This is a genomic window from Mycolicibacterium frederiksbergense, from assembly GCF_012223425.1.
In the GTDB taxonomy this organism is placed as follows: domain Bacteria; phylum Actinomycetota; class Actinomycetes; order Mycobacteriales; family Mycobacteriaceae; genus Mycobacterium; species Mycobacterium frederiksbergense.
Map to the genome: position 1 here is coordinate 1,318,041 of NZ_CP038799.1, position 114,851 is coordinate 1,432,891.

The 114,851-nt window shown below is 65.7% G+C and carries 110 protein-coding genes, 3 tRNA genes and 4 pseudogenes (2 of these 117 cut by a window edge); 40 read left to right on the plus strand and 77 right to left on the minus strand.

Annotation, left to right across the window (positions count from 1 at the left end; all coding sequences use genetic code 11):
- The 12 genes from EXE63_RS09330 to rpsJ all read right to left on the minus strand — a co-directional run.
- Positions 1-495, minus strand: the 5' portion of a protein-coding gene (locus tag EXE63_RS09330; RefSeq protein WP_168141713.1) for a hypothetical protein. It extends 1,014 nt beyond the left edge of the window; only the first 495 of its 1,509 coding nucleotides appear in the window; the start codon lies at positions 493-495; the stop codon falls past the left edge of the window.
- Between the two features lie 362 nt (positions 496-857).
- The gene (gene rpsQ, locus EXE63_RS09335) at positions 858-1,154 is read right to left on the minus strand and encodes a 30S ribosomal protein S17 (RefSeq protein WP_105364515.1); all 297 of its coding nucleotides are present in this window, start codon (positions 1,152-1,154) and stop codon (positions 858-860) included.
- Positions 1,154-1,387: a 50S ribosomal protein L29 gene (gene rpmC / locus EXE63_RS09340; protein WP_057167024.1), complete on the minus strand. Its 234-nt coding sequence runs from the start codon at positions 1,385-1,387 to the stop codon at positions 1,154-1,156. Before rpmC ends, rpsQ begins: the two co-directional genes overlap by 1 nt.
- Complete coding sequence (gene rplP, locus EXE63_RS09345; RefSeq protein ID WP_105364516.1) at positions 1,387-1,803, minus strand: 50S ribosomal protein L16; 417 nt, start codon at positions 1,801-1,803, stop codon at positions 1,387-1,389. Before rplP ends, rpmC begins: the two co-directional genes overlap by 1 nt.
- 1 nt (position 1,804) lies before the next feature.
- Positions 1,805-2,650, minus strand: coding sequence for a 30S ribosomal protein S3 (gene rpsC / locus EXE63_RS09350; RefSeq protein WP_168141714.1), 846 nt, complete (start codon positions 2,648-2,650; stop codon positions 1,805-1,807).
- Complete coding sequence (gene rplV / locus EXE63_RS09355) at positions 2,650-3,156, minus strand: 50S ribosomal protein L22 (RefSeq protein WP_168141715.1); 507 nt, start codon at positions 3,154-3,156, stop codon at positions 2,650-2,652. Before rplV ends, rpsC begins: the two co-directional genes overlap by 1 nt.
- Positions 3,156-3,437, minus strand: a complete 282-nt coding sequence (gene rpsS / locus EXE63_RS09360) for a 30S ribosomal protein S19 (RefSeq protein WP_105364519.1) — start codon at positions 3,435-3,437, stop codon at positions 3,156-3,158. Before rpsS ends, rplV begins: the two co-directional genes overlap by 1 nt.
- Before the next feature lie 11 nt (positions 3,438-3,448).
- Positions 3,449-4,288 (minus strand): 50S ribosomal protein L2, encoded by an 840-nt coding sequence (gene rplB / locus EXE63_RS09365; RefSeq protein ID WP_105364520.1) that lies wholly within the window; start codon positions 4,286-4,288, stop codon positions 3,449-3,451.
- 30 nt (positions 4,289-4,318) lie between these two features.
- Entirely contained in the window at positions 4,319-4,621 is a 303-nt protein-coding gene (rplW, locus tag EXE63_RS09370; protein WP_057167018.1) for a 50S ribosomal protein L23, read from the minus strand.
- Complete coding sequence (rplD, locus tag EXE63_RS09375; protein WP_105364521.1) at positions 4,621-5,268, minus strand: 50S ribosomal protein L4; 648 nt, start codon at positions 5,266-5,268, stop codon at positions 4,621-4,623. Before rplD ends, rplW begins: the two co-directional genes overlap by 1 nt.
- Positions 5,268-5,921, minus strand: a complete 654-nt coding sequence (rplC, locus tag EXE63_RS09380) for a 50S ribosomal protein L3 (protein WP_105364522.1) — start codon at positions 5,919-5,921, stop codon at positions 5,268-5,270. The genes rplD and rplC overlap by 1 nt, the downstream gene beginning before the upstream one ends.
- Positions 5,922-5,935: 14 nt before the next feature.
- Positions 5,936-6,241 carry a 30S ribosomal protein S10 gene (gene rpsJ, locus EXE63_RS09385; protein ID WP_003883485.1) on the minus strand — a complete coding sequence of 102 codons (306 nt, stop codon included), beginning with the start codon at positions 6,239-6,241 and terminating at the stop codon, positions 5,936-5,938.
- 558 nt (positions 6,242-6,799) lie between these two features.
- Here rpsJ and EXE63_RS09390 point away from each other — a divergent pair.
- Positions 6,800-7,276, plus strand: coding sequence for a hotdog fold domain-containing protein (locus tag EXE63_RS09390; RefSeq protein WP_168141716.1), 477 nt, complete (start codon positions 6,800-6,802; stop codon positions 7,274-7,276).
- Here EXE63_RS09390 and EXE63_RS09395 read toward each other — a convergent pair.
- Positions 7,266-8,861: a carboxylesterase/lipase family protein gene (locus EXE63_RS09395; RefSeq protein ID WP_168141717.1), complete on the minus strand. Its 1,596-nt coding sequence runs from the start codon at positions 8,859-8,861 to the stop codon at positions 7,266-7,268. The genes EXE63_RS09390 and EXE63_RS09395 overlap by 11 nt on opposite strands.
- Positions 8,862-8,966: 105 nt before the next feature.
- Between EXE63_RS09395 and EXE63_RS09400 the strand changes: the two genes are divergently transcribed.
- Positions 8,967-10,232 carry a cytochrome P450 gene (locus EXE63_RS09400; RefSeq protein ID WP_168141718.1) on the plus strand — a complete coding sequence of 422 codons (1,266 nt, stop codon included), beginning with the start codon at positions 8,967-8,969 and terminating at the stop codon, positions 10,230-10,232.
- Here the strand turns inward: EXE63_RS09400 and EXE63_RS09405 are convergent.
- On the minus strand, positions 10,213-10,854 hold the full coding sequence (locus tag EXE63_RS09405; protein ID WP_168141719.1) for a TetR/AcrR family transcriptional regulator: 642 nt from the start codon (positions 10,852-10,854) through the stop codon (positions 10,213-10,215). The genes EXE63_RS09400 and EXE63_RS09405 overlap by 20 nt on opposite strands.
- A gap of 94 nt (positions 10,855-10,948) precedes the next feature.
- On the opposite strand from EXE63_RS09405, the gene EXE63_RS09410 reads away from it, so the two are divergent.
- Complete coding sequence (locus tag EXE63_RS09410; RefSeq protein ID WP_168141720.1) at positions 10,949-12,541, plus strand: MFS transporter; 1,593 nt, start codon at positions 10,949-10,951, stop codon at positions 12,539-12,541.
- Here EXE63_RS09410 and mftG read toward each other — a convergent pair.
- From mftG to mftA, 7 genes are all read right to left on the minus strand, one after another.
- Positions 12,538-13,911: a mycofactocin dehydrogenase MftG gene (mftG, locus tag EXE63_RS09415; RefSeq protein WP_168141721.1), complete on the minus strand. Its 1,374-nt coding sequence runs from the start codon at positions 13,909-13,911 to the stop codon at positions 12,538-12,540. The genes EXE63_RS09410 and mftG overlap by 4 nt on opposite strands.
- 11 nt (positions 13,912-13,922) lie before the next feature.
- Positions 13,923-15,335, minus strand: coding sequence for a mycofactocin biosynthesis glycosyltransferase MftF (gene mftF, locus EXE63_RS09420; protein ID WP_168141722.1), 1,413 nt, complete (start codon positions 15,333-15,335; stop codon positions 13,923-13,925).
- Positions 15,332-16,087, minus strand: coding sequence for a mycofactocin biosynthesis peptidyl-dipeptidase MftE (mftE, locus tag EXE63_RS09425; RefSeq protein ID WP_168141723.1), 756 nt, complete (start codon positions 16,085-16,087; stop codon positions 15,332-15,334). Before mftE ends, mftF begins: the two co-directional genes overlap by 4 nt.
- 119 nt (positions 16,088-16,206) lie before the next feature.
- Positions 16,207-17,391: a pre-mycofactocin synthase MftD gene (gene mftD / locus EXE63_RS09430; RefSeq protein WP_168141724.1), complete on the minus strand. Its 1,185-nt coding sequence runs from the start codon at positions 17,389-17,391 to the stop codon at positions 16,207-16,209.
- Positions 17,392-17,396: 5 nt separating this feature from the next.
- Entirely contained in the window at positions 17,397-18,629 is a 1,233-nt protein-coding gene (gene mftC, locus EXE63_RS09435) for a mycofactocin radical SAM maturase (protein WP_168141725.1), read from the minus strand.
- Positions 18,626-18,943, minus strand: coding sequence for a mycofactocin biosynthesis chaperone MftB (gene mftB, locus EXE63_RS09440; RefSeq protein ID WP_210000404.1), 318 nt, complete (start codon positions 18,941-18,943; stop codon positions 18,626-18,628). Before mftB ends, mftC begins: the two co-directional genes overlap by 4 nt.
- On the minus strand, positions 18,928-19,023 hold the full coding sequence (mftA, locus tag EXE63_RS09445; protein ID WP_168141727.1) for a mycofactocin precursor MftA: 96 nt from the start codon (positions 19,021-19,023) through the stop codon (positions 18,928-18,930). Before mftA ends, mftB begins: the two co-directional genes overlap by 16 nt.
- A 104-nt stretch (positions 19,024-19,127) precedes the next feature.
- Here mftA and mftR point away from each other — a divergent pair, with 104 nt between their 5' ends.
- The 3 genes from mftR to EXE63_RS09460 all read left to right on the plus strand — a co-directional run bounded on the left by mftR (position 19,128) and on the right by EXE63_RS09460 (position 21,624).
- Positions 19,128-19,718 carry a mycofactocin system transcriptional regulator MftR gene (gene mftR / locus EXE63_RS09450; protein ID WP_168141728.1) on the plus strand — a complete coding sequence of 197 codons (591 nt, stop codon included), beginning with the start codon at positions 19,128-19,130 and terminating at the stop codon, positions 19,716-19,718.
- Between the two features lie 98 nt (positions 19,719-19,816).
- Entirely contained in the window at positions 19,817-20,341 is a 525-nt protein-coding gene (locus tag EXE63_RS09455; RefSeq protein ID WP_168141729.1) for an RNA polymerase sigma factor, read from the plus strand.
- On the plus strand, positions 20,338-21,624 hold the full coding sequence (locus EXE63_RS09460; RefSeq protein ID WP_168141730.1) for a VOC family protein: 1,287 nt from the start codon (positions 20,338-20,340) through the stop codon (positions 21,622-21,624). Before EXE63_RS09455 ends, EXE63_RS09460 begins: the two co-directional genes overlap by 4 nt.
- Here EXE63_RS09460 and EXE63_RS09465 read toward each other — a convergent pair.
- Together EXE63_RS09465 and EXE63_RS09470 are read right to left on the minus strand one after the other, a co-directional pair.
- The gene (locus EXE63_RS09465) at positions 21,621-22,802 is read right to left on the minus strand and encodes an NAD(P)/FAD-dependent oxidoreductase (RefSeq protein ID WP_168141731.1); all 1,182 of its coding nucleotides are present in this window, start codon (positions 22,800-22,802) and stop codon (positions 21,621-21,623) included. The genes EXE63_RS09460 and EXE63_RS09465 overlap by 4 nt on opposite strands.
- 56 nt (positions 22,803-22,858) lie before the next feature.
- Complete coding sequence (locus tag EXE63_RS09470; protein ID WP_105364537.1) at positions 22,859-23,296, minus strand: Rv2324 family transcriptional regulator; 438 nt, start codon at positions 23,294-23,296, stop codon at positions 22,859-22,861.
- A gap of 121 nt (positions 23,297-23,417) precedes the next feature.
- Here EXE63_RS09470 and ddaH point away from each other — a divergent pair, with 121 nt between their 5' ends.
- Both ddaH and rocD read left to right on the plus strand, forming a co-directional pair.
- A complete protein-coding gene (ddaH, locus tag EXE63_RS09475; protein WP_168141732.1) occupies positions 23,418-24,293 on the plus strand; it encodes a dimethylargininase in 876 nt (291 codons plus the stop codon).
- Positions 24,266-25,513 (plus strand): ornithine--oxo-acid transaminase, encoded by a 1,248-nt coding sequence (gene rocD / locus EXE63_RS09480; protein ID WP_168141733.1) that lies wholly within the window; start codon positions 24,266-24,268, stop codon positions 25,511-25,513. The genes ddaH and rocD overlap by 28 nt, the downstream gene beginning before the upstream one ends.
- A 10-nt stretch (positions 25,514-25,523) precedes the next feature.
- On the opposite strand, the gene EXE63_RS09485 is transcribed toward rocD, so the two are convergent.
- The 4 genes from EXE63_RS09485 to EXE63_RS09500 form a co-directional block, all read right to left on the minus strand.
- The gene (locus tag EXE63_RS09485; protein WP_168141734.1) at positions 25,524-26,378 is read right to left on the minus strand and encodes a mycofactocin-coupled SDR family oxidoreductase; all 855 of its coding nucleotides are present in this window, start codon (positions 26,376-26,378) and stop codon (positions 25,524-25,526) included.
- Between the two features lie 86 nt (positions 26,379-26,464).
- Complete coding sequence (gene arcA / locus EXE63_RS09490) at positions 26,465-27,715, minus strand: arginine deiminase (RefSeq protein ID WP_168141735.1); 1,251 nt, start codon at positions 27,713-27,715, stop codon at positions 26,465-26,467.
- 28 nt (positions 27,716-27,743) lie between these two features.
- A complete protein-coding gene (locus EXE63_RS09495) occupies positions 27,744-29,198 on the minus strand; it encodes a basic amino acid/polyamine antiporter (protein ID WP_168141736.1) in 1,455 nt (484 codons plus the stop codon).
- Positions 29,199-29,283: 85 nt separating this feature from the next.
- Entirely contained in the window at positions 29,284-30,129 is an 846-nt protein-coding gene (locus tag EXE63_RS09500; RefSeq protein WP_168141737.1) for an SHOCT domain-containing protein, read from the minus strand.
- A 172-nt stretch (positions 30,130-30,301) separates the two neighbouring features.
- Here EXE63_RS09500 and EXE63_RS09505 point away from each other — a divergent pair, with 172 nt between their 5' ends.
- Both EXE63_RS09505 and EXE63_RS09510 read left to right on the plus strand, forming a co-directional pair.
- Entirely contained in the window at positions 30,302-32,575 is a 2,274-nt protein-coding gene (locus tag EXE63_RS09505; protein WP_168141738.1) for a sensor histidine kinase, read from the plus strand.
- A gap of 134 nt (positions 32,576-32,709) precedes the next feature.
- Complete coding sequence (locus EXE63_RS09510; RefSeq protein ID WP_168141739.1) at positions 32,710-33,402, plus strand: response regulator transcription factor; 693 nt, start codon at positions 32,710-32,712, stop codon at positions 33,400-33,402.
- 171 nt (positions 33,403-33,573) lie between these two features.
- Here EXE63_RS09510 and tuf read toward each other — a convergent pair whose 3' ends face one another.
- The 7 genes from tuf to EXE63_RS09545 form a co-directional block, all read right to left on the minus strand.
- On the minus strand, positions 33,574-34,764 hold the full coding sequence (gene tuf / locus EXE63_RS09515) for an elongation factor Tu (RefSeq protein WP_168141740.1): 1,191 nt from the start codon (positions 34,762-34,764) through the stop codon (positions 33,574-33,576).
- Positions 34,765-34,859: 95 nt separating this feature from the next.
- On the minus strand, positions 34,860-36,911 hold the full coding sequence (gene fusA / locus EXE63_RS09520) for an elongation factor G (RefSeq protein WP_234904560.1): 2,052 nt from the start codon (positions 36,909-36,911) through the stop codon (positions 34,860-34,862).
- Positions 36,912-37,026: 115 nt separating this feature from the next.
- Entirely contained in the window at positions 37,027-37,497 is a 471-nt protein-coding gene (gene rpsG / locus EXE63_RS09525) for a 30S ribosomal protein S7 (protein ID WP_057166992.1), read from the minus strand.
- Positions 37,497-37,871, minus strand: a complete 375-nt coding sequence (gene rpsL / locus EXE63_RS09530; RefSeq protein WP_057166991.1) for a 30S ribosomal protein S12 — start codon at positions 37,869-37,871, stop codon at positions 37,497-37,499. Before rpsL ends, rpsG begins: the two co-directional genes overlap by 1 nt.
- A 353-nt stretch (positions 37,872-38,224) precedes the next feature.
- Entirely contained in the window at positions 38,225-38,791 is a 567-nt protein-coding gene (locus tag EXE63_RS09535) for a TetR/AcrR family transcriptional regulator (RefSeq protein ID WP_105363842.1), read from the minus strand.
- Between the two features lie 53 nt (positions 38,792-38,844).
- On the minus strand, positions 38,845-39,372 hold the full coding sequence (locus EXE63_RS09540) for a DUF3558 domain-containing protein (RefSeq protein WP_168141742.1): 528 nt from the start codon (positions 39,370-39,372) through the stop codon (positions 38,845-38,847).
- Position 39,373: 1 nt separating this feature from the next.
- Positions 39,374-39,916, minus strand: coding sequence for a DUF3558 domain-containing protein (locus EXE63_RS09545; protein WP_168141743.1), 543 nt, complete (start codon positions 39,914-39,916; stop codon positions 39,374-39,376).
- A gap of 100 nt (positions 39,917-40,016) precedes the next feature.
- Between EXE63_RS09545 and EXE63_RS09550 the strand changes: the two genes are divergently transcribed.
- The 3 genes from EXE63_RS09550 to EXE63_RS09560 are packed head-to-tail and all read left to right on the plus strand — an operon-like array spanning position 40,017 to position 41,512.
- Positions 40,017-40,406 carry a DUF3060 domain-containing protein gene (locus tag EXE63_RS09550; RefSeq protein ID WP_168141744.1) on the plus strand — a complete coding sequence of 130 codons (390 nt, stop codon included), beginning with the start codon at positions 40,017-40,019 and terminating at the stop codon, positions 40,404-40,406.
- A gap of 58 nt (positions 40,407-40,464) precedes the next feature.
- A complete protein-coding gene (locus tag EXE63_RS09555; RefSeq protein WP_168145486.1) occupies positions 40,465-41,082 on the plus strand; it encodes a M15 family metallopeptidase in 618 nt (205 codons plus the stop codon).
- Positions 41,083-41,113: 31 nt separating this feature from the next.
- Positions 41,114-41,512, plus strand: a complete 399-nt coding sequence (locus tag EXE63_RS09560; RefSeq protein ID WP_168141745.1) for a DUF3060 domain-containing protein — start codon at positions 41,114-41,116, stop codon at positions 41,510-41,512.
- On the opposite strand, the gene EXE63_RS09565 is transcribed toward EXE63_RS09560, so the two are convergent.
- The 4 genes from EXE63_RS09565 to EXE63_RS09580 form a co-directional block, all read right to left on the minus strand.
- Positions 41,509-42,312: a crotonase/enoyl-CoA hydratase family protein gene (locus tag EXE63_RS09565; protein WP_168141746.1), complete on the minus strand. Its 804-nt coding sequence runs from the start codon at positions 42,310-42,312 to the stop codon at positions 41,509-41,511. The two genes, EXE63_RS09560 and EXE63_RS09565, sit on opposite strands and share 4 nt — an antisense overlap.
- A complete protein-coding gene (locus EXE63_RS09570) occupies positions 42,309-43,022 on the minus strand; it encodes a PaaX family transcriptional regulator C-terminal domain-containing protein (protein WP_168141747.1) in 714 nt (237 codons plus the stop codon). Before EXE63_RS09570 ends, EXE63_RS09565 begins: the two co-directional genes overlap by 4 nt.
- A gap of 3 nt (positions 43,023-43,025) precedes the next feature.
- Complete coding sequence (locus EXE63_RS09575; RefSeq protein ID WP_168141748.1) at positions 43,026-43,937, minus strand: crotonase/enoyl-CoA hydratase family protein; 912 nt, start codon at positions 43,935-43,937, stop codon at positions 43,026-43,028.
- Between the two features lie 79 nt (positions 43,938-44,016).
- Positions 44,017-45,636, minus strand: a complete 1,620-nt coding sequence (locus tag EXE63_RS09580; protein WP_168141749.1) for an acyl-CoA dehydrogenase family protein — start codon at positions 45,634-45,636, stop codon at positions 44,017-44,019.
- A gap of 62 nt (positions 45,637-45,698) precedes the next feature.
- Here EXE63_RS09580 and EXE63_RS09585 point away from each other — a divergent pair, with 62 nt between their 5' ends.
- The 3 genes from EXE63_RS09585 (at position 45,699) to EXE63_RS09595 (ending at position 48,010) form a co-directional block, all read left to right on the plus strand.
- Positions 45,699-46,034 carry a cupin domain-containing protein gene (locus EXE63_RS09585; protein WP_168141750.1) on the plus strand — a complete coding sequence of 112 codons (336 nt, stop codon included), beginning with the start codon at positions 45,699-45,701 and terminating at the stop codon, positions 46,032-46,034.
- A gap of 2 nt (positions 46,035-46,036) precedes the next feature.
- Entirely contained in the window at positions 46,037-46,633 is a 597-nt protein-coding gene (locus EXE63_RS09590) for a TetR/AcrR family transcriptional regulator (protein ID WP_168141751.1), read from the plus strand.
- Between the two features lie 75 nt (positions 46,634-46,708).
- The gene (locus tag EXE63_RS09595; protein WP_168141752.1) at positions 46,709-48,010 is read left to right on the plus strand and encodes a flavin monoamine oxidase family protein; all 1,302 of its coding nucleotides are present in this window, start codon (positions 46,709-46,711) and stop codon (positions 48,008-48,010) included.
- Here the strand turns inward: EXE63_RS09595 and EXE63_RS09600 are convergent.
- Positions 47,935-49,035, minus strand: coding sequence for a phosphatase PAP2 family protein (locus EXE63_RS09600; protein WP_168141753.1), 1,101 nt, complete (start codon positions 49,033-49,035; stop codon positions 47,935-47,937). The two genes, EXE63_RS09595 and EXE63_RS09600, sit on opposite strands and share 76 nt — an antisense overlap.
- 61 nt (positions 49,036-49,096) lie before the next feature.
- Positions 49,097-49,846, minus strand: a complete 750-nt coding sequence (locus EXE63_RS09605) for a deoxyribonuclease IV (RefSeq protein ID WP_168141754.1) — start codon at positions 49,844-49,846, stop codon at positions 49,097-49,099.
- Positions 49,847-49,924: 78 nt separating this feature from the next.
- On the opposite strand from EXE63_RS09605, the gene EXE63_RS09610 reads away from it, so the two are divergent.
- Complete coding sequence (locus EXE63_RS09610; RefSeq protein ID WP_168141755.1) at positions 49,925-50,071, plus strand: hypothetical protein; 147 nt, start codon at positions 49,925-49,927, stop codon at positions 50,069-50,071.
- 46 nt (positions 50,072-50,117) lie between these two features.
- Here EXE63_RS09610 and EXE63_RS09615 read toward each other — a convergent pair whose 3' ends face one another.
- From EXE63_RS09615 to rplJ, 7 genes are all read right to left on the minus strand, one after another.
- Positions 50,118-51,089 (minus strand): calcium/sodium antiporter, encoded by a 972-nt coding sequence (locus tag EXE63_RS09615; RefSeq protein ID WP_168141756.1) that lies wholly within the window; start codon positions 51,087-51,089, stop codon positions 50,118-50,120.
- A 67-nt stretch (positions 51,090-51,156) separates the two neighbouring features.
- Positions 51,157-55,110 (minus strand): DNA-directed RNA polymerase subunit beta', encoded by a 3,954-nt coding sequence (locus EXE63_RS09620; RefSeq protein WP_168141757.1) that lies wholly within the window; start codon positions 55,108-55,110, stop codon positions 51,157-51,159.
- A gap of 32 nt (positions 55,111-55,142) precedes the next feature.
- A complete protein-coding gene (rpoB, locus tag EXE63_RS09625; protein ID WP_210000648.1) occupies positions 55,143-58,637 on the minus strand; it encodes a DNA-directed RNA polymerase subunit beta in 3,495 nt (1,164 codons plus the stop codon).
- A 224-nt stretch (positions 58,638-58,861) separates the two neighbouring features.
- Positions 58,862-60,589: a hypothetical protein gene (locus tag EXE63_RS09630; RefSeq protein ID WP_168141759.1), complete on the minus strand. Its 1,728-nt coding sequence runs from the start codon at positions 60,587-60,589 to the stop codon at positions 58,862-58,864.
- Between the two features lie 265 nt (positions 60,590-60,854).
- Positions 60,855-61,925 (minus strand): ABC transporter ATP-binding protein, encoded by a 1,071-nt coding sequence (locus tag EXE63_RS09635; RefSeq protein ID WP_168141760.1) that lies wholly within the window; start codon positions 61,923-61,925, stop codon positions 60,855-60,857.
- A 167-nt stretch (positions 61,926-62,092) separates the two neighbouring features.
- Positions 62,093-62,482, minus strand: coding sequence for a 50S ribosomal protein L7/L12 (gene rplL, locus EXE63_RS09640; RefSeq protein WP_105364158.1), 390 nt, complete (start codon positions 62,480-62,482; stop codon positions 62,093-62,095).
- 34 nt (positions 62,483-62,516) lie between these two features.
- A complete protein-coding gene (gene rplJ / locus EXE63_RS09645) occupies positions 62,517-63,053 on the minus strand; it encodes a 50S ribosomal protein L10 (RefSeq protein ID WP_168141761.1) in 537 nt (178 codons plus the stop codon).
- 297 nt (positions 63,054-63,350) lie between these two features.
- On the opposite strand from rplJ, the gene EXE63_RS09650 reads away from it, so the two are divergent.
- Positions 63,351-64,697 carry an NAD-dependent succinate-semialdehyde dehydrogenase gene (locus EXE63_RS09650; protein ID WP_168141762.1) on the plus strand — a complete coding sequence of 449 codons (1,347 nt, stop codon included), beginning with the start codon at positions 63,351-63,353 and terminating at the stop codon, positions 64,695-64,697.
- A 1-nt stretch (position 64,698) separates the two neighbouring features.
- On the opposite strand, the gene EXE63_RS09655 is transcribed toward EXE63_RS09650, so the two are convergent.
- The 4 genes from EXE63_RS09655 to EXE63_RS09670 are packed head-to-tail and all read right to left on the minus strand — an operon-like array spanning position 64,699 to position 71,233.
- Entirely contained in the window at positions 64,699-65,583 is an 885-nt protein-coding gene (locus EXE63_RS09655) for an ROK family protein (RefSeq protein ID WP_168141763.1), read from the minus strand.
- Entirely contained in the window at positions 65,583-66,149 is a 567-nt protein-coding gene (locus tag EXE63_RS09660) for a DUF7158 domain-containing protein (protein WP_168141764.1), read from the minus strand. Before EXE63_RS09660 ends, EXE63_RS09655 begins: the two co-directional genes overlap by 1 nt.
- On the minus strand, positions 66,146-70,264 hold the full coding sequence (locus EXE63_RS09665) for a glycoside hydrolase family 38 N-terminal domain-containing protein (RefSeq protein WP_168141765.1): 4,119 nt from the start codon (positions 70,262-70,264) through the stop codon (positions 66,146-66,148). The genes EXE63_RS09660 and EXE63_RS09665 overlap by 4 nt, the downstream gene beginning before the upstream one ends.
- A gap of 9 nt (positions 70,265-70,273) precedes the next feature.
- On the minus strand, positions 70,274-71,233 hold the full coding sequence (locus tag EXE63_RS09670; RefSeq protein WP_168141766.1) for a helix-turn-helix transcriptional regulator: 960 nt from the start codon (positions 71,231-71,233) through the stop codon (positions 70,274-70,276).
- Positions 71,234-71,294: 61 nt separating this feature from the next.
- On the opposite strand from EXE63_RS09670, the gene EXE63_RS09675 reads away from it, so the two are divergent.
- The gene (locus EXE63_RS09675; RefSeq protein WP_168141767.1) at positions 71,295-71,810 is read left to right on the plus strand and encodes a DinB family protein; all 516 of its coding nucleotides are present in this window, start codon (positions 71,295-71,297) and stop codon (positions 71,808-71,810) included.
- 1 nt (position 71,811) lies between these two features.
- Positions 71,812-72,414, plus strand: a complete 603-nt coding sequence (locus tag EXE63_RS09680) for a DinB family protein (protein ID WP_168141768.1) — start codon at positions 71,812-71,814, stop codon at positions 72,412-72,414.
- 81 nt (positions 72,415-72,495) lie between these two features.
- On the opposite strand, the gene EXE63_RS09685 is transcribed toward EXE63_RS09680, so the two are convergent.
- Both EXE63_RS09685 and EXE63_RS09690 read right to left on the minus strand, forming a co-directional pair.
- The gene (locus EXE63_RS09685) at positions 72,496-73,344 is read right to left on the minus strand and encodes a type IV toxin-antitoxin system AbiEi family antitoxin (protein ID WP_168141769.1); all 849 of its coding nucleotides are present in this window, start codon (positions 73,342-73,344) and stop codon (positions 72,496-72,498) included.
- Positions 73,345-73,465: 121 nt separating this feature from the next.
- A complete protein-coding gene (locus EXE63_RS09690; protein ID WP_168141770.1) occupies positions 73,466-74,050 on the minus strand; it encodes a TetR/AcrR family transcriptional regulator in 585 nt (194 codons plus the stop codon).
- 91 nt (positions 74,051-74,141) lie between these two features.
- On the opposite strand from EXE63_RS09690, the gene EXE63_RS09695 reads away from it, so the two are divergent.
- From EXE63_RS09695 to EXE63_RS09705, 3 genes are read left to right on the plus strand one after another with little or no spacing between them, the layout of a single operon-like run.
- The gene (locus EXE63_RS09695) at positions 74,142-75,131 is read left to right on the plus strand and encodes an oxygenase MpaB family protein (RefSeq protein WP_168141771.1); all 990 of its coding nucleotides are present in this window, start codon (positions 74,142-74,144) and stop codon (positions 75,129-75,131) included.
- 55 nt (positions 75,132-75,186) lie between these two features.
- Positions 75,187-76,539, plus strand: a complete 1,353-nt coding sequence (locus tag EXE63_RS09700) for an ABC1 kinase family protein (RefSeq protein ID WP_168141772.1) — start codon at positions 75,187-75,189, stop codon at positions 76,537-76,539.
- On the plus strand, positions 76,536-77,432 hold the full coding sequence (locus EXE63_RS09705; RefSeq protein WP_168141773.1) for an alpha/beta fold hydrolase: 897 nt from the start codon (positions 76,536-76,538) through the stop codon (positions 77,430-77,432). Before EXE63_RS09700 ends, EXE63_RS09705 begins: the two co-directional genes overlap by 4 nt.
- Before the next feature lie 7 nt (positions 77,433-77,439).
- On the opposite strand, the gene EXE63_RS09710 is transcribed toward EXE63_RS09705, so the two are convergent.
- The 3 genes from EXE63_RS09710 to EXE63_RS09720 are packed head-to-tail and all read right to left on the minus strand — an operon-like array spanning position 77,440 to position 79,930.
- Entirely contained in the window at positions 77,440-77,904 is a 465-nt protein-coding gene (locus tag EXE63_RS09710; protein WP_168141774.1) for a MarR family winged helix-turn-helix transcriptional regulator, read from the minus strand.
- The gene (locus EXE63_RS09715; RefSeq protein ID WP_436277744.1) at positions 77,901-79,559 is read right to left on the minus strand and encodes a SulP family inorganic anion transporter; all 1,659 of its coding nucleotides are present in this window, start codon (positions 79,557-79,559) and stop codon (positions 77,901-77,903) included. Before EXE63_RS09715 ends, EXE63_RS09710 begins: the two co-directional genes overlap by 4 nt.
- A complete protein-coding gene (locus tag EXE63_RS09720; protein WP_168141775.1) occupies positions 79,556-79,930 on the minus strand; it encodes an ArsR/SmtB family transcription factor in 375 nt (124 codons plus the stop codon). The genes EXE63_RS09715 and EXE63_RS09720 overlap by 4 nt, the downstream gene beginning before the upstream one ends.
- Positions 79,931-80,006: 76 nt before the next feature.
- Here EXE63_RS09720 and EXE63_RS09725 point away from each other — a divergent pair, with 76 nt between their 5' ends.
- The 12 genes from EXE63_RS09725 (at position 80,007) to EXE63_RS33455 (ending at position 94,263) form a co-directional block, all read left to right on the plus strand.
- On the plus strand, positions 80,007-80,426 hold the full coding sequence (locus EXE63_RS09725) for a DUF5313 domain-containing protein (RefSeq protein ID WP_168141776.1): 420 nt from the start codon (positions 80,007-80,009) through the stop codon (positions 80,424-80,426).
- A gap of 374 nt (positions 80,427-80,800) precedes the next feature.
- The gene (locus EXE63_RS09730; protein ID WP_168141777.1) at positions 80,801-81,685 is read left to right on the plus strand and encodes a cyclopropane mycolic acid synthase family methyltransferase; all 885 of its coding nucleotides are present in this window, start codon (positions 80,801-80,803) and stop codon (positions 81,683-81,685) included.
- Between the two features lie 49 nt (positions 81,686-81,734).
- Positions 81,735-82,655: an endonuclease/exonuclease/phosphatase family protein gene (locus EXE63_RS09735; protein WP_168141778.1), complete on the plus strand. Its 921-nt coding sequence runs from the start codon at positions 81,735-81,737 to the stop codon at positions 82,653-82,655.
- 565 nt (positions 82,656-83,220) lie between these two features.
- Positions 83,221-83,607: a hypothetical protein gene (locus EXE63_RS09740; protein ID WP_168141779.1), complete on the plus strand. Its 387-nt coding sequence runs from the start codon at positions 83,221-83,223 to the stop codon at positions 83,605-83,607.
- A gap of 796 nt (positions 83,608-84,403) precedes the next feature.
- Positions 84,404-84,865: a hypothetical protein gene (locus EXE63_RS09745; protein ID WP_168141780.1), complete on the plus strand. Its 462-nt coding sequence runs from the start codon at positions 84,404-84,406 to the stop codon at positions 84,863-84,865.
- A 214-nt stretch (positions 84,866-85,079) separates the two neighbouring features.
- The gene (locus EXE63_RS09750) at positions 85,080-86,792 is read left to right on the plus strand and encodes a DUF4012 domain-containing protein (protein WP_168145488.1); all 1,713 of its coding nucleotides are present in this window, start codon (positions 85,080-85,082) and stop codon (positions 86,790-86,792) included.
- An 81-nt stretch (positions 86,793-86,873) separates the two neighbouring features.
- On the plus strand, positions 86,874-88,343 hold the full coding sequence (locus EXE63_RS09755; RefSeq protein WP_168141781.1) for a tyrosine-protein kinase domain-containing protein: 1,470 nt from the start codon (positions 86,874-86,876) through the stop codon (positions 88,341-88,343).
- Positions 88,344-88,401: 58 nt separating this feature from the next.
- Positions 88,402-89,661 carry a nucleotide sugar dehydrogenase gene (locus EXE63_RS09760; RefSeq protein ID WP_168141782.1) on the plus strand — a complete coding sequence of 420 codons (1,260 nt, stop codon included), beginning with the start codon at positions 88,402-88,404 and terminating at the stop codon, positions 89,659-89,661.
- Positions 89,662-89,689: 28 nt separating this feature from the next.
- Positions 89,690-91,015 (plus strand): glycosyltransferase, encoded by a 1,326-nt coding sequence (locus EXE63_RS09765; protein ID WP_168141783.1) that lies wholly within the window; start codon positions 89,690-89,692, stop codon positions 91,013-91,015.
- 19 nt (positions 91,016-91,034) lie between these two features.
- Positions 91,035-92,321 carry a lipopolysaccharide biosynthesis protein gene (locus EXE63_RS09770; RefSeq protein ID WP_168141784.1) on the plus strand — a complete coding sequence of 429 codons (1,287 nt, stop codon included), beginning with the start codon at positions 91,035-91,037 and terminating at the stop codon, positions 92,319-92,321.
- The gene (locus EXE63_RS09775; RefSeq protein WP_168141785.1) at positions 92,318-93,658 is read left to right on the plus strand and encodes an O-antigen ligase family protein; all 1,341 of its coding nucleotides are present in this window, start codon (positions 92,318-92,320) and stop codon (positions 93,656-93,658) included. Before EXE63_RS09770 ends, EXE63_RS09775 begins: the two co-directional genes overlap by 4 nt.
- Positions 93,655-94,263 carry an acyltransferase family protein gene (locus EXE63_RS33455; protein ID WP_168141786.1) on the plus strand — a complete coding sequence of 203 codons (609 nt, stop codon included), beginning with the start codon at positions 93,655-93,657 and terminating at the stop codon, positions 94,261-94,263. The genes EXE63_RS09775 and EXE63_RS33455 overlap by 4 nt, the downstream gene beginning before the upstream one ends.
- Here EXE63_RS33455 and EXE63_RS09785 read toward each other — a convergent pair.
- The 4 pseudogenes from EXE63_RS09785 to EXE63_RS09800 all read right to left on the minus strand — a co-directional run.
- A pseudogene (locus tag EXE63_RS09785) lies at positions 94,169-94,912 on the minus strand (ISL3 family transposase); the annotation flags it as partial. The gene EXE63_RS33455 and the pseudogene EXE63_RS09785 overlap by 95 nt on opposite strands.
- 3 nt (positions 94,913-94,915) lie before the next feature.
- Positions 94,916-96,302, minus strand: a pseudogene (locus tag EXE63_RS09790) (ISL3 family transposase).
- Positions 96,303-96,359: 57 nt separating this feature from the next.
- Positions 96,360-97,020: pseudogene (locus EXE63_RS09795) on the minus strand (helix-turn-helix domain-containing protein); the annotation flags it as partial.
- A 56-nt stretch (positions 97,021-97,076) separates the two neighbouring features.
- A pseudogene (locus EXE63_RS09800) lies at positions 97,077-97,737 on the minus strand (helix-turn-helix domain-containing protein); the annotation flags it as partial.
- A 385-nt stretch (positions 97,738-98,122) separates the two neighbouring features.
- On the opposite strand from EXE63_RS09800, the gene EXE63_RS09805 reads away from it, so the two are divergent.
- Positions 98,123-99,430 carry an IS256 family transposase gene (locus tag EXE63_RS09805; protein ID WP_168141789.1) on the plus strand — a complete coding sequence of 436 codons (1,308 nt, stop codon included), beginning with the start codon at positions 98,123-98,125 and terminating at the stop codon, positions 99,428-99,430.
- 82 nt (positions 99,431-99,512) lie between these two features.
- A complete protein-coding gene (locus EXE63_RS09810) occupies positions 99,513-99,866 on the plus strand; it encodes an acyltransferase family protein (RefSeq protein ID WP_234904429.1) in 354 nt (117 codons plus the stop codon).
- A gap of 97 nt (positions 99,867-99,963) precedes the next feature.
- Here the strand turns inward: EXE63_RS09810 and EXE63_RS09815 are convergent, their stop codons facing one another.
- From EXE63_RS09815 to EXE63_RS09825, 3 genes are all read right to left on the minus strand, one after another.
- Entirely contained in the window at positions 99,964-101,709 is a 1,746-nt protein-coding gene (locus tag EXE63_RS09815) for a heparinase II/III family protein (protein ID WP_168141791.1), read from the minus strand.
- 112 nt (positions 101,710-101,821) lie between these two features.
- Positions 101,822-102,427, minus strand: a complete 606-nt coding sequence (locus tag EXE63_RS09820) for an FkbM family methyltransferase (RefSeq protein WP_168141792.1) — start codon at positions 102,425-102,427, stop codon at positions 101,822-101,824.
- A gap of 402 nt (positions 102,428-102,829) precedes the next feature.
- Entirely contained in the window at positions 102,830-104,371 is a 1,542-nt protein-coding gene (locus tag EXE63_RS09825) for a sugar transferase (protein WP_234904430.1), read from the minus strand.
- A 959-nt stretch (positions 104,372-105,330) separates the two neighbouring features.
- Between EXE63_RS09825 and EXE63_RS33660 the strand changes: the two genes are divergently transcribed.
- Both EXE63_RS33660 and EXE63_RS09835 read left to right on the plus strand, forming a co-directional pair.
- Positions 105,331-105,786, plus strand: coding sequence for an arsenate reductase/protein-tyrosine-phosphatase family protein (locus tag EXE63_RS33660; protein ID WP_366515345.1), 456 nt, complete (start codon positions 105,331-105,333; stop codon positions 105,784-105,786).
- On the plus strand, positions 105,783-106,802 hold the full coding sequence (locus EXE63_RS09835; protein WP_234904431.1) for an endonuclease/exonuclease/phosphatase family protein: 1,020 nt from the start codon (positions 105,783-105,785) through the stop codon (positions 106,800-106,802). The genes EXE63_RS33660 and EXE63_RS09835 overlap by 4 nt, the downstream gene beginning before the upstream one ends.
- Positions 106,803-106,857: 55 nt before the next feature.
- Here the strand turns inward: EXE63_RS09835 and rplA are convergent, their stop codons facing one another.
- The 14 genes from rplA to EXE63_RS09905 form a co-directional block, all read right to left on the minus strand.
- A complete protein-coding gene (gene rplA / locus EXE63_RS09840) occupies positions 106,858-107,571 on the minus strand; it encodes a 50S ribosomal protein L1 (protein WP_168141793.1) in 714 nt (237 codons plus the stop codon).
- Positions 107,572-107,636: 65 nt separating this feature from the next.
- Positions 107,637-108,065: a 50S ribosomal protein L11 gene (gene rplK / locus EXE63_RS09845; protein ID WP_105365344.1), complete on the minus strand. Its 429-nt coding sequence runs from the start codon at positions 108,063-108,065 to the stop codon at positions 107,637-107,639.
- Between the two features lie 52 nt (positions 108,066-108,117).
- Positions 108,118-108,903, minus strand: a complete 786-nt coding sequence (gene nusG / locus EXE63_RS09850; protein ID WP_168141794.1) for a transcription termination/antitermination protein NusG — start codon at positions 108,901-108,903, stop codon at positions 108,118-108,120.
- 30 nt (positions 108,904-108,933) lie between these two features.
- Entirely contained in the window at positions 108,934-109,377 is a 444-nt protein-coding gene (gene secE, locus EXE63_RS09855; protein WP_168141795.1) for a preprotein translocase subunit SecE, read from the minus strand.
- Between the two features lie 68 nt (positions 109,378-109,445).
- Positions 109,446-109,518, minus strand: a tRNA-Trp gene (locus tag EXE63_RS09860).
- Between the two features lie 134 nt (positions 109,519-109,652).
- Entirely contained in the window at positions 109,653-110,162 is a 510-nt protein-coding gene (gene hadC, locus EXE63_RS09865; RefSeq protein WP_168141796.1) for a (3R)-hydroxyacyl-ACP dehydratase subunit HadC, read from the minus strand.
- Position 110,163: 1 nt separating this feature from the next.
- The gene (hadB, locus tag EXE63_RS09870; protein WP_168141797.1) at positions 110,164-110,592 is read right to left on the minus strand and encodes a (3R)-hydroxyacyl-ACP dehydratase subunit HadB; all 429 of its coding nucleotides are present in this window, start codon (positions 110,590-110,592) and stop codon (positions 110,164-110,166) included.
- A complete protein-coding gene (hadA, locus tag EXE63_RS09875) occupies positions 110,579-111,055 on the minus strand; it encodes a (3R)-hydroxyacyl-ACP dehydratase subunit HadA (RefSeq protein WP_168141798.1) in 477 nt (158 codons plus the stop codon). The genes hadB and hadA overlap by 14 nt, the downstream gene beginning before the upstream one ends.
- Before the next feature lie 9 nt (positions 111,056-111,064).
- Positions 111,065-111,232, minus strand: coding sequence for a 50S ribosomal protein L33 (gene rpmG / locus EXE63_RS09880; protein ID WP_023985310.1), 168 nt, complete (start codon positions 111,230-111,232; stop codon positions 111,065-111,067).
- Between the two features lie 27 nt (positions 111,233-111,259).
- Positions 111,260-111,333, minus strand: a tRNA-Met gene (locus EXE63_RS09885).
- Positions 111,334-111,370: 37 nt separating this feature from the next.
- A tRNA-Thr gene (locus EXE63_RS09890) sits at positions 111,371-111,443 on the minus strand.
- 122 nt (positions 111,444-111,565) lie between these two features.
- Entirely contained in the window at positions 111,566-112,435 is an 870-nt protein-coding gene (locus EXE63_RS09895; protein ID WP_168141799.1) for a type IV toxin-antitoxin system AbiEi family antitoxin, read from the minus strand.
- Positions 112,436-112,571: 136 nt separating this feature from the next.
- Entirely contained in the window at positions 112,572-113,708 is a 1,137-nt protein-coding gene (locus EXE63_RS09900; RefSeq protein ID WP_168141800.1) for a globin domain-containing protein, read from the minus strand.
- Positions 113,705-114,154 (minus strand): RrF2 family transcriptional regulator, encoded by a 450-nt coding sequence (locus tag EXE63_RS09905; protein WP_168141801.1) that lies wholly within the window; start codon positions 114,152-114,154, stop codon positions 113,705-113,707. Before EXE63_RS09905 ends, EXE63_RS09900 begins: the two co-directional genes overlap by 4 nt.
- A gap of 130 nt (positions 114,155-114,284) precedes the next feature.
- Here EXE63_RS09905 and EXE63_RS09910 point away from each other — a divergent pair, with 130 nt between their 5' ends.
- Positions 114,285-114,851: the 5' portion of an MBL fold metallo-hydrolase gene (locus EXE63_RS09910; RefSeq protein WP_168141802.1), read on the plus strand. It continues 153 nt past the right edge of the window; only the first 567 of its 720 coding nucleotides appear in the window; it begins with the start codon at positions 114,285-114,287; its stop codon lies off the right edge, out of view.

The following is a 114,851-nucleotide window of genomic DNA, read 5'->3' on the forward strand; positions in this document are numbered from 1 at the left end:
GTAGTAGGGCAAGGAGAAGGCCATCATCGCCATCGCCCACACCCAGGTGAAGCGGATCACCGGCCGAAGCCCGAAGAGCACGATGCAACAGCTCAAGACGAACAACCAGGCGGCGATCACGTCCAGTCGTAGCAGGTGGAAGTACAGCGTGTACCGCTCCAGCAACTCGACCTGGATCAGGACCGCCAGACCGAAACCCATACCACCGACGATGATGTCGGTCTGCCGGTCGTGGATCGGCAGTTCGGTCCGGTGGCGTCGCGCGACACCGATCGACACCAGGGTCGCCACCAGCGGAACCGTCCACACATAGCCGCCGATACCACCCTCGCGAGTGGTGTTCGCCAGACTGACAAAGGTGTCGCCGAAGGCGATTGCCGTCAGCGCGATGATCAGCAACCAGCGGATGCCCAGCCGGTAGAGCGGGTGGACGCCGTAGTACCGCTCAAGGATCGGCGTCCGCGCCGGCGGGTCTGCGGTTGTTGCGGTGGCCATCTGCGGGGTCACACAGACGGCGGCAGCGGCACGCGTGCCGACGGACGAGGACGGCGGCCGAATCGTGCACGAACCTGCCGGTCTCGCACCACAATTCCCCACTCCATCTGCGCGATGCTAGGTCACCCGAGGAGCAAGCACGTGCGTAATCCTTGAACTGGCAACGAATGGTCGATGTCGCCGGATTTCAGCAAATATCGCCACCGGCACCCCATGAGGGTCTTGGCCTGAGATGCGTGCCGCAGACCCAGCGCTGGCTAATCAAGGGAGCCGACACGCCCGAATCGGCCACCCAACGCACAGACCCCCGGCCCGCGCAAGCGGTACCGGGGGTCTTTCGAAGCTGTTCCCGAAGGAGTGCTCTACTTCGCCTTCTCGAGGATCTCGACCAGACGCCAGCGCTTGGTCGCCGAGGTCGGACGGGTCTCCATCAGCGAGACGCGGTCGCCGATACCGGCATCGCCGTTCTCGTCGTGCGCCTTGACCTTGGTGGTGGTCCGGATGATCTTGCCGTAGAGCGGGTGGCTCTTCCGGGATTCCAGCTCGACCACGATGGTCTTCTGCATCTTGTCGCTCACCACGTAGCCGATGGCCGTCTTGCGACGACCGCGCACCTTCTCAGTGGTCGGCGTGTGGTTGGGGCCTTTGGTTTCTGCCATTACGAATCCTCACCAACGGGTCCGGAGGCCAGACCCAGTTCACGTTCACGCAGCACGGTGTACACCCGTGCAATCTCGTGGCGCACCACACGGAGGCGCCGGTTGTTGGTCAGCTGACCGGTCGCCATCTGGAAGCGCAGGTTGAACAGCTCTTCCTTCGATTCGCGCAGGCGAGTGGTGAGCTCTTCTTCGGTGAGCTCACGCAGTTCGCCAGGCGTAACTCCCACTGCCATCAGAACTGCTCCTCTCGTGTCACGATGCGTGCCTTGATCGGCAACTTGTGGATTGCGCGGGTGAGAGCATCGCGGGCGATCTTCTCATCCGGGTAGCTGAGCTCGAACAGCACGCGGCCGGGCTTGACGTTGGCCACCCACCACTCGGGCGAACCCTTACCGGAACCCATGCGGGTCTCGGCGGGCTTCTTGGTCAGCGGGCGGTCCGGGAAGATGTTGATCCACACCTTGCCGCCACGCTTGATGTGCCGGTTGATGGCGATACGAGCGGACTCGATCTGCCGGTTGGTGATGTAGGCGTGCTCCAGTGCCTGGATGCCGTAATCGCCGAAGCTCACCGTGGTGCCACCACTGGCGGTACCACGCTGCCTCGGGTGGTGCTGCTTGCGGTGCTTGACCCTGCGGGGGATAAGCATTTCAGCTCCCTGAGTTTTCTGTAGTGCTCGCGGCGGGCGCGTCGACAGCCGCATCAGCGGTCGGTGCGGCCGACTCTTCTCCGGTGGCGGCACGGCCGGCCTCGGTGCTCGTCGCGGTGGTACCCGACGCGCCACTGCGGCGCGGACGGGTGGCACCGGACGGACGCTCACGACGCGGACGGTCGGCGGCCGGCGCGGCGGCGGTCAGCTCACGCTTGCCACCGACGATGTCGCCCTTGTAGATCCAGACCTTCACGCCGATCCGGCCGAAGGTGGTCTTGGCCTCGTAGAGGCCGTAGTCGATGTCGGCACGCAGCGTGTGCAGCGGGACTCGACCTTCGCGGTAGAACTCCGAGCGGCTCATCTCAGCACCGCCGAGGCGGCCCGAGCACTGCACCCGGATCCCCTTGACGTTGGGCTGGCGCATGGCCGACTGGATGGCCTTACGCATCGCGCGGCGGAACGCCACCCGGTTGGACAGCTGCTCGGCGACGCCCTGGGCCACCAACTGCGCAACAGACTCGGGGTTCTTGACCTCGAGGATGTTGAGCTGGACCTGCTTCTTGGTCAGCTTCTCCAGGTCGGTCCGGATGCGGTCGGCCTCGGTGCCGCGGCGACCGATGACGATGCCGGGACGCGCGGTGTGGATGTCCACGCGAACCCGGTCACGGGTCCGCTCGATCTCCACATCGGCGATACCGGCCCGCTCCAGGCCGGTGGCCAGCAGACGGCGGATCGCGACGTCTTCCTTCACGTAGTCCGCGTACTGCTTGTCGGCATACCACCGGGACTTCCAGTCGGTGGTGATACCGAGCCGGAAGCCGTGCGGATTGATCTTCTGGCCCACTACTCCGAGCCCTCCTTCGCTTCTGCGGAAGCCTTGGTCGATGACGCCGCCTTCGCGGCTCCGGTGGCCTTGCTCGAAGCAGCCTTGCTGCCCTGCGCACGACGTGCGCGTGCCGCACCCGCCGAGGCGCCCTGCTGTCCACTCTTCTTGGGCGGACGGCTCTCGACGATCACGGTGATGTGGCTGGTGCGCTTGCGGATACGGAACGCACGCCCCTGGGCGCGCGGCCGGATGCGCTTGGCGGTCGGGCCACCGTCGGCGTGGATGGTCGCGACCACGAGGGTCGACGGATCCAGTCCGTTGTTGTTCTGCGCGTTGGCGGCCGCACTGGCGATCACCTTGGCGACCGTGGTGCTGGCGTCCTGGGGTGCCCACCGCAGGATGTCGAGGGCCTCGGCCACCGACTTGCCGCGGACCAGGTCGATGACCCGGCGCGCCTTGGTCGGCGAGAACGGCACGAAGCGCGCAACCGCCGTCGCGGACGGATACTCAATTGCAGTAGTCATTACCGGCGCTTCGCTTTCCGGTCATCCTTGATGTGACCCTTGAACGTGCGGGTGGGGGCGAACTCGCCGAGCTTGTGCCCGACCATCGCCTCGGAGACGAACACCGGCACGTGCTTGCGACCGTCGTGGACGGCGAAGGTGTGACCGATGAAGTCAGGAATGATCGTCGAACGACGCGACCAGGTCTTGATGACCTGCTTGCTGTTCTTCTCGTTCTGGACGTCGACCTTCTTCAAGAGATGGTCGTCGACGAACGGGCCCTTCTTCAGGCTGCGTGGCATCGCTTTACTCCCTAGCGCTTATTCTTGCCGGTGCGCCGGCGACGGACGATGAGCTTGTCGCTCGCCTTGTTCGGCTTGCGGGTACGGCCCTCGGGCTTGCCCCACGGGCTCACCGGGTGGCGGCCACCTGAGGTCTTACCCTCACCACCGCCGTGCGGGTGGTCGACCGGGTTCATCACGACACCACGGACGGTGGGGCGCTTGCCCTTCCACCGCATGCGGCCGGCTTTACCCCAGTTGATGTTGGCCTGCTCGGCGTTACCGACCTCGCCGACGGTGGCGCGGCAGCGCACGTCGACGCGACGGATCTCACCGGAGGGCATACGCAGCGTGGCGTAGGCGCCTTCCTTACCGAGCAACTGGACGCTCACACCGGCCGAACGGGCCAGCTTCGCGCCGCCACCGGGACGCATCTCCACCGCGTGGATGACCGTGCCGGCCGGGATGTTGCGCAGCGGCAGGTTGTTACCCGGCTTGATGTCGGCGTTGGCGCCCGACTCCACGACGGTGCCCTGCTTCAGTCCCTGCGGCGCGATGATGTAGCGCTTCTCGCCGTCCAGGTAGTGCAGCAGCGCGATGTTCGCGGTGCGGTTGGGGTCGTACTCGATGTGAGCGACCTTGGCGTCGACGCCGTCCTTGTCGTGGCGACGGAAATCGATCACGCGGTAGGCACGCTTGTGGCCACCGCCCTTGTGCCGAGTGGTGATGCGGCCGTGTGCGTTACGTCCACCCTTGCCGTGCAGCGGACGAACCAGCGACTTCTCCGGATGGTCGCGAGTGATCTCGGCGAAATCGGAGACGCTGGCACCGCGACGACCCGGGGTCGTCGGCTTGTACTTGCGAATTGCCATTTCTTAGTTCCTGAGTCTCTCTGCCCGCCGCTAGGCCGGCGCTCCGAACAAGTCGATCGGCTTGCTGCCCGCGGCCAGGGTCACGATGGCGCGCTTGGTGCTCTTGCGCTGTCCGTAGCCACTGCGGGTCCGCTTGCGCTTGCCGTTGCGGTTCAACGTGTTCACCGAATCGACCTTGACGGAGAAGATCTTCTCGATCGCGATCTTGATCTGCGTCTTGTTCGAGTCCGGGTGCACGACGAACGTGTACACGTTGTCCTCGATCAGCGAGTACGACTTCTCCGAGATGACCGGGGCCAGGATGATGTCGCGGGGGTCAGTGATCGTTGCCATCAGACCGACGCCTCCTGCTTCGTGTTGGAGCTGATGTAGGCATCCAGCGCCTCGACGCTGAAGATCACGTCGTCGGCGTGCAGCACGTCGTACGCGTTGAGCTGGTCTGCCGAGATCACGTGGACGTTCGGCAGGTTGCGCACGCTCTTGGCGCCGACCTCGTCGCTGCGACCGATGACGATCAGAACCTTCTTGTTGGTGGTCAGGCTCTCCAGGAAAGCCTTGGCCGCCTTGGTCGACGGGGTCTGCCCGCTGATCAGTTCGGTGATCGCATGGATGCGCTCGTTGCGGGCCCGGTCCGAGAGCGCCCCGCGGGTGGCGGCGGCGATCATCTTCTTCGGGGTGCGCTGGCTGTAGTCACGCGGCTTCGGGCCGTGCACCACGCCACCACCGGTGAACTGCGGTGCGCGGGTCGAACCCTGGCGGGCGCGGCCGGTGCCCTTCTGGCGGTACGGCTTCTTGCCACCGCCGGACACCTCGGCACGAGTCTTCGCCGAGTGCGTGCCCTGACGCTTGGCGGCCAGCTGCGCGGTCACGACCTGGTGCAGCAGCGCGATGTTGGGCTCAACATCGAACAGTGCGGCAGGCAGCTCGACGGAGCCGTCCTTCTTGCCGTCCGGGGTGTGGACGTCAATTTTGAGACTCATTACTTCTCACCTCGTTTGATCGCGGTGCGGACCACGACGAGTCCACCGTTGCGCCCGGGGACGGCGCCCTTGATCAGCAGCACACCGTTCTCGGCATCGACCTTGTGCACCTTCAGGTTCTGGGTGGTGACGCGGTCACTGCCCATGCGGCCCGACATGCGGGTGCCCTTGAAGACGCGGCCCGGGGTGGCACAGCCACCGATCGAGCCGGGGCGGCGGTGCACGGCCTGGGCGCCGTGCGAGGCACCCTGGCCCGAGAAACCGTGGCGCTTCATGGTGCCGGCGAAGCCCTTGCCCTTGCTGGTGCCGGTCACGTCGACGTACGCGCCGTCGGCGAAGATCTCGGCGGTCAGCTCCTGGCCGACCTCGTAATCGGCGGCGGCGGCCTCGTTCTCGAGCCGCAGCTCGGCGAGGTGACGACGCGGGTTCACACCTGCGGCGGCGAACTGACCGGTGACCGGCTTGTTCACCTTGCGCGGGCTGATCTCGCCGTACGCCAACTGCACTGCGCTGTAGCCGTCGCGCTCCGGGGTGCGGATGCGCGTCACGACGTTCGGGCCGGCCTTGACGACCGTGACCGGGACGACCTTGTTGTTCTCGTCGAACACCTGCGTCATGCCCAGCTTGGTGCCCAAAATGCCTTTTCTAGCCATTTTTCTGGGTTCTCCTACTGGATGTTGACGTCGACACTGGCCGGCAGATCGATGCGCATCAAGGCGTCAACGGTCTTCGGCGTGGGGTCGAGGATGTCGATAAGGCGCTTGTGGGTCCGCATTTCGAAATGCTCCCGCGAGTCCTTGTACTTATGGGGGGACCGGATGACGCAGTACACGTTCTTCTCGGTCGGCAGCGGCACCGGGCCGACCACGCTTGCTCCCGTACGGGTGACCGTCTCGACGATCTTGCGCGCCGAGGCGTCAATCGCCTCGTGGTCGTAGGCCTTCAGCCTGATGCGGATCTTCTGTCCCGCCACGCTTTCCTACCTCACTATTAAGGGCTTTCGCGCTTCGGGCGCGAAAAACTCTGTCTTCGTGCGCTCTGCCGGTCGGGTGTCCCCGCACGACAGCGCGCTGGCTATGCCGCCGCTGTTTACCTGTCTCTGGTTCACCGACCCCCGCGCTCGGGTGTGTCGCCCTTACGCACACTCTTTCGCGTCGATAATCTGTCGCAATCGAGGTGGGGACCGGGTGCGTCCGTGTAGGACGCGGGTCGGATGCTCTCAGCCAGGCGAACCCGGCAGAAGGCAACCCGAACAGTATGCCTCAGATCCCGGCGTCCTCCAAATCCCCATTTGAGCAGCTTGGAGGCTCGTCGAGACACGGTCGAGGTGCACAAACCGCCCGACCGCCTACCTCACGTCAGCCGGCCGCACCTCGGCCTCATCTTCGCTGACACCAGGTAGGCAGAACGGCGCTATCTCCTACCTCGTGTCAGCCGGGGGCGGTCACCCTCGGTCCTCGCTGAAATCAGGTAGAGACCGCGGGCCGGCGCACGCCGCGTGCCAATCTTACTCGCGAGTAAGGTATGTCCGATGACCGAGAGTTCCACCTACCGCGCCTGGCAACAACTGTCGAACAAACCGCTGGGCAGCCGGCTGTTCTCGGCGGCCGCGATGGTCCGGGTGCCCTACTTCGCCAGCGTGCTCCCCCACGTGGTGCAGATGGAACCCGGTTGTGCCGAGGTGCTGATCCCGAAGTGGTTCTACGTCTACAACCATCTGCACACGGTGCACGCCATCGCCTCGTGCAATGCCGCCGAGGTCGCCATGGGTATGGCGATGGAGGCCACCGTGCCCGGCACGCACCGCTGGATCCCCAAGGCGATGACGGTGCAATACCTGGCCAAGGCCACCACCTCGCTGCGGGCGCGGGCAGAGTTCACCCCGCCCGATTTCGGCGCCATCACCGACGGAGTCGAGGTGGTGGTGCCGGTGCGCATCACCGACCGTGACGGCACCGAGGTCGTGCACGCCGACATCACCACCTGGGTGACACCGCTCAGCCGGTGAGGCCCGCCCAGAAGTCGCACTGGTGGATGTCGTCGAAGTCGGTGACCACCCGCGGACCATCGGGTTGCAGCGACATCCACGGCCCGTCCCCGGCGACCGCCGGCCAGTCCGGCGCGGCGTCGGCCGCAGGTACACCGGTCCTGATGAACTCGGCCCAGTAGTCGATCATCTGATTCGACAGCTCCTGTTGGGCCGGGTTCAGCGGCGGGGCGCCACCGACGTCGAACAGGTAACGCAGTTCCAGCGAGTGACTGGCGCCGACCGGAAACGGCAAGGTGCGCATGGGTTCCGGCGTCGGCGGGTTCGGATCGTTGAACTCGTACGCGAACAACTCGCCGTCGCCGGACAGTTCGTCGGCCATCCGCTCGGCGACGCACGCGAACACACCGTCGGTGACCGCCGCCGAGTACGCGCGGGCCGCGCTGCCGCCGTACCGGTCCAACGGGTACCGCGCACCGACCGCCGCCGCCTGCGACCCGAAGGTGTTGTCGAGTAGACCGGGATACTCGCCCGCCGCGTACTGCCTGCTCCCGCGCAGGTACTGCAGCGCGACGAAGAGGGTGAACTCGTCCCTGTTGCTGCCGATCAGCACGGGCACATCGGTCGCCCGGCCGTCGCGGAACGCGACCATCGGATCTTCGGGCAGCACGGTGGTCCCGTGCACCGGCCCACTGAGGGTGTCCTCGCCGATCCGGGCGAACCACACCGGCTTTCGCAGTGCGGATTCCGGCAGTGCGCGCAGGCAGGCGGCGACGGTCGCCGGATCACCGCAGCCCGCGTCCCGCGCGTAGTCCTCGCTGATGCGCGCGGCCGCCGGCAGCGCCAACTGGGCCTGACACGGTCCGCTCTGGATGATCGCGGCCCGGAACAGCCCCTTCGACTCGGGCGCGACCATGTGATCGCATACCGACATCCCGCCCGCCGATTCGCCGGCGATGGTCACCTTGTCCGGATCGCCTCCGAACGCCGAGATGTTGTCGTGCACCCAGCGCAGAGCCGCCTGCTGGTCCTGCAATCCGTAGTTACCGACGGCGCCCTTGGGGCCGAGCGCCGGGTGCGCCAGGAAGCCGAGCGCCCCGAGTCGGTAGTTCAGCGTGACGACGACGATGTCGCCCCGGTCGACCAGCCAGCGCGAGTCGTACATCCCGCCGTTTCCGTTGATGAACGCGCCGCCATGGATCCACACCATCACCGGCCGTGGATCGTCGGACGGCGGTGGCGTCCAGACGTTCAGCGTCAGGCAGTCCTCATCGGTCTGCCTGCCCATCTCCAGGTCGCTGCCCTCATCCTGCAGGCAGCGCGGGCCGACCTTGGTCGCATCGCGCACCCCGGCCCAGGGCGCCACCGGCTGCGGCGGCCGCCAGCGCAGGGGCCCGACCGGCGGCGCCGCATACGGAATCCCGGCAAAGTGTCGTTTGTCCAGGGTGGCGACGCCCTGCACCAGGCCCGCCGTCGTCTTCACCACGGACGGGTCGGGCGGCAGGGAGGCCGGGGCGTCCGCGTCATTGCCCGCGCAGCCGAGCGTGAGCGCCCCGACGGTCAGTAATGCCAACGCGCAGCGGACGAGTCGGGACGTGGAAGGCACCGCCCGAGCCTACTGACGACGATTCCCGCATTCCGGGCGTGCGAGCCGGGGCGCCCACCTAGACTGCAACTTGACACCCGTCAAGACAGTGTGAGGAGCCGATTGATGAGCACTCCGACCAAGCACGGCCGGGCCAGCCAGTACGCCAACGTGTTCGTCGAGCCGAAGGCCTACGCGGACGACGCGCGCCTGCACGAGGCGCTGGCCTACCTGCGCGCTCATGAACCGGTCGTGCGCGTCGAGTCCAAGCTGTACCGCCCGTTCTGGGCGATCACCAAACACGCAGACATCATGGCCATCGAGCGCGAGAACGACCTTTTCCTCAGCGAACCCCGCCCGCTGCTGGCCACCGCGGCTGCCGACGATCTGGCCAAGGAACAGCTGGCAGCGGGGATGGGCCTGCGCACGCTGATCCACATGGACGACCCGCACCATCGCAAGGTCCGCATCATCGGCGCCGACTGGTTCCGCCCCAAGGCGATGCGCGACCTGAAGGTCCGGGTTGACGAACTCGCCAAACGGTATGTCGACCGGATGCGCGATATCGGACCGAAATGCGATTTCGTCACCGAGATCGCGGTGCACTTCCCGCTCTACGTCATCATGTCGCTGCTCGGGCTGCCCGAGGACGACTACGAGCGCATGCACATGCTGACCCAGGAGATGTTCGGCGGTGACGATGACGAGTACAAGCGCGAGGGCGGGACGCTGGAGGATCAGCTCCAGGTGCTGCTCGACTTCTTCGCCTACTTCTCCCAACTCACCGCGTCCCGTCGGGAGAACCCGACCGACGATCTGGCCTCCGCGATCGCCAACGGGCGCATCGACGGTGAGCCGCTGAGCGATGTGGACACCGCGTCCTACTACGTGATCGTCGCCAGCGCCGGCCATGACACCACCAAGGACGCGATCTCCGGCGGGCTGCTGGCTCTCATCGAGAATCCCGATGAGCTGGCGCGGTTGCGCAAGGATCCGGCACTGATGGGCACCGCCGTCGAGGAGATGATCCGCTGGACGACACCGGTCAAGGAGTTCATGCGGACCGCCGCGTCCGACACCGAGGTGCGTGGTGTGCCGATCGCCGCGGGCGAATCGGTCTACCTGGCTTATGTTTCGGGCAATCGCGACGAGGAGGTCTTCGACGAGCCGTTCCGCTTCGATGTCAGCCGGGACCCCAACAAGCACGTCGCGTTCGGCTATGGCGTGCACTTCTGCCTCGGCGCCGCTCTGGCCCGGATGGAGATGAACAGCCTGTTCTCCGAACTGATTCCGCGCCTGGACTCGATCGAGCTCGCCGGTGAGCCCGAGCTGTCCGCGACCACCTTCGTCGGCGGCCTCAAGCACCTGCCGGTCAGGTACTCGCTGCGGTAGTTCCACCGGACGTCTGATGGGTGGCCAGGAAGCCGTCGACCGCCGCCCTGGCGGCGGCACGGTAGTCGAAGTCGGCGAACGTGCTCAACTTGCCGAGCACGATCGGACCGAGTAGCAGCGCCACCGCCTGCACCCGATCGACGCGAACCAGGCCCGCCACGGCGTCGGGACTGTCGAAAACAGCGTCGAACGGCGCCGCGTACTGATCGGCGACCCGCTCACGCAGGGTGCGCACCGCGTCGCTCTCGGCGTGCAGATCGGTCCTGCTCCACCCGGCCTGATTCAGCCCACCGCCCAGGGCCAACCAGGAGGTCGCGGCCAGGCTCACGGGAGTCTCGGCGATCAGATCGGCGAACCCGTCCAGCGCGGCGAGAAGCCGATCGCGCAGGGTGCCCTCCTCCGGCGGCAGCGGTGCGGGCGGGATCAGTGCGTGAAAGGCCGCCGCCAGCAGGTCATTCCCGCTCGGGAAGTGCCGGTACAGCGTCGCGCGCGCGACATTGGAGACGCGGATGACGGCGTCCACCGTCACCGCGCTCGGCCCGCCCGCGCGCAGCAGCGCCGTCGCGGCCTCCAATAACCGCGCCCGCGAACGCGCCGGCCGCGGGTCGGTGTGTGTCGTCATCGTCGCCGCTCCCTTCCCCATCGACGAACGAGACTGTTAGTCTCGAAACAAGACGGTCAGTATCAAAAATAACGTACGCGTCGAAAGAGGGGCAATGGTCGACACACTCGCCGGATCGAACCGGCCCACGGACCCGACCCTGGCCGGCCTGTCGACGAGGGCCCGCGTCTGGACGTTGCTCATCGCGTGTCTCGGTGTGCTGCTGGTGATCTCCTCGATGGTCGCGCTGAACACCGCGCTCCCCGATCTCGCCAAGGCCACCTCGGCCACCCAGACCGAACTCACCTGGATCGTCGACAGCTACACCCTGGTGCTGGCCTGCCTGTTGCTGCCCGCGGGTGCACTGGGCGACCGCTACGGCCGCCGCGGCGCCCTGCTGCTGGGCCTGGCGGTGTTCGCCGTGGCGTCGATCGCCCCGGTCATCTGGTCGGACCCGATGCACCTGATCATCGCACGCGGAGCGGCGGGCGCGGGCGCCGCCTTCGTCATGCCGGCGACGCTGTCGCTGTTGACCTCCGCATATCCGAAAGACCAGCGCAACAAGGCGGTTGGCATCTGGGCGGGCACCGCGGGCTGCGGCGCGGTGGCCGGCATGCTGGGCTCGGGTGGGCTGCTGCACTTCTTCGGATGGCAGGCGATCTTCTGGGGATTCGCGGGCGCCGGCGTGCTGCTGTTCCTGCTGACCTTCACCATCGCGACATCCAAGGAGTCGATCGCCAAGCCGCTGGACTGGCTCGGCGCCGTCGTCATCGGCGGCGGGCTGGCGGCGCTTGTGTTCGGCATCCTCGAGGCACCCGCCCGCGGCTGGTCCGATGCGCTGGTCATCGGGTGCATTGCCGTCGGCGCGCTGACGATGCTGGCGTTCGGCGTCATCGAACTTCGCCGGGAGCACCCCCTGCTCGACCTCCGCCTGTTCGCCAATCCCACCTTCGCGACGGGCGCCGCGGCCATCACCGTGTTCTTTCTCGCCATGTTCGGCTTCTTCTACGTGGTCATGCAGCACATGCAGCTCATCCTGGGCTACAGCCCCATCAAGACCGCGTTCGCGCTCACCCCGCTGATGGGTCCCGTCCTGCTGCTGTCCGCGACGTCGTTCTGGTACCTGCCGAGGGCCGGGCTTCGACTGGTGGTCTTCACCGGGCTGGCCTTGATTGCCGTGGGCTTTCTGCTGCTGAGCACCATCACCGTCGACGACGGCTATGCGGCCGTGGGCTGGCCGCTGCTGGTGATGAGTATCGGCATCGGATTACTCACCGCACCAACCACTTCCGCGATCATGAACACCGCTCCGGATGACAAACAGGGGGTGGCCTCGGCCGTCAACGACACCACCCGCGAGGTCGGCGCCGCCCTGGGTATCGCCCTGGCCGGGTCACTGCTGGCCGCGCAGTACACCGACCTGCTGGCACCCAGGCTCCCGGCCGACCTGCCACCCCCGGCCCGCGAGGCCGTACTGGGGTCGCTCGGTCAGGCCCTGGAGGTCTCGGCGACACTGGGACCGGCAGGTGCCCCCATCGCCGCGCTCGGCAGGGCGGCGTTCGTCGAGTCGATGAGTGCCTCGCTGCTGGGACTCGCGATCATCGTGGGCATCAGCGCCGTCGTCATCGGCCTGTGGGCCCCCGGCCGCGATGATCGGCAATTGCGGGTCGTGCGCCGCCTGCGCGGCGCCGGCAGGCACCGCGCCTAGTCTGCGATCAGCTCCGCGGCCCGGTGCCCGATCATCGCGATCGTGGCATGCGGCCCACGCGACGTGGCCGTCGGCATGATCGACCCGTCGGCCACCCAGAGCCCGTCGACACCGAGCACCCGGCACCGCTGATCGAGCACCGTGCCCAACGGGGCGGTACCGCACAGATGTTGTGTGGTGGACCAGTTCGCCTCGCGGTCCACGACTCCGGCGATCTCACGAGCCAGCTCGGCGCCGCGCCGCAGCGCCTCGACATCCTCGGCGACGGAGTCGTAGTGGTGCTCGATCACCGGCGCCACCGCGATATCCGGCGAGGAAACCGTCAGTCGGCCCCGAGCCGCGGGGCGCATGAGTGCCACCCCGATGTGCGGCGGATCCGACGGCGGCTCGCCGGTCATCTGCGCGAAACCCGATGTGTACAAACGGATCTCCAAACCACCGACCGACAGCGCCGCCTCGATCGGGGTGCGGCCGCCGGACGCGGGCCAGTCGACGGGCAGCACCCACTCCGGGTGATCATGGAACCGCGCTCCGACGGGCAGATTTGCCAGCACCGGGATCCCGGCGGCGCCAAGGACATCGGCGGGCCCACAACCGGACACCTGCAGCAGTTGTGCGGTGCCGATCGCCCCCGCGCAGAGCACGACCCGGTCCGCGGGGTAGTGCACCGGCCCGGATGGTCCGAGCGCATCGACCCCGACCGCCCGGGTTCCCGAGAACCGGATCCGCTGCGCCCTGGTCGCCGGGTGTACGACCAGGTTCGGCCGCCGGGCAACCGGTCCCAGGAAGGCCGCGCCCGGTCCGACCCTGGTGCCGTCGCGCACGTTGAGCGGCAGCGCACCCACCCCGTCCGCGGCTCCGTCACCGTTAAGGTCATCGATCCAGCGGAATCCCATTGCCAGCACCGACCGCACAAAAAGCTCGGTGCCCGAACTGAATTCGCGGGTCCTGCGCACCGGTATCGGCCCGGAGTCACCGTAGAGCGGGCCGGCGAAGTCCAGGTCTGTCTCGATCGCCCGGAAGTGTGGCAGCACGTCGTCCCAGGACCAGCCCGGCGTCTGCCAGCCCGCGAAGTCCGCGGGCACGCCCCGGCAGAAGTACCCGCCGTTGATCGCACCGGACCCGCCGACGACGGCGCCGCGCACCAGGTCGACCTCCCGGCGCGGGGTGTCGGTCAGCGTTGCCGGGTAGCGGCTGATCACCGGACTACCGGGCCCGATCGGCACCAGGTACGCGTCGCCGGCCCTCGGCGGGACGGCCGGCGGACCCGCCTCCAGGACCGCGACGCCACAACCGGGATCGGATGAAAGCCGTTCGGCAAGAATCGAACCGGCGCTGCCGGCACCGACGATCAGGACATCAGTCTGCAACGCGGCGCACTTCAGGTTCGGATCTGCGGCTTGAGTGCGCCGACGTGCCGTTCGCGGACCACGCCGGTCCACAGCCCGAGCCCGTAGGCGACATCATCGAGGCGCTTGAGCACCAAATAGCTCAGCAGGCCCACCCGATGGGTGTCCTCGGCGACGCTGTTGCGGCGGTCGGCCCAGTCGGCCAACCCATCGACGACGGCGGCGGCGAGCACGAGGTGCCGGCACCGCCGAAAGAACACCGCGGCCAGCAGTGCCACCGGCCAGTAGTGCCGGCAGATGGCCGATGCCACCTGCAGGCACGCGCCCCACATTCCACCGGCCGCGACCGCGGCCACGTCCTTGGGCCCGGTCTCGACCGCCTCCAGTGAGGCAGAGATACGCCTGCCGAAGAACGCCGCGACCACCGCGGCGACGAGATAGCCCGAGCAGGACCGGGTCGCCACCAGCAGCCAGAGCACCAGCATCCACCGCGACACCACCATCGGCGCCGTCTTACCCGGATGCCGGACCGCCAACGGCGCTGCGGACCGCCCGTAGAAAGCCTTGCGCTGGAACCATTCCCGCAGCTGGGTGCGGTGTTCGTGACCGACCAGAGCGATGGGTTCGTACCGCAACCGGGCACCGGCCTCGATGAACCTCCAGCAGAGGTCGACATCCTCGCCGGACTCCATGGTCTCGTCGAAGCCACCCACCTCGGTCAGCGCGCTGCGCCGGCAGATGATGGCGGCGCTGGGTACATAGGACACCGTGCCGTAGGGCACCACCGGCGCCTCCCGCATGCCCAGATCCAACGAAGAGCGCACGGCCTCGTAGCGGGCCACCGCATTGTCAGGCTCGTTCAGGCTGACGATCCGGGGGGCCACCAGAGCCACCGCCGGGTCGCAGAAATGACCGAGCAGCGCTTCCATCCAGCCGCGCCGCGGCACCACGTCGGAGTCCAGGAACGCCACGAAGTCGGTATTGCAGGCGCGCAGGCCGGTGTTGCGGGCCGCCGCCGGGCCGCGACTGCGGGCATGCCGCAACACCCGCACCTCACAGCGCGCGCCGTCGAAATCGGTGTCCTTCAGCGGTTCGGCGGATCCGTCGTCGACCACCACGACGTTCATCCCGCGCAGCGCCCGGACCAGCCTGCTGACCCCGAATATATTGTCACGCACCGGAATAACGACCGTCACATCGTGGTGCGACGGTCCACTGGGCGGACGCGGGTGTGCGACGGTGGCGTCGAGCAGAGTGCGAGCCAGCTGCGCGGACAGCGCGTCGTGGACCTCCAGGCGACCGTCGTCGATCATCGTCTGGGCCACTGGAGCCAGCCGCAGCAAACGCGTGGGCGAGCCGCCCAGCAACGCCGACCCCGCACCGAGCACCTTGACCCGGCGGTCCACCTGGACGGCGAACCCGTCGGGCAGGCGCGGGCCCGTCATGTCAGCATCCCGTGCCCGTTCGGTGTCCAGGCCAGGATTTTGCGGGCGCACCCGTCGACCATATCGGCAAAGTACCGCTCCCCCTCGACCGCGGTGGCGGTGGTCGGATCCCCGAGCACCCCGACCGCACTGACCGCGGCCACGCCACCGGCGCGCATGGCGGGCATCAACTCCGACAGCGGTGCGCTGTTCCCCGCCACCACGTTCTCGGTGTGTACCGCCTCGGGCGAAATATGTAGCAATACAGATGTTTCGGTGTGCCCCGCGTGCGCATCCGCACCGGGCACCATGCATGAGCTCCAGCTGACATCGCGCCCCTCGGCGCGCAGCAGGCCCACCGCCCCGGCCAGCGCCTCGACATTGCCACCGTGGCCGTTGACGAAGACCAACCGGGAGGCCCAGATGCAGGCAGACCGGCCGAACTCGACCAGCAACAGCCGTAGCGCCTCGGTGCCGATCGAGACGGTGCCGGCAAAACCCTCGTGCTCGCCGCTCGCGCCGTAGCTCAGTGCCGGCGCCAGCAGCCATCCGCCGCCGAGTCGGGCGGCCGCAGCGCGCGCGACGGCGGAGGCTATGCGGGTGTCGGTGTCCAGCGGCAGGTGCGGCCCGTGCTGTTCGGTGGAGCCGAGCGGCACGATGAGCGCCGGATACCCGTCGGATTGCTGATGACGCGAGGTGGAAAGCAGTCCGCTCGACGTCACACCGCCGAGCTCCCCGGGTACAGCCACCCGGTGATGGTAGGCCGAATTCACCTGGTATGCACCGATTGTTGGCGCATGCGCTGCAATTGATTTCCGCGGCTGTCGGCCACTCGGCGGACATCCGGTCACGTCAGTCACGTCAGTCACGCCCGTATCAGGCTACCGGCGTGTCAGGACTGCGGCACTCCGAGCGTGCGGGTGAAGCCCTCGGGGATCAGGATGTCCTCACGGGTCAGGTCATGGATCGACGACTTGCCCAGCCCACGCAACGCCGAGTCGATGCCTCCGGACAGGATGTCGAGCACGTTCTCCACACCGGCCTGTCCGTTGGCCGCCAGACCCCACAGGTAGGCCCGGCCGATCATGACTGCGCGGGCGCCCAGAGCGACGGCCTTGACGACATCGCTGCCGCGGCGCACGCCACCGTCCAGCAAAACTTCGACCTGATCGCCGACCGCGTCCGCGATGGCCGGCAGGCAACGGATCGCCGCCGGGGTGCCGTCCAGGTTGTTGCCACCGTGGTTGGACACCGTGATGGCCGAAACCCCGGCGTCCACAGCGCGTTTGGCGTCGTCGACCCGGACCATGCCCTTGAGCAGGAACGGCCCGCCCCACTGCTCGCGCAGCCAGGCCACGTCCTCCCAGGTCGGCGGCGGGGTGCCCATCCACTGGCCGTAGGCCTCGAAGAACGTCGGGCCCGCCTCACCGCGGCGGCCCTGGTTGGGAACCCGCAGGTCCGGCGCGCGCAGCGTCTTGGCGAAGCTGTAGAACCAACGCGGCTTGGTGATGACCTCCGGCGCCATCTTCACCATGGTCTTGAGATCCATCTGTTCCGGGATCTTGGGGCTACCCCAGTCCCGGCCGTGGCTGAAGCTCCAGTCGGTGGTCAGGATCAGACCGACCGCCCCAGCCTCCCGGGCACGCACCATGCGGGCCAGGATCTCGTCCCGGCTGCCCAGCCAGTAGATCTGGAAGAAGATCTTGCCGTTGACGGCGGTCACGTCCTCCATCGGCTTGCTCGCGAACGACGACAACCCCATCGCGGTGCCACGAGCGGCCGCCGCGCGCGCCACGGCCACCTCGCCGTCAGGGTCGACCGCCTGCACACCGGTCGGCGAGATGACCACAGGCATCGAAATGTCCTGTCCCATCACCGTTGTCGCCATCTCACGCTTCTCGGTGGCACCGATGACATGCGGGGCGAAACCGAGCTGGGAGAACGCCTCGACGTTGTCGGAGACCGACACCCCCTTCTCGCTCGCCGAGATCAGCGAGGAGTAGGCGGAGCGGGGCAGCCGTTTCTTCGCACGCTGTTGGGCGATGGCAACGGTCTCGAACCAGGTATCGCGAGCCATGATCTCTACACAGGACTTTCGTTACAGAACTTCTTGGGCGGGACGGTGAGCAGTTTGAGCGGGATCGGACCCTTTCTCCCGCCGGCGCGGGAGTGGTCGACCGAGGACTTCGGCTTGTCCCGCTCGGCGGCCAGGGCAGGTTCGCCGTACCCCTGCACACATTCGGGGTCGGGCCCGTCCATGGGCAGACCGGTGAAGAACTTGGCCGCCATGCAGCCACCCCGGCAGGAGTCGTAGTGCGCGCAGCCGCTGCACGCCCCGGCGGACTGCGGTTCGCGCAGTTCCTGGAACAACGGCGATTTCTGCCAGACGTTCTTGAATCCGGTGCCGAATCCGGTGTCCTGCAGGATGTTTCCGGCATGGAACTTGTCGTGGATGGCGAACGGGCAGGCGTACACATCGCCGATCGGATCGATCAGACACACCACCCGGCCGGCGCCGCACAGGTTGAGCCCGGCCAGCGCACCGGGCTCACCGAGCCCCGAGAGGTGGAAGAACGAGTCACCGGTGAGGACTCCCTCGCCGTGGGCGACCAGCCATTCGTAGAGCTGCACCTGCTGCACCGGGGTGGGGTGCAGGTCGTCCCACACATCGGCGCCGCGTCCGGACGGCCGCAACCGGGTGATGCGCAGGGTGGCGCCGTAGGTGTCTGCCAGTGCCTTGAAATCGTCGAGTTGGTCCACGTTCTGGCGGGTCACCACGACCGAGATCTTGGCGTCCTTGAAGCCGGCGTCCTTGAGGTTCTCCAGCGCCCGGATCGCCATCGCGAACGAACCGGGTCCGCGCACCTCGTCGTTGACCTCGGCGGTGGCGCCGTCCAGCGAGATCTGCACGTCGACGTAATCGGAGGCGGCCAGCTTGGCGGCGACCTTCTCGTCGATCCGGACTCCGTTGGTGGAGAACTTGACCCCGACATGGTGCTCGGTCGCGTAGTCGACGAGCTCCCAGAAGTCCGACCGCACAGTCGGTTCCCCGCCGCCGATGTTCACGTAGAACACCTGCATACGCTCGAGCTCGTCGATGATGTCCTTGCACTGTTGAGTGCTCAGTTCGCGGGGATCTCGCTTGCCCGACGAGGACAGGCAGTGCACGCAGGACAGGTTGCAGGCGTAGGTCAGTTCCCAGGTCAGGCAGATCGGGGCATCGAGCCCGTGCTCGAACTGCTCGACGAGGCGGGGAACCTTGGTCGGCTCCGGGACGGGCACGGGGAGGAGCGCCGGGGGCAGTACGGCGGTCATGGGGTCTCCTTGGCGACCAGCATGTTGGATTTCACCAGCACACTCAGCGCATGTAGGTACGGGCCTTGGGCGTCGTCGTCGATTCCGGCGGCGCGGCAAGCGGATCGGATGTCGGGGTGCTCGTCGAGCGAGTTGACCACCGCGACGATCGTCCGGTTCTTCAGGAAGGACAGCTTGCGGGTACCGAAGTGGTACAGCAGCGCCCCGAACGGCTCCGGCCGCACCGCCACCTGGTGGTGCAGCCGCCAGCCGCGATCGGGGTCGAACGCCACTGCATCAGCAGTGGGTGCGCTCACGATCAGTAAACCCCGCACATTCCGTCGATCGAGACCTCTTCGACGAGGGACTCGGTGACGAGCTGCGCTTCGGCCTCAACCTGCTGATTCTGGTCCATGGGGGATCGCACCTTTCTTGGCTGTGATACGTCTAGGTCATCGACATTTGTGACCTGGGTCGCAAGAATATGGCATCGAGTGCAGAAATGGAAGGGTGGGTTTCATGGCCAAGTCGTCCGGACCTCGTGTCGGTCGCCGGCCGTCGACCACCCAGGACCACATCTCCTCTGTCGCGCTGGATCTGTTCGCCAGTCACGGCTTCGACGAGGTCAGCGTCGACGATGTCGCCCGCGCCGCCGGAATCGCCCGCCGCACCCTGTTCCGCTACTACCCGTCCAAGAACGCCATCCCCTGGGGCGACTTCGACGCACACCTGAACCTCATGCGCGAGCTCCTCGCCGAGGGTGACCAGCGCGGCGACATCGCCGTGGCCCTACGCACTGCGCTGCTCGCGTTCAACCGCTTCGACGACGAGGAGCGGCACCGACAGCGTATGCGTCTGATCCTGGGAACCGATGCACTGCAAGCACATTCGATGACAATGTATGCCGGCTGGCGCACCGTGGTGGCCGAGTATGTGGCCCGCCGCCGAGGCGAGAAACCGGACGGCCTGGTCCCCCAGACCGCCGCCTGGACGCTGCTCGGCGTCGCCCTGACCGCCTACGAGCAGTGGCTGGCCGACGAGTCGGTCTCCCTGGAACAACTGCTCGGCGATTCCTTCGACGTCGTCGGCCGCGGCCTCACCTCGCTGTGATTTGTGGAGCCCTCGTCGGAACCATTCCGACAAGAACTCCACAAGCCGCAGGAAAGTGGGGGTGTCGGAGTTCGGCCTCAGACGGCGACGATAGAGATGTGAGCGTCGAATCGGGTCACCGCGATGCCCCTCGGGAGCTGTTGGAGCTCTACGACGAGGCACTGCCGGTCGTGTACGGGTACTTCACCCGGCGCTGCGGTGACCGCGCGGCCGCCGAGGATCTGACCTCGGACACCTTTCTCGCGGCCATGGATGCGGCGCGCAAACCGGCGCCGCCGCCGATGACGGTGCCCTGGCTGATCGGGGTGGCTCGGCACAAACTCGCCGACCACTATCGCCGCCGGCACGCTCACTTGAGCGTGCCGGTGGCCGAACTGCCCGAACCGGTCGATCCCGTCGACGTCTGGGATGTCGAGCTGGACCGCATCGTCGCCGAGGCGGTGTTGGCACGGCTGCCCGAGCAGCACCGCACCGTGTTGGCGCTGCGTTATCTCGACGACCGCTCGGTGAATGAATGCGCCGAACTGATCGGGCGCACCGTGCACGCCACCGAAACCCTGCTGGTGCGGGCCCGCCGCGCCTTCAGATCGCAGTACCCGTCACCGGAAGGAGGGCCGTCGTGAATAACAACAGGGATCCTTTGGCCGTGCTGCACGGCGACGAACTCCCGGTGGCACCCGATCCGGCGTTCGCGGCACGACTTCGGGCGCGACTGGAATCGGCCCTCACCCTGCCCGCCAACACATCAGGAGTTGTCATGAGCGGAACCGATACCGCTATCGCAGAACTGAATTCGCCCACCACCACCGCCCCGCCGCGGCCGGCGGCGATCCCCTACCTGGCAGTGCCGGACGCCAAGGCCGCCATCGCCTGGTACGTCGAGGCGCTGGGCGCCACCGTCATCGGCGAACCGATCCTGATGGGCGACGGCCGGGTCGGTCATGCCGAGCTCGCCATCGGCGACGGGGTGCTCTACCTGGCCGACGAATTCCCCGAGATGGGTCTCAAAGCACCTGCTCCGCAGGCCGTTTCGGTGAGCTTGATGCTGCCGGTGGACGACACCGACGCCGCACTGCAGCGGGCCCGCGACCACGGTGCCACCGTGCTGCGCGAGGTCTACGAGGACCACGGCTCGCGTGGCGCCACCATCGTCGACCCCGCCGGCCACCGCTGGATGCTGTCGGGTCCGATGACCGGCGCGCGGGTGCAGATCAAGCACGGCGATGTCGGCTACGTGTCGGTCAACACCCCCGATGCCGCCCGGGCCGCGGCGTTCTACTCGGCAGTGCTCGGCTGGTCCTTCGACGGGCACCACGTCGCCGGCTCCAGCCTGTCCATGGGCATCTTCGAGACGGCGGGGCCAAGCACGCTGTTCTGCTGCTACGCCGTCGACGATCTGGACGCCGCCCGCGAGGCCATCGTGGCCGGCGGCGGCACCGTCGGCGAACCCCAGCAGCGCGAGTTCGGCACCGTGCTGGACGCGGTCGATCCGTCCGGTGCACCGTTCGCGGTGTACCGGGACTCGGTGGGCACCCCACGACCGGCGCTCAACGGCACTGGGCCGGGCGAACTTTCGTACATCACGTACTTCGCCGAGAACTCCGCGGATTTCCGGGCGTTCTACTCCCGGGTGTTGCATTGGACCTTCGAGTCCGGGCGGGTCGAGGACGGTTGGGCGGTCCAGGGGTCACATCCGATGGCAGGCATGGCCGGTACCGCGACCACGGGCAGGCCTGCGCAGCCGTCGACCGTGCCGATGTGGACGGTCGAGGACATCGACGCCGCGGTCGAGCGGGTCCGGGCGGCCGGCGGCACCGTCATCGAGGAACCCTCGACGCAGGCGTACGGCAGGTCCGCGCTGTGCACGGACGACCAGGGCGCCCGGTTCTACCTGGGCGAGCTCTAGGCGGGAAGCACGTCGGCGATGGGGGCACCCGCGGCGATCTTGCCGCGGGCCTTCATCACCTTGCCCGGCATCCCGCCACCGACCACCGCGGTGACGACACCGTCGCGCTCGTAGTAGGCCAGGAACTTGCGGCCGTCGTCCTCGACGATGTGCACCACGTCATCGGCCGCGGGCTCGCCGAGGCACTGGATCTTGACGTCGTACTGGTCGCTCCAGAAGTACGGCACCGAGATCGCCGCGTTGCCCGGCTCCTGACCCAGGATCGCCGGCACCAGCACCCGGGCCTGTTCGGCCACGTTGCTCCAGTGCTCGACGCGCACCTGGTGGCCCACCTCGGAGCGCCAGGACGCCACATCGCCGATGGCCCAGACATTTTCGGCGCTGGTCCGGCCGGCGGCATCGCACACCACGCCGTTGTCCACCGCGATACCGCTGCCGTCGAGCCACCCGGTCACCGGATGCGAACCGATGCCGACCACCACGACGTCGGCGTCCAGTTCGGTGCCGTCGGAGAGCACGACCTTCTCGACCTTGTCGGTGCCGGCCACCGAGGCCACCCCGACACCGCAGCGCACATCCACGCCCTCGGCCTCGTGCAGCCGGGTCACCAGCGACCCGATCTTCTCGCCGAGCACCGAGGCCAGCGGGGTCGGCTGCGGTTCCACGATCACCACGTCGACACCGAGCTGACGCAGGCTGGCGGCGACCTCACACCCGATGAAGCCGGCACCGATGATGACGGCGCGCCGGGCGGTCGCGGCGTGCTCACGCAGTTCGGCGCTCTCACCGATGGAGCGCAGCACCCGGATGCCGTGAAGGTCCGGGAAGGACGGAATACGCTTGGGCGCAAGGCCGGTGGCGATGACCAGCTCGTCGTATCCGAGCGTCGAGCCATCGGCCAGGGTCAGCGCCTTCGCAGCGGTGTCCACTGATTGCGCGGCCGCGCCGAGGCGCAGCGTGATGTTGCCCTCGTCGTAGAACTCCTGCGGCTTGAGCACCACATCGTGCTCGGGGTTGCGCAGGACTTCTTTGGACAGCGGCGGCCGGTCGTACGGCAGGTGCTGCTCGTCGCTGACGATGGTGATCGGTCCGGTGTATTCGGCGCGGCGCAATTGTTCGGCCGTGCGGGCTGCAGCCAGCCCACCACCGACAATGACGATGCCCCCATTGGTTGCCACGTGGTGTTTCTTACACGATGGCGCGCTTCTGTAGTCCACCACCCCGGCGGTACCGGTCAGGACCGGGTGCGCTCGATGATGTTCGAGAGCACCACGATGCTCTCGCTGCGCTCGATATCGGCGCTGGCCCGGATGCGCTCCAGGGCGTCCTCGAGGTGGCGCATGTCGCGAGCCAATACGTGCAGGATGGCATCCGCGGTACCCGTCACGGTGGCCGCGCTGACCACCTCCGGGATGTCCACCCAGGCCTGGCGCAACTCGCTGGGTGCGATGGTGCCGTGGCAGTACACCTGCACATAGGCCTCGGTGGTCCAGCCGAGCGCATTGCGATCCACCACCGCGGTGAACCCGCGGATCACTCCGGTGTCGAGCATGCGGTCGACCCGTCTTTTCACCGCGGGCGCCGACAGGTTTACCCGCTGCCCGATCTCGGCGAAGGTCGCGCGCGCATCGTCGGTCAACTCGGCGAGAATGCGTTCATCGGTCTCGTCCACCGCCCATCTCCTCCCGTGAACAACAAATCGCTGCCCATAGCGCTTCGGCACAATGAATCGATACTACAGACGCAAGATACGGCGATTGATTGCTTCAGATAAGGCGAATACCGTCATATTCATGACGGTCTCCGATCTCACCGCCACTGTGGCTTCCCCCGACCCCAAACCCGCCCGCACACCTGTCCGCCAGGCCCGCACCCGCCACTTCGTGATGACGGCACCGCGCCACTTCGCCGTCGAATACGCCATCAACCCCTGGATGGACACCAGCGTCGCCGTCGATGTGGATCTCGCGCTGCGCCAGTGGGACACCCTGCGCGACACCTACACCCAGCTCGGCCATGTCGTCGATCTGGTGGACCCGGTCGCCGGGCTGCCGGACATGGTCTATGCCGCCAACGGCGGACTCGTGGTCAACGGCCGCGCGGTGGTCGCGAACTTCACCTTCCCGCAGCGCGCCGCCGAGGCCGACGCGTACGCCGCATGGATGTCCGCATCCGGACATCGACCAGAGCGCACCCGCCACCACAACGAAGGCCAGGGCGATCTGCTGGTGGCCGGGACAACGGTGTTGGCCGGCTATGGTTTTCGCACCGACAGGCGGGCCCACGACGAGGTGGCCGCGATCACCGGACTGCCGGTGATCGGCCTGGAACTCGTCGACCCGCGGTTCTACCACCTCGACACCGCACTCACGGTGCTCAGCGACGGACCCGACGTCACCGTCGCCTACTACCCTCCGGCGTTCTCCGGGGACGCCGTGGCCCGTCTGCGCGAACTGTTCCCCACCGCCATCGAGGTCGCCTCCGCGGACGCCTTCGTGCTCGGCCTCAACGCGGTCTCCGATGGCCGGCACGTCATCCTGCCGATCGGCGCGACCGGATTCGCCGGCCAACTGCGCGAGGCCGGATTCGAGCCGATCGGCGTGGATCTTTCCGAACTGCTCAAGGGCGGCGGATCGATCAAATGCTGCACGCTGGAAGTACATCCGTGACCGTCGTGGATGCCCGCAGCAGCAGGACAACCGCAGCCATCGCCCTCGACGAGCGCTACGCCGCGCACAACTACTCTCCGCTGCCGGTCGTCGCGGCATCCGCCGAGGGCGCCTGGATCACCGACGTGGACGGTCACCGCTATCTGGACTGCCTGGCCGCCTACTCGGCGGTGAACTTCGGGCACCGCAATCCGGTGATCATTGCAGCCGCGCACCACCAGCTCGACGCCGTCACGCTGGTGAGCCGGGCATTTCACTCCGACCGGCTCGGTCCGTTCTGCGAGGCGCTGGCCCGGTTGTGCGGCAAGGACATGGTGCTGCCGATGAACAGTGGCGCCGAGGCCGTCGAGAGCGCGATCAAGGTGGCCCGCAAATGGGGCGCAGACGTCAAGGGCGTTCCGGCCGGACGAGCCAATATCATTGTGGCCCGCAACAACTTCCACGGCCGTACCACCACCATCATCAGCTTCTCCGACGACGAGACGGCCCGCGGTGGGTTCGGACCGTTCACACCCGGTTTCCGGGCAGTGCCGTTCGGCGATGCGCAGGCCATGGCGGCGGCCATCGACGAGCACACCGTCGCCGTCCTGTTGGAGCCGATCCAGGGTGAGGCCGGCATCATCGTGCCGCCCGCCGACTTCCTGCCCCGGGTGCGCCGGCTGTGCACCGACAACAACGTGTTGATGATCGCCGACGAGATCCAGTCCGGCCTGGCCCGCACCGGCCGCACCTTCGCCTGCGACCACTGGGGTGTGGTGCCCGATGTCTATCTACTGGGCAAGGCACTCGGCGGCGGCGTGGTCCCGCTGTCGGCGGTGGTGGCCGACCGCGACGTGCTGGGTGTGCTGCACCCCGGCGAACACGGCTCCACCTTCGGCGGTAACCCGCTGGCCGCTGCCATCGGTTCCACCGTCATCGGCATCCTGGAGACCGGTGAATACCAGTCCCGGTCAACTGAACTGGGCACCCACCTGCACACCCGGCTGGCCGGCGTGCCCGGCGTCACCGCCGTTCGCGGCATGGGATTGTGGGCGGGCGTCGACATCGACGCACGATTCGGCACCGGCAAACAGGTGAGCCTGCGGTTGGCCGAACGCGGCGTGCTCGTCAAGGACACCCACGGTCACACCCTGCGTTTCGCCCCGCCGCTGGTCATCACCCGGGACGAGATCGACTGGGCGGTGGACCGATTCGCCGACGCGATGGCTTCCGGTACCTGAACCGGACCGTCTAGTACTTCATCACGCCGCGGTCGACGGCGATCTGGCTGCCCGACAGGGTCGATGACGCATCACTGGCCAACCAGGCCACCACATTGGCGACCTCTTCGGGCGGCATGAACGCCGCCAGGCCCTCGCTCTTGCCATCGGTCACCCGGTGGTACGGCATCGGGGCGAAACTGTGCAGGAAGCTGGGGTGCTTGCCGAACAGCGCGCCCATCGCCTCCGGTTCGATCATCGGGGTGTCGATGGAGTACGGGTGGATGGAGTTCACCCGGATGCCGAACTCACCGACCTCCAGCGCCAGCGAGTTGGTCAACGCGGTGAGGCCGTGTTTGGACGCCGCGTAATGCCCGTTCCCGGGTGTGGCCTTCACCCCCGCCGAGGAGCTGACAATGATGATCGACCCGCCGTTGCCGGCCTCGATCATCGCCGGAACGGTGGCCCGGATGGTCCGCCAGGTGCCGTTGAGGTTCACGTCGATGACGGTGTCCCACTGTTCCGGAGTGAGTTCCCAGAGCCGGCCCCAGCTCAGCACGCCCGCATTGGCGACCACGATGTCGAGGCGGCCGAACTGTTCGACCGCGTCGGCCACCAGTTGCTGCTGGGCTTCCAGATCGCGGATGTCGACGGCGCGGGCCAGCACCTTGCGCCCGGTGGCCTCCACCGCGCGCACCGTCTCGGCGAGGTCCTCGGCGGTGGCCGCCGGGTAGGTGACCGAGCTCGAGACCGGCGCGCAGATATCGGAGGCGATGATGTCGGCGCCCTCGTTGGCCAGCCGGATGGCGTGCGCCCGTCCCTGGCCGCGGGCGGCGCCGGTGATAAAGGCCACCCGGCCCTCGAGTGTCTCGCTTGCCGCCGTCATCTCCCCGGTCCTTCCCAAATAACCCCGTCGGTCCCGCGTCAGGCTAGCAGTAGAACTGAAACGTGTTCTAGTGATTGCGCCGGTATCTAGAACACGACGGGATCACGGATGATCGGGCAGGTCATACAGTGTCCGCCGCCCCGGCCCCGGCCCAGTTCGGCGCCGACGATGGTGATGACCTCGACGCCCGCCTTACGCAGCAACGAATTGGTGTGGGTGTTGCGGTCGTAGGCGAAGACGACCCCGGGTTCGACCGCGACAAGGTTGTTGCCGCTGTCCCACTGCTGGCGCTCCGAGTCGTACTGGGTGCCCCCGGTCTCGACGATCCGCAGTTCTGGCAGTCCCAGCGCGGCGGCCACCACTTCGGTGAACGGCTTGGTCTCCTCGATCACCTCGACACCGGGATCGCGGTCGCAGGGCAGCAGCGTGAACGGGGCGATGTTGTCCACGATGTCCGGGTAGATGGTGACCACGTCGCGGTCGGCGAAGGTGAACACCGTGTCCAGGTGCATGGCGGCGCGCAGTTTCGGCATCCCCGCCACGATCACCTTCTCGGCACCGCCGTTGGCGAACAGCTCGGCGGCCACCTGGGTGATGGCCTGACGCGACGTCCGTTCACTCATCCCGATGAGCACGACCCCATTGCCGGGGATCATGACGTCACCGCCCTCGATGGTGGCCAGTCCCCACTGTTTCTCGGGATCGCCCCACCACACCCGGGATCCCACGTAATCCGGGTGGAACTCGTAGATCGCCTTCATCAGCAGCGTCTCGTCCTGCCGAGCCGGCCAGTACAGCGGGTTGAGCGTCACCCCGCCGTAGATCCAGCAGGTGGTGTCGCGGGTGTAGAGCGTGTTGGGCAGCGGCGGCATCAGATACTCGGCGACCCGGGTGTCCTCCCGGGTCAGCGCGCGGTACCCCGACTGGATGTCCGATGGCAGGTCAAGGGTCGACATGCCACCGATGAGCAGTTCGGCGAGCCGGCGGGGCTGCAGCGAGTCCAGGAAGCCACGGGTGTCCTCGACGAGTCCGAGGCCCACCTCGTTGGCCGTGATCTTGCGGTCGAGCAACCAGGCCTTCGCCTCGGCGTTCTCCATGGTCTCGGTGAGCAGGTCGTGCAGTTCGACGACCTCGACATCACGGTCGCGCATCTTGTCCATGAAGTCGAAGTGATCGCGGCGCGCGTTCTGCACCCACAGCACATCGTCGAAAAGCAGGTCATCGCAGTTGGTCGGCGTCAACCGTTCGTGGGCAAGGCCCGGCGAGCACACCAACACCTTGCGCAGCTTGCCCACTTCCGAGTGCACCCCGTAGGCGTCGGATGGCTTGGCGGTCATACGTTCTCCTTAGCAGCTCGGGTGGAGACTAGATCTGAATCGCACCGGTGATCAGGCCGGATATCCCGCCGATCGCGCCGAGCACGATGACACCGAACAACGCTGCCTCGGCCGGCGTGAACACCTGCAGTCCCCGCTGCTTACGTGCCATCCGGTACAGCAGCGCGCCCGGGGCGTAGAGAATGCAAGACAGCAAGAGGTGATCCCAACCCGCGGCATACACCAGAAACAAGGTGTAGAACGTCGCCACTGCGGCGATCACCATGTCCGGGACCAAGGACTTTCCGTCGGAGTAGGTTTCCCGCGTGATGGTCAGCTTCAAGGCGTAACCGGCGGCAAGCAGATACGGGATCAACGCCAGCGCCGCGGTCAGATCGAGCATGAAGTCCAGCGCGTTGTCCGAGAACACCAGCAGGATCAGCAGCAGCTGCACCAGCCCGGCGGCCATGACCAGCGCGTTGACCGGAGCCCCGTTCGAGTTCTCCCGGGACAGAAACCTCGGCATATCGTCGGATTTGGCGGGTAGATACAGGATCTCGGCGGCCATCAACGTCCAGGCCAGGTAGGCGCCCAGCACCGAAATGATGACACCCACCCGGATGAGTACCGAACCCCAGGGTCCGACAACCGATTCCAGCACCGCAGCCATCGACGGCTGGGCCGCCCCCGCCAGATCCGACTGCGCCATCACACCGTAGGAGGACAGCGTCACGAGCATGAAGACCGACAGCACCGCCAGGAAACCGATCACCGTCGCCTTGCCGACGTCCTCGCGTTTCTTGGCGAAGCGTGAGTAGACGCTCGCGCCCTCGATGCCCATGAACACGAACACCGTGATGAGCATGGTGCCCTTGGCCTGCTCGAAAAGCGATGACCAGGAATAGTTTCCGTCGCCGCCCCAGAAGTTTCCCGTAAAGACATCCGCTTTGAACGCGATGACCACGATCACGATGAACATCAGGATCGGGATGATCTTGGCAAACGTCGCGATGCGGTTGATGATGGCGGCCTCTTTCACGCCGCGCAGGATCAGATAGAAGAACAGCCACACCCCGACCGAGGAGACGACCACCGCGATGACGGTGGAACCGTCACCGAGAGTGGGGAACAACGCCGGGAACAGTGACCCGAGGGTGGCCATGATCAACACCCAGTACGAGGTGTTGCCCGCACACGCCGATGCCCAGAATCCGAACGCGGAATTGAAACCGACATAGTCGCCGAAACCGGCCCGGGCATAGGCGTAGATGCCGGCGTCCAGATCGGGTTTACGGGTGGCCAGCCGCTGAAAGACGAAGGCCAGCATCAGCATTCCTGCACCGGCGATCGTCCACGCGATCAGCGCGCCCGCGACACCGGTCTCCACCCCAAAACGACGCGGCAGCAGGAAGACGCCCGACCCGATCATCGAACCGATGACCATGGCGGTCAGGGTCGGCAGGCTGACCTTGTTGTCCCTGACGTCGATTTCAGCTGCGGTCATGGCTCCCCACCGTCATCCCCGGGACTTTGGTCGCTGAGGCGGACGCTACCGCAAGTGGTCTTCTACGGCTGGACAATCAGGCCGTTCACAGCTCCGCGATGATCTGCCGCCGCTTGTCGGCGTACTCGTCATCGGAGATCGCCCCGGTGGCCCGCAGGGTCTCCAGTTCCTGCAACCGTTGCGCGGTGCTGGGTTCGGGGATCGGCGGCGGGTACACCCCCGCCGGCGCGGGCGGGTACGCCGCGGCGGGCGGGGCCTGCGGAGCCGCCTGCTGGGCCGCGGCCCGGCGGACCACCGCCTGCACCTGGGCGCGCGCCCCGGGGTTGTTGCGCAGGTCGACCATGCTGTTCATCCCGATACCGTTGGCCTTGAGGATCTGCAGAATCTCCATCAGCGGCTCGGCCTGCCCGGACAGGTCGTAGGTCGTGTTGTCCTCGGCGATCGAAAATGTCGCGGGCACTTGCCCATTGATCAATGCGGTGCGCTCCCAGTCGATCTGGAACTCACCGGTAGCGGGATCGACGAGCACCGCCAACCGCCGGGCGGTGAGCATGGCCAACCGGGTCACGTCGGCGATCACCCGGTCCTCGGCGTCGAACGTCGCGATTCCGGGCCCCGATATGCGCAGGTTGAGTCTCACCACCGGACGATCGTTGATCCGGGTGTTCGTCTCGGCCATCCCGATGATCTGCGCGAGTCCGAGTACGCCATGCGCCTCCAGCTGATCGGACTTGGCCTGGGCCTTTGCTCCGTAGCCGACGATGGCCAGCGCGGCGAGCACGTCGACCGCGGTCACCAGCACCCCCACCCAGAACATCCACCTCATCAGGTCGCTCTGGCCCGTGGCGAAGTACACACCCAGAAAAATCGGGCCTACCAGTCCGCCGCACAGCAACACCATGCCCTGCGCCTTTACGTAACGCCACAACATCGGCCACGCTCCTCGGGCGAGCGAAGCGACGGGGGAATCCGGACGCCTCGACGCGCTCAGATTAGCTGCAGTCGGCTGAGGCCGTGGTCTGGTCGACGGGCCGGCGGCGGACCATCTGGCAATGTCCGTCAATTGACTGACCTCGACACTGACATTCGGTACATAATGTCCTGTGCTCGAGCGCGGCCACGACCCGGCGGTCCATGTATCCGAGCAGCAGGTGATCGCCCACGCACAACACCTCGCCGTCATTCTGCTGAACAGCGTCACGCTGGTGGCGTCGATCAGCGCACTGCTGCTGCCGAACACCCCGGAATCGAACATCGGCCTGATCGCGCTGGCGCTACTGGTGTGCTGGTCGGTCTACCGCCTGATGACCCGGTCGCGGTCGACGACGTTCCAGATCCTCGACCTCTGCTACGTGCTGGTGGTGTCGGCGTCGGTCCCCGTCTTCGGCACCGACCTGCAGCTGCTCTACACCAACTCGGTACCCCAGGTGATCGCGGGTGTCGCCGTGATCACCTGCGCCATCGCCCAGCCCCCGAGGATCAGTTTTCCTGTGGCGCTGGCGATCACGGCGGCGTATTCGGCCGGCTGCGCGCAGGTCGTCGGCTGGGATCAGGTCCTGCATATCCCGATGCTCTACTACATGCTGGCCGTCGAGTGGGCCATCACCACGGTCCTGGTGCTGACCGCGCGGACTGTGGCCCGCCGCGTCGACCAGACGCGCGCCGCCAACCACGATGCCGCCCTGCGTGATGCCATCGCCGCGGCAGTGCGCGATCACGAACTCGAGCACATGGCACTGGTGCACGACACCGCCGCTTCCACCCTGCACCTCGTCGGCGAGGGTGCCGAGGTCTCGCCCGAACGCATCGCCGCGCAGGCCACGCGAGACCTCGCCCTGTTGGCCGGCGAACCGATCGGCCTCGGCGGCGGGTCGGCCACCGATGTCGCGGCCGCGATCGGCGTCGAGGTCAAACACTCGACTACCCCGATCGAGATGACCGGGCTGAGCAGGCTGGTGCTGGACGGCCGCACCGCCAACGCCGTCGTCGCGGTGGTGCGCGAGGCGATCAACAACGCCAATCGGCACGCGCGGGCCCAGCGCATCGTCATCGACATCTCGCCGACGACGGTGACCGTCACCGACGACGGCGTCGGGTTCGACCCGATCACCACCACGCTCGGACACGGTGTGGCCGAATCGATCGTGGCCCGGATGCGGCGCGCCAACGGCACCGCCTCGGTGCGTTCCGCCCCGGGTGCGGGCACGGTCGTCACCGTCAACTGGCATCAGTTGCAGCGCACCACTCCGGGTGCGCCGCAGATCGAGGACGTCGACCAGCTCACCGAACGCATCTTCGTGCGGTTCGGACTGGGCATCGTCGCGTTCGCCTTCGTGCAACTGGCGCTCGCGGTGCCGTATGCGGCGGCCAGTACCGACCACCCCGGGGCGCAGTTCGCCCTGGGCGGGCTCGCGGCGCTGGTGGCGCTCGCGGCTATCCCCCGGGTGCTGGATCGGCGCCCCAATCTCACCGCGCCGGCGTTGATCCTGATGGCGGCGGTGGTCTACCTGCAGGCCAGCCTGTTGCCCGTGGACATGCTGGGCGGGCCCGCCCAGTGGCCGCTGCTGGCGACCTCGCTGTGCGTGCTGCCCTACCTGTTGCGGTTGCGGCTGGCTCCGGCCGCGGCCGTCATGATCACGTTCTGGCTGGGCACTGCCATCCTGAACTTCGTGCGCTACCCGGGCATGGTCACGGCCTACAACCTGGCGCTGTACACCGCGGGCATCTTCGTGGTGCAGATCTTCGTACTGTCCTTCCCGGCGTTGCTACGCAATGCCAATGCCACTGCCGCCGAGGAGATCCGGGACCGGTGGGCCAACGACGCACAACGGCGGATCACCGAGGCGCTGCATGACGACTACGTGCGGCGCACCTCGAAACTGATCCGCGGGGTGTTCCCGCTACTGCAGACCCTGAGCACCGGCGCCATGGACGCCGACATCCGGTGGCGGGCCCGCATCGAATCCCGCAGGCTGCGCCTCTACATCTTCCAGGCTCGCACCTTCGGCCATCCGTTGGTCGCCGAGTTGCGTACGGCCATCGAGGAGGCCGACGCCCGTGGGGTGGTGGTGTCACTGAACGCCGACAACGACCTGCCGCGACTGGACCGCGAAGAGCGCCGCCGGCTGCTCGAACCGATCGAAACGGCCCTCGCCCGCGCCGTCGAGCACGCCCGGCTGGGGTTGACCGTGGTACCCGGGGAACTGATCGCCAGCATCCTCTGCGACGACGACGGTTCGGGGGTCGAGCCGCGGCCCGGCACCGCCGAGCATCCGCGCATCGAGGTCACCGAGATCGGTGGCACGGTATGGATCAGCGTGCATCACGCACTGCCGAATACCGCCATTGCTGTCGAGGAGCGCGCTGATATCGCCTAAAATCTACCCTGGCGACAATTCTGTTAGCCAAGATGTGAAGTTGGGGCTTCATATGGAGTTTGCTGGGGGTAGAGTCGGTGTACTGCAATGTGCTGGGGGCTCAACAATGACCTCCCTATTGTCCGGTGAAACGCATGACTAGGACCGTGAATCGCGGGGTGGACAAAACGACGGACACCATCACGGTCGCACTGATCGATGATCACGATGTGATTCATGCCGGCGTCCGCGCCTGGTTTGCCGGCTGCAATCCGCCGATCGACCTGGTCGCCGACTACCCCAACCCGACCTCCTTCCTTGCCGACCACCCCGAGGGCGGCGAGGACATCGAAGTGGTCATGTTCGATCTGCAGTACGACCGCTTCCAGCCCGAGTTCGAGACGCTGCGGCAGGTGTGCGAGGCCGGGCACCGCGTCATCGTCTACTCACACATGGCCACCGACGAGGTGATCCTGTCCAGCCTGGACGCCGGCGCCACCACCTTCCTGGCCAAGGGCGAGGACAAGCAGCATCTGTTCGACGCCGTGTACGCCGCGCATGCCAACACCCCGTACGTCGGGCCGCGGATGGCCAAGGCGTTGTTCAATGACCGCACGGTCGGGCGGCCCGGACTGAGCACCCGCGAGCGCGAGGTACTCATCGCCTGGTTCCAGACCGAGAACAAGGAGTTCGTCGCCAAGCGGCTGTTCATCGAGCCGTCGACGGTGCGCACCCATCTGCAGCGGGCCCGCGCGAAGTACGCCGCCGTCGGCAGACCGGCGCCCACCAAGGCGGCACTGATCGCCCGAGCCGTGCAGGACGGCATCCTCAGCATCGAAGACCTCTAGCCCCCAGGCGCGGCGAAACTCGCGTACCCGGGGTTCAGCGGGCCTTTGCAACCCCGGGTACGCGAGTTTCGCCGCAGCGGTGGCCCGGGAAATGCAAAGCGGCGCCCACCCTTTCGGGTGAGCGCCGCTCTGTGGTGCTGAGACTTACTTAGTTGATCCCGTAGGCGAAGCCTACTTGTTGATCTTGGTCACGCGGCCGGCGCCGACGGTACGTCCACCCTCACGGATGGCGAACCGCAGACCCTCGTCCATGGCGACGGGCTGGATCAGCTTGACGGAGATGTCGGTGTTGTCACCGGGCATCACCATCTCGGTGCCCTCGGGCAGGGTCACAACGCCGGTCACGTCCGTGGTGCGGAAGTAGAACTGCGGACGGTAGTTGTTGAAGAACGGCGTGTGGCGGCCACCCTCGTCCTTGGACAGGATGTAGACGCTGCCGTCGAACTCGGTGTGCGGGGTGGTGGTGCCGGGCTTGACGACGACCTGGCCACGCTCGACGTCTTCGCGCTTGATGCCACGAACCAGCAGACCGACGTTGTCGCCGGCCTGGCCCTGGTCGAGCAGCTTGCGGAACATCTCGACACCGGTGACCGTGGTCTTGGTGGTGGTGGTCTTGATGCCGACGATCTCGACATCCTCGTTGACGTTGATCACGCCACGCTCGACGCGACCGGTCACCACGGTGCCACGACCGGTGATGGTGAAGACGTCCTCGACGGGCATCAGGAAGGGCTTGTCGGTCTCGCGAACCGGGTCCGGGATGGACTCGTCGACGGCCTCCATGAGCTTCGCGACGGACTCGACCCACTTCGGGTCACCCTCCAGCGCCTTGAGTGCCGAGACCTGGATGACGGGGGCATCCTCGTCGAAGTCCTGGGCGGCCAGCAGTTCGCGGACCTCCAGCTCGACGAGCTCGAGGAGCTCCTCGTCATCGACCATGTCGGACTTGTTCAGCGCGACCAGGATGTAGGGCACGCCGACCTGGCGGGCCAGCAGCACGTGCTCGCGCGTCTGCGGCATCGGGCCGTCGGTGGCGGCGACCACGAGGATGGCGCCGTCCATCTGGGCCGCACCGGTGATCATGTTCTTGATGTAGTCCGCGTGACCGGGGGCGTCCACGTGGGCGTAGTGACGCTTATCGGTCTGGTACTCCACGTGGGAGATGTTGATCGTGATGCCACGTGCACGTTCTTCGGGCGCATTGTCGATCTGGTCGAATGCGCGCGACTCGTTCAAATCGGGGAACTTGTCGTGCAGAACCTTGGTGATTGCTGCAGTCAGCGTGGTCTTGCCGTGGTCAACGTGACCGATGGTCCCGATGTTGACGTGCGGCTTCGTCCGCTCGAACTTCGCCTTCGCCACTGTGGTGTCCTCCTGGACTTGTTGGTGCTTTTACGTAAAGCAGGTGTGTTGATGTTTTCAGTTGTGTGGTCCGCCGAGGCGGACCGAGCCAGAGGCTACTGACCCGTCGCCTTCGCGATGATCTCCTTCGAGACGTTCGCCGGAACTTCAGCGTACGAATCGAACACCATGGAGTAGTTGGCCCGGCCCTGGGTCTTCGACCGGAGGTCGCCGACGTAGCCGAACATCTCAGACAGCGGAACCTGCGCCTTGACGACGCGCGCACCGCTGCGCTCCTCCATGGCCTGGATCTGACCACGGCGGGAGTTCAGGTCGCCGATCACATCGCCCATGTAATCCTCGGGCGTGGTGACCTCGACGGCCATGATCGGTTCCAGGATCGCCGGCTGAGCTGCCTGCGCAGCCTTCTTCAGCGCCTGGGAACCGGCCACCTTGAAGGCCATTTCCGACGAGTCGACGTCGTGGTAGGCGCCGTCGAGCAGCGTGACCTTCACGTTCACCAGCGGGTAGCCGGCGAGCACGCCGTACCGCATGGCGTCCTGCGCACCGGCATCCACCGACGGGATGTACTCGCGCGGGATGCGGCCACCGGTGACCTTGTTCTCGAACTCGTAGGTCGCACCGTCCTCGCCGCTGAACGGCTCCAGGCTGATGATGACCTTCGCGAACTGGCCGGAGCCACCCGTCTGCTTCTTGTGGGTGTACTCGACCTTCTCGACGGTGCGCCGGATGGTCTCGCGGTAGGCCACCTGCGGCTTGCCGACGTTGGCCTCGACCTTGAACTCGCGACGCATGCGGTCCACGAGGATGTCCAGGTGCAGCTCGCCCATGCCGCCGATGACGGTCTGGCCGGTCTCGTCGTCCTGATGGACCTTGAAGGTCGGGTCCTCTTCGGCGAGCTTCTGGATCGCGGTGCCCAGCTTTTCCTGGTCACTCTTGGTCTTGGGCTCGATGGCGACCTCGATGACCGGATCCGGGAACGTCATCGACTCGAGCACGATCTGGTTGTTCGGGTCGCTCAGGGTGTCACCGGTGGTGGTGTCCTTGAGGCCGATGACCGCGTAGATGTGGCCGGCGCTGGCCGTCTCGACCGGGTTCTCCTTGTTGGAGTGCATCTGGAACAGCTTGCCCAGACGCTCCTTCTTGCCCTTGGTCGAGTTGATGACCTGAGCACCGGAGTCGACCTTGCCCGAGTACACCCGGACGTAGGTCAGCTTGCCGAAGAAGGGGTGGGTCGCGACCTTGAACGCCAGCCCGGAGAAGGGCTCATCTGCCGAAGGCTTACGAGAGATGATCTCGTCTTCCTTGTTCGGCGGGTGGCCCTCGGCCGCGGCAACGTCCAGCGGGGTCGGCAGGTAGTCGATGACGGCGTCGAGCATGGGCTGCACGCCCTTGTTCTTGAACGCGCTACCGCACAGCACCGGGTACGCCGAGCTGGACACGGTCAGCTTGCGCAGACCGGCCTTGATCTCATCGATCGTGAGATCCTCGCCGCCCAGGTACTTCTCCATCAGGTCGTCGTCGGTTTCGGCGACTGCCTCGATCATGGCGGTGCGGTACTCGTTGGCCTTGTCCTGCAGTTCGGCCGGGATGTCGATGGTCTCGTAGGTTTCGCCCAGCTTCGTCTCGCCGCGCCACACCTTGGCCTTCATCTCGACCAGGTCGACGATGCCCTCGAAGTCTCCTTCGGAGCCGATCGGCAGCTGGATCGGGATGACGTTGGCGCCGAGGCGGTCCTTCATCGTCTGCACCGAGAAGTAGAAATCGGCGCCCAGCTTGTCCATCTTGTTGACGAAGCAGATACGCGGCACGTCGTACTTGTCGGCCTGCCGCCACACCTGCTCGGACTGCGGCTCCACGCCTTCTTTGCCGTCGAAAACGGCAACTGCGCCGTCGAGCACGCGCAGCGAACGCTCCACCTCGACGGTGAAGTCGACGTGGCCGGGGGTGTCGATGATGTTGATCTGGTTGTCGTTCCAGAAGCAGGTGGTGGCAGCCGAGGTGATGGTGATACCCCGCTCCTGCTCCTGCTCCATCCAGTCCATCGTCGCGGCGCCGTCGTGCACCTCACCGATCTTGTACGAGATACCGGTGTAGAAGAGGATGCGCTCGGTCGTCGTCGTCTTGCCGGCGTCGATGTGCGCCATGATGCCGATGTTGCGGACCTTCGTGAGGTCGGTCAGCACGTCCTGTGCCACGGCTAGATTCCCACTCTTTCGCTTGCTTGATTGCTGTCCGGTGTAAAGCCCCTAGGGGCCGAAATCACCAGCGGTAGTGCGCGAAGGCCCGGTTTGCCTCGGCCATCTTGTGCGTGTCCTCGCGACGCTTCACAGCGGCGCCGAGTCCATTGCTGGCGTCGAGGATCTCGTTGGCGAGACGCTCGACCATGGTCTTCTCGCGGCGGGCCTTGGAGAAGCTGACCAACCAGCGCAGTGCCAGTGTGGTCGACCGCTCGGGACGGACCTCGACCGGCACCTGGTAGGTGGCGCCACCGACGCGGCGGCTGCGCACCTCGAGGGCGGGCTTGACGTTGTCCAGCGCGCGCTTGAGGGTGACGACGGGATCGGTGCCGGTCTTGTCACGGGCCTGCTCCAGCGCGCCGTAGACGATGCGCTCGGCCAGTGACTTCTTGCCGTCCAGCAGCACCTTGTTGACCAGCTGGGTGACCAGCTGCGACCCGTAGACCGGGTCGTTGACCAACGGGCGCTTCGGCGCGGGACCCTTGCGCGGCATTAGCTCTTCTCCTTCTTCGCGCCGTAACGGCTGCGTGCCTGCTTGCGGTTCTTGACACCCTGGGTGTCCAGCGAGCCGCGGATGATCTTGTAGCGCACACCGGGAAGGTCCTTCACACGACCGCCGCGCACCAGCACCATCGAGTGCTCCTGCAGGTTGTGGCCTTCGCCCGGGATGTAGGCGGTGACCTCAACCCCGGTGGTCAGCTTCACGCGAGCGACCTTCCGAAGCGCCGAGTTCGGCTTCTTCGGGGTGGTGGTGTACACGCGAGTGCACACGCCGCGGCGCTGCGGGCTGCCCTTGAGGGCCGCGGTCTTGACCTTCGCGACCTTGTCGCGGCGACCCTTGCGGACCAGCTGGTTGATGGTTGGCATGTACCGGCTTTCTGTGTTGCTACTTCTACTTCTGGTGGCTCGGTGGTAACTCAGTCGAACTTTTAAGTCTCTGTACTGCTGTTTTCGCCTGATCGCCTACCCCGCGACCGGGCGTGTCGCACGCGCCCGACACCGAACCTTCCGATGCATTCGGGGACGCGAAGACACACGAATTCGCCCGACCTGCAAGCGTACGGGCCATTTTCAACAGCCGCGCACGCCCCTGACAGCCAGGCACGAGGCTCCACAATACCAGGGGTGGGCGTGCCGAACCAAACCCGTCCATAGGGCCCTTATCGCAGGTCAGACGCTACAGCCGTACTGGGGCGCCCACCAGCAGGCTACAGACGACGCTATCTACGCTCCATGCCGGCGGCCAACCGCAGCACCATGTCGGTGAACACCGCGTCGGTCTCGACGTCGTCCATCACCCCGGTCATTTCCAGCAACACGAACCCGTGCAGCGCGGACCAGAACTCCAGTGCCGCGTAGAACGCGTTATCGCCGACCAGTCCGTAGGAGGCCAGCGCCGCCAGCACCGGCCCGGCGGCCTCCCGCGCGGCCGCGGTGTACTCGGGGTCGTCCCCGCCCAGCGGCATCCGGGTGAACGCGGAGTACCGGCCCGGATGGTGATGGGCGTAGCTGCGGTAGGCGCTGGCCATGGTGACCACCGCATCGTCGCGGGTCCGCCCGTCACCCACCGCGTTCAGCATGCCGATGATGTCCCGGATGACCCGCATACGCACCGTTCGGCGCAGATCTTCCAGGCTCTGGACGTGGTTGTAGAGCGACGGGCCCTTGGTGCCCAGTTGGGTGGCCAGCGCGTTGATGGTGAGCGCGTCCCAGCCCTCGCGATCAAGGAAGGCCAGCGCGGCGTTCACGATTGCGTCGCGGCTCAGTTTGGTCGCCCGCGCTGCCATTCGCCCACCCTCCGGTTCGTCGAGATCCCCCGAAGCCGGGTTGACTAATGACTCTAGTTCACCCGGTCCTGGCTGAGTTTGGCCAGTTCGTCGGTGATGGCGCACAGCGCGGGCAGGGTGGCCGGGTTCATCGTCTGGATCGACCACGTGATGAGGTCATCGCCCTTCGCGACGTAGATGCTGCAGGCATTCGCGTCGTAGGCCTTGAAACCCTTGTTGCCGTCCATCGAGATCTCGGTGAGGGTGCGGCCGGCCTTCTTCTCCAGTTCACGCTCGACGTCCATATCGCTGCCCCGATACCACCAGGTCGAGATGCCCATGCCCGCACCGAACGTGCCGATCACGGTGTTCTCCTGCCAGAAACACCCGGTGTCGTTGACGAGAACCTTGGTGAACATCGCGGCGCCGGTGGCCCGGGCGATATCGGCGTCGGTGATGCCGTGGCAGTCCCCGCCGTCGAACCCGCCGTCGACACGCTGCTCTCCGGCGGCCGGGGCCGCCCGCTCGGTCGCCTCGGCACCACAGCCGGGCAGCGCGGCCAGCACCGCGGCGAATGCGGCGATCAGCACGGGACGACGCATGTCACATGTCCGATCTCAGGGTCGCCGACAGCAGTTTCTGGGCGTCCGGGCAGGCGTCGGCACCGGCGGTGTCGCGCACCTGGACCCACCAACTCAGCACGCCGCCGCCGGCGGCCGCGGTCGCCGCGCAGCCCGAACCCGTGGTGTCACGACGGGCCAGGAACGCGGTTCTGCGCTCAACCACGGTGTCAATGACCTCGGCGCCGCGCTCCACCGCGAGCGCGCGTTCACGATCCAGATCGCCGGTGTCGAACCAGGCGAAGGTCGCGTCGAGCATGTCGCCGTCGCGGGTCAGCACGTACTGGCAGACCGCACCGCTGTAGGGCCGGACCACATCTTCGGCGGCCAACACGGACTGCACGGAACTGTCCGACAGCAGCCCGCAGCGGTTGTCGGCGTAGCCGTAACTGTGCTCGGCGTCGGCGTCCGCGGATCGGGCCGACTGGGCGACACCGTCGACCTGCTGCACGCAGCCCGCAGCGGCCATGACGGTGGCTGCCACGGCAAGAGTCCGGAGAATCGTCCGGAAGCCACGCCCATACATCGGTGCCCACGCTACCCAGCGGCAACGCAGTCGGCGACCGGACGGGAAACCCGGCCAAGCGGTGCCACCGGAGGGGCCCGGCACCGTACTCTGTTGACCCATGGCGACCCTGAGTGTGAAAAGTCGGAGCCGGTCCATCGCGGCGGGCGCGCTGGTCACCCCGCTGCTGTTGGCGAGCATGGCCGCACCGTCGGCACACGCCAAGAACGGCGACACCCACATCACCGGTCAGGGCATCGTGCAGACGCTGGACTGCAACAACGCCACGCTGCTCGTCAACGGGACCAGCAACACCATCAACGCCAAGGGCACCTGCTGGGCGGTGACGCTGCAGGGATCGTCGAACATCGTCATTGCCGACAACATCATCAACGACGTCACCGTGTACGGCTATGACCAGACGGTGATCTATCACAACGGTGCGCCCGCGGTGATCGACCGCGGCCGGGAACTCGGCATGACCAACCGCATCAACTGGGCCCCGGCCTGACCCTGTGCGCCGGCTCATCGCACTGTTCGCCCTGCTGGGCGGAATCGGCGGCGCCGCAATGACTCCCGAGGTGGCCACGGTGGCGAACAGCGAGCCGTCGATCGCCCCGGTATCGGCGGCGGCCCGCGCGGTGGGGTTCATCGACGTCCGCACCGCGGTGCCCGACGCCGTGATCGATCTGCGCTACGCCACCGCGAACAATTTCGTCGGGACACCGCTGTATCCGCCCGCGGCGCGCTGCCTGGTCCATGAATCGCTGGCTGCCGGGCTGGCCACCGCGGCGGCGCAGTTGCGCACCCGGGGTCTGCGGCTGGTGTTCTGGGACTGCTACCGGCCCCACGATGTGCAGGTCGCGATGTTCGAGGTGGTGTCCAACCCGGCATGGGTGGCGCAGCCCGGCCCGTACTCGAAGAGCCACGAATCGGGCCGGTCGGTGGATGTCACCACCGCCGGCGCGACCAGCCTCTCGGAGATGGGCACCGGTTTCGACGATTTCACCGCCGCCTCGCACGCCTACGCCACCGACGGGGTGAGCGCCGCGGCGCAGTACAACCGCGCCGTGCTGCGCGAGGCGATGGCGGCCGGCGGGCTGAGCGTCTACTCCGGCGAGTGGTGGCATTTCGACGGCCCGGGCGCCGGTGAGCGACGGCCCATCATCAACGTCCCCCTCACCTAGGCTGGGCAGACCGGCTACGAATCGAGGAAGCATGCGCACTCATATCGCAGGAACTGTCGCCGCCGTGGCGCTCGCGCTCGGTCTGGCCGGATGCGGATCGAGTGGGGATTCCGACGCCCCGACCGTCACCGCCGGCACCTCGGGCGCACAGGTCGAGATCGGCAACACCATCAACTACGGGTCGTTCGGCACCACCGCCGATATCGACTGCGCGCAGGGCAAGGCGCTCAACGTGGGCGGCTCCAACAACACGCTCACCATCAAGGGCACCTGCTCCAGCGTCAACATCGGCGGCGCCGACAACAAGGTGACGCTGGACAACGTCGAGACCGAGATCAGCGTGGTCGGCATCGACAACACGGTGGTCTACAAGGCCGGTGACCCGAAGGTCGAGGACCTCGGCAGCGGCAACAAGGTCAGCAAGGGCTAGCTGCCGGCCCCGTGCCGTCCGGCCCCGTCGACGAACCGTTTGGCGCCCGCCAACAGCTCCGTGGACACCTTGGCCAGGCTGCCGAACTCGAAACTCATTGCCGCCTCTTCGGTTTCGCCCCACTGATGCAGGGCGGAAAGCCGGTCGGCGCGCAGGCACAGCTGCGGTAGCGCGGCCAGCTCGGCGGCCAGTTCCTCGGCGGCCGCGCGGGCCTGCCCCGTCGGCACCACCCGGTTGGCCAGCCCGATCTGCATGGCCTCCTGGGCCCCGACGGCCCGGCCGGTGAGGATGAGGTCCATCGCGCGGCTGTGCCCGATCAGGCGCGGCAGCCGCACCGTGCCGCCGTCGATCAGCGGGACACCCCAGCGCCGGCAGAACACCCCGAACTCGGCGTCCTCCTCGACCACCCGCAGGTCGCACCACAGCGCGAGTTCCAGGCCACCGGCCACGGCGTAACCACTGACCGCGGCGATCACCGGTTTGGACAGGATCATCCGCGACGGACCCATCGGTCCCGGACCGTCGGGTCGCACCTGATTGCCCTCGGCCGTGCCCATTGCCTTGAGATCGGCACCGGCACAGAAGGTTCCGTTGTCACCGCAGAGCACCGCGACCGATGCACCGTCGTCATGATCGAACTCGTCGAAGGCCGCGTACAGCTCCGCGGCGGCCGGTCCGTTGACCGCGTTGCGGGCCTCCGGCCGGTTCATGATGATCGTCGTCACCGCTCCGTTGCGCTCGATGCGGACCGAGCCGATTGCCTGGGTCGCTTCGCTGCTGGACTCCGAACCTTCGCTCATACTGCCTCCACTCGGTCGTCGCGCCGCGCGACCAGCTCGGCGGCGAAATCTCGGTAGGCCAGCCGAAGCCGTTCGCCGGGCCAACGCGGCGGCAACAGTTCGGCCGGCAGCACCGGGTCGGTCAGCAGGTGCCGCACGATGGCGGCGGCCACCACGAAACGCCCTGGCACATCGGCGGCTTCGGCCATCTCGGCGAGCAATCGCTCACCCTCGCGGGCCCAGGCCGGCAGATCCCACAACTGCCCCACCAGGCCGGCGGGGTCGTCGTCGCGGCTGTGCAGCACCCGCACCTTGGTCCGGATGTCCTCGGGCAGTTGCACCGCGAGGTTGTCCGGGCGCAACCACGCACCTTCGCGGAGCTCCCCGAACCGGCTCTGCAGCAGGGTGTTCCGCAACTCGGCACGGGTACGGGCATCGGCGCCGACGCTGGTGATCAGCAGCGTCGTCCAGGTCCCGCCCCACGGTTGTTCGTGCGGTTCGATGGCGCCGTCCTGGCGGCGCTGCCGGGCCAGCAGCCGGTCGGCAAGCCGGTAACCGTCCGCCGAACGCACCAGATCACCGGCACCCACCATCCGGGTCAGCGCCACCCGCAGCGTCGACTCCCGGATACCGAAATCGGCGGTCAGCAGCACAAGTTCGGCCGCCGACGCCCAGGCGGGATGCGCACCGAGCAGGACGCTCAGCACCACCGAACGGGCGGTCAGGCGCACCGGTCAGACTCCGGAGGCGCGGCGGCCGTGATCGCCCAGCGGTTCGTCGCGGTGCCGGACGGCCTCCCGGAAACCGTGCTCACGCGCGTCGGCGACGAACGCATGCCCCTCCGGGGTGTGCCGGGCAATACCGTCGAAGACGGTGCTGACCATCCGGCTGGTGGCCACGCCCTGTTGCAGCAGCGCGGTGTTGCAGGCCAGCTTGGCCATGATGAGCTGGTTCACCGGCATGGCGGCGATGCGGGCCACCAGGCGCTCGGTGCGCTCGTCGAGGTCTTGCGGTTCGGGGGCCTCCACGGCCAGACCCCATTCAGCGGCTTGCGCGCCGGTGAGGCAATCACCGGTCAGCAGTAGGCGTTTCGCGCGTTGATCACCCAGCCGGTGCGCCCACAGGCCGGCCGCGGGCACACCCCACACCCGCATCGGCGGGTAGCCGATCTTGGCGTCCGAGGCGGTGATCACCTGGTCGGCGTGCAGCGCGATATCGGTGCCACCGGCAATGCAATAGCCGTGGATCTTGACCACGGTCGGCTTGTCGCAGTGCATCAGGCTGGAGAAGCCGCGCACGAACCGACTCATCATCTGGTAATCGATCATCGGATCCCACGGCTGATCGGGCAGGTGGTTGACGGCCTGGGTGCGGCCGTCGAGCACGGTGCCACGGCGATCCGCACCGGCCGAGGAGCTGCCATCGGCGTAGGCCCCGAGATCGAAGCCCGCGCAGAAGCCCTCTCCGGCACCGGAAACCAGGATGACGTGGACGCCGGGGTCCAGATCGGCGCGCTCCACCAGTTCCGCCAGTTCGACGGGGGTGTCGGCGATGATGGCGTTGCCCTTGTCGGGGCGGTTGAAGGTGATCCGCGCGACGCGGCCGGTCACCTCGTAGGTCATGGTCGTCAGCGTGTCCACGCTCATCCCTCCTGCCGCGAGCAGACGCAAATGGCCCCTGTTTCGGGCCATTTGAGGGCCTTTTGTGTCTGCTCGCGCAGGGGGCTCATCCCTTGACCAACGCACGCTCGATGATGGGCGCCAGGTCCAGGCCGGTCGGCAGCGTGCCGAACGCGCCGCCCCACTGCCCGCCGAGCCGGCTGGCCAGGAACGCCTCGGCGACCGCGGGATGTCCGTGGCGCACCAGCAGCGCCCCCTGCAGCGCCAGCGAGATGTCCTCGGCGACCTGCCGTCCGCGGTACTCGATATCGCCGAGGCTGCTCAGCGACGTCTTCAGCGCGGCGATGTGCGCGTCCAGCCGCGGGTCCTGCGCCTGGGCGAGTTCGTCGAACAGCACGTCGACGCATTCCGGGCGGGTTGCCATGGCGCGCAACGTATCCAGCGCGCTGACATTGCCCGACCCCTCCCAGATGCCCATCAGCGGCGCCTCCCGGTACAGCCGCGGCATCCCGGAGTCCTCGACATAGCCGTTGCCACCCAGACATTCCATCGCCTCGGCGGCATGCGGTGTCGCCCGCTTGCACACCCAGTACTTACCGGCCGCCAGGCCGATCCGGCGCAACAGCGACTCGCGTTCGTCACCGCGCACCGCGCGATCGGTCGCCCCGGCCATCCGCATGGCCAGCATGGTGGCGGCCTCGGCCTCGACGGCCAGGTCGGCCAGCACGTTACGCATCAGCGGCTGGTCGATCAGGTAGGCGCCGAACGCCTTTCGGTGCTGGGCATGATGCACGGCACGGCTGAGCCCGGTGCGCATGCTGGTGGCGCTGCCCAGCGTGCAGTCCAGCCGGGTCAGGTTGACCATCTCGATGATGGTCTTCACCCCGCGGCCCTCCTCGCCGACCAGCCAGGCCGTCGCCCCGTCGTATTCGACCTCGCTGGAGGCATTGGCGTGGTTGCCGAGCTTGTCCTTGAGACGCTGCAAGAACATCCGGTTGCGGGTGCCGTCTGGCAGCACCCGAGGCAGGAAGAAGCAGCTCAACCCGCCGGGTGCTTGGGCGAGGACCAGGAACACGTCGCACATCGGTGCCGAGGTGAACCACTTGTGCCCGGTCAGCGCGTAGGTGCCATCGGCATTGGGCACCGCCTCGGTGGTGCCGGCCCGCACATCGGAGCCGCCCTGCTTCTCGGTCATCGACATACCCGCGGTGAGACCGGCCTTGGTGGTGGGCACCTTGAGCTCCGGGTCGTAGACCCGGCTGGCCAGCAGCGGCTCGTAGGCCGCGGCCAGCTCGGGGTTGAAACGCAGCGCGGGAACCACCGCGTAGGTCATCGAGATCGGACAGATGTGGCCCGCTTCGGGCGTCCAGACCGAGGTCTTGGCGGCCCGGACCACATGGGATCCGGTGCGGTCATCGGCCCACGGTGCGCCGTGCAGGCCGTGCGTGACGGCCACATTCATCAGTTCGTGATAGGCCGGGTCGAATTCGACCTCGTCGACGCGGTGACCGTAGCGATCGTGGGTGTGCAGCACCGGGCGGTGGCGGTCGGCGAGTTCGCCCCAGCGCTGCGCCTGATCCGACCCGCTCAGGGCGCCGAGTTCGGTGACCTCGTCGGCTCCCCAACTGCCGCCCTCGCGGACCAGCGCCTCCATGAGCACCGGTGAGGCGGCCGGATTGTGGTCGTGCAGCGGGGGAACCTGGTTGGTGACGACGTGAGTGGCCATGCCCCACTGTTACATTTTCTCGACAGCTGCACAAGATCCGTAACACAGTGCATACTCGTGCGGTGCAGCCCAATACCGCCGTCCATGCCGCCGCGCTGGCGCTCACCCACGAGCCGGTGCCCGCCGACCAGTCCGTCGCGGGCGACCCGAGCACGGCCGCCTCGACGCTCACCCAGTTCGGCGGTCTGGAAATCGGCGTTTGGGAGATGTCGGTCGGCACCATGACCGATGTCGAGGCCGACGAAATGTTCGTCGTCCTCTCCGGCGCCGCCACCGTCGAATTCGCCGACGGCACTGCCCCGCTGCACCTGCGCGCCGGCGATATCGGGCGCCTGGCCGCCGGAGCGCAGACCACCTGGACGGTCACCGACACCCTGCGCAAGATCTACCTGACCTGAACATGCCCTACGTCGAAGCGTCCGTCCGCAGCCGGCAATTCGTCGCCGCAGCCCGCCGGGTCATGTCGCGCCAGGGCGTGGCGAGCACCGCCCTGCGTGCCGTCGCCGCCGAGGCCGAGGTGCCGCTGGGCACGCTGCAGTACGTCTTCCCCTCCAAGGAATTGCTGTTACGCGCGGTCATCGAGGACGTCATCGAGGAGATCGCCACCGTGCTCGGCGACACCGTCGAGATCAATCACGGTCTGGCGCACGCGATCAGGCAGGGCCTGACCGTCTTCTGGACACAGCTGGTCACCGATCAGATCAACCTGCAGATGATGCAGTTCGAACTGCTCAACTATGCGCTGCGCCAGCCCGGCCTGGAGGAGATGGCGCGATGGCAGTACCAGCGCTACGCCGAGGTGGTGGCGCGCTGGTGCGAAACGGCGGCGGTCAATGCCGGCGAGGTGAGCGCGGTCCCCTTCGATCGCCTGGCGCGGATCATCCTGGCCGGCGTGGACGGGCTGATGATGCAATACGCGTGCGACCCCGACGAACAGCGCGCCCGCGCCGACCTGGACACCGTCATCGACATGGTCATCGCGCTGGCAAAGGTCTGAACCTTGCCAAGGTCGGCCGCCGACCGCTACCGTCAGATCAAGTCATACGACTGACTGAGTTTGACGGAGGAATCCATGCGCGACGCCGAGGTGATCGTGATCGGTGCCGGGATGTCGGGCCTGATCGCCGCCCGTGACCTGCACCGCCGGGGCATCGACGTGCTGGTCCTGGAAGCCGCCGACCGCGTCGGCGGCCGGGCGATGAGTGCGACCACCACCCTCGGGTCGCGGGTCGACCTGGGCGGGCAGTGGCTCGGGCACGACCATCACCGGCTCACCGCACTGGCCGCCGACCTGGGCGCCACCAGGTTCGCGATGCACACCGGCACCCTGCCCGGGATCATCGACGGGACCCGCCGGGTATCGCTCGCCTCACCGGCCATCCTGTGCACCGTTCTCGCCTTGGCGGGCCTCGGCGTGCTCAGCCGCATCGGCACCTCGCCGCGCTTCAACGCCATCACCCTGGACGCCCTGCTGCGCCGGGTCCCGAACGCCACCGCCCGCCGGCTGCTCGACGTCATCACGGCCATCTCCTGGACCACCGACGCGGACCGGGTCTCGGTGCATTGCGCCACCGAGATGATCGGAAGCCAGGGCGGACTGCTGACCATGCTGTCCACCGCGAACGGTGCGCAGGACAGCCTGCTCGTCGAAGGCATCGGGATGCTGACCGACCGGATGGCCGCCGACCTCGACGGGCGGGTGCGCACCGGGCACCGGGTCACGGCGATCACCCGCGACGAGGACGGCGTCACCGTGCAGAGCACGCCGGGGCCGCTGCGCGCGGCGAAGGCCATCGTCACCGTCGCGCCACCGGCGCCCTCCCCCATCACCCACGACCCGCCGCTACCCGCGGATCGTGTTGCACTGCAACAGAACACCTTCATGGGGTCGGTGTACAAGGCGATCGCGATCTATGATCGGCCGTTCTGGCGGGACCGCCGAGGCGGCGAGTTCCTGGTGCTCGGCAACCCCGGCAGCGCCGTTTTCGACACCACCGCCCCCGGGGGTCCCGGGCACCTGTGCGTGCTGGTCGGTGGACGGGCCGCGCACACCCTCGACGGGCTGGACGCCGCCGCCCGCCGCCGCGCCATCCTCGGGCCGCTGGTCACCCATATCGGCGCCGAGGTGCTCGACCCGGTGGACTGGCATGAGAAGTCCTGGCACCGCGACGAATACGTCGGCGGCGGCTATCTGGCGTTGCCGAATCCCGGCACCACCGACGGGTTCTTCCCGATGCCGTCGGCACCCGTCGGACATATCCACTGGGCGGGCACCGAGACGGCCACCGAGCACCCCGGCTATCTGGAGGGCGCGATCGAATCCGGCGAGCGGGCCGCACGAGAGGTCGCCGAGGCCCTACGCCGCGATTCGTAGGCGTGCCCGGCGTAGATCACCGCCGCGGCCAGCGCCCAGCCCAGCAGGATGTCGATGACGTAATGCTCGGCGGTGTACACCAGCGTGAACGCCATCACCAGCGGGTAGGCCACCAGCACCGGACGCCACCCGCGGTTGAGCCGGTTCCACAGGAACGCGGCCAGCGCCGCCGACATCCCCGCGTGCAGGGATGGGATCGCGGCCACCAGGTTGACGCTGGCCTGACCCTGGTCCAGCAGCGCGGTCGCGGTGTGCAGGTTCAGATTTCCCCAGCCCCGCGTCACGATGCGCTCGATCCAGTCGTTGGCGCCGTCCCGCACGCTTTCCATACCGCCGAGCACACCGCCGTCGGGGACACCGCGCGCGGATTTGAACATGCAGCGCGGGCCCGACGGTCCGCCGGCGACGTCCTCGGGGGTGCAGCGCGCGGCGGCCCACGGCGGCGCGGCGGGCACCAGCGCGTAGATCACCAGCCCGGCGAAGTTCAATCCGACGAAGAGCTTGACGAAACGCTTCCATTCCTCGCGGTCGCGCAGCCACAGCACCCCGGCAATGACGTACGGGAGCACGAAGAACGACATGTAGACGGTGCTGATCCCGACTTCCCACCAGGGCGGATGCGGCAGCTTCAGGCGCTCCTGCAGCCAGACGGTCGGCATGGTGCCGCCGAATAGCCAGCGGTCGGCGTCGGCCTGCCAGTGCCACAGCGTCGGGCGACCCACGAAATCGGCCGCTCCCCGGCTGAGGTCGTACGCGATCAGCAGCAGCGCGAAGGGCAGCCAATCGCGCAGTACATAGAACATGCGCCGGCCCTGGCCGATGCTGGCCGCGATGAGCCCGGTGCTGATGTAGAGCAGCACCAGTTCCCGGTTGAACGCGAAACCGTCGGTCACCGTGCGCCACAGCACGACGGCAGCCCAGACGGTGATCGCGGTGTAGCGCAGATAGCGCAGGCGCTGGGAGCGACGGCCGGGCGTCGCGACGCGATTGACGACGATCGATTGTTCCTCGTCAATCGTCGCCACGAGTGGTGAGCCTAGTTCACCTGTGCGTCGCCCGCCGTTTGCCGAAAATTCCGGTGCGCCGTCAGAGGTTGTCGCGCAGGAAGGCGATGTCGTCCTTGCGGCCCTGTTCGGAGGTCTCGCAGATGACCGGGGCGTCGGCGGCCTTGACGACGGCGACCAGCAGGTCGGGGGCGATCTGTCCGGTGCCGAAGTTGGCGTGCCGGTCGGCGCCGGATCCGGCGGCGTCGCGGGAGTCGTTGCAGTGCACCAGGTCGATGCGACCGGTGATGGCCTTGATCCGTTCGACGGCGTCGATCAGCGCCTCGCCGGCGGCCCAGGCGTGGCAGGTGTCCAGGCAGAAGCCGATGCCCTTGTCACCGATGTGATCCCACAGCCGGGCGATGGTGTCGAAGTGCCGTGCCATGGCGTGGTCACCGCCGGCGGTGTTCTCCAGGTACACCGGCACGTCGGTGTTCAGGGCGTCCAGCGCCTTCACCCAGCGCTCGAAACCCGCCTCCATGTCGTTGTCGTCGGCATGCCCGCCGTGCACGATGACGGCGGTGGCGCCGATCTCGGACGCCGCATCGCAGGTGTCCTGCAGGATCTTGCGGGACGGGATGCGCACCCGGTTGTTCGCCGAGGCGACGTTGATCAGGTACGGGGCGTGCACGTAGAGCGGCACGCTGGAGGCCTTGAGCAGCTCGGCGTCCTCGCGCGGTTTGGGTTTCTTCCAGCTCTGCGGATTGCCGAGGAAGAACTGCACCACGTCGGCGCCCTCGGCGGCAGCCGCGGCGATCGGGTCTTCGGGATTGACATGGGATCCGATGAGCACGTGGCCAGTCTAGGCGTGGGGTCCGACGGTGCGGCCCGGCTAGGGTGCAGAGCGACGATCAAGATCAACGAGAGGTGTGTGGTGGAACCGCAGCAGAATCCGACCTTCGGTCAGAAGGTCAAGATGGGCGCACAGGGCGCCGTCGCGCTGGCCCGCAATCCCAAGGCCCTGGTGGCCTTGGTGAAGTATCAGCGCGAGGCCCGCAAGCAGCGCCGTCAGTCCTGACCCCTGGTGATTGCGGTGCGGGCGCATGACGTGCGCGCCGCAATCGCTAGGACTGCGCGATGAGCAGGAAGGTCAGATAGGCCAGGTAGGCGAGGACCATGCCGCCGCCCTCGCCGCGGCTGACCCGTCGGCCGGTCACGAAGATCGGAATGCAGACCAGGGCGACGGCCACCATGACCGGGATGTCGATGCGCACCAGACTGGCCGGCAGCGCCAGCCCGTCGGTCGCCACCAGGCAGGTGGCGCCCAGGATCAGCAGGATGTTGTAGATGCTGCTGCCGAGCAGGTTGCCGATGGCGATGTCGCGGTTGCCGCGGATGGTGGACATCACCGTGGTCACCAGTTCCGGGGCCGACGTGCCGATCGCCACCACGGTCAGGCCGATCAGCGCGTCGGAGACACCGAAGCTGCGTGCCATCCCGACCGCACCGTCGACCAGCCAGTCCGCGCCGATCACCACGATCACAATCCCGCCGACCATCATGGCCACGTGCAGCGGCGTGCGGGTACGCACGGCGACCTGCTCCGGCGGGTATTCCTCGTCGTATTCCTGCACCACGGCGGCGGTTTCGCGCCGTGTCGTCCGGATCAGCGCCACGGTGTAGGCCACCGCGCCGGTTACCAGGATGACGCCGTCGAGTTGGGTCAGCACGCCGTCGAGGGAGAGCACCAGCATCAGGGCCGCAGCGCCGGCCATCACCGGCAACTCGAAGCGCAGGGTGCGCGCGGCCATGGTCAGCGGGACCAGCAGCGCGCTCAGCCCGAGGATCAGCAGCAGGTTGACGACGTTGGTGCCGGCGATGTTGCCGACCGCGAGCGCCCCGCTGCCCTCTCCGACGGCGGCCACGCCGACCGCGAGTTCGGGCGCGCTGGTGCCGATCGAGACGACGGTCAGGCCGATGATGATGGGGCTGATGCCCAGGCGCGACGCTACCTCCGCGCCGCCGCGGACCATGATCTCGGCACCGATGATCAACGCCACCAAGCCGACCAGGAACCAGGCTGCGTCGATCATCATCGCGCTGAGCCTATCCCGGACCACGAAAAAGGCCCCCGCTCGAAAGCGGGGGCCTTTCTCGTACTGACTACCGGTAGTCCGAGTAGCCGTAGTCATCCAGCGGCACGGCAGCGCCGGTCGACTGTCCGAAGTCCGGGCTGTAGTACTGATCCTCGTAGGACGGGATCGTGTACGCCGCAGCGCGGGCCTCTTCGGTCGGCTGCACCTGGATGTCCCGGTACCGGGGAATGCCGGTGCCGGCCGGGATCAGCTTGCCGATGATCACGTTCTCCTTCAGACCCATCAGCTTGTCGCTGCGGCAGTTGATCGCCGCATCGGTCAGCACGCGAGTGGTCTCCTGGAACGACGCCGCCGACAGCCACGAATCCGTGGCCAGCGATGCCTTCGTGATACCCATCAGCACCGGACGGCCGGCCGCGGGCTCGTTGCCCTCGGCGACGACCCGACGGTTCTCCGACTCGAACTCGCTGCGCTCGGTCAGCGATCCGGGCAGGAACTCCGTGGCACCGGAATCGATGATCGTCACGCGACGCAGCATCTGCCGCACGATGACCTCGATGTGCTTGTCGTGGATCGACACACCCTGGGCCCGGTAGACCTCCTGGACCTCCCGGACAAGGTGGATCTGCACCTCACGGGGGCCCTGGACACGCAGCACCTCGTGCGGGTCGGCAGCACCTTCCATGAGCTGCTGACCCACGGTGACGTGGTCACCGTCGGAGAGCAGACGCTCGGAACCGTCGTCGTGCTTGAACACCTTCAGGCGCTGGCGACGGGTCAGCTTGTCGTAGACGACTTCCTCGCCACCATCGTCGGGGACGATGGTGATCTTGTAGAACTTGTCGGTCTCCTCAAGCTGCACCCGGCCGGTGACATCGGCGATCGGGGCACGGTTCTTCGGCACGCGGGCCTCGAACAGTTCCTGCACACGCGGCAGACCACCGACGATGTCGGCGCCACCGGTGACACCACCCTGGTGGAAGGTACGCATGGTCAGCTGCGTACCGGGCTCACCGATGGACTGCGCGGCGACGATACCGACGGCCTCGCCGATGTCGACGAGCTTGCCGGTGGCCATCGAGCGGCCGTAGCACATGGCGCAGACGCCGGTGCCCGTGGTGCAGGTCAGCACGGAGCGGACCTTCACCTCGGTGATGCCGGCGGCCAGCAGCGCGTCGATGGCCGGGTCACCCAGGTCATGGCCGCGCTCGATGACGACGTTGCCGCTTGCGTCCACCGCGTCGGTGGCCAGCGTGCGGGCGTACGCCGACGTCTCGATGTGCTGATCGCGGACCAGCGAGCCGTCTTCCTGCTTCTCGGCGAGGGTGACGTTGATACCGCGCTCGGTCTGGCAGTCGGTCTCACGCACGATGACGTCCTGCGACACGTCGACCAGACGACGGGTCAGGTAACCCGAGTCGGCGGTACGCAGCGCGGTGTCGGCCAGACCCTTACGGGCACCGTGGGTGTTGATGAAGTACTCCAGCACGGTCAGGCCCTCGCGGAACGAGGACTTGATCGGACGCGGGATGTACTCACCCTTCGGGTTGGTCACCAGACCCTTCATGCCCGCGAGCGTGCGGGTCTGGGTCAGGTTGCCCGTGGCGCCGGACTTCACGATCGTGATGATCGGGTTGTCCTCGGGGTAGTAGGCCTCCAGGGCCTTACCGACCTCTTCGGTGGCCTGCTGCCAGATCTTCACCAGTTCGCCGTTGCGCTCGACATGGTTGAGCTTGCCGCGCTGGTACTGCTTCTCGATCGAGTCGGCTTCGCCCTCGTAGCGCTCCAGGATCTCCGCCTTCTGCGGCGGAACGAGCACGTCGGCCATCGAGACCGTCACACCCGAACGCGTCGCCCAGTGGAAACCGGCGTCCTTGAGCTTGTCCACCGTCTGCGCGACGACGATCATCGGGTAACGCTCGGCGAGATCGTTGATGATCGCGGCCTGCGCCTTCTTGAACATCTGCGCGTTGACGAACGGGTAGCCCTTGGGCAGCAGCTCGTTGAAGAGCACGCGACCCAGCGTGGTGTCGGCAATCCAGGCGTCGCCGTGGTTCCAGCCCTCGGGGAACAGCTGTGCCTCGACGTCGGCGGGCGGACGCTGGTTGGTCAGCCGCACCTTGATCTTGGCGCGCACCGACAGCGCACCACGGTCCAGGGCCATGATGGCCTCGGCCGGGGAGCTGTACACGCCGGTCTCCGGGGTGTCCGTCGCCGCCGGGGTGTACTCGCCGGTGTCACCGGGGATCTCGGTGGTCAGGAAGTACAGACCGGTCACCATGTCCAGACGCGGCATGGCCAACGGGCGGCCCGACGCGGGAGACAGGATGTTGTTGCTGGACAGCATCAGGATGCGGGCCTCGGCCTGCGCCTCCGCGGACAGCGGAAGGTGCACGGCCATCTGGTCACCGTCGAAGTCGGCGTTGAAGGCCTCACACACCAGCGGGTGCAGCTGGATGGCCTTGCCCTCGACCAGCTGCGGCTCGAAGGCCTGGATACCGAGGCGGTGCAGCGTGGGTGCACGGTTCAGCAGCACCGGGTGCTCGGCGATGACCTCTTCGAGGACATCCCACACCTGGGGACGCTGACGTTCCACCATGCGCTTGGCGCTCTTGATGTTCTGCGCGTGGTTCAGGTCGACGAGACGCTTCATCACGAACGGCTTGAACAGCTCGAGAGCCATCAGCTTGGGCAGACCGCACTGGTGCAGCTTGAGCTGCGGGCCGACCACGATGACCGAACGGCCCGAGTAGTCGACGCGCTTGCCGAGCAGGTTCTGACGGAACCGGCCCTGCTTGCCCTTGAGCAGATCGGACAGCGACTTGAGCGGACGGTTGCCCGGCCCGGTGACCGGACGTCCACGACGGCCGTTGTCGAACAGCGCGTCCACCGACTCCTGAAGCATGCGCTTCTCGTTGTTGACGATGATCTCGGGCGCACCCAGATCGATCAGTCGCTTGAGCCGGTTGTTGCGGTTGATCACGCGGCGGTACAGGTCGTTGAGGTCGGAGGTCGCGAAGCGGCCACCGTCCAGCTGCACCATCGGGCGAAGCTCCGGCGGGATCACCGGCACGGCGTCGAGCACCATGCCCATCGGCGAGTTGCGGTTCATCTGGAACGCCGCGACGACCTTGAGCCGCTTCAGCGCACGCAGCTTCTTCTGGCCCTTGCCGTTCTTGATGGTGTCGCGCAGGCTCTCGGCCTCGGCGTCGATGTCGAAGGTCTCGATGAGCTTCTTGATCGACTCCGCGCCCATGGCGCCCTCGAAGTACTCGCCGTAGCGGTCGATGAGCTCGCGGTACAGCACCTCGTCCACGATGAGCTGCTTGGGAGCCAGCTTGGTGAAGGTGGTCCAGATCTCGTCGAGACGCTCCAGCTCACGGCCGGCACGGTCACGCAGCTGGCGCATCTCGCGCTCGCCGCCGTCGCGCACCTTGCGGCGCACGTCGGACTTGGCACCGTCGCGCTCCAGCTCGGCCAGGTCGGCTTCGAGCTTCTGGGCCCGGGCCTCCAGGTCGGCGTCACGCTGATCCTCGACGGCCTTCTTCTCGACGACCATCTCGGCCTCGAGGGTCGAGAGCTCGTTGTGACGCATCTCGGTGTCGACCGCGGTGATGACGTAGGCCGCGAAGTAGATGATCTTTTCCAGATCCTTCGGGGCCAGGTCCAGCAGGTAGCCCAAGCGCGACGGAACACCCTTGAAGTACCAGATGTGCGTGACGGGTGCGGCCAGCTCGATATGGCCCATCCGCTCACGGCGCACCTTGGCACGGGTCACCTCGACGCCGCAGCGCTCACAGATGATGCCCTTGAAGCGCACGCGCTTGTACTTGCCGCAGTAGCACTCCCAGTCGCGAGTAGGTCCGAAGATCTTCTCGCAGAACAGGCCGTCCTTCTCTGGCTTGAGCGTGCGGTAGTTGATGGTCTCCGGCTTCTTGACCTCGCCGAAGGACCAGTTACGGATGTCGTCCGCGGTCGCGAGACCGATGCGGAGTTCATCGAAGAAGTTGACGTCTAGCACGTAACTCCCTTTCCCCTTGCGGGACTAGATATTTAAGCGAGATCTTCGACAGAGGCAGATTCGTTGCGCGACAGGTTGATTCCGAGGTTGGCAGCAGCGCGCTCCAGGTCCTCGTCGTCTCCGTCTCGCATCTCGATCGCCGCGCCGTCCGAAGACAGCACCTCGACGTTCAGGCAGAGCGACTGCAGCTCCTTGAGAAGCACCTTGAACGACTCCGGGATACCCGGTTCGGGGATGTTCTCGCCCTTGACGATGGCCTCGTACACCTTGACGCGACCCACCGTGTCGTCGGACTTGATGGTGAGCAGCTCCTGCAGCGTGTAGGCCGCACCGTAGGCCTGCATGGCCCAGCACTCCATCTCGCCGAACCGCTGACCACCGAACTGCGCCTTACCACCGAGCGGCTGCTGGGTGATCATCGAGTACGGACCGGTCGAGCGGGCGTGGATCTTGTCGTCCACCAGGTGGTGCAGCTTCAGGATGTACATGTAGCCGACCGTCACCGGGTACGGGAACGGCTCGCCGGAACGACCGTCGAACAGCTCGGCCTTGCCCTGCGCGTTGACCATGACGTCGCCGTCGCGGTTGGGCAGCGTCGAGCCGAGCAGGCCCTCCAGCTCCCCTTCCTGGGCACCGTCGAACACCGGGGTGGCCACGATGCTGTCGGCCGGAGCCGACAACATGCCCTCGGGCAGCTTGCCCGCCCATTCGGGTGAGCCCTCGATGTTCCAGCCCGCCTTGGCCACCCACCCGAGGTGGGTCTCCAGGATCTGGCCGATGTTCATACGACGCGGCACACCGTGGGTGTTCAGGATGATGTCCACCGGGGTGCCATCGGGCATGAACGGCATGTCCTCGATCGGCAGGATCTTGCCGATGACGCCCTTGTTGCCGTGGCGTCCGGCGAGCTTGTCGCCGTCGGAGATCTTGCGCTTCTGGGCCACGTAGACGCGGACCAGTTCGTTGACGCCGGCGGGCAGCTCGTCGTCATCCTCGCGGGAGAACACGCGGATGCCGATGACCTTGCCGGACTCGCCGTGGGGCACCTTGAGCGACGTGTCGCGGACCTCGCGGGCCTTCTCACCGAAGATGGCACGCAGCAGGCGCTCCTCCGGGGTCAGCTCGGTCTCGCCCTTCGGGGTGACCTTGCCGACCAGGATGTCGCCGTCGCGGACCTCGGCGCCGATGCGGATGATGCCGCGCTCGTCGAGATCGGCCAGCACCTCATCGGAGACGTTCGGGATGTCCCGGGTGATCTCCTCGGCGCCCAGCTTGGTGTCGCGGGCGTCGATCTCGTGCTCCTCGATGTGAATCGAGGTGAGCACGTCCTCTTCGACCAGACGGCTGGACAGGATGATCGCGTCTTCGTAGTTGTGACCCTCCCACGGCATGACGGCGACGAGCAGGTTCTTGCCCAGCGCCATCTCACCGTTCTCGGTGCACGGACCATCGGCCAGCACCTGGCCGGCCTCGACACGCTGTCCGGTGTCCACGATCGGGCGCTGGTTGGCGCACGTGCCGTGGTTGGACCGGGCGAACTTGCGCATCCGGTAGGTCTGGCGCGAGCCGTCGTCGGCCATCACGGTGATGTAGTCGGCCGAAACCTCTTCGATCACACCGGTCTTGTCGGCGACAACCACGTCACCGGCATCGATGGCGGCACGCAACTCCATACCGGTACCGACCAACGGGGCCTCGCTGCGGACCAGCGGAACCGCCTGGCGCTGCATGTTGGCACCCATCAGGGCACGGTTGGCGTCGTCGTGCTCGAGGAACGGGATCATCGCCGTCGCGACCGACACCATCTGGCGCGGCGAGACGTCCATGTAGTCCACGTCGATGGCGGAGACGAACTCGACCTCGCCGCCCTTACGGCGGACCAGGATCTTCTCGTCGGTGAACCGGCCGTCGCCATCCAGCGGCGAGTTGGCCTGCGCCACGATGTGGCGGTCCTCCTCGTCGGCGGTCAGGTAGTCGATCTGGTCGGTGACCTGGCCGTCGACCACCTTGCGGTACGGCGTCTCGATGAAACCGAACGGGTTGACCCGTGCGTACACCGACAGCGAACCGATCAGGCCGATGTTCGGGCCCTCGGGGGTCTCGATCGGGCACATCCGGCCGTAGTGGCTGGAGTGCACGTCGCGGACCTCGAGGCCGGCACGCTCACGGGACAGACCGCCGGGGCCCAGCGCCGACAGGCGGCGCTTGTGGGTCAGACCCGACAGCGGGTTGTTCTGGTCCATGAACTGCGACAGCTGGCTGGTGCCGAAGAACTCCTTGATCGCCGCCACGACGGGACGGATGTTGATCAGGGTCTGCGGCGTGATCGCCTCGACGTCCTGGGTCGTCATGCGCTCACGCACGACACGCTCCATGCGCGACAGGCCGACCCGGATCTGGTTCTGGATCAGCTCGCCCACGGTACGCAGACGACGGTTGCCGAAGTGGTCGATGTCGTCGACCTCGACGGGCACCTCGACGCCACCGGGGGCGGTCATCGAGGTCTGGCCCTCGTGCAGACGCACCAGGTACTCGATCGTCGCGACGACGTCCTCTTCGGTCAGCGTCGAGTTGGTGATCGGCTGGCCGGCGTTCAGGCCCAGCTTCTTGTTGACCTTGTAGCGGCCGACGCGAGCCAGGTCGTAGCGCTTCTCCTTGAAGAACAGGTTCTCCAGCAGGGTCTGCGCGGACTCCTTGGTCGGCGGCTCGCCCGGGCGCAGCTTCCGGTAGATGTCCAGCAGCGCCTCATCGGTTCCGGCGGTGTTGTCCTTCTCCAGCGTGCCCATCATGATCTCGGAGAAGCCGAAGCGCTCGGTGATCTGCTCGTTGGTCCAGCCGAGCGCCTTCAGCAGCACGGTGACCGGCTGGCGGCGCTTGCGGTCGATGCGGACGCCGACGGTGTCGCGCTTGTCGACGTCGAACTCCAGCCACGCACCGCGGCCCGGGATGACCTTGACGCTGTGCAGGTCCTTCTCGGTGGCCTTGTCGATCGACGAATCGAAGTACACGCCCGGCGAACGGACCAACTGGGACACCACGACACGCTCGGTGCCGTTGATGATGAAGGTGCCCTTCTCGGTCATCATCGGGAAGTCACCCATGAAGACCGTCTGGCTCTTGATCTCACCGGTGTTGTTGTTGATGAACTCGGCCGTGACGAACAGCGGGGCCGCGTACGTCATGTCCTTGTCTTTGCACTCGTCCACCGGCGCCTTGACTTCGTCGAAGCGCGGGTCCGAGAAGCTCAGCGACATCGAGCCGGAGAAATCCTCGATCGGAGACAGTTCGGCGAGTACTTCCTCCAAGCCTCCGACCGGGTTCACGTCGCCGCGGTCGACCGCCTTCGTCCGCCACCGGTCCGAACCGACCAGCCACTCGAAAGAGTCGGTCTGAACGTCAAGGAGCCCCGGAACCTCGAGAGGCTCACGGAGCTTGGCGAAGGAAATTCGGTTCGGCGCTCCCGGAACGGAGCTATTAGTGGAATCTGACTTGCTCTGGCTCGAGACTGCCAAGATGCACCCTTCCAGCTATATCTGCATCGGTTTGGCTGGCTCTCAAGCCCGAGTCTTCGAAGAACCACGGCACGCGTCTAGATCGCTGAGCAGGGCTCAGGCTAGGTCACGATGTCAGGTGCAGTGAAGGGTGGGCAGGATGCAGCCAGCGCAACGTCCGATACTAGCGCAAGACGGCGCATTCCTCAACCACCGCATGTGGGAGGTGAACCGGGCGCTGGCTGGCGACTCGATCTTGTTCAACCCCTCCTACATTGCTGAAAAACAGACTGGCCCGTTTGCCGCCTTCCGTCAAGAGATAGAGCCGTGTCGGCTGTGGATTTTCCGTCCACGAGCAGTGATCCAGCGCTATTCGGGGTCACCGCGGGGTCCGCGGCACAGTTACCGGTGAACTGACCGAAGATCACCGTCGACTGCATCATGGTCAGCAGGATGCGGTCGAAGAAGTTCAGCCGCGGCGCCGGCCCGGGGATCACGTACGCCTGGGCCTGCCCCGCCGGGGTCTCGATGGTGATGGTCTCGCCCCGCTCGCCGTAGTACGCGTCGGTGTGGGTGCCGTTGAACCAATCGGAGATCCAGGCCTGCGCCAACTCCTGGACGGCGTCGACATTGCGGGCCTGCGAGAATCCGCCGCCGAGCCCACCCACGAACTGGGCCAGCCCGTTCGTGGTCCGCCACGCGTCGTTGTGGGTGCCACCGATCAACTGGACGCCGACGAAGCCGGCACGGAGCTGGGCCAGCACCGGGTTCAGATCGCCGTAGGTGTTCAGCAGCGCCGGGGATGCGGCGATGTGATGCACCGGGATGTCGAGCGGGATTCTGGCGATCCCACGCTCGACCGCGCCGCCCAGTGCCGACGTGTCCAGCAACAGCACCCCGGCCAAGTTGTACACCTCATCGGCGGGAGCCCGGACCGCGTAGTAGCCCGCCGCTCCGCCCGCCAGCTGACCGCCACCCGAATGCCCGGAGATGACGAACCGCTGCGGTAGCGGTGCGTCCCAGCCCGCCGCGAGTGCGCTGGCCGTCAGGGCTGCGCGGTCGCCGATGAACAGGTCGGCGACGGCGGCGTGCATCTGGTCGCCCCCCATCGAGCACCCGTCGCAGGCGAAGAAGTTCGACGTGATCGACGGCGCGACGACGATGGCGTTGTTGCGCACCGCCAGGTCGGACGCGGTGACGTTGTACAACCCGGCGCGGGCGAAGGCGCCGTGCTGCAGATAGATGATCTTGTCGGGCTCGGTTTCGGTCGGGAAGTACCAGTCGGCGTCGACGGTGTAGCCGTTCCCGCAGTCGAGCTCAAGCGGTGTGCGGGCCAGTCGCACCGCCCGGCCGGGCGGCACCACCGGCGGGCCTTCGAAGAACTTGACGACCCGGTCGAAGAGGTTGAAGAAGGCCGTGCCGACGATATTGATCAGGTTCGGTCGAGCCGTGGCGGCGGCCGCGGTGGGTGCCGGTTGGGCGGCTGCAGCAGCGGCCTCGGGCGCCTCGGCCACGGTGACCCGCGATGTCGCGGCCACCACCTGCGCGACCGATGTGCGCGCCACCCGGTGCTCGATCGGTCGCGACGTCGCGGTGACACGCTCGGGCACCGCGGCCTGCTCGACCGGCTCCGCCGGCTCGGGCGCCTGGGCGGCCAGACGGCCGGCGCCGGGTTCGTGATCGCGCACCCGGTCCACGGTCCGCAGAGTGGGTCTCTTCTTCACGTCGCGGCCGGCTTCCGGTTCGGCTTCGGTCCGCTCGGCCGTTTCCTCGTCGGGGGTCGGTCTGTCGTCGTTGTGGGACGGCCCCTCGACATCGGGTTTCGCGGCGTCCGGGCTTTTTGCGTCCCGCGGTTCGGCAGAACTCGGCTCGCCGGTATCGGTGTCGGCGTGGGCAATTGCGGCTGGGCCCAGCAATGCCGTCGGCGCAATCACCACCCCGAACGCCAGTACCCCCGCACCGATCCACCGTGAAATCGAAATCCCCATGTCGACCTCCCCCGCTGGCAGATGCTAGCTGCGGTCGCGAGCGACGATACGTGGATTCGGCAATCTGCCGCGTGACAGTGCAGCCAGATCGTGTAAACCACCTGGGGTCGCGCCGGACGGCTACGCAATGTCACCCTGTCGGCGCCGCCATGGATATATGGGCACGGCGGCGCTGTCGGAGCGACATTGCGATCGCTCGGCAGCCCGCAGGCAACAAAAAACCGCCCGAGCCGAGGCTCGGGCGGTTTCTCGCGGGCTGGAAGTGCTATTCCTTGGCGACGGGGATGGACGTCGTCGGGGTGTCATCCTCGTGGTGCGGGCGCGAGACGTGACCGGGCTCATGCGCCTGGTACTTGTGCGTGCCCTCCAGGTCATCGCGGATGGCTTCCTGGGCGGCCGGGGGCAGGGTGTGCAGGATCTCGCGCACCCGGGCCTGCCGACGACCCACAGCCTTACGCTCGGGCATACCGGGAGTGGCCATCAACTGCGGCGGCACACCCTCGATCTCCTCGACACCACCGTCATGCTGACCGGCCTCCATCATGGCCTGCTCGGCCGCGGCGGTGGCCTCGTCCTTCTCCTCCGACATACCGATCGGCCCGATACGCCGACCATTGAGGAACTGCTTCACGACGGGCTCTTCGCTGGTCAGCAGCACCTCGCGGGGCCCGAACATGACCAGCTTCTTGCGGAACAGCATGCCGATGTTGTCCGGCACCGTCCGGGCGATGTTGATGTTGTGCGTCACGATCAGCACGGTCGCATCGATCTGGGCGTTGATATCGATCAACAACTGCGACAGATACGCGGTACGCACCGGATCCAGACCGGAGTCCGGCTCATCGCACAGGATGATCTTCGGATCCAGCACCAGGGCGCGGGCCAGACCGGCACGCTTGCGCATACCGCCGGAGATCTCACCGGGGAACTTGTGCCCGTCATTGGGCATACCCACGAGCTCGAGCTTTTCCATCACGATGTTGCGGATCTCGGACTCGGACTTCTTGGTGTGCTCGCGCAGCGGGAAGGCCGTGTTGTCGTAGATGTTCATCGACCCGAACAGGGCACCGTCCTGGAACAGCACACCGAACAGGGTGCGGATCTCGTAGAGCTCCTTGGCCGAGCACTCCAGGATGTCGGTGCCGTCGATGACGATCGAGCCGCGCTCAGGCCGCAACAGGCCGATCAGCGACTTCAAGAACACCGACTTACCGGTACCCGACGGGCCCAGCAACACACTGACTTCACCCTCGGGAACCGTCAACGTGACGTCTTCCCAGATCTTCGACGACCCGAACGACTTACTCAGTCCGGTCACGTCGATTTGGACGCCCATACAGGTTCCTTCCGCTCACAGCACCACCGCGCCACCTGCTGCACCCGCCTGTGGCTTGAGTCACTGTAACCTACACAGATTTTCAGCAACGACGAACCGCACACCGGATGCCCCGCAGACGACTGTGGGCCGGGTCGAATTCGACCCGGCCCACAATGCGCAGAGAACTACTTGACGGTGACCGATGCGCCGGCAGCCTCGAGCTTGGCCTTGGCGTCCTCAGCGGCCTCCTTGTTGACCTTCTCCAGCAGCGGCTTGGGAGCGCTGTCGACGAGGTCCTTGGCTTCCTTGAGGCCCAGGCCGGAAACGATCTCGCGGACGACCTTGATGACGCCGATCTTCTTCTCGCCGGCACCTTCCAGGATGACGTCGAATTCGCTCTGCTCTTCGGCGGCCTCGGCAGGCGCGCCACCGGCGGCGGGGCCGGCGGCAACGGCGACGGGAGCGGCGGCGGTGACGTCGAAGGTCTCTTCGAACTGCTTCACGAACTCAGAGAGCTCGAGCAGGGTCATTTCCTTGAACGCGTCGAGCAGTTCGTCGGTGGACAGCTTTGCCATGGTGATTCCTTATCTCTTATGGGTGGTGGGTTGCTTATGCGGCGTCGGTGTTTTCCGAGCCGGCCTTCTTCTCTTGCAGAGCTGCAGCCAGGCGGGCGATCTGCGACGCGGGCGCCACGAACAGCGCTGCGGCCTGGGACTGCTTCGCCTTCATCGCGCCGGCCAGCTTGGACAGCAGGACCTCACGCGATTCCAGATCGGCGATGCGTTCGACTTCGCCCACGGACAGCGCGCGGCCGTCCATGTAGCCGCCCTTGACGACCAACGCCTTGTTGTCCTTGGCGAACTTCTTGATCGCCTTGGCGGCGTCGACGGGCTCACCGCTGATGAACGCGATGGCGGTCGGACCGGTGAACAGGTCGTCGAGACCCTCCACGCCGGCCTCGGCCGCTGCACGCTTCACCAGGGTGTTCTTGGCGACGGTGTAGGTCACATCGTCACCCAGCGACCTGCGCAGCTCGGCAAGGTTGGACACCTTCAGGCCGCGGTACTCGGTGACGACGGTGGCCGTCGCCTCCTTGAACTTCTCGGCGATGTCGGCGACCGCGGTGGCCTTTTCAGCCTTGGCCATGCTTGCCTCCTCGTAATGGTTGGGACGTCCACCAACCATCGGGGGCAAAGGGCCGAGAAAACACGAACGCCCCGACACAGACAGGTCGGGGCGCGCAAGAATGCTCTACCTCGTCCTCCTGCGTGGGCCGCCCGGGTGATCCGGGACCTTCAACCGATTACTCGGTGACCGACGGTCTTCGGTGGAACCGGGAAAGAATAGCCTGCCGCAGCCCGATCGGCCAAAACGAGGCGGCGCGCGCGGAACCGCGTAGGTTCGACGGTGACACCCACTGACCTTGGTTGAGGAGCGAAATCGATGAGTCTGTACGCGGTAGTTGATCCGGCGACCGGCGATGTGGTGAAGGAATATCCCACCGCGACCGACGACCAGATCGAGGCGGCGGTGTCGGCGGCGGCCACCGCGTTCAAGGAGTGGTCGAAGACCACCACGGTCGCCCAGCGCGCCGAGTTGATCCGCAAGGTCGCCGCCCTGCACAACGAGCGCAAGGACGAGCTGGCCAAGATCATCCAGCGCGAGATGGGCAAGCCGCTGGACCAGTCGGTCGGCGAGGTCGAGTTCAGCGCCTCGATCTATGAGTTCTACGCCGACAACGCCGAGAAGTTCCTCGCCGATGAGCCCATCGACCTGCTCGACGGTGAGGGCAGCGCACTGATCCGGCGCGGCCCGGTCGGGGTGCTGCTGGGCATCATGCCGTGGAACTACCCCTACTACCAGGTGGCCCGCTTCGCCGGCCCGAACCTGGTGCTGGGCAACACCATCGTGCTCAAACACGCGCCGCAGTGCCCCGAATCCGCGGCGGCCCTGCAGCAGATCTTCACCGACGCCGGCTATCCCGAGGGCGCCTACGTCAACGTCTACGCCACCAATGAGCAGATCGCCGACGCCATCGCCGACCCCCGCATCCAGGGGGTGTCGCTGACCGGTTCCGAGCGCGCCGGCGCCGCGGTCGCCGAGATCGCCGGACGCAACCTGAAGAAGGTCGTCCTGGAACTCGGCGGCTCCGACCCGTTCATCCTGCTGTCCTCCGACGACCTGGACGCCACCATCGAGGCGGCCGTGGACGGGCGCTTCGAGAACACCGGGCAGGCCTGCAACGCGGCCAAGCGGATCATCGTCGCCGAGGGCGTCTATGACGAGTTCCTCGACAAGTTCACCGCCAAGGTGCTGGCCAAGGCCGACGGGCTGGCGCCACTGTCCTCGGTGGCCGCCGCCGAGCGGCTCGAGGAGCAGGTCCAGCGTGCCGTGGCCGCCGGTGCCGCGCTGACCTCCGAAGGCGAGCGCAACGGGGCGTTCTTCCCGCCCGGGGTGCTGACCGGGTTGTCCCCGGATTCGCCGGCGGCCAAGGAGGAACTCTTCGGACCGGTGGCCACCGTCTACAAGGTTCCCGACGAGGACGCCGCGGTCGAGCTGGCCAACGACACCCCGTTCGGGCTGGGCTCCTACGTCTTCACCACCGACCCCGAGCAGGCCAAGCGCGTCGCCGACAGGATCGAGGCCGGCATGGTGTTCGTCAACGCCGTCGGCGCCGAGGGCGCGGAACTGCCCTTCGGCGGCGTGAAGCGTTCCGGTTTCGGCCGCGAACTCGGCCGCTTCGGCATCGACGAGTTCGTGAACAAGAAGCTCATCCGCATCGCCAAGTAGGTCACCGCACCAGGGCGGCGGCGCCGACGAGTCCGGCGTCGCCCCCGAGGTCGGCGGGCACCACCCGCAGATCGCGGATGAACGACAACCCGGTGTGGCGCGTCAGCGCCTCCCGCAGCGGGCCGAACAACACGTCGCCGGCGTTGGCGACCCCGCCGCCGATCACCACCAGATCGAGATCGCAGACCGCCGCCGTCGAGGCGATCACCGCGGCCAGCGCCCTGGTCCCCCGCCGGAATGCCGCCAGCGCGACCGCATCGCCGGCCGTGGCCGACGCCGCCAGGTCCTTGGCGTCCGCACCGGTCCAGCCCTGCTGCTGCGCCCACCGCGTCATCCGCGGACCCGAGGCGAGCGTCTCCACGCAGCCGTGCCCGCCGCACACGCAGGGCTCTCCGTCGGCGTCGGCGACCATGTGACCGACGTGCCCCGCGTTGCCGGTGCGCCCGTCGTAGGGGACGCCGTCGAGCACCAGTCCGCCGCCGATCCCGGTGGACACCACCATGCCGAGCAGGAACTGCGCTCCCCGGCCGGCGCCGCGCCAGTGTTCGCCGAGCGCCATGCACAGCCCGTCACCGCCGAGCCGCACCGGCAGGCCGGTCAGCTCCGCGACCCGCGCGACAATCGGAAAGTCCCGCCACACAGCGATATTGACCGGGCTGATGGTGCCCGCATGAAGCGCCACCGGCCCGGCCGACGCGATGCCCACCGCCCGCACCGGGCCCACCGACCGTGCCTGCCCGATCAGGTCCGCGGTCACCCGCCAGGCGGCTTCGGCGGAGTCCCGCGGGGTGGGCAGCTGGAACCGCTGCAGCACGGTGCCCTCAGCGTCGACGATGCCCACGGCGATCTTGGTGCCGCCGATGTCGAGCGCGAGGACGGTGCTCATCAGTGCTTGTGGGTGTTGTCGGGCTGGCGTGGATCACCGGGATGCTCGTAGCCGGGTGCGAGCTCGACGAGTGCGGCGCACCGCGCGTCGAGCCACAGCCGGAAGGCCCGGCGCCGCGCCGCGGCCCCGAGGTGCGCGGCGATCAGCGGCCGGGCCCGAGCGAAGTCCACGACGCCGGTCCGGCGCGCTGCGAACCGGCCGGGGTTGCGGCGGTGATAGGCGACGATGTCGATATCGGTGACGCCCACCCCCGCGGTGACGCGGGCGAACGCGGCCCGGCCCGCCTCGGTGGCCAGGACCGCCGCGGCGATGCTGCCGATCTCCAGCCGCGCAGCCATGTCCGGAAGCACGTCCTCGATATCCGGAACATGTTCGGCACCAACATTTTCCAGCGCCACCACCCGCTCCGCGGTCACCAACTGGGTGAGCCAGCGCCGCAGCTGACGGCCCTCGCTGGTGCCCGGGCGCGGCAGTGCCGAGGCCATGTTGCCGGCCCGCAGCACGCGTTCCCGTTCGTCGATCTCGGCGACGGTCACCACCTGGCCGGCCACCAGTGCCGCCGTCACGTGACCACCACCGGCACCGCCGGCGAGTAGACGAGCTTCCCGGCGCAGGCCACCCGGATCAGCGCCCACCACGTTCCCGGCTGCACCCACGGCGGCGGCGCGACGTCGAAGTCGATCCGCGCGGTCCCGCCGGCGGGCAGGTCGGCCCCGGTTGCCGCCGGGCCCAACCACTCCCAGGTCCCCCACGGGCTGATCAGGTGGGCTTCGGCGGCCAGGTCGGCGCGGGCATCGGTGCCGACGGTGACACCGAGGCGAGCCGTCTGGCCCGCGCGCACCCGCACCTCGGACGGGCCGGCCACCAGCCGCAGTATCTCGGCATGCTCGGCATCCCCCACCCGGACGGTGCAGACATCCTCGACGACCTGGCGCCAGGACGGCGGCAGCCCGCCGCGCCCGTTGAGGGCCAGTTCGACCCGGATCGGATACAGCCCCGGCGGCTGCCCGGCCGGTATCGCGACGGTGGCGTCGGTGTCCAGGTAGTCCCCCGGCGGCAGCACGAACGGCAGCTCCGCGGTCGCGGCGTTCCAGCCGGGCGGGCAGATCAGCCTGACCAGACCGTGGACCGGGGCATCGGTGCAGTCGCTGGCCACGGTGAGCCGCAGGCGCACCTGCTCGCCGGCTTCGGCCTGCAGTTGGTGCGGATGCAGGTGGGCGACGGCGGGCAGCCCGCCCAGCGGCGCGGGGCCGCGGTTGTGCAGCCAGTAGCGGGCGTACAGCGGTTGTGCCGCTTCGGCTTCCGGTGCGAGCTGCTCATTGTCGGCGTTGAGGATCTTCACCGCATCCAGGTGGGTCAGCATGGTGGCGATCTGATAGCCGTGCAGGGTGAATCCGGCGCTGCGGTCCAGCCGGCGTTCCAGCAGATCGGCCGGGACCAGCGGGGCAACCGCGCTCAGGCCGGAGCGGACCACGAATTGCGTGGTACGCCCGTGTGTTTCGACGATGCGCAGGGCCACCGTGGCGGGGTCGACGGTGTCGACGCTGCCCGCCGCGATGGGGTTGCCCGCGGCCTTGAGCGCACCGAGTTGCACTCCCCCACCTTCGGAGTCGACATCGAGCAGCGCCCCGTGCGAGGGCAGCCCGTCGGTACCGGCCCGCCGATTGAGCACTGCGAGCAGCGGGTGCGAGAATGCGGCACTGCGACTGGGGATCTCGCTGTCGCGCCAGTCGCCCTCGTCGGCGACGATGGCGTAGTCGAAGGTGTGCGTCCAGTGCTGGAGCGCGAAGTTGGAGCCATCGGGTGCGGTGCGCCGCGGCGGGTCGATCCAGGTGCCCGACGGCCACCCGGTACAGGACCGCATCAGCGAGGTGTGCAAGGTGCCGTCGGGTTCCACGGCGAAGCCGGGCACCCCCCTGTTCAGCAGCGCCACCGTGGCCGGCTCGAACGGTTCCACGCCGCCATCGGGGTGCTGACGCACCGAGATCTCCGCATCACCGATCTCGTCGATGAGTGCCTCGACACCGCCGACGACGATGAGTACCGGCAGCGCCCGCGACCCCTTCAGATCGGCGCCGGGAACCCACTCGTGGGCCAGGGTGGCCGCCGCGGGTACCCATACCCGTGCGGCGCCGGTGGCGCCGATCTGGCGGTCCAGTTCGGCGCGGTACTCCGGTGCGGTATCCAATACCGTTGCGGCAAAATCATTCTCGTCGGGATGGCCGATCACGATGCGCGCATCGGGCAGGTTCGAGTCCACCGCGAGGTCGCCGTAGCGCGGGTGCCCGGCGACGCTGCAGGTGGCGGTGACCCCGGCGCGCACCAGCGCGACCATCAGGGCGCGCTCGTCGAACGATGCGTCGGGGATGACAACCTCGGCTACCGAGACCGCGCGCACCCCGGCACCGATCCGCACGCGCAGCATCGAGGACAGCCCGAACCAGCCGTACGCCGGGTTGTCCAGGGTGTGCGGGTGTTCCGCCGAGTCCACGGCGTCCGGTGACCCGTGCCGGTGCAGCAACCCAAAGCCGCGTCCGATGACGGCGTCACCGACCTCGCTGACCGGCATGGCACCGGGTACCGGGCACGGCCAGCGCAGCCGCAGCAGCTTGTCGGCACCGGTGAATTCGTCGATGGTGGTGCGGCATTCGACGCGGTCGACGCCGTCCCACAGGGTGAGGGTCTGGGTGTAGCGCAACACGTCGGCGATCCGCCCGGTGATCACCAGCCGCTGTCCCAGCGCGCTGCGGTGGGCCTGCACCGTCGCCGGGAACTCCGATGAGCCGATCACCGGCCCCTTGGGCAGCAGATGCCAGGGCCCCTCGCCGGCCTGCGGGTGCGCCGGATACTCGTCGTAGACGGCCAGTTCGTTGCCGACCCGGCCGTCGGCGATGAGCTCGCGACCGTCGGCGACCAGGGAGCTGACCCCGCCGCCGCGGGCCGGGTCGACGGTCAGCGTGTAATGCGCGTTCGCGATGGTCGCGCCGTCGATCTGCTGCCAGCGTGAGCCGTCGGTATCGTCGTCCCACTGGTAGCCCTCCCAGCCCAGCGAACCGATATCGTCGACCCGCCACGTGACGGTGTGGTCCTCGATCAGCGTGGGCAGCGCGGTGCCGTTCATATCGCGCACCACACCGGAGAAGGGTTCGTCCAGGTGTGCGGTCACCATGTCGGTGCGGCCGTGCGCCAACGGATTCCACACCACCACAGCGGAATCCACTGCACCGGTGAGCAGGCGCAGCGCATTGTCGCGGGCGGTGCGCCCGATCTCCCACGCGTCGCGCCAGCCCGTCAGCAGGTCGAGGTACACCTGGTCGGATTCCGAGCCGGTGATGGCGTCATGGTGGGCGCCGTAGGCCAGCTGGACCCAGGCCTTGGCCAGCGCCGCCTGCGGATAGGTTGCGCCGCCGAGCAATCCGGCGAACACGGCGAACCGTTCGGCTTCCAGCACCGCGTTCTCGGCGGCCCGGTTGGCCTGCTTGGTGTCGATGTAGGAGACATCCTTGCCGGTGTAGATCGGGTTCATGTCGCGGGTCTGCACCGACGCCCGGGCCCCGCGGGTGTCCAGTTCGGTGCGCACCGCGGCGAAGAACTCCTTGGGCAGCGCGCAGACGAACCGCGGCCAGGTGTAGCGGCTGTTCCAGTCGCGGTGAATCTCGGTGACCCACTTGTTGGGTGGGGTGTAGTCGGTGCCCACGGGCAGCAGCACGTTACGCGTCAGCGCCACCTGCTTCAGCCCGGCGAACAGCTTGTAGGTCTCGGCCTCCGCGTCGGCCAGCGACGCCGCCGAATCCATCCACCAGCCGCCCGCGTAGTGCGCGGGCATGTAATGCGTCAACAGTCCCCGGCCCGACGGTGCCGTCCACTCGAACTCGCTGGCGAACTGCATGCGCGTCGGGTCGCCGTCACCGGCCATCGGGCCCCATTGGTGGTGCGGCCCGCGCGCCCACGAGCTGGAGGTCAGGCCCGCGTCGGCGGCCATCCCGGGAAACTGCGGGTCGTGCCCGAACACGTCGAGCTGCCAGGCGGTGGCCGGGTCGCCACCCAGTACATCTCGCTGAAATCCGATGCCGTGCACAAAGTTCCGGATCGCCGTCTCGGGGCTGGTGAGGTTGGTGTTGGGCTCGTTGTAGGTGCCGCCCATGATCTCGATGCGGCCCTCGCCGATCAGCCGGCGCAGGTCGGCGCGTTCCTCGGGGTGGGTGTCCCAGAACGGTTTGAGGTAGTCGACCTCGGCGAGCACGAACTTGTAGTCGGGGTCGCGGCGCGCCATTTCCAGGTGGGCGGTGACGAGGTCGAACGCGTTGGTCTGCCGGCAGGCGCCGGGCGGGTCCTCGGTCCAGACACTGGTGTAGGCGGCCTGGGTGTTCCACCACACCGGGTCGTAGTGGAAGTGGCTGATCATGTGCATCGTCCAGCCGGGTTCGGCGTCGGTGAACGTGAAGGCCGTGTTGCCGATGGCCGCCTCGCGTCGCCGGCCGGGCTCGGGATCGGTGACAGTCATCGGCACTTCGACCGTGGTCGCATCCGGGCGGGCGACGGCCTCGCCCTCGATGCCGGTGCCGGTCACCCGCACCGGGGTGGGCGCCGCGCAGTCGGTGTAGGTGATACGAACCAGTTGCACCGGTGCGTCGGGTGGTCCGACGAACAGGTCCGTCGACTCCGCTCCCGTGACGCGCATCCTGGCACCCTACGTTCGGGCGCCCGCCCTCCGGAGCCGTTCGGCGGCGGTTCGCACCGCGTCGGCCACCTCGACGGGCTCGAGCACCTCGAACTCACAGCCCGGCATGGCCAGGTAGAGCGCCATCACGTCCGGGTCGTCGGCACCGGTGGTCAGGATGCAGGTGTCGGGTCCGTCCGCTTCGATGTGCACCGACGCCGACGAGAAGGTCTGCGCCACAACATCACGTGCGGCGAAGTACCGCACGCGCGCCACATACCGGTACGGCGAACTGGTGATGGCGCGCTGCACGTACTGCGCCGCGTCGGGGGCGTCGCGGGGGGTGAAGGTGCTGCCCAGCGCCCGGACGTCGGCCATCCGGTCCAGGCGCAGGCTGCGCCAGTCCTGCTTGTCGCGGTCATAGGACAGCAGGTACCAGCGCCGGCCGGTGGTGACCAGCTGATAGGGCTCCAACCGGCGTGCGGTGACGTTGCCCCGGATATCGGTGTAGCCGGTGTTGACGTGCTCGTGGTCGCGGCAGGCCCGGGCCAGGGTCATCAGCACCTCGGGGTCCACCGGCACGTCCTTGCTGGTCGGGGTCAGCGTCACCGTGGTCTCGTGCACGGCGGCCACCTGTGAACGCAGCCGCGCCGGCATCACCTGGTCCAGCTTGGACAGCGCGCGCAACGCCGACTCCCCCACCCCGGCGACGCTGCCGCCGGCGGCCAGCCGCAGGCAGACCGCCATCGCCACGGCCTCCTCGGGATCCAGCAGCAGCGGTGGCAGCGCCGCGCCGGCGCCCAGCTGGTAGCCCCCGCCGTGTCCCGTGCTGGCGTGCACCGGATACCCCAGGTCACGCAGCCGTTCGACATCACGGCGCACGCTGCGGGTGGTGACCGCCAGGCGCTCGGCCAGTTCCTCGGAGGTCCACACCCGCCGGGACTGCAGGAGGCCGAGAAGCTGCAGGACGCGGGCGGTGGTTTCGGACATGTCCACAGTGTGCCGAACTTTTAGGACAGAACCTGTCCTAGATAGGTGTCAGAGTGATCTCATGAACACCGACCTGCTCGCCGACCAGCTGGATTTCCACTGGTCCCACCAGCTGCGACCCCGGCTGGACGGCCTCTCCGACGACGAGTACTTCTGGCAGCCGGTGCCCGACTGCTGGACCGTGCACCCCGACGGTGGCGTCGACTTCGTCTATCCCGAGCCCACGCCCACCCCGTTGACCACCATCGCCTGGCGGCTGGCCCACGTGATCATCGGCGTCTTCGCGATGCGCAACCACTCGCATTTCGGCGGCCCAGCCGCGGACTACGAGAGCTGGCCCTACGCCACCGACGCCGCGACCGCGCTGACCCAGCTGGACACCGAATACCAGCGGTGGACGGCCGGGGTGCGTGCGCTCTCCGATGACGATCTGAACCGCCCGTGCGGACCGGCCGAGGGCCCGTACGCCGATGAACCGATGTCCGTGCTGGTGCTGCACATCAACCGTGAAGTCATCCATCACGGCGCCGAAATCGCTCTGCTCCGAGATCTGTACACCCATATGAAGGAGAACTGACATGCCCGCAATGCCCCCGCCGATCGCTGATGAGCGCGCCGGCCTCAAGGAGTACGTCGCCGCCCAGCAGTACGCGTTCCACGCCATCGCCTTCGGGCTCACCGATGAGCAGGCGCGTTCCGCGCCGTCGGTCAGCTCGCTGTCGATCGGCGGGTTGATCAAGCACGTCACGTCGTGCCAGGCCGGGTGGATGGAACGGGTGGCGGCCGCCCCGGACATGACCGAGGGTGACAAGCGGCCGATGGAGGAGCAGGCCGCCGACTACGGCGACGAGTTCGTCATGGGCGAGGACGAGACACTGGCGCAGATCCTGGCGAAGTTCGATGAGCAGAACGCCGAGACCATCCGTCTGATCGAGACAGCGGATCTCGGTGCGGCCGTGCCGATTCCGCAGCACGTGCCGTGGTTTCCGAAGGACGTACCGGCGTGGTCGGTGCGCTGGGTGATCTTCCACATGATCGAGGAGCTGGCCCGCCACGCCGGTCAGGGCGACATCGTCCGGGAGAGCATCGACGGCGCGACGCTCTATGAACTGCTGGCCGGTCTGGAGGACTGGGAGCCGTCCCCGTGGCTGACGCCGTGGGGCAAGGAAGCCGTTTCCTAGACGCGCCCTGTTTGGTGGCGAAACTCGCGTACCCGGGGTTCTCACGGCCCAACCAACCCCGGGTACGCGAGTTTCGCCACGCTAGGGACGACCATCCCAGCCGCGGGCGAGCAACACTGCGCTGGCGTGCGCGACGATCTGCGCGCCGCGGTCTTCCTTGACGACGCGGATGAGGTTCCACTGCATCCGTTGCAGTTCCCGACCGACCCACACATCACGGGCATACACCGTGCGATCGGTCAGATGCTGTTCCCCGTCGTACTCGACACCGACCTTGTATTTCTCCCACACCATGTCGAGACGCTTGATGTAGCGGCCGTCGGCGGTGTACACGACGAACTGCGTAGTCGGCCTGGGCAATCCGGCGTCAACGAACAGCGTGCGCAGCCAGCTCTCCTGGGGAGACTCGGCGCCTCCATCGACGTGAGGCAGAACCTCTCGAAGGTTGACCAGACCGCGCGCACGCGGGTGCACCTTGGTCAACAGCATGACGTCTTCGACCGCAAACGGTGACGTGTTCATCAGCGCGTCCAGGTGAGCGATCGCGGGGACCCGCGGAAGCCGCCGGGCGATGTCGAACGCCGTGCGGGCCGTCGTCGTCACGGGGATACCACGCACCGTCGTCGACTCGCACGCCCGCAAGGTCTCCTCCCGGCCCTTGAGGCCCGGCTGAGGCCGACAGCGGCCGACGACGTCGATGGTCACGTCATCATCGATCCACTTCGCGCCGTGCAACGCGGCCGCCGCGGGCCCGGCGATCACGGCCTTCGGCACCACCAGACGGGCCGCGGCGATCCGTTCGAACAGCGTTGGCCGGTGATCTTTCAGAAGGTAGACACCGCGGAAGACGGGCCTGTAGCGGTGGCGCAGTTGGTCCGGGGTGAGTAGGCCGCCGGCCAACGCGTCAGCTCCGAGAATGGGAATGGCCATGTCTTGTTGGACGCAGCAGGGCCGAAATCGGCTCCACTCAAGTTGGCGAAACTCGCGTACCCGGGCCTCAAGACCCATCGCGAGCCCCGGGTACGCGAGTTTCGCCGCAGAAAAGGGGGGGTCAGCGGAAGAAGGCCAGCGCGGAATCCACCACGACGTCGAGGTCATCGCCCAGGGCGCCGGAGAGCCACTGCTGGGCCAGCTCGGCCATCGCCCCGGTGTACAGCGCCGCGCCGATGCGCGTCGCGACCGGATCCGAGCCCGGGTGCAGTCGTGAACCCTCCTCCAGCACCGCGGCGAGCAACGCGTCCTGCAGCGCCGCCCGGCGCGCGGTCAGCACCGGGTTCGCGCGGGCATCGGTGAACAGCACGCGCCCGCGTCGCGGGTCGGCGGAGCTGAAGCCGAGCACCGCCGCCATCCCGGCCCGGGTGCGCGCGGTCGGTGACTCGCCGACCGCCGTGATCGCCGCGTCCACCTCGACCGCGAGCTCGGTGGACACCTTGTCGAACACGGCACCCAGCAGCTCGTCGGTGTCGGCGAAGCTCTCGTAGAAGTAGCGGGTGTTCAAGCCGCAGGCCCGGCAGACCGATCGCACCGTCAGCGCAGCCTCACCGCCGTCGCCGAACAGCGCGTAGGCAGCGTCGATCAGGAGCCCGCGCCGCTCGGCGCGCCGGTCGATCAGAGCGACACCAGCCCACCGAGTCATCCGCTCAGACTAGTTCTGGTCACGGCCGTAGCCAAAGGCTATTCTGGCTACAGATGTGACCAGAAAGACGTGACCAGATAAGGGGCTCGGCGTGGACATGCCGCACCAGGCGCTCGAGCAGATGCTGCAGCGCAAGTTCGACCAGGACATCCGCAAGCACTACTTCCGCGGCATGGAGTTCGCCGAACCGGCGGGCGATCCTGGCTGGTTCGGGCCGGGCAGCGCGGTCTGGCACGTGCACTCCCACACCGAGGCGCTGATCTTCGGGCTGCAGTGCGCGGCCTACATCGAGCGCCTCGACCCGTCCATCTACTGGATGGGCATGCACCATTCCCGGTTGGTGAAGCGCGATGACCAGGGCAACGCGATCCCGGTCATCGACCCCAAGGGCGCCGCGGTGCGGCTCGGGCATTCCATCGCCTTCTTCATCGGCACCGCGTACGGCAACACCGAGACCGCCGAGCGGATGGCCAAGATCGTGCGCTCGATGCACCACACCATCAAGGGCACCCGCCCCGACGGCGCGGTCTATGACGCCGACGATCCGGACTGGCTGCGCTGGAACTACGCCACCGTGGTGTGGGGCATCGCGACCGCGCACGAGATCTATCACCCGAACCCGTTGCGCGGTAAGAAGCTCGACCGCTACTACGGCGAGTTCATCCGCGTCGGGCACGCCCTGGGCGGCACCGACCTGCCCACCACCAAGGCCGAGACCCTGGAGTGCCTGCACTCCTATCTGCCGCGCCTGGCGCTCACCCACGGGGCGGCGATGGCCACCGGCTCCAACCTGCCGATGCCGCAGGCCGCGGTGGACTGGGCCATCCGCGACACCATGCCCACGTGGGCCAAGCAGCTGATCGGGCATACCAACCCGAATCCCCTCGAACGGGCGGCCCGGCGTGCCACCGTCTGGTCGGTCATCAACGGTCTGCACACCGCGGCAGGCGCCACCCCGGAGTTCCGCCAGGCCCAGGCCCGGGTGGCGGACGGCACCACCTGCGAGCACACCGAACCGGCATACGTGCTGGGTAGCGACCCCACACTGAGCCGCGACGCCATCGAGCACAGCTTCGCATAAGTGTGATGCGAGACACATTCTTGGGTGGTACCGCGGGTTTTGAGACACTGCAGGGATGAGTTCTACGCCGAAGACCAAGCACCGTGAGCCCGCAAGGCTGGATCGGGTGCCGCTGCCGGTCGAGGCCGCCCGCATCGGCGCGACGGGCTGGCAGATCACCCGCACCGGTGCCCGAGTGGCCGGAAACCTGATCGGCAAGGGTTCACTGCAGCAGAAGATCGCCAAGCAGATCCCGCAGACCTTCGCCGATCTGGGACCCACCTACGTCAAGTTCGGGCAGATCATCGCGTCCAGCCCGGGCGCCTTCGGGGAGCCGCTGAGCCGGGAGTTCCGCAGTCTGCTGGACCGGGTACCGCCGGCCAATCTGCAACAGGTGCACAAGCTCTTCAAAGAGGATCTGGGCGACACCCCGCAGAACCTGTTCAAATCGTTCGACGAAAAGCCGTTCGCCTCGGCCTCCATCGCGCAGGTGCACTATGCGACGCTGCATTCGGGCGAGGAGGTCGTGGTCAAGATCCAGCGACCGGGTATCCGCCGCCGGGTCGCCGCAGACCTGCAGATCCTCAAGCGCGGGGCGCGTCTGGTCGAGTTCGCGAAGCTCGGGCAGCGGCTCTCTGCTCAGGACGTGGTGGCCGACTTCGCCGACAACCTGGCCGAGGAACTGGACTTCCGGCTGGAGGCCCAGTCCATGGACGCCTGGGTGGCGCACATGCACGCCTCTCCGCTGGGTGCCAATATCCGTGTGCCCCAGGTGTATTGGAACCTCACCAGCGAACGCGTCCTGACGATGGAGCGCATCCAGGGGGTGCGGGTCGACGATGTCGCGGCCATCCGCAAGAAGGGCTTCGACGGCGAGCAGCTGGTGAAGGCCTTGCTGTTCAGCGTGTTCGAAGGCGGGCTGCGGCACGGCCTGTTCCACGGCGACCTGCACGCCGGCAACCTGTATGTCGACGACGACGGCAAGATCGTGTTCTTCGACTTCGGCATCATGGGCCGCATCGATCCGCGGACCCGTTGGCTGCTGCGCGAACTCGTGCACGCACTGCTGGTGAAGAAGGACCACGCGGCGGCCGGCAAGATCGTGGTGATGATGGGCGCGGTGGGAACCGTGAAACCAGAGGCCCAGGCCGCCAAGGACCTGGAGAAGTTCGCCACCCCGCTGACCATGTCGTCGCTGGGCGATATGAGCTATGCCGATATCGGCAAGCAGCTCTCCACGCTGGCCGACGCCTATGACGTCAAGTTGCCCCGTGAGCTGGTGCTGATCGGCAAGCAGTTCCTCTACGTGGAGCGGTACATGAAGCTGCTCGCGCCGCGCTGGCAGATGATGAGCGACCCGCAGCTCACCGGATACTTCGCCAACTTCATGGTCGAGGTCAGCAGGGAGCACAAGGCGGGCCAGGAGTGATTGCCCGCACCGGCACCGCCAAGTCCGGCGATCTGGACATCGTCTACGAGGATTTCGGCAACGAGGATGACCCGGCGGTCCTACTGATCATGGGTCTCGGCGCGCAGCTCGTGTTGTGGCGCAAGGATTTCTGCGAGAAGCTGGTCAACCAGGGCCTGCGCGTCATCCGCTTCGACAACCGCGATGTCGGGTTGTCCTCGAAGCTGCCCGGCGCGCACAGCGGCGCCCCGCTGATCCCCCGGATGGCGCGCTCACTCGTGGGCGTCAAGAGCCCGGCCGCCTACACCCTGGAAGACATGGCCGATGACACCGCCGCGCTGCTCGACCACCTCGGACTCGACCGGGCGCATGTGGTGGGCGGCTCGATGGGCGGGATGATCGCCCAGGTGTTCGCCGCCCGGCATGCCGCCAGGACGCGGTCTCTCGGGGTGATCTTCTCCTCCAACAACCGGGCGCTGCTGCCACCGCCGGGCCCCCGTCAGCTGCTGGCGCTGCTGCAGAAGCCCGCCGACACCAGCCGGGACGCGGTGATCGCGAACACGATCCGGATGACGCGCATCATCGGCAGCCCCGGCTTCCCGGTGCCCGAGGACAAGGCGCGCGCCGACGCCATCGAGAGCTACGAGCGGTCCTACTGCCCGGCCGGGGTGGGCAGGCAGTTCGCGGCCATCCTGGGCAGCGGCAGCCTGCTGCCCTACAACCGTCAGACCAGTGCGCCGACGGTGGTCATCCACGGCAAGGCCGACAAGCTGATGCGCCCGTCCGGTGGCCGCGCGATCGCCCGGGCCATTCCCGGGGCACGGCTGGTGCTCTTCGACGGCATGGGACATGAACTGCCAGAACCGCTCTGGGATGACATCATCGGCGAGCTCAAGTCGAACTTCTCGGTCTGAGGCGCCCTCACCCCGAGCCCCGGTTGGCGTCGGTGAGCGTCGTCAGCGCGAGCGCGCAGGTCTTGAGGGCGACCGTCGACACGTGCCCGCCGAAGAACGTGGCCACCACCGCGTCGACGACCGGCTGCGCCCGGTGGAGCACATCGCGTCCCGCGTCGGTCAGCTCCGCCCACGTCGACCTGCGGTCCTCCGGCACGGATTCTCGTCGCACCCAGCCGCACTTCTCCATCCTGGTCACCAGCCGTGTGGTGCCGCTGCGCGAGATCATCAGCTCGGCAGCCAAGGTGCCCATCCGCAGCCGTCCGCCCGCGCGGTGCAACGCATCCAGGACCTCGCGTTCGACATAGACGATGCCCACGCCGGCGCGCAGGTGCTCGTTGAGCGCGGCGACCAGCAGCGAATCCGCGCGGTACAGCGCACGCCAGGCCGCCAGCTGATCGGTGGTCGCCGGGAAATTGCCGCTCTCGGTCACGGGGCGCCTCGCATACCGGCGGTGGCGTGCCGACGGGCATGCGCGACAGCCTCTTCCAGCGTCTCGATCAGGTGGTTCTCGTGGCGCAGCGAGGCGATGATGCCGATGTTGGCGAGCAGGTCCCGGTGCTCGGGTCGGACGCCCTTGATGATGACGGTGATTCCCCGCGATTCGAGTTCCTCGGCGATGCATGCCAGCGTGTGCGCTCCGGTGGCGTCGAGCATGCCGAGTTGGGACAGCGCGATGATCACCACCCTCGCCTCCGCGTGGGAAGCATCGAGAATCTCGGTCGAAATACGTTCCGCCGCACCGAAGAACATCGCTCCGTCCAGCCGTAGCAGGACGATGTGCTCATCGCCGGGCTGATGGGGGTACGGGAGGTCCTCGCGGCGGACACCGCTGCGCCGCGCCACGGCGGCCAGCGCGAAGACCGCCGTCACGACGATCCCGATCTCGACGGCCTGCACAAGGTCGAAGCAGACGGTGACGACCGCGGTGATCGTGAACGAGGCGGCGGCAGCACGGCTGGACCGGATGATCCTGACGATGATCCGCCACGAGATCATCCGGACCGCCGTCACCATCAGCACCGCGGCCAACGCCGCCAGCGGAATCGCACCGACCGGGCCGCTGACGAGGTACACCACTCCGAGCAACAGGATCGAGTGCGTGATCGCCGCCATCCGGGTTCGCGCACCGGATCTGACGTTGACCGCGGTGCGCGCGATCGCGCCGGTTGCCGGCATGCCGCCGAACAGCCCGGAGGCCACCGAGGCCAGGCCCTGCCCCACCAGTTCGCGGTTGGGGTCATAGCTGCCGGCCTCCGACATCGTGGCCGCGACCCGCGCCGACAGCAGTGATTCGATGGCCGCCAGCGCCGCAATGGCCAGTGCCGCCCCCAGCAGGCTGTGCACCGTGGCGATATCTGCCTGCGGCCATACCGGGGTCGGCAGCTGTGAGGGCAGCACCCCGATGCGGGCGGTCGTCATACCCGCCACCGATGCCAGGACGGTGACGGCCGCGACCGCCACCAACGACGCCGGGATCGCCGGATGCAATCGCGGCAGGGTCACCATGGCCACGACGACGACGGCCACCACCACGAGGGCGGGGCGGATCGTGGCGGCGTCGGCGTCGATCAGCACCTGCGCCGCGGCGACCAGGGGGCGCTGGCCTTCCGGTACGGATTGTCCGATTGCCGAGGGGATCTGCTGCAGGAAGATGATGACCGCGATACCGAGGGTGAAGCCCTCGATGACGGGCCACGGGATGAAGGTCACCGATCGGCCCAGCCCACTGACGCCGGCAAGGACGACGATGACGCCCGCCAACGCCGTCACGACCGCGACACTGCCCACCCCGTACTGGGCGACGATGGGGGCCAGTACGACCGCCATCGCGCCGGTCGGCCCGGACACCTGGACATGCGAGCCACCGAAGACGGCGGCCACCACTCCGGCCACCACGGCGGTCACCAGACCGGCCGCCGCACCCACCCCGGAGCTGATCCCGAACGCCAGCGCCAGCGGCAGCGCCACCACCCCGACGGTCACACCGGCGAGCACGTCGCGTCGCCAAGACCGTTGCAGCCCGGCGTAGTCGCGGCGATGCGGCAGCAGCGGCAGCACCCGGTCGCGGAGGGCGCGGGGTGTCACGGGGAGGTGCCGATGGGGGGCAGCAATCCGATGACATCGAGCTGGTCGCGTCGCGCGGAGAGCGTGTCCGTCAGAAAGATCCGGGCGATGACGAGCAGCTCGGCGATCTTGGGATGGGCGAGCTCGTAGAACACCGCGTTACCGACCCGCTGTCCGCGGACCACGTGGTGGCGCTTGAGGACGGCCAGGTGCTGGGAAAGCTGCGTCGGCTCGATATCGCTGTCGGACAGGATCGCACTCACCGGTGTCGGGGTGGGGCTGGTGGACAAGATCTCCAGCACCCGGATCCGCGCCGGGTGCGCGAGCGCCTTGAACAGATTGGCCTTGATCTCGTACAACGGCTGTTCGGGACCCCCGGACAAGCTGTCCATCACCCGTCACCACTCTCACAACTTGATGGATTGCAATAATTCGCAATCCATCATACCAAGAGCTAAGCTCGCCGAAATGCGGACCGATCAGAGCTCCCCCACGACGCCACGGCCGTGGCAGTACATCACCTACTGCTACGGCAAACGCCTGCCCGATTCGATGCGCCAATGGGTGGCCAACGACCTGGCCGGCCCGGGAGCCACCATCCGTATGATGTGCCGGGTCGCCGTGCCGGCCATCGCGATCCTGGCTCCGATCTGGTTCATCCCCATGTCGCTGTACCTGCACGTGAGCATGACGTTGCCGATCTTCATCCCGTTCGTCTTCTTCTCCCACGCCCTGAACAAGGTGTGGCGCCGGCACATGCTGGCCAAGCACGGCCTCAATCCCTACCTCGTCGACGCGATCTCGCGGGAACGCAATGCGCACGTGCACCAGGCCTACGCCGAACGCTATGGACCCCGATCGGGGCCCGCCGGCAGCCACGACATCTGACATCTCGCAGCCCTCGATCGCGAAGGGCGAGGCGCACGCTGCGCCCGCTGGGTTCGGGTTCACCGTGACCCGTCTCGCCGGCACCCCGCGCGGAGGCTGGACCTGTGGGCCGAGGCGCTACAGTCTCTTAAGAGCGAAGTCCGGGAACGGGCTTCCGGGGGCTGCATCGACGATGATCGGCTCACGATGACGACGTATTAGACGACAACTGAAGGTTCGACTCCACCGACGGTCAAGACGTGGCCCGAGCTGGGATTTATGACACGCTGCAGGCGTCCCGAGTGACCGGGCTCACTGCGGGTAAGGTCTCCACCGAGTGGACACCCGCACCCGGTGGACGCCGCAGTGCACCATCGAGAAGGGCAATCGCTTCCATGTCTGACAACTCAACCAGTACTGCGGATATGCGGCCTCACTTCGAGGACATCCAGGCTCATTACGATTTGTCGGACGACTTCTTCGGCGTCTTCCAGGATCCGACCCGCAAGTACAGCTGCGCCTACTTCACCGGGCCCTACGTGACGCTGTCCGAGGCTCAGATCGCCAACGTCGACCAGCACCTCGACCAACTGAATCTCAAGCCCGGCATGACGCTGCTGGAAGTCGGCTGCGGCTGGGGACTCACCTTGCAGCGCGCGATGGAGAAGTACGACGTCAACGTCATCGGATTGACGCTGAGCAAGAACCAGCAGGCGTACTGCGAGCAGCTCCTGAGCAAGATCGACACCGACCGAAAGTTCGACGTGCGCCTGGAGGGCTGGGAGCAGTTCGTGGGCTCCGTCGACGCGATCGTCTCCATCGAGGCGTTCGAACACTTCGGCTTCGAACGCTACGACGCCTTCTTCCAGACCTGCTTCAACAGCCTGCCGTCCGGCGGCCGGATGACCATCCAGAGCAGCTGCGGCTACCACCCCAACGAGATGGCGGCCCGCGGGAAGAAACTGACCTTCGAGTTGGCACGCTTCGCCAAGTTCATGATCGACACGATCTTCCCCGGCGGACGCATCCCGAGCACCCAGATGATGGTGGACCACGGCATCAAGGCCGGCTTCACCGTTCCCGAGGTGATGTCGCTGCGCAACCACTACATCAAAACCCTCGGCATCTGGGCCGCCCGCCTGGAGCACAACAAGGACCAGGCGATCGCCGCGGCCGGCGAGCAGCACTACAACGACTACATGCGATACCTGACCGGCTGCCAGTACTACTTCGTCGACGAGGCGATCGACGTCAGCCTGGTCACCTACGCCAAGCCATAGCTTTTCCGTTGCGCGGCAGCGGTATTCGCATTCGATGTGACATGCGCTGATGCGCATCGTCGGCGTGCTACTGCTCCTGCTCGCGGCCGGCGCCCTGGTGGCCCGGTACGTGCCGGCCACCAACCGTGCATTGCTGGTGATGGCCGCGCTATCGCCCTACCTGATGCTCGGTGCGCCGCTGGGGGCGCTGGCGTTCGCGCTGTCCCGGCACTGGACGCTGGTGTCGGTCGCCGCGGTGCTGACCGTCGCGGTGCTGGCGGTGCAGCTGCCCTGGTACATCGGCAGCCCAGACCCCGATACCGGGACCACGCTGCGGTTCGTCTCGGCCAACCTGCTGCTCGGTGAGGCCGAGCCCGCGGCGATAGCCGCGCTGGCCGCCGAGCACGCCGACATCCTCGCCGTGCAGGAGCTCACCCCCGAACTCGCCGCGGCCCTGTCCCCCGCCCTGGCACGGGACTTTCCCCATTCGGCGCTGCGACCGCGGGAGCGGGCGGCCGGCGTCGGGCTGTGGAGCAGGTACCCGATCATCACCTCCGGAAGCGACGAGAGTTTCAGCCGCGGGTTGATCTACGCAAGGGTCCAGGTGCCCGACACCGACTTCGCGACGACGGTGGTTTCCACCCACATGCCGCCGCCGCGCTCGGCCTTCGATTCCTGGCGCAGCGACATCGCTCGACTGGGGCCGGCGCTGCACGAGTTGCCGCCCGACGGCCCGGTCGTCGTCGGGGGCGACCTCAACGCCACGCCCGACGTCCGTGAATTCCGTCAACTTCTGCGCGACGGCTACCGCGACGGCGCGGCGCAGGCGGGGGCCGGCCTGACCCGCACCCACCCGAGCAATGTCATCATCCCGCCGCTGCTGGCGGTCGACCACATCATGACGCGCAATGCGTCCGTGACGTCGCTGCGGACCGTGGAGGTGGCCGGTTCCGATCACCTGGCGCTGGCCGCGACCGTGGTGTTGCACTGAGTTCAACGAATGTGGTTGGCCGACAGGGTAGTCGGCGCCGCGGCGCCGGTTCGGCCGTCGAAGAGTATCTACAGCAACGTCAATATGAGACCTCGTAACGAACGACCGCGCACCGTTGCCGCCAGCTTCGGCGGCCGCCGCGATGTAGCAAACGACCGGCTTGAGCGGAACCGCCCGTCCGTTCCGCAACCCTTGTAGCAGCCTCAATCGACGGATCTGCCAATTCGAGCAAACTTCGCGTCACCCGACTGCGGCTACGGCCGCCCGCCAGCGAACACACATCGACAAGGCCAAACTCGCTCCGGCGCGCAGTTTCCAGCGAATTGAGGCACTTTCCACGCGCAATTCGAACGCGGACAATGCGTGCCGAACAGAATGCGGAGAGGGAGCGCGAATTTTAAGAATATTGCCTTGTACTGCGCAAACGCGTTGACAGAGGACTCGGAGCCGGTAATGTCCAGCCCATCTTTTCGGTGCACTGAGGGGGAAAATGTCTACCATCGCTCTGAAAATCAATTCCGGGGTCGCTGCGGGTCTCATTTGTGCCGCAGCAACGCTGTCGCCGGTGACCACCGCCAACGCAGACACCGGCATCGCGACCGCAGGCACGCTGGGTTCGCAGGTCGGGTCCGCGCAGTGCGTGCCGAGTGCGACTACGCCGTGCGATCCCATCGGGTTGCCCACGGCCGCCGCCGTGGCGGCGGCCGACCCCACCTTCCCGGACAGCCTCATCCAGAATGACTTCTGGTGGCTGGGCCGCGCGAACCCGAATGCGCCGCCCCGGTCCGACATCCTGGTCTTCACGCCCATGAGCTTGGTGCCGGGTTTTCTCAAGCCGCTTTACGGCTGGTTCACCGCCAATTGGGACCTGGAGGTCTGCGTCTTCGGCCTCACGGCAACGCTGGGGCCGTACGGGACGACGACGGTCTCCGTCGGTCGCGGCTGCAACTAGCCGGCAGCCCCGTGGTGGGCCACCACCTCGCGCCAATACTGTTGGCCCATAGCTGAATCGCGCTCCTACCGAGCGATCCTCACGATCGGCCCTTGCCGCTGCCTGGTTTGCGCCGGCCCGCGGACAACAACGATCGCCACCATGCTGCGCGCGAACCCGTATATGCGCGACACTGCCCCGCCGCGCACAGTGCGCAATCCGACCCCGGGCGATAGTGCTCATGCGCGGCTCTGTCATGGCCGCACCGACATCTCTCGCTGGACACGTGCTGAATCTACGCCGTTCACAACGGGACTCGCCGCAACCGCCCCGAAGCGTTGCGGGATGCGCCCTTTCGGGGCGCTCTCCGATTGTTACGTTCGCGACCGTCGATCTACAGCAACGTCAATAAAGCAACAGCCAACCACTGCGGCACCGAGCCTGGCGCTAATTGTGAGCCGACGGTTCTGGTGATCCGCCATTGCTGGCCACGAACACCACGACCTCGCATGATCCGAGAAGCGTGCAGGTAAGGCACGCACTGACGTTCAATCACAGCTACGGATGCAGCTATCCACACCGCGAATACCTGACACCGATCAGCAAACTTTGGCAAACAACAGGAACAGCCACCGTCGGCGCGAGTATTCACGCTCGTTAGGTGTGCCGGATTTGCGTGAATCCATTGCCCGAACGTGAACGTGGCGTTACCTCCGCTGGGGACAAAACATAGCCCGCTAGCTGCGGCGATGTTATTGACAGCGTCGTCACAGCATGTAATGCTTTCCCCAACTTCAGGCCCGTACTAGGGGGACAAATGTCAGCGATCGCTCGCAAGATAAATATCGGCCTCGCCGCCGGCGCCATGGCCGCCGCAGCAACGCTCACGCCGATTACCGTCGCCCAGGCGGACACCACTACCTTCGCCGTCAGCACTGTCGGCTCACAGATCGGGGCGGCTCAGTGCGTGCCGACCGCGGCCACACCCTGCGTACCAATGGCCGCCGCCAACCTGCAGTCGGCCAATGCCACGCCGGGCAGCATCATCCAAAGCATTTTCCAGAACGATCTGTGGTGGATCGGGCGCGCCAACCCGACGCCACCCCCGCGGGCCGACGTCCTGGTGTTCACCCCGATCAGCCTGATCCCCGGATTCCTCAAGCCGGTGTATGGCTGGTTCACCCAGAATCTCAACTTCGAAGTGTGCGTCCTGGGCGGATCGGTGAAGGTCGGACCGTACGGCACCACAACCGTTTCCGTCGGACGAGGCTGCAACTAGCTTGACCTCTGCACCGAATCTGATTTCATCGGCGCGGATCCGTTGCCCGGGTCCGCGCCGATTTCATAGGGAAGCCCACTGAGTGCAGAAAATTCAACACTCCGACGGTGACGACCGTCGGCCCGAAGCTGACGATCACGACGAACACCATCCCAAGCTCGGGGTGGTGTTCACTCGTCGCCGGAAACAAGTACTGATCGGCAGTTTGGTGGCGATGGCAGTGGCGGCCGCTCTAGGTGGCTGGCTCGCCAAGAACGGCGTGGATGCCAAAGGCAGTCTCGAAGCCGCGCGCACCAACGCGCAGCAGGCCAAAGAAGCGCTGGAGCAGGGCAATTCTCAGGACGCAGTGCGCTTCGCCGACCACGCGCAGTTCAACGCACAGCAGGCACGCGATGCCACCCACTCCCTTCCGTGGAGCATCGCGTCGGCTATTCCTTGGCTCGGCAGCCCCTTCGAGACCGGGCGGCAGATCTCCGATGTGGTCCTCGGCCTGGCGACCGACGTCCTCAGACCCGCTGCAGAGGCCGGCACGGCGCTTTCACCAGATCGCTTGATCGACGGCAGCCGTGTCGACGTGAAACTGCTGCGATCCGAAGAGCCCAATCTCAGCCAGCTTGCGGAGGCTGCGAACAGACTCGATGCTGAGGCCCAAGCGATCTCAGATCCTAGCTATGTTGCGGTCCTTCGCGATGCGCGCGCCCAGTTGCAGGATCAGACCGCCGAGATAACCGGCCTGCTGGAGAACACCGCGTTGGCGGCGCGTCTCGCTCCATCCATGATGGGTGCCGACGGCCCCCGGACATACTTCATGGGTTTCCAGACCAATGCCGAGGCGCGTGGGACCGGCGGGCTACTGGGCGGGTTCGGCGTCCTGCGATTCGACAACGGTGCCGCCACTGTGGATACGCTCGGCGCAAACACCGACCTCGACATGCAGTTCACTCCCGTCGATCTCGGCGCTGAGTTCAACGAGACATATGGGTATGCCAATCCGTTCGGAGATTTCCGCAACAGCAACCTGAGCTCACACTTTCCCTATGCTGCGCAGATCTGGAAATCCATGTGGGCACAGCAGACTGGGATGAATGTCGACGGAGTGATCGCTCTGGACCCATTCGCTTTGAGCTACGTGCTGGGCGCAATAGGGCCTGTGATCATGCCCGACGGCGAGGAAGTCACTAAAGATAACGTCGTTGAACTGACCGAATCCACTGCGTATGCTCGTTTTCCCGCCGATCAGGCGGCCCGCAAACAGTATTTGCAGGACATCGCCAGCGCGGTCGTCCAGAAGATGACCGCCTCGTCGGGTTCACCCCGAGCACTGCTCTCGGCGCTGGGAAAGGCTGCGGGAGAGGGCCGCGTCGCTGTCTGGAGCGCGGCGCCTGGGGAACAAGAGCTGCTCGAGCAGACGCCGCTGGCACACATCGTCCCCGACGATGCCGCACCCTACGCCGAAGTCGTCATCAACAATCTGGGCGGCAACAAGATGGACTACTACCTCGAACGAGAGATCGAGTACGTGGCCGACAACTGCGATGGCGAGACCAGGATGTCGACCGTCACCGTGCGGTTGACCAATGCAACACCGGATTCGCCGCTTCCCGACTACGTGGCGGGATCGCCGGGCGTTAATCCGGAGCTTCCGCTCAACGTGCCGAGCGGTTCCATGATCACCTCGGTTCGGCTCCTCGGAACCACGGGAGCAACGCTTGAGAGCGCGCTCTCCAACGGAGAGAAAATCTCGGTCTTCACTGGAACAGAACGCAATCACCCAACATTCGAGGTCCAGGTCGCCATTCCGCCGGGCCAGTCTGGCGAATTGACCTTTCGACTGTCAGAGCCCACAAACCCAGGCGAGCCTCGGGTACCGATTCAGCCCCTTGTGGACCCCCTCGCTCCCGTAGTATCGGTCCCCGTATGTTCCTAAATAATCAAGTCGCACAATGCAAAAAGCGGGCTCGTCAGATCGACTACAAACGTCGAAGTGACGTGTGATGGAGGGGTCGCATTGAACTTGCACGACTACTTGAAGCTTCTTCGTTCCCGGTGGGTGACAGTCTGCGTAACCATCGCGGTCACACTGGCGGCCGCAGTTGCGTATACCTTGTTAACAACCCCGCTATACCAAGCCTCGACGCGACTGTTCGTCTCAACTACTGCGGGTTCTTCACTTGCTGAGACCTATCAAGGCAATCGCTTCTCGCAGGAGCGCGTGATCTCCTATGCCGAATTACTTATGGGTGAAACTCTTGCTCAGCGAACCATTGACAAGCTCGATCTCGACATGACCGCAGCCGACCTACAGGCAAACGTGAAGGCAAGTTCAAAACAAGATACCGTACTGATCAATGTTCGCGTCAACGACAAATCACCTGTGCAGGCGCGCGATATTGCCAACACTCTCTCCGACGAATTTGTAACGATGATCCGGGAACTAGAAACTCCGGAAGACGGCTCCATACCAGACTCACGTGTTGTTGTTGAACAGCGTGCCTCAATTCCCACCACACCTGTGGTTCCCAAGACCACCCGAAATATCGCGATGGGTCTGGCACTCGGCGTCGTGCTTGGATTTGGTTTAGCACTCCTCCGCGACATGCTGGATAGCAGCGTTAAGAAGCGCGAAACTCTCGAAGAGATTACTGGATCCGGCATCGTTGGCAGCGTTCCGCTCGACAAGGAGCGTCGCAAAGACCCAGCCATTGTTTTCGATTCGGACAATTCGCCTATCGCGGAGGCGTTCCGCAAGGCCCGAACCAACCTGCAATTCTTGGCAGTCGACAGCCCACCGCGTGTCATCGTTCTAACCAGTTCCATGCCGGCTGAAGGAAAGTCGACCACCGCAATAAATCTCGCGCTTTCTCTCGCAGAGGCCGAGCACAACGTAGTACTCGTGGATGGTGACCTTCGTCGGCCGATGTTGCACAAGTATCTCGACCTTGTGGGCACGGTCGGCTTCAGTACCGTGCTTAGCGGACAGGTCTCGCTATCCGAAGCACTCCAAAAGACGCAGTTTCCCGGCTTGTCCGTGCTGACGTCCGGGGCGATCCCGCCCAATCCAAGCGAGCTTTTGGGTTCTGAGTCTGCGCGTAAGATTCTCCACGAATTGCGGGCTGAGTTCGACTACGTGATTGTAGATTCTACTCCTTTGCTTGCAGTTACAGATGCTGCGATCCTGTCGGCGGGAGCCGACGGCGTTTTGATTATCGCCCGTTACGGTCGGACAAAGCGCGAGCAGCTGACGCACGCCATAGGCAGTCTCCGAGATGTCGATGCGCAACTGCTGGGGTCCATGTTCACGATGGTCCCGACACGCGGCAGTTCGTCGTACAACTACAGCTACAAGTACTACGGCGACGAACCTGAGCATCGCCCGCGGAAATCTATCGCGGCGCCAGCCGAGCTGACCACAGGTTCGCCTACCACCGATGTTGCAGAGCAGATCTCAGATGAGCGCAAACGCGAATCAGCCGAATAGGCAGGACGTTATCGCTCTATCGCAGTCCGCAAGCCGCCTGACAAACGGAGAGTAGCCGGTGAAGATCGCCATCCTAGGATTGGGGTATGTCGGCATCACCGCCGCCGCGTGCCTAGCTAGTCAAGGGCACGAGGTCATCGGCGTTGATCCGAACACGACGAAGGTCGAAGCCGTACTCGACGGACGGTCTCCGGTAACCGAACCCGAGGTGGACGCCCTAATAGCCGAGGCACGCGCGAACGGTCGAATTACGGCAAATACATCGCTCACTCCAGAGATTGCTGAATGTGAACTCGTCATAGTCTGCGTAGGCACACCAAGCGCGGTCGACGGTTCACACAACATGACGTTCATCGCCGAAGTTTCGCGTCAACTTGCAGAGATCGTGAAAGCAAATCCACGCGGCAACGTTACGGTCGCCTACCGGTCGACCATACGCCCGGGGACCATGGAAGAACTTATACAGCCGATCATTGATGGTGTGCTTGGCGACCGCTCTCCCGAGATCGAACTCGTCTACAACCCCGAGTTTCTGCGCGAGTCGACGGCCGTCAGAGACTTCTTCGCGCCACCAAAGATCGTCATTGGCACCAAGACTGGTGAGCCATGCGCCACGCTCGACAAGATCAATGTCGGCATCGATGCACCCACCTTCTATGTGAAGTACCGCGAAAGTGAAATAACCAAGTTCGTGGACAACACATTCCATGCGCTCAAGACGGTGTTCGCGAACGAAATCGGTCGCGTGTGCGCCCAATTGGACATCAGCGCTGCGGAAGTACACAGAATCTTCGTCTCCGACACGAAGCTCAACATCTCGCCGTACTACCTTCGCCCCGGCGGCGCTTTCGGGGGGTCGTGCCTTCCAAAGGATGTAAGGGCTCTGCAGCATATTTCGCGGATCGCGGGAGGGTATACCCACCTGATCGATTCGCTTGTGGCGTCGAACGAGGCGCACAAATCCTTCCTCTTTGACTATTCGACAAGAGGTTTAGCGCACGGCGCGCGAGTTCTTCTGTTGGGTATCGCCTTCAAGAACAAGAGTGACGACCTCCGCGAGAGCCCGAATGTCGACCTTGCCCGGATGCTGCTGACTGCGGGATATCAGTTGTCCATCTTTGACCCACACGTCGAACCCCAGAATCTGATGGGTCAGAACCTCGGCGTCCTGTCGAACTCACCGTTCATCCGACAGTTGCTGGTCGATCGAGCGATTGTCGAGAACACCGCGTGGGATCTGGTCATCGATTCGCGGAGTTCTGCCGGCGACTACGCGCTGACGGCAAGCCGCGTAGTCGACATCAATCGGCTGGCCTAGCAACTCAACCGTAGGAAGGGAGAGCACATTGAGCGAGATTCAGTTGCCGCGCGCAATGAAGTGCGACGCTACACCGCAGCCGCTGCGTATTGCTCTGGTATACAGCAGGATCCCTTTCCCAATGATGCGCGGCGACCAGATGACAGTGGCGCACCTCATTAGTTTCCTTGCTGCCCGAGGGCACGTCGTTGACCTGTACACGCTCGCAGTGGACGGCGAGCTGGATGTCGACCAAGAACGCTGGCTGAAGCGGTCATGTCGGGCTCTGCACATCTACCCGCAGCCACGACGATCGAAGGCAGCAGGCCTGGTCCTCGGTTCGCTGTCGCTTCTGCCGTTCCAGGTCAGTATTTTCCGCAATACAGCCATGAATCGCGATCTCGAACAGGCGATCAGTTCTGATGAATACGACATCGTCTACTGCTACTATCCACGCACCTCATCCGCCGTGCCGAGATGGGTCAAATACGATCCGAGGACCGTCTCGTTCCTGGCGTTACAGCTGTCACAGACTCTGAACACCAAGAGGATGGCCCGATATGAGCCAGGTCGATTCAAGCGCCTGGTGTACAGGGTAGAGACGCAATTGATGGGCCGTTTCGAATCAAGGGTCTGGCAGGATTTCAACCGAGTCGTTTTGATCGGGCCAGCAGATGTCGAAGCGGTCAAACAACAGTGCCGAAATCGAGGCAAGTCAGAGATCGACAATTGGGTGTACGGCGCGCACGGAACCGACACCGACAAGTACGTGCCGGCTGTGCCAAACGAGATTGTTCCCGGCCGCGTGATCTTCTCCGGGTCGATGTTGTACCCGCCGAACATCCAAGCGGTGCTCTGGTTTGTCAAGCACGTGTGGCCGCTGGTTAGGGCCCAAGTTCCGGAAGCCACGTTCGTCGTGCAGGGACGAGATCCGTCCCCCAAAATCCTTGAACTTGATGGACATGACGGGATCTGGGTCACGGGAACAGTGCCTGATGTCGGAGTGCTGATCCGGTCTGCCCAAGTTTGCGTCAATCCGATGCTCGCGGCAGGCGGGATGCAGAACAAGCTCATCGAGTACATGGCGTGCAACAAGGCCGTTGTCGCATCAGCAGTCGCAAATGAGGGAGTTCGCGCTCCCCAGGAAGCGCTGGTGATTGCCCATAACCCTAAGTCCTTTGCCTCCGAGGTCGTTCGTCTGCTGCTGGACCGAGACGAGGCCGAGCGACTGGGATCAGCGGCACGAAGTTACGTCCTGTCCGAATGGACTTGGGAGAAGCACTTCTTGGACCTGGAGTCGGAGTTCCACATTGCGCTAGACGAAAAGCAAGACAAGAGAGCCCACTCTGCTGTCAGACAACGCAGTCAACGGTAGAGCTTCAATGCTGCAAACTGTGGCACTGCGCTACAGCGGAATCGCGCTTCAGTTCGGAATTCTGCTGGTTCTCGCTCGGAATCTGAGCGCCGAGGACTACGGCCGCTACATGCTCGTATTAAGCGCAGTGCTGCCTACCTATTTCCTGCTCGGCTTTGGGCTGTCGGAGAGTTTCGTCCGTGATGCTTCCCGACTGGCGGAGAGGCGCAACGCCGACGCTGTCAAACCTCTAGCCGGCGCAGTGCTGTTGGTGAGCATCGGCTGTGCTCTCGGAGTAGCAATTATCGGATCGCTGCTCTATCTGTCTCTGCCCCTGTCTGTTCCAACCAGTACCGTGCTCGCGTTTGCAGTTGCCTTCTTCATCGCAAACGGACTGATGTTTAATTCGGCCCAGCTTCTACTCGGAACCGGATCTGAGACGCTCGGCGCATTCTTCTTCTATCCGGCAGTGAACATCAGCTTGGCGCTCAGTGCCGCACCCTACGTGCTGGCTTCGGGAGAACCAACACTCACAGGAGTGGCCGCGACCACGTCCGCAGCAGCTTTGATTATTGCAATCGCTGCAGTCGTAGTCGCGTTCAAACGAACACGACCGCGGCGGCCGAGTCGCGGTGATATCAACCAGCTGGCCAGGACTGGAATCCGACTTTCACTTGCCCGCGCGCTGTATGCAGCCGGGCTATGGTTGCCGATATTTATTGCGGGCGTATTGCTTTCACCTGCGCAGGCAGGATACCTCGGCACCGCCAGCAGGCTGGCCGTCGCGATCGGAGCCATTATGGCGGCGGTTCGATTCGCGATACGTCCGGCGATCGCACGTGCCTTCGAACGGCAGGACCGACACGCAATAAAACTAGCGTGTGGAAAGGCCGCAACAGCCACACTGTGTGTCTCGATCATCGCTCTTGCCGTTAGTATCCCGATGGGTGAAACCTTGATCTCAGCGACCTTCGGCAGCACATTTGCGCCAGCCGCCACGCTACTGACGATACTGCTCATTGCGATCGTGATCGAAGCAGCAGCCGGTCCAGTCGATGAAGTCCTCAAGATGACCGGACAAGAGCGTCGAGTCGTCAGCATCTTCTTTATTGCAGTGCCGCTCGCCACGGCAGCGTTGATTGTGGCCGCGCACCAGGGAGTTACAGCGATGGCATGGGTCCAGGTCGGTTATACCTTCGTCGTGTTCGCTGCGATGGTCGTGTTAGTGCGGCGGCACAGCGGAATCTGGGTTCACCCCGTTCTTCCTACATCCCTGATACGCCGCAATCGCAGCCGGCAAGTTTCGAGAATAGGAGGTGACGGATGACCCGCGCAGCAGGCACGCTCGACAGCTTCGAAACACAGGGCACAGCCCGAGACCTCGACATACCGCTGGCCATCGTAATGGCGGCATGCTTCCTGCCCTATATCAACTTGGGTCCGCTGTCGGCACCATCTCAGATTCAGCCGTGGGCGGCCTTGCTCGCTTGGGGGTGGGTCGCCGTCAAAGTGTTGACGACCGGCCTGCGGATTTCAACGATTCAGTGGATACTCCTGGCCTTCGCGCTTTGGTTCATGCTCTTCGTCTACGCCGGCGAGGGATTCGAGCTCGAGACCTACTTCCGCCGTTCCGCAGCATTCCTGCTCAGCGCCGGAATCTTCCTTGCTGGACAGCACTTAACGCCGGCCACACTTTGGAAGGCGCTCAAACTCACGCTTCCGTTATGGCTGTTGTTCGCGGTGCTGCGGTACGTAAGTTCGAGCCTGTACTTCGACCTTGTTACTCCCTTGGTACCCACCGTCGTCGATTCCACGGAGCGAGGCACATCAAGCCTTGCACCTGAAGCGACGGACTTCGGATTCACGATGGCAGTCATGTTGGTGCTTTGCATGATCACTCGGCGTCGTCTGGTGGAGGAAGGCGTCGCCACAGAGAAGTGGCCCTTGTGGGTGGCGACTGCCGGCGCCCTGTTGTCGCAGTCCGGCACCGGCTATTTGGGTCTTGCCTTAATTGGGGTCCTCTACCTCTTAACGCGACCGCCAGGCCGCTACGGTAGGCCTGCACAGATAGTGGCTGCAATCCTTGTGGCTTTGTCCGCGTTCGTTTTGTTGGGGGCCGTGTCGTCAAGCACTGTTAGAGGCATTGATCTCTTACGGACGGCGCTTTACTCACCAAATGCCCTGATGGACACGACGTTGTCCTACCGGGTGGCGCACAACGCCGTCGGATTCCTGGGAATGGTGGATACTGACCTACGAGGATACGGCGCTGGCGCGTTCGTAAACGAGGCTCCAGGCGTCTACTCGCGCCATTCACTCGGGAACACCCTCGACCTAAACCTCTACTACGAGTCCGCCGTCCCAGCGACGTTGAGCCAATCACCTGTTTCACATTTCGCGGTAATCATGCTGGAATTTGGCATCATCGGAATTGCCTACATTTTTGTCGTATTCGGATTCGCAGTTAAATCTGAAATTCCATTCAAAGCGATCGCAGTCGCTGTACTTATCACAACTTGGGCCAACAGTTTCGGGGCCTCGTGGCCACCATTCTGGGTCTTAATCGGAGTTATGATGAGCCCTTACTTCCGGGCAAGGGTAGCGCCACTAACTGCTGATTCGAAAATTTCTCAGCATAGACCTGCTCCGCCTAGGGAAAAATGATCAATAGTCCGGTCGCGCGATTCGGATATGTATACGGCTTGGATGGCCTACGTCTTTTAGCCGTATTGATCGTAGTAATCCGGCATTACGAAGTCGTCATGGTGCTTCCTGGCGGCCTCGGTGTGTCGATTTTTTTCTTCATCAGTGGCTTCCTGATCAGCCGATTACTGCTGGCGGAAGAACATAAGTCCAATCGCCCTATCTTACTCAAGCCCTTCTACATAAGGCGTTTCATAAGACTGCTGCCGCCCCTTTTGCTTATGGGAGTGGTGTGCGTCCCCCTGCTCTTCATTTTCTATCCTGCCGATTTCTCGCTAATTCAGATCGCCCTCTCATTCGTCTATCTGGGCAATATAGTTAAATTCGGCGCGCTTGTATGGGGCTGGCCGGAGGGATACCAGGCGATCGAACCTTTGTGGAGCCTAGCGGTAGAGGAGCATTTCTATCTCCTACTTCCACCAGCGCTCTTACTCTTCAAATCCATGCGGTCGCGAATTGGGCTCTTCCGACTTAGCAGGGGCGGAGCCTGGTTCTGGATGGCGCTCGCCGTGATTGGCGGGTGCAGGCCCACCGTACGCGGCGGCGTTGATTGTCTGGTGTTCTGAATCCGAACGCGATGCGGCCGACGTGTTTGACGATTCTGTTGAAGCCCTCGCTGCGGGCGTTGGACAGCCCGGTGGTGATGGCCAGGATCATCGGTTCCTGCCACGCTGAGATGGTTTCGGCGAGCTTGACGATCTCGGGCACCGAGCACGCCGCGCAGAACGTGTAGAACCGGTACAGCGCGTCACGGATCTCATAGCGCAGACCGCCACGGTCGGTGCAGGCCAGCACGTCTCGCAGCAGCTCCTTGGCGATCCAGGCCGCCGCGATGTCCCCGTTGGGGTCCGCGCAGGTCAGTTTCTCGAACAGCGTGTGTCGTTGATCGTCGGTGAGACGCTCGGCCGCGCGCAGTAGCCGGCGGCGGTTGATCCACTCCGGATCGCTCTTGTGCCCGCGGCGGCCGCGGTAGGCCTGGGTGACGCGGCGGCGAACCCGATCAACCATCTCGTTGGCCTTCTTCACGAGATGAAAGCGATCCACGATCAGCTTCGCGTGCGGCAAGGCCTCGCGGGCGGCCTTGGCGTAGGCCCCTGACATGTCGATCGCGACGAACTCGATGCCGTCCCTCCACGCCTGGTCGCGCTGGGTGAGCCAGTCGGTGACCGGCTGCGCGGCACGGCCGTTGACCTGGACCAGCAACCCGGCTCTTCCGACTTAGCAGGGGCGGAGCCTGGTTCTGGATGGCGCTCGCCGTGATTGGCGGGTGCAGGCCCACCGTACGCGGCGGCGTTGATTGTCTGGTGTTCTGAATCCGAACGCGATGCGGCCGACGTGTTTGACGATTCTGTTGAAGCCCTCGCTGCGGGCGTTGGACAGCCCGGTGGTGATGGCCAGGATCATCGGTTCCTGCCACGCTGAGATGGTTTCGGCGAGCTTGACGATCTCGGGCACCGAGCACGCCGCGCAGAACGTGTAGAACCGGTACAGCGCGTCACGGATCTCATAGCGCAGACCGCCACGGTCGGTGCAGGCCAGCACGTCTCGCAGCAGCTCCTTGGCGATCCAGGCCGCCGCGATGTCCCCGTTGGGGTCCGCGCAGGTCAGTTTCTCGAACAGCGTGTGTCGTTGATCGTCGGTGAGACGCTCGGCCGCGCGCAGTAGCCGGCGGCGGTTGATCCACTCCGGATCGCTCTTGTGCCCGCGGCGGCCGCGGTAGGCCTGGGTGACGCGGCGGCGAACCCGATCAACCATCTCGTTGGCCTTCTTCACGAGATGAAAGCGATCCACGATCAGCTTCGCGTGCGGCAAGGCCTCGCGGGCGGCCTTGGCGTAGGCCCCTGACATGTCGATCGCGACGAACTCGATGCCGTCCCTCCACGCCTGGTCGCGCTGGGTGAGCCAGTCGGTGACCGGCTGCGCGGCACGGCCGTTGACCTGGACCAGCAACCCGCCGGTGCCGGTGATGTCGACCAGGCCGCTGTCCCAGCGGTCCACCCACGCGCGGGCCCCGGTCTCCGAGCAGGTCTCCCACTTGGCCTTCCCGCGGCGGGTCTCATCGATGCCCAGCACCCGCACCGGGGGCGGTTCACCGGCCAGGACCGGGTCGGCGGTGGCGATCACCGCGTCATGGCAGGTGTTCCAGCTACAGCCATACGCGGCGGCGACCGCGGTGACCGAGCGGTCGTCGTCGAGGACCGCCAGGGCCATCTCTGCCTTGGCTCGTACCGTCACCCGCGCCCGCGGCGGGACCGACGGCGTGGACTCAGTGAACGACTTCCGACCGCAGGAGGCGTTGGTGCACAACCACTTCCGTTTGTGCCACACGATCAACGGCCGGTCCGCACCGATCCTGACGTCTCGGGGCCGAGTCGTGACCCAACCCCTCGACCGCAACGATCTGGTTCGGCAGTCCGGGCAGATCCCGACCCACTCGAGCGCTGTGCCGACGTGAACGACGCGGACATCGCTGTCATCGACCTGCACGGACTCCACGGTGATGCCGTCGAGTCCAAGCAGCAGGGAACCACTATTGTCAGACATGCTCGCGCCTTTGCTCTGGATGCGTAGAGAACACCCAGTTGACAAGGGCGCGAGCCCTCAATCAGTCACCGACACGAACCCAATCGGTCACACCAGACCCCCATCAAGTCGGAAGAGCCAGCAACCCGCCGGTGCCGGTGATGTCGACCAGGCCGCTGTCCCAGCGGTCCACCCACGCGCGGGCCCCGGTCTCCGAGCAGGTCTCCCACTTGGCCTTCCCGCGGCGGGTCTCATCGATGCCCAGCACCCGCACCGGGGGCGGTTCACCGGCCAGGACCGGGTCGGCGGTGGCGATCACCGCGTCATGGCAGGTGTTCCAGCTACAGCCATACGCGGCGGCGACCGCGGTGACCGAGCGGTCGTCGTCGAGGACCGCCAGGGCCATCTCTGCCTTGGCTCGTACCGTCACCCGCGCCCGCGGCGGGACCGACGGCGTGGACTCAGTGAACGACTTCCGACCGCAGGAGGCGTTGGTGCACAACCACTTCCGTTTGTGCCACACGATCAACGGCCGGTCCGCACCGATCCTGACGTCTCGGGGCCGAGTCGTGACCCAACCCCTCGACCGCAACGATCTGGTTCGGCAGTCCGGGCAGATCCCGACCCACTCGAGCGCTGTGCCGACGTGAACGACGCGGACATCGCTGTCATCGACCTGCACGGACTCCACGGTGATGCCGTCGAGTCCAAGCAGCAGGGAACCACTATTGTCAGACATGCTCGCGCCTTTGCTCTGGATGCGTAGAGAACACCCAGTTGACAAGGGCGCGAGCCCTCAATCAGTCACCGACACGAACCCAATCGGTCACACCAGACCCCATCAAGTCGGAAGAGCCAGCAACCCGCCGGTGCCGGTGATGTCGACCAGGCCGCTGTCCCAGCGGTCCACCCACGCGCGGGCCCCGGTCTCCGAGCAGGTCTCCCACTTGGCCTTCCCGCGGCGGGTCTCATCGATGCCCAGCACCCGCACCGGGGGCGGTTCACCGGCCAGGACCGGGTCGGCGGTGGCGATCACCGCGTCATGGCAGGTGTTCCAGCTACAGCCATACGCGGCGGCGACCGCGGTGACCGAGCGGTCGTCGTCGAGGACCGCCAGGGCCATCTCTGCCTTGGCTCGTACCGTCACCCGCGCCCGCGGCGGGACCGACGGCGTGGACTCAGTGAACGACTTCCGACCGCAGGAGGCGTTGGTGCACAACCACTTCCGTTTGTGCCACACGATCAACGGCCGGTCCGCACCGATCCTGACGTCTCGGGGCCGAGTCGTGACCCAACCCCTCGACCGCAACGATCTGGTTCGGCAGTCCGGGCAGATCCCGACCCACTCGAGCGCTGTGCCGACGTGAACGACGCGGACATCGCTGTCATCGACCTGCACGGACTCCACGGTGATGCCGTCGAGTCCAAGCAGCAGGGAACCACTATTGTCAGACATGCTCGCGCCTTTGCTCTGGATGCGTAGAGAACACCCAGTTGACAAGGGCGCGAGCCCTCAATCAGTCACCGACACGAACCCAATCGGTCACACCAGACCCCCATCAAGTCGGAAGAGCCGCGAATTGCGCTCATGGTTGTCGCAATCATCGCTCCACTAGCGCTCCGCGTATGGGCGGCCTCAGTACTAGATACAAAACTTGCTGACGAATTCAACTATCATTTCACCTTCACTCGACTGGACTCGATCGCCTGCGGCGTACTGCTCACTCTTCTGCTGTCCGCGGGAGTACTACGACCTCCAACGCGCCGGAGCAATGATCAGAACCTGTGGATGAGCCTCGGCGAGGTGGCGTGAAAGTGGGCGCACCTTCCCGAGGATGATCATCACGGAAACAGGATCTCGATCAAGACCGGCGTTGGCGCGCTGGTTGGGAAGGTACGCCCATGCTCACGGTAGTTCACGACGCGGAATCAGCCAACGAGAACGGCAGCGGTGCTGGTCGGTCGCTGTTGGATGAGATCGTCCGCGACGGTGCGCGGCAGATGTTGGCGGCGGCACTGCAGGCTGAAGTAGCCGCCTACGTCGACGCCCATGCCGGTGAGGTCGACGACAACGGTCGGCGTCTGGTGGTCCGCAACGGCTATCACCACGAACGTGACATCCTCACCGCCGCGGGTGCGGTCACGGTGACCGCCCCGCGGGTCAACGACAAGCGCATCGACGCCGTTACCGGTGAGCGGCAACGGTTTTCCTCGGCGATCCTGCCGGCGTGGGCACGCAAGTCCCCGCAGATGACCGAGGTGCTGCCACTGCTGTACCTGCACGGGCTCTCGACGAGTGACTTCGGTCCGGCGCTGGAGCAGTTTCTCGGCTCGAGCGCCGGACTGTCGGCCACGACGATCACCCGGCTCACCAGCCAATGGCAGGACGAGGCGAAGACTTTCGGCGAGCGTGACCTCTCGGGCACCGATTACGTCTACCTGTGGGTCGACGGCATCCACCTCAAGGTCCGCCTCGAGCAGGAGAAGCTCTGCCTGTTGGTGATGATCGGCGTGCGCTCCGATGGCCGCAAGGAACTCGTCGCCCTGGCCGACGGATACCGGGAGTCGACCGAGTCGTGGGCGGATCTGCTGCGGGGCTGCCGTCGTCGTGGGATGACCGCGCCGGTGCTGGCCGTCGGTGACGGCGCGTTGGGGTTCTGGAAGGCCATCCGGGAGGTGTTCCCGGCCACCCGGGAGCAACGCTGCTGGTTCCACAAGCAGGCCAATGTGCTTGCTGCGTTGCCGAAATCAGCGCACCCAGCTGCGTTGGCCGCGATCAAGGAGATCTACAACGCCGAGGATATCGACAAGGCCCAGGTCGCGATCAAGGCCTTCAAGGTCGACTACGGCGCCAAGTACCCCAAAGCGGTCGCCAAGATCGTCGATGATGCCGATGTGCTCCTGGAGTTCTACAAATATCCGGCCGAGCATTGGATCCACCTGCGAACTACCAATCCGATCGAGTCGACTTTCGCCACCGTGCGGTTGCGGACCAAGGTCACCAAGGGCCCCGGATCCCGCGCGGCGGGAATTGCCATGGCCCACAAGCTGATCGACGCTGCCCAAGCCCGCTGGCGGGCCGTGAACGCACCACACCTGGTCGCGCTGGTCCGTGCCGGCGCGGTGTTCCACAAAGGCAAGCTACTCGAACGGCCCGTTGGCATCACACCCGCCGAGAGCGACGAATCAACCGAAACCGAGGTCGCCTGAAACAACCTCATCCACAGGTCTTGACAATATCTCAACGCGCCGTCTGACTGGCCACCTACTCGCCTTTGGCGGGGTCGCCGTCATGCTTGCAGCGACCTGGCACTGGTCCGAGTCCTATGAAATCGCCTGGAAGTACTCATTTCAAAATGTCGGAATCGGGATCTTCTTTTTCGGCGTCGTATTCGCATACAACTACGACTGGCTCAGACGACTACTGGAGCTTAAGCCGATCACACATCTTGGAAAAATTAGCTACGAGCTCTACCTATGGCACTATCCGATTCTGATGTTCGTACTTCTTGTCATACCGACTCGCGGACTTGCAGTTCCTGTCGCGCTTGTATCTACAGTCATTATCGCGGACATCGCGTACCGCCTCACCACAAAGCGACTTGCCCGGGTACGCAAGAGATTCGGCGGACACCCCACAACATAGAATGGCTGCCGGCGCGCCTGCCTGCCATCACGAGGTGCGGCGTCATCTCAACCGTGGCGAGCGAAGATCCCAAAGCTCCAGAGCGAGAGTTTGTTTTCTACAGCCATCGCGGCTCAGTTTTTTGGGCGCTCCCTCGTGTAATCTCGCCGTACAGTCTTTCGGCCTCCTCGATTCGGGTGATACCAATGCCGAAGACCAGCACTTGACCGCCTAGTCCGTCTGATACCGGCGAAAGAACTGCAGCTGTCGCCTCTTCAACCTGGAGGTAACGCCGACTCCAGGTATCGGTGTCCAGTGCCAATTTTCCATTCACAACCACTAGCCGCGTTGAGTACCTCCCCCGCTGAGCAGTCAATTCCGAAGGGTCTTTTGTGCCAATGACCCACTCACTGGAAATGAGTAGCGTTGTCCTTCCAGCGCGACTTCGCTTGCTCCACCGATCGACCACGAGCACACCACCGCCTGGAACCGCCGCGACGAGGCGGCTGCACTGGCCGTCTGCGGTGCTTACGCGTCCTCCAATCGCAGGGACCGATAGGTGCGATAACGTCGTCTGCGGTATAGGAACAGCACGGGTGTACCGGCCCACTTTGAAGCAATCCGCGAATATCACTGGCTCTGACCCCACGTATAACGGCCCGTTGTGGCGGGCAGCACCACGATCGCGGTCGCGCTGCCGCCCCGTGCAATACAGCGAGGTACCAGGGTCAACGATGAAACGACACCCGTCGACATCCACTTCAAGTGCCAGGAAATCGGCATGCCCATGACCTGGATTCCATCGCGGCCCTATTGCCCCGGAATCCATAATGAGGGATAGCCCTCCGGAGGAGAGTCGTTGATAGCCTCCACTTGCAAGCGCACCTGCGTCGGCGTCGACTTTCTTGTGGAGGAGTCCACCAGGCGCAGGTACCTCGCCGATCCAACTGTCGTTGAAGAGCGCGATGTCGCCGTCTTCATGGGTCAAGAACAACCATGCGCGCTCCGCTGCCGCGCCGCGCTCTGCCGCGAGTTTTCGTGTAGCCGCTGACAGGAAAGGACATGACGCGAAGATTCGCAGGGACATAACTGTCAGGCCTTGATACATCGCCGACCGCTCGACTTGTGTACCATCCGCCAAGACAGTGGCCCGGATTATCCGGCTGGTTTCCCGGTCAAGAACTTTGGCCTGCTTTGGCGAAATTGATTCGGCAGCAAGGTGATAGAGGCAAAGTGCTGCAAGATTTCGTTCCGTATGATTATTGCGCAGTTCGTACTCGATGTTCCGCCAGACGAAACCAGCATCGAGTCGGGCGAAGGCGGCAAGAGGTACGCGCAAATCCTCCGCAAGGTTATCCTGCTGCATGGCGATCGCCACGCCACTCACCAGCGCCAACAGCCGATGCGAAGCGCAGTAGGGTGACCAGCCGACTGCGAAAGCGTCAGGCTCTGCAAAACTTCGCCATCTTCCGAACCTGGATAGCAAGGCGATCGCGATTCGCTGGTGAGCAGGATCTCCACTAGCAACCAACGAGTGGACAACTTCAAGCTGACCAAGCTTCATGCGCCAGAGGTGGATGTCGCGCTCATCCGGTAGCTGGTGGCACCAGTCGATCGCCTCTATTGATTCGAAGTCGACAGTGCGACCTAAGATTTCGAACTTTCCGCCTGCCGCGTCATCAAGTTCGCTGGGTGTGTGAGCGTAAAACTGACCGACAAAGGACGCGAGTGCCGTCGGCACATTGTGACACTCAAGCACAACTGGCAAATCAGCTGCTGTAGAACGAATGGACTGCTCGTAAAGATTGGCAAACCTCGGGACAGCTTTGTTCCGCACAATTCGCTTCACCTGGAACACCGCCATGCGAGGGGTCAAGCGTGCTGCCGCCCGTAAGGCACTCCGAATTGACACCTAGACGTGCCCTTCCGTCAAAACGCCAACGAACGCCGCGGCCGACCACTCAGGAAGCAGCAAGTCAACGCAAGGGGCGAGAGAACAAGAAATTGTTGGCATAGCCCGCTGTTCGTGGCCGTTGATCGAGTTGGTCTCGCTGGACATCGAAGTCGGCGAACGGATGCATTGCACCGTGCTGGCGGAATAGCACCTCGGTGTAGCCCAAATCAGCCAACCAGGCTGTGATTCGCGCTAGGCCACCTGGATTGTGCCGCTCTTCGATCTCGATATAGATGTATGCACTGCTTCGTCGCAGCGTCTCTTCCGAGCCGTGAAGGAGAGGCTCTTCGTGACCCTCAACGTCGACCTTGAAAAATCCGACATCGGCTATCCCGAATGAATCCAACGTTGCCAGCGGAACCTGCACAGTGCTCGCCTCAGCTTCCAGTTGGTGCAGGCTGGCCTCTCCCTGATGCGATGGTGGCGGCACGTGTAGATCAGCAATCCCAGCCGAATCCGAAAGCGCACAATTGTGGACAGTCAGGCCGCGAATTCCGCTCACAGCAAGCCGGCGGGCCAGACGTGGCTGGGGCTCGAACGCAATCACACCACTCGCGGAGCGCGCAATCCAGTACGCATAGCTTCCGACGTTGGCGCCGGCGTCGATCGCGACCTTCTCGGCTGGCACGAGAGCTGAGAGTTCCCGACCCGGGGCATAGAAACCCGAGAGTGCGTGGCGGTTTCTCACGGCACGTAGCTGCACCTCGGCCCGCGCAGGCAGGTACCTAAGCCCACGCCGCGCAGCATCTTTCAGCAAAACACGATCCTCTTCTACTTGCCCGTTTGCGTCAACCTTAGTGAGCGCGTTGAGTCAAGTCTAGGCGACGGCCCCCACAAACTGAGATCACGAAAATCATTTGCTTACTTGGTAACTGGATCTAGCGCGACACGCAACGAGGATAGAGACCAACCTTCAGACACGTCGCGCCTCCCGCCTGCTACAACGCGCAATACACTGTTCTCACTTGCGAACAGGCTGGAGGTGAACCGTTCTGTAAACTACGGCCTCGTCACGTAATGCGCTGAGATATCAGCGCTCGCGATAGAACACGACTTCTCTGAAAGTCCGGAGAATGATCTTGATGTCGAGCCACAACGACCAGTTCTCGATGTAGAAATTGTCATATCGCGCGCGGTCCTCGATGGAAGTGTCACCTCTTAAGCCACTAACTTGCGCGAACCCTGTCAGTCCGACCTGCACACGATGGCGGTGAGCGTAGCGCTCGAACTGAGTCGAGAACTGCTCGACAAAGTGTGGTCGCTCAGGACGCGGACCCACGAGCGTCATGTCGCCACGAAGAATGTTCCAGAGTTGTGGAAGCTCATCGATAGAAGTACAGCGCAACAGCTTTCCGACCGGTCCGACGCGGTTGTCCGATGCCACGCTCCACTGTGTCTGGGACTCGGTTTCGTTTGCGGGTCGCATAGACCGGAACTTGAGCAGTTCAAAGTGTTTACCGTCCCGCCCGACCCTGACCTGCCTGAAGATAACGCCCGGCCCGCCCTCGAGACGAACGGCCAATGCCGCCGCCGCAAGCACCGGCGACAATAGAACGACTGCAGTCAGCGACACGGCGATGTCGAACGCGCGTTTGATGATCCGCGCTGGGCCTCGAAGATTTGGATTACGAATACGCATGATCGGAATGGAGCCGATATGGTCAGCTGACCCGGTGAGCGTATGAAAGTGATGCATCCTCGGCACCACCAAGAGTTCCGTCGCGGTACATACTGTTGTTCTCACCGCGTCTGACAGCTCACGCTCATCAAAACTGCCGTCGGCTACGAGCAGTGTGTCAGCACCGGTCGTTAAGACAGCCATGTCGAGATCAGTCAGCTGGCCCAACCGGGGTAGCAGCGCTGCAGCGCAGGGCACTTCGTCGTCATCGACGAAGCCAACCGGCCAGAGGCCGTATTCCCGATGTTCAGCCAGGGTCCTGGCGAGTTCTACTGCAGCTTGGCCACCGCCGATCAAAACGGTCCGATGCCTGGCGATGCCGGCTCGACGCCCCACCGCGATGACGCGAGTTGTGACGACCCTACCCACGACAACCAGTGCTACCGCCTGACAAGCCGTCTCCAGAAAGACAAGAACCGCCGCCTTCTGATTCAGATACAGAACAATCGCCGATACCGCGGCTACTGCTGCCAAGAGACGGGTGATGATCGTAGGCAGTTCATCTAAGACGCTGAGATGCAGCGGCGCGACGTACCTTCCGCCCGCAGTAAGCAGCAGAGTGGCCAGCACCGCCAACGTCACGGTCGCGTAGAACTGCGGGGGCCTCCAAGCGAGCGGGGCGAGCAGCATGACAAAGTCGACGACCGGCACGACCATCCAGGCACGCACCCGGCTCAGGTGCGTTACGGCAGATCGTCGAACGCTTTTTTTCGATGTCTCGGCTGGGACTACAGCCCGAACAGGCCGGACAACCGAAGCGCCCAGCAGTCGGTCGGCAACATTATGCGCATCCGTCGAGAAGCGATCGGGTACTGGCGCCGCTCGACCTCCACTGAGATGCTCTTCGTCGGTCTGCCTGGGTGCCGCCACGACCGTGGGATCGACAACAGTCATGATCCGCTGCCCGCAACATCTGATGTACTATTTACGGCCGCGTCACTCGGCAAACGCAAAAACTGAGAGCCCCCGGCGTGTAGCAGGTCCGAGCAACCCACTGGGCCTCGCATCCAGTCCCGGACCATTGTTCCAGATTCAAACTCACTACCCCTCCAGCCTTGGCCAGTCACCAGTTTGCCAGTCGCGTTGACACCGCCACCGCCACCCCAGAGGCTTCAACTCCGTCGACGCCCGACCACGTCACATATTTATATCCTTTGAGCAGCATATTAGTACCCTATTGACGTAGCAGTCAGTTCGATCGTGGATTTTTCCTAGAGTTAACCCGTCGAACCTAGCCAACCGACGCAGGTACCGCCAAGAAACTCCAGTTCAAGAGCACTTTAGTCGTCCGTAGGTGCAGTCAGAAATGTCGCTGTGCCACCATGTTGAAGTGTGCAGACCTTTTCGGCACGTGGGTATCGGATTATTTGCTGGGAGCAGGTCATCTCCGCACGAGTTTCCGACCCTGGCCGTCTCTTCGGACTTGCAGGAGGTTTGGGATGGTAACCACAGTCGGACGCGAAATGCGCCGCGAGGGACTGAGACAGCAAATTTTTGGTGAGGGCGCCAGTGAGTCGAGACAGTCGCTCGAAGCACCAAAGCGTGAGCACGTGCGGTCTGCGCCGGGCCGGCTGCTAAGACCGTGACTGTGGATAGCGCCGAAGCCAGGACGCAGCGGTGTCGCCGGCGTTTGTCATCGACGCGTGAAGTTTGCCGGACACGATATGTCTATAGCTGCAACACCTGAGTAGTGGCGGCAAGAAGCGACGACCACTGATACTTGGTCGAGTTCGGGCGACGGAAGATGCTCGAACAGGTCACTGAACCTGCGGAAAGTCGAGGAGCCTGCCCTGCACGTCCTATTCGTCTGTACTGGGAATATATGCCGCTCACCCACTGCTGAACGGCTCGCACTGGCATACGCCGTCCGACAACAGATCCCAGACTTCACGGCCTCCAGCGCAGGAACACGCGGATTGGTTGGGCACCCAATGCACAACGAAGCCGAGCGGGTTCTAGAGCGGCTGCACGGTGACCCGTCTTCCTTCGCTGCGAGACGTCTCACCCGAAGAATTGCGGTCTCGGCTGATCTCGTTTTAACCATGACCAAGGATCACCGGGATCAGGTGCTGGAGATAGCCCCGCAAAAGCTCAATCGAACGTTCAGCCTGCCCGAAGCAGCACACCTCGTGACTGCACTGGGCGCACAGACTGTTGCAGATCTCGCTAATCTGCGGCCCAAATTGATCATGGGCGAGGTCCCGGACATCGTTGACCCGATCGGCCAGCGCCCCGAAGTCTTCGCGGCCGTCGGCCAACAGATCGCCGATCTGCTGCCGCCGGTGCTCGAACTTTGCCGTCCCGAGTGACCCGCAACGTGCGCCCTCCGCGACGCGCCGCCCGGCGTCCTCCGCGCGTCACGATTCCCGTCACGCTGACGGTCGCCGCACTGCTCTATGTGGTCGCCGCGCTCATCGCGCGCACCGTCCCGCTGGCCAACCTGCCGGCCCTGGTGCTCGCGGCAGGCTTCGCCTATGTCCCGCTGTTCGCCCTCTGCGCGGTGATTCTCACCGCGTTATGCCGCAAGAAACTGCTCTCCATGATCGGCATCGTCCTGCTGGCGACGTGTGTGGCCGTCCAGGTGCCCTGGCACGATCTCGGGCGCACATCCGGCACCGCCCCGCCGAGCATCGAACTGAGGGTGCTGTCCTCCAACATCCAAAAGGGCGAGGTCGACCCGACGGCGTTCATCAACCTCGCCGTGGACAGCGCCGACATCATCACGATGTCCGAACTGACCGCCGAGGCCGCGGCACGTTTCCGCGAGGGTGGCCTCCGCAGGACCTTTCCGTATTCGATCCTCGTTCCCCGGCCGGGCGCCGGTGGCATGGGTCTCTGGAGCCGATACCCCCTCACTGCCCTGGCGCCCTCGAACTACGGCAACAACTTCATCGCCGCGCGCGTACGCGTCCCCGGCGTTCGAGACGATCCCGTGGTCGCCAGCGTCCACCTGATGTCCCCGCTCGCCGGCGGTGCCAACACTTTCGCGCAGTGGAACCACCGGATCACCGCCGCCAAAGCCGAGTTCGCGGACTACGCCGAAACTGCCGGCCCGGCCGCGGTGATCATCGCCGGCGACTTCAACGCCACACCCGATATGCGGCAGTTCCGCGATCTCCTGGACGTCGGCTACCGCGACGCGGTCAACCAGACCGGAGCGGGCTTCTCCCCCACCTATTCACCGCACCCCGCGATCCCGCCGCTGATCACCATCGACCATGTGCTGACCCGCAACTCGACGGCGCAGTCGATCCACACCGTCGACATCCCGGGCACCGACCATCGCGCGCTGCTCGCCACCGTCGCGGTCCCGCTGGTCCCGTAGAAACGCCGAAGCCCCGCCACGAGGGCGGGGCAACGGGGTTGAACTCTGGGTCAGGCTAGACCTGATCCTCTGTGAAGTTCCGGGTGACCGCCGGGTCGACCGGGATGCCCGGGCCGGTGGTGGTCGAGACGGTGACCTTCTTGACGTAACGCCCCTTGGACGACGACGGCTTGGCCCGCAGGATCTCATCCAGCGCGGCACCGTAGTTCTCGGCGAGCGCCTTCTCGTCGAAGGACGCCTTGCCGATCACGAAGTGCAGGTTGGACTGCTTGTCGACGCGGAAGTTGATCTTGCCGCCCTTGATGTCGTTGACGGCCTTGGTGACGTCAGCGGTCACGGTGCCCGTCTTCGGGTTCGGCATCAGACCACGCGGGCCCAGCACACGCGCGATGCGCCCGACCTTGGCCATCTGGTCGGGAGTGGCGATCGCGGCGTCGAAGTCCAGGAAACCGCCCTGGATCTTCTCGATCAGGTCATCGCTGCCGACGATATCGGCGCCTGCTGCGACGGCCTGCTCGGCCTTCTCACCCACGGCGAACACCGCGACACGGGCCGTCTTACCGGTGCCGTGCGGCAGGTTGACGGTGCCACGCACCATCTGGTCTGCCTTGCGGGGATCCACGCCCAAGCGGATCGCGACCTCGACGGTGGCGTCCTGCTTCTTCGAGGAGGTCTCCTTGGCCAACTTGGCGGCCTGGAGCGGGGTGTACAGATTGTCGCGGTCCACCTTTTCGGCGGCTTCGCGGTAAGCCTTGCTGTTCTTGCTCATTGTGAATCCAATCCTGTTACTGGACGGTGGTTAGCGAGCCGAGCCGGCTCTCCCACGCGTTCTGACTACTTGACCGTGATGCCCATGGACCGGGCGGTGCCGGCGATGATCTTCGCGGCAGCGTCGATGTCGTTGGCGTTGAGGTCTTCCTTCTTGGTCTCGGCGATCTCACGCACCTGGTCCCAGGTCACCGAGGCGACCTTGGTGGTGTGCGGGGTGCCGGAACCCTTCTGCACGCCTGCGGCCTTGAGCAGCAGCTTGGCGGCGGGCGGGGTCTTCAGGGCGAACGTGAAGGAGCGATCCTCGTAGACACTGATCTCCACGGGGATGACGTTCCCGCGCTGCGACTCGGTCGCGGCGTTGTACGCCTTGCAGAATTCCATGATGTTGACGCCGTGCTGGCCGAGCGCCGGACCCACGGGCGGAGCAGGGTTGGCCTGCCCGGCCTGGATCTGGAGCTTGATCAACCCGACGACCTTCTTCTTCGGGGCCATGCTCTGGTTTTTCCTTCTCTCGATGGGCCCGGCCGATATCCGGGCCCGAAAACTAAATCTTGGCGACCTGAGTGAACGTCAGCTCGACCGGCGTCTCGCGACCGAAGATCGACACCAGCACCTTGAGCTTCTGCTGCTCGGCGTTGACCTCGCTGATCGAGGCAGGCAGCGTCGCGAACGGGCCGTCCATGACGGTGACGGACTCGCCCACCTCGAAGTCGACCAGGATCTCGGGACGCTCCAGCGTCGCCTCCGACGATGCCGCGGCACCCGCGGTGCTCTTGGCGGGCTTCTTGGCCGCCGCCGGCGGCAGCAGGAACTTCACCACGTCGTCCAGCGACAGCGGGGACGGCTTGGACGTCGCGCCGACGAAGCCGGTGACACCCGGGGTGTTACGCACCGCGCCCCACGACTCGTCGTTGAGCTCCATGCGCACCAGGATGTAGCCCGGCAGCACCTTCCGGTTGACCTGCTTGCGCTGGCCGTTCTTGATCTCGGTGACCTCTTCGGTGGGCACCTCGACCTGGAAGATGTAGTCGCCGACGTCGAGGTTCTGCACGCGGGTCTCGAGGTTGGCCTTCACCTTGTTCTCGTAACCGGCGTACGAGTGGATGACGTACCAGTTGCCCGGACGGGTGCGCAGGTCCTTCTTCAGCGCGACCGCGGGATCCTCGTCCTCAGCCTCGGCAGCCTCGCCCTCGGCAGCCTCGGCCGCGGGAGCCTCGTCGGCTTCCGGAGTTGCGGCTGTTTCGTCGATCACGTCGACGACGGCTTCACCCTCAGGCGTGTCGGCGTCAGAGTTCTCAGTCGAATCTGAGACGCCGTCGAAGCTAGTCACGGTTGTCAGTCCTCTCTCATACTTCCCGGGTCAGCCGAAGATGATCGCCACGAGCTTGGCCAGCCCGAGGTCGGTGAATCCGATCAGCGTCACCATGAAGGTCAGGAACACCAAGACCACGGTGGTGTAGGTGACCATCTGCTTGCGATTAGGCCAGATGACCTTGCGCAGTTCTCCGATGACCTGCTTCAGGTAGTTCCAGACGAACTGGAAGGGATTACCCCGTCCCTCGTCCGTCTTCGCTGCCTTGGCCGGTTTCGTGCGCTTGGCCGGCTTGTCCTCGGATCCGGCGTCATCCGCGTCCTCGGCGTCGGACACCGCGACGGCGCTTCCGGCCGGTTCGGCTGCCGTGCGTCGCGACCGCTTCCCGGTGGGGCGCAGCGGTCCGGCGGGAACGGCGGCGGGACCGCTCGTCTGGCCGTCCTCGGGCCCTTCGCCTGCCGAAGGCCCCAGAGGCGGTTGATCGTCGCTCACCGCATGCCTTTCGTCTGTGTACGTGTGGTCACCTTCCAGTGTCCACACTTGTCGAGTATTCAGTTGAGCAGGGGCGACAGGACTTGAACCTGCAACCTGCGGTTTTGGAGACCGCTGCTCTGCCAGTTGAGCTACGCCCCTTCGTTCGAGGCTTCACATAACTGCGCGCTCTCCGATCGGTCGATTTCCGAACCGACGGACAGCGCGCTGTAGTGGGAAAACCCCGAGGACCGAGTGTACATCGGCCCACATGCGAGTTACTAATCCCCTGCTGGCTACTCCCCTACCGCTGCCCGGAGCACCTGTCCGGTCTCGCGGTCGTAGCGCACCGACACCGAGTTGTCGCCTTCGTGGCCCATCAGCGTGGTGAACGCCTCCATGATGATCCCGCCGTCATCGTCGGTGAGCACGTTGCGGGTCACCACGATGTCGGCGTTGAAGCGGTTCTCGACCGACTTGATCTCCAGCTGGGCGTGCAGACGGTCGCCCACCTTGATCGGGCGGTGGTACACGAAGCGCTGGTCGACCTGGATGATCTGCATGGTCTCCATGCCGACGTCGACGTTGCGGAAGAAGTCCTGCTGCACCAGCAGTGCCACGATCGAGACGAACGTCGGACCGGCGACCAGCGTGTCGTGGCCCAGCTCGGCGGCGGCCTCTTCGTGCAGCGACGCCGGATCGGGGGACTTCACCGCAAGCGCGAACTGCTTGACCTGCTCGCGGCCCACCACGAAGACCTCGGGGTACTTGTAGACCATCCCGAGGATGTTTGCCTTCAACGCCATGTCAGGCCAGCTTCGCGGTCGCGATGGCGCGGCCGAAGATCTTCTTGCCGCCGGTGGTGGCAGAGATCGCGATCGTCACAGTCTTGGATTCGGGCTCAACCGATTTCACCCGACCGTTGAACACGATCTCGGCTCCGACACCGTCGTTGGGCACCGGCACCACGGCGGTGAAGCGCACGTTGTACTCGGTCACCGCGGCCGGGTCGCCGACCCAGGAGGTGACGAAGCCGCCGCCGAGACCCATGGTGAGCATGCCGTGCGCGATCGCGGTGTCGAGGCCGACCTGCTTGGCGATCTCGTCGTCCCAGTGGATGGGGTTCAGGTCGCCGGAAACGCCGGCATAGTTGACCAGATCCTGACGGGTCAGCGGGACCACCTTCTCGGGAAGGGTGTCGCCGACGCTTACCGAACTGAACTCACGCAGTGCCATCTGAAAAGCCCTCTTCTCCGTCGCCCGAACGTCCCGCGAGGGTCGTTCGAGCCTCCTGCACGACGTCACCGCGGTCGTTGGTGATGACGTTCTTGGTGACGATGATGTCGGTGCCGTGTGCCTGCCGGACCGAGTCCACGTAGACGTCGCAATACAATTTGTCCCCCGCCCGGATGGGCCGGCGGAACTTCAGCTCCTGATCGACCTGCACGATCTGAGCGTCGTGAATACCGATGTTCGCGCTGTCGAAGAAAGCCAACTGCGCCGTGTAACCGAAAATGCAGATGAACGTCAGCGGCGCCGGCAGCGAGTCATGCCCGAGCTCGGCGGCGACAGCCTCATCGAAGTAAAAAGCATCATCGTTCTTGACGGCGATGGCGTGCTCACGGATCTTCTCGCGGCCAACCTCGTAGGCGTCGGGATAGCGGTAGTGCATCCCGACGATTTTCTCCGACAGAGTCACGACGAAGGGCTACCGCGACTCTTTGTGGGGCTGGTGGTGACCGCAGTTAGGGCAGAACTTCTTGATCTCCAGGCGATCGGGATCGTTCCGCCGGTTCTTCTTGGTGATGTAGTTACGGTGCTTGCACACCTCGCAGGCCAAAGTGATCTTCGGCCGTACGTCGGTACTCGACGCCACGTCTCTTGCCTCTCGTTGTTCTACCTGTAGCGGTGGGGAGGCTCGATCTCCCGACCTCACGATTATGAGTCGTGCGCTCTAACCAGCTGAGCTACACCGCCCCGATCGACGCGGCGGTGTTTCGCCGAGCGTCTACCGAGCCCCCTAACGGAATCGAACCGTTGACCTTTTCCTTACCATGGAAACGCTCTACCGACTGAGCTAAGGGGGCCTTGCACTACCTGCGGCCGTAGGGCCTTAAAGAGGGTACATTCTCCCTGTTCCCGGCTCCAAAACGGCTGGTCTGTGGCTCATTTTTGGGTGCTCAACAGGCCCAGTGTGCACACACGTATGTCAATTCGCTCGAAACCGTACGCAGTTGCACTCTCGAGGCCAGCCACGGCTGAGCAGCGTCGCTTCGACCCGAGCGACGATCGCGGGCAGGCGGTCCTCGGCGATGACTCTGATGATCTTCCAGTCCTGAGCCTCACAGGCCCGCAACACCCGCTGATCGCGAACATAGGTAGCGCGGTCCGTCTGATGGTGGCGGCCGTCGTATTGCACGCCGACCTTGTACGTTTCCCAACCCATATCGATTTTCGCGACCATCCAGGACCCTTCGTATACCGGGATCTGAACTGCTTCGGGCGGCATTCCGGCGTCGGTCAACGCCAGACGCAGCCACGTCTCACGAGGGGAATCCACACCGACTGCCGTCAGCGCCATGGCCGTCTGCAGCGCCCTGAGACCCCGCACCGGTCCGTGTCGATCAATCAGCGGCAATACGTCGGACACAACGACCTGCCCGGTCCGCAACAGCGCGTCCATCCGAGCCACCGCCTCATCTCTCGGTAGACGACGCCCGAGGTCGAACAACGTTCTCGCCGCAGTAGTGACGGGCAACCCCGACACGTAGGCGACCTCATCCTCAGCCAACGCGTCGCGGCGGACGATCAACCCGGCCGGCGAGCGGGTATGTGTCCCGATCAGCTCGATGGGAACGTCGCGGTCGATCCACCTCGCGCCGTGCACAGCGGAGGCAGCTACACCGGCGAGCACGCTCCGCCGACCGGACCACACCCATGCGCCTTCCATGCGGTCTCTCAGCGTCGGCACCAGGGGGCCGTAGACATCGGGGCACAACTTGGTGTGCCGCCGCCGCAGGTCATTGCGGGTGACCACACCGCGACGTAACGCCTCACTACCGACGAATACCCCACCCATATCTGGAGGCTGACATCGACGTCCGACGGATCGGCGGCACAGCAGGCCACTTATCCACAACCCGGACCCGCCGAAAGTGCGCACAGGGACGGATCCGAAGCAAGATCCGTCCCTGATTGCACTTTCGGCGACCGAACTACAGCAGCCAGTCGTTCGGGCTGAACAGCTCGCAGTGCACCCGGGTCACCCCGCGCGCGATCAGCTGGTCGCGCACCGCGCGCACGAAGCCGTCGTTGCCGCACAGGTAGACCTCGGCATCGGCGGGCAACTCGACCCCGTCCAACGACAGCAGGTCCTCGTACCAGAGCTGCAGGGTGGCGTTGGGCAGTTTCTCGACGAGCTCGCGCTGACGTTCCCGAAGCGGGTGGGTCGCCTCGCTGCGGTCGGCGTGCAGCACCTGCACCCGCGTATCGGCCGGCAGCGCTTCCAGGATGCCGAGCATCGGGGTGATGCCGATGCCGGCCGAGATGAGCACCAGCGGGACCCCCGGCTGCGGGGCGGGCAGATCACCGAACGGGACGGTCACATCGATCAGGTCACCGACATGCAGGTGATCCCGGATCCAGCCCGACACCTCACCGGCCGGCTTGACCGCGAAGGTCAGCTCACCACTGCCGGGAGCATTGACCAGGCTGTACTGCCGTAACTGGCGGGCGCCATCGGGCAGCGTCACCCCGACCGACACGTACTGCCCCGGCTCGAAATTCGCCTCGAGGCCGCCGACGGTCACCAGGATCGTCCCCGACGGATCGTCGACCCGGCCCGTCACCCGCCCGCGCCGGTAGACGTCACCGGCGGCCACCCCGGCCTCTTCATAGAGCGCACGCTCCATGTCGATCAGCGTCTGCGCCATGATCCAGTAGACGCGGTCCCAGGCCTCGGCGACCTCGGCGGTGACGGTGTCGGCGCCCAGCACCTGCACGATCGCGGCGAACAGGTGCTCGTGCACGATCGGGTACTGGTCGGCGGTGATGCCCAGCGACGCGTGTTTGTGCCCGATCCGCGACAGCAGCTCGGCCGGATGCGGCAGGTCGGGATTCACCAGGTGGGTCGCGAAGGTCGCGATGGACGCGGCCAGTGCGCGCTGCTGGGCACCCTGGGCCTGGTTGCCCCGGTTGAACAGGTTGCGCAGCAGCGACGGGTGCGCCTCGAAGAGCCGCCGGTAGAACTCCCGGGTGATCGCATCGATATTGGCCCCGACCAAGGGCAGCGTGGCCGTGATGATGTCGGCGTGCGCGGGTTCCAGGTCCTGTGCGGGGGTGGTGACGGTCATCGAGTGATCCTTTCGAGCGGGAGAGTCACGACCGGCAGCAAGCCGCCACCGGTCAGGTCTTGGAGCGTGTGGTTGTCCAGTTCGCGATAAAAGGCCTCTTTGGCCTCGGCCAGCACGCGGCGCAACCGGCACCCGGCGATCAGCGGGCACGGGGTGGCGCCGCCGTCGCAGTCGATGACCTCGGCGTCGCCTTCGAGCCGGCGCACCAACCAGCCCAGCGACACGGTGCGGCCGGCCTCGGTCAACGACAGCCCGCCCACCCGTCCGCGCCGGGCGTTCACCATGCCGAGGTCGGCCAGGCGCGCGACGGCCTTGGCGATGTGATGCTCGGAGGCGTCGGCGCCGACGGCGATGGTGCGGGTGGTGATGCGGCGATCGGCCGCGTCGCCCGCGGCCAGCAGCATCATGGTGCGCAGCCCCAGATCGGTGAACCGGGTGAGTTGCATGGCTGTGACGCTAGTAATCCTGCATCGCAAATACCAGATTTGGCGCCTGTGCCGTTAAACACGCGCTGACGTGCGGTTTTTAGACCTGCGGTTATGAGCGGTCCGACGCGTACCCATAAGGTGTTCTTCCATGGCTTCCGACGCAGATCGCCTGTACTTCCGCCAACTGCTCTCGGGTCGCGATTTCGCGGCCGCCGATCCGATTGCCCAGCAGATGCGCAATTTCGCCTACCTGATCGGCGACCGGGAGACCGGTGACGCGGTGGTGGTCGACCCGGCGTATTCGGCAGGCGAACTGGTCGACGCGCTCGAGGCGGACGGCATGCGACTGTCCGGGGTGCTGGTCAGCCACCACCACCCCGACCATGTCGGCGGCACCATGATGGGCTTCACACTGGCCGGCGTGGCCGAGCTGCTGGAGCGCGTGAGCGTGCCGGTGCACGTGAATGCACTTGAGGCCGAATGGGTTTCACAGGTCACGGGAATCGCGATGAGTGATCTGACCGCACATGAGCACGGCGACAAGGTCAGCGTCGGCGATATCGACATCGAACTGCTGCACACCCCCGGCCACACCCCGGGCAGCCAGTGCTTCCTGCTCGACGGCCGGCTGGTCGCCGGGGACACACTGTTCCTGGAGGGCTGCGGACGCACCGATTTCCCGGGCGGCAACGTCGACGACATGTTCCGCAGCCTG

Bases quoted from the DNA above. Each gene is read 5' to 3' on its own strand.
- rpsQ (WP_105364515.1), bottom strand. From the start codon at position 1,154: ATGGCAGAAACCAAAGGCCCCAACCACACGCCGACCACTGAGAAGGTG.
- rpmC (WP_057167024.1), bottom strand. From the start codon at position 1,387: ATGGCAGTGGGAGTTACGCCTGGCGAACTGCGTGAGCTCACCGAAGAA.
- rplP (WP_105364516.1), bottom strand. From the start codon at position 1,803: ATGCTTATCCCCCGCAGGGTCAAGCACCGCAAGCAGCACCACCCGAGG.
- rplV (WP_168141715.1), bottom strand. From the start codon at position 3,156: ATGACTACTGCAATTGAGTATCCGTCCGCGACGGCGGTTGCGCGCTTC.
- rpsS (WP_105364519.1), bottom strand. From the start codon at position 3,437: ATGCCACGCAGCCTGAAGAAGGGCCCGTTCGTCGACGACCATCTCTTG.
- rplB (WP_105364520.1), bottom strand. From the start codon at position 4,288: ATGGCAATTCGCAAGTACAAGCCGACGACCCCGGGTCGTCGCGGTGCC.
- rplW (WP_057167018.1), bottom strand. From the start codon at position 4,621: ATGGCAACGATCACTGACCCCCGCGACATCATCCTGGCCCCGGTCATC.
- rplD (WP_105364521.1), bottom strand. From the start codon at position 5,268: ATGAGTCTCAAAATTGACGTCCACACCCCGGACGGCAAGAAGGACGGC.
- rplC (WP_105364522.1), bottom strand. From the start codon at position 5,921: ATGGCTAGAAAAGGCATTTTGGGCACCAAGCTGGGCATGACGCAGGTG.
- EXE63_RS09390 (WP_168141716.1), top strand. From the start codon at position 6,800: ATGACCGAGAGTTCCACCTACCGCGCCTGGCAACAACTGTCGAACAAA.
- EXE63_RS09400 (WP_168141718.1), top strand. From the start codon at position 8,967: ATGAGCACTCCGACCAAGCACGGCCGGGCCAGCCAGTACGCCAACGTG.
- EXE63_RS09405 (WP_168141719.1), bottom strand. From the start codon at position 10,854: ATGACGACACACACCGACCCGCGGCCGGCGCGTTCGCGGGCGCGGTTA.
- EXE63_RS09410 (WP_168141720.1), top strand. From the start codon at position 10,949: ATGGTCGACACACTCGCCGGATCGAACCGGCCCACGGACCCGACCCTG.
- mftF (WP_168141722.1), bottom strand. From the start codon at position 15,335: ATGACGGGCCCGCGCCTGCCCGACGGGTTCGCCGTCCAGGTGGACCGC.
- mftD (WP_168141724.1), bottom strand. From the start codon at position 17,391: ATGGCTCGCGATACCTGGTTCGAGACCGTTGCCATCGCCCAACAGCGT.
- mftC (WP_168141725.1), bottom strand. From the start codon at position 18,629: ATGACCGCCGTACTGCCCCCGGCGCTCCTCCCCGTGCCCGTCCCGGAG.
- mftA (WP_168141727.1), bottom strand. From the start codon at position 19,023: ATGGACCAGAATCAGCAGGTTGAGGCCGAAGCGCAGCTCGTCACCGAG.
- mftR (WP_168141728.1), top strand. From the start codon at position 19,128: ATGGCCAAGTCGTCCGGACCTCGTGTCGGTCGCCGGCCGTCGACCACC.
- ddaH (WP_168141732.1), top strand. From the start codon at position 23,418: ATGACGGTCTCCGATCTCACCGCCACTGTGGCTTCCCCCGACCCCAAA.
- rocD (WP_168141733.1), top strand. From the start codon at position 24,266: ATGCTGCACGCTGGAAGTACATCCGTGACCGTCGTGGATGCCCGCAGC.
- EXE63_RS09485 (WP_168141734.1), bottom strand. From the start codon at position 26,378: ATGACGGCGGCAAGCGAGACACTCGAGGGCCGGGTGGCCTTTATCACC.
- arcA (WP_168141735.1), bottom strand. From the start codon at position 27,715: ATGACCGCCAAGCCATCCGACGCCTACGGGGTGCACTCGGAAGTGGGC.
- EXE63_RS09495 (WP_168141736.1), bottom strand. From the start codon at position 29,198: ATGACCGCAGCTGAAATCGACGTCAGGGACAACAAGGTCAGCCTGCCG.
- EXE63_RS09500 (WP_168141737.1), bottom strand. From the start codon at position 30,129: ATGTTGTGGCGTTACGTAAAGGCGCAGGGCATGGTGTTGCTGTGCGGC.
- EXE63_RS09510 (WP_168141739.1), top strand. From the start codon at position 32,710: ATGACTAGGACCGTGAATCGCGGGGTGGACAAAACGACGGACACCATC.
- fusA (WP_234904560.1), bottom strand. From the start codon at position 36,911: ATGGCGCACATCGACGCCGGCAAGACGACGACGACCGAGCGCATCCTC.
- rpsG (WP_057166992.1), bottom strand. From the start codon at position 37,497: ATGCCGCGCAAGGGTCCCGCGCCGAAGCGCCCGTTGGTCAACGACCCG.
- rpsL (WP_057166991.1), bottom strand. From the start codon at position 37,871: ATGCCAACCATCAACCAGCTGGTCCGCAAGGGTCGCCGCGACAAGGTC.
- EXE63_RS09535 (WP_105363842.1), bottom strand. From the start codon at position 38,791: ATGGCAGCGCGGGCGACCAAACTGAGCCGCGACGCAATCGTGAACGCC.
- EXE63_RS09540 (WP_168141742.1), bottom strand. From the start codon at position 39,372: ATGCGTCGTCCCGTGCTGATCGCCGCATTCGCCGCGGTGCTGGCCGCG.
- EXE63_RS09545 (WP_168141743.1), bottom strand. From the start codon at position 39,916: ATGTATGGGCGTGGCTTCCGGACGATTCTCCGGACTCTTGCCGTGGCA.
- EXE63_RS09550 (WP_168141744.1), top strand. From the start codon at position 40,017: ATGGCGACCCTGAGTGTGAAAAGTCGGAGCCGGTCCATCGCGGCGGGC.
- EXE63_RS09555 (WP_168145486.1), top strand. From the start codon at position 40,465: ATGACTCCCGAGGTGGCCACGGTGGCGAACAGCGAGCCGTCGATCGCC.
- EXE63_RS09560 (WP_168141745.1), top strand. From the start codon at position 41,114: ATGCGCACTCATATCGCAGGAACTGTCGCCGCCGTGGCGCTCGCGCTC.
- EXE63_RS09565 (WP_168141746.1), bottom strand. From the start codon at position 42,312: ATGAGCGAAGGTTCGGAGTCCAGCAGCGAAGCGACCCAGGCAATCGGC.
- EXE63_RS09575 (WP_168141748.1), bottom strand. From the start codon at position 43,937: ATGAGCGTGGACACGCTGACGACCATGACCTACGAGGTGACCGGCCGC.
- EXE63_RS09580 (WP_168141749.1), bottom strand. From the start codon at position 45,636: ATGGCCACTCACGTCGTCACCAACCAGGTTCCCCCGCTGCACGACCAC.
- EXE63_RS09590 (WP_168141751.1), top strand. From the start codon at position 46,037: ATGCCCTACGTCGAAGCGTCCGTCCGCAGCCGGCAATTCGTCGCCGCA.
- EXE63_RS09595 (WP_168141752.1), top strand. From the start codon at position 46,709: ATGCGCGACGCCGAGGTGATCGTGATCGGTGCCGGGATGTCGGGCCTG.
- EXE63_RS09615 (WP_168141756.1), bottom strand. From the start codon at position 51,089: ATGATGATCGACGCAGCCTGGTTCCTGGTCGGCTTGGTGGCGTTGATC.
- EXE63_RS09630 (WP_168141759.1), bottom strand. From the start codon at position 60,589: ATGGGGATTTCGATTTCACGGTGGATCGGTGCGGGGGTACTGGCGTTC.
- EXE63_RS09635 (WP_168141760.1), bottom strand. From the start codon at position 61,925: ATGGGCGTCCAAATCGACGTGACCGGACTGAGTAAGTCGTTCGGGTCG.
- rplL (WP_105364158.1), bottom strand. From the start codon at position 62,482: ATGGCAAAGCTGTCCACCGACGAACTGCTCGACGCGTTCAAGGAAATG.
- rplJ (WP_168141761.1), bottom strand. From the start codon at position 63,053: ATGGCCAAGGCTGAAAAGGCCACCGCGGTCGCCGACATCGCCGAGAAG.
- EXE63_RS09650 (WP_168141762.1), top strand. From the start codon at position 63,351: ATGAGTCTGTACGCGGTAGTTGATCCGGCGACCGGCGATGTGGTGAAG.
- EXE63_RS09655 (WP_168141763.1), bottom strand. From the start codon at position 65,583: ATGAGCACCGTCCTCGCGCTCGACATCGGCGGCACCAAGATCGCCGTG.
- EXE63_RS09665 (WP_168141765.1), bottom strand. From the start codon at position 70,264: ATGCGCGTCACGGGAGCGGAGTCGACGGACCTGTTCGTCGGACCACCC.
- EXE63_RS09670 (WP_168141766.1), bottom strand. From the start codon at position 71,233: ATGTCCGAAACCACCGCCCGCGTCCTGCAGCTTCTCGGCCTCCTGCAG.
- EXE63_RS09675 (WP_168141767.1), top strand. From the start codon at position 71,295: ATGAACACCGACCTGCTCGCCGACCAGCTGGATTTCCACTGGTCCCAC.
- EXE63_RS09680 (WP_168141768.1), top strand. From the start codon at position 71,812: ATGCCCGCAATGCCCCCGCCGATCGCTGATGAGCGCGCCGGCCTCAAG.
- EXE63_RS09685 (WP_168141769.1), bottom strand. From the start codon at position 73,344: ATGGCCATTCCCATTCTCGGAGCTGACGCGTTGGCCGGCGGCCTACTC.
- EXE63_RS09690 (WP_168141770.1), bottom strand. From the start codon at position 74,050: ATGACTCGGTGGGCTGGTGTCGCTCTGATCGACCGGCGCGCCGAGCGG.
- EXE63_RS09700 (WP_168141772.1), top strand. From the start codon at position 75,187: ATGAGTTCTACGCCGAAGACCAAGCACCGTGAGCCCGCAAGGCTGGAT.
- EXE63_RS09720 (WP_168141775.1), bottom strand. From the start codon at position 79,930: ATGGACAGCTTGTCCGGGGGTCCCGAACAGCCGTTGTACGAGATCAAG.
- EXE63_RS09725 (WP_168141776.1), top strand. From the start codon at position 80,007: ATGCGGACCGATCAGAGCTCCCCCACGACGCCACGGCCGTGGCAGTAC.
- EXE63_RS09730 (WP_168141777.1), top strand. From the start codon at position 80,801: ATGTCTGACAACTCAACCAGTACTGCGGATATGCGGCCTCACTTCGAG.
- EXE63_RS09735 (WP_168141778.1), top strand. From the start codon at position 81,735: ATGCGCATCGTCGGCGTGCTACTGCTCCTGCTCGCGGCCGGCGCCCTG.
- EXE63_RS09745 (WP_168141780.1), top strand. From the start codon at position 84,404: ATGTCAGCGATCGCTCGCAAGATAAATATCGGCCTCGCCGCCGGCGCC.
- EXE63_RS09750 (WP_168145488.1), top strand. From the start codon at position 85,080: ATGGCAGTGGCGGCCGCTCTAGGTGGCTGGCTCGCCAAGAACGGCGTG.
- EXE63_RS09775 (WP_168141785.1), top strand. From the start codon at position 92,318: ATGACCCGCGCAGCAGGCACGCTCGACAGCTTCGAAACACAGGGCACA.
- EXE63_RS33455 (WP_168141786.1), top strand. From the start codon at position 93,655: ATGATCAATAGTCCGGTCGCGCGATTCGGATATGTATACGGCTTGGAT.
- EXE63_RS09805 (WP_168141789.1), top strand. From the start codon at position 98,123: ATGCTCACGGTAGTTCACGACGCGGAATCAGCCAACGAGAACGGCAGC.
- EXE63_RS09810 (WP_234904429.1), top strand. From the start codon at position 99,513: ATGCTTGCAGCGACCTGGCACTGGTCCGAGTCCTATGAAATCGCCTGG.
- EXE63_RS09815 (WP_168141791.1), bottom strand. From the start codon at position 101,709: ATGGCGGTGTTCCAGGTGAAGCGAATTGTGCGGAACAAAGCTGTCCCG.
- EXE63_RS09825 (WP_234904430.1), bottom strand. From the start codon at position 104,371: ATGACTGTTGTCGATCCCACGGTCGTGGCGGCACCCAGGCAGACCGAC.
- rplA (WP_168141793.1), bottom strand. From the start codon at position 107,571: ATGAGCAAGAACAGCAAGGCTTACCGCGAAGCCGCCGAAAAGGTGGAC.
- rplK (WP_105365344.1), bottom strand. From the start codon at position 108,065: ATGGCCCCGAAGAAGAAGGTCGTCGGGTTGATCAAGCTCCAGATCCAG.
- hadC (WP_168141796.1), bottom strand. From the start codon at position 110,162: ATGGCGTTGAAGGCAAACATCCTCGGGATGGTCTACAAGTACCCCGAG.
- hadB (WP_168141797.1), bottom strand. From the start codon at position 110,592: ATGGCACTGCGTGAGTTCAGTTCGGTAAGCGTCGGCGACACCCTTCCC.
- EXE63_RS09895 (WP_168141799.1), bottom strand. From the start codon at position 112,435: ATGGGTGGGGTATTCGTCGGTAGTGAGGCGTTACGTCGCGGTGTGGTC.
- EXE63_RS09900 (WP_168141800.1), bottom strand. From the start codon at position 113,708: ATGACCGTCACCACCCCCGCACAGGACCTGGAACCCGCGCACGCCGAC.
- EXE63_RS09905 (WP_168141801.1), bottom strand. From the start codon at position 114,154: ATGCAACTCACCCGGTTCACCGATCTGGGGCTGCGCACCATGATGCTG.